The 92,912-nt window shown below is 64.9% G+C and carries 88 protein-coding genes and 1 tRNA gene (1 of these 89 running past the window's edge); 43 read left to right on the forward strand and 46 right to left on the reverse strand.

What is annotated here, in order from left to right:
- Both ACP159_RS21040 and ACP159_RS21045 read right to left on the reverse strand, forming a co-directional pair.
- A protein-coding gene (locus tag ACP159_RS21040; RefSeq protein WP_425101690.1) for an ATP-binding protein crosses the window boundary here: on the reverse strand, positions 1-1,368 show its 5' portion. Its footprint begins 360 nt before the window's first position; only the first 1,368 of its 1,728 coding nucleotides appear in the window; it begins with the start codon at positions 1,366-1,368; its stop codon lies beyond the left edge, outside the window.
- Positions 1,369-1,371: 3 nt separating this feature from the next.
- Complete coding sequence (locus tag ACP159_RS21045; protein WP_425101691.1) at positions 1,372-2,073, reverse strand: response regulator transcription factor; 702 nt, start codon at positions 2,071-2,073, stop codon at positions 1,372-1,374.
- 392 nt (positions 2,074-2,465) lie between these two features.
- Here ACP159_RS21045 and ACP159_RS21050 point away from each other — a divergent pair, with 392 nt between their 5' ends.
- Positions 2,466-4,064, forward strand: a complete 1,599-nt coding sequence (locus ACP159_RS21050; protein ID WP_425101692.1) for a phosphoenolpyruvate carboxykinase — start codon at positions 2,466-2,468, stop codon at positions 4,062-4,064.
- 133 nt (positions 4,065-4,197) lie between these two features.
- Here ACP159_RS21050 and ACP159_RS21055 read toward each other — a convergent pair whose 3' ends face one another.
- Positions 4,198-4,656, reverse strand: coding sequence for a DUF2267 domain-containing protein (locus tag ACP159_RS21055; RefSeq protein WP_425101777.1), 459 nt, complete (start codon positions 4,654-4,656; stop codon positions 4,198-4,200).
- A 333-nt stretch (positions 4,657-4,989) separates the two neighbouring features.
- Here ACP159_RS21055 and ACP159_RS21060 point away from each other — a divergent pair, with 333 nt between their 5' ends.
- On the forward strand, positions 4,990-5,511 hold the full coding sequence (locus ACP159_RS21060; protein ID WP_425101693.1) for a DUF3859 domain-containing protein: 522 nt from the start codon (positions 4,990-4,992) through the stop codon (positions 5,509-5,511).
- Between the two features lie 47 nt (positions 5,512-5,558).
- Here the strand turns inward: ACP159_RS21060 and ACP159_RS21065 are convergent, their stop codons facing one another.
- From ACP159_RS21065 to pobA, 5 genes are all read right to left on the reverse strand, one after another.
- On the reverse strand, positions 5,559-6,389 hold the full coding sequence (locus tag ACP159_RS21065; RefSeq protein WP_425101694.1) for a 3-keto-5-aminohexanoate cleavage protein: 831 nt from the start codon (positions 6,387-6,389) through the stop codon (positions 5,559-5,561).
- A gap of 159 nt (positions 6,390-6,548) precedes the next feature.
- Positions 6,549-7,169, reverse strand: a complete 621-nt coding sequence (gene pcaG / locus ACP159_RS21070; protein WP_425101695.1) for a protocatechuate 3,4-dioxygenase subunit alpha — start codon at positions 7,167-7,169, stop codon at positions 6,549-6,551.
- A 3-nt stretch (positions 7,170-7,172) separates the two neighbouring features.
- Positions 7,173-7,901: a protocatechuate 3,4-dioxygenase subunit beta gene (gene pcaH / locus ACP159_RS21075; protein WP_425101696.1), complete on the reverse strand. Its 729-nt coding sequence runs from the start codon at positions 7,899-7,901 to the stop codon at positions 7,173-7,175.
- Between the two features lie 58 nt (positions 7,902-7,959).
- Complete coding sequence (pcaC, locus tag ACP159_RS21080; protein ID WP_425101697.1) at positions 7,960-8,337, reverse strand: 4-carboxymuconolactone decarboxylase; 378 nt, start codon at positions 8,335-8,337, stop codon at positions 7,960-7,962.
- A 17-nt stretch (positions 8,338-8,354) separates the two neighbouring features.
- Positions 8,355-9,524 carry a 4-hydroxybenzoate 3-monooxygenase gene (gene pobA / locus ACP159_RS21085; RefSeq protein ID WP_425101698.1) on the reverse strand — a complete coding sequence of 390 codons (1,170 nt, stop codon included), beginning with the start codon at positions 9,522-9,524 and terminating at the stop codon, positions 8,355-8,357.
- A 96-nt stretch (positions 9,525-9,620) separates the two neighbouring features.
- Between pobA and pcaQ the strand changes: the two genes are divergently transcribed.
- The 5 genes from pcaQ (at position 9,621) to ACP159_RS21110 (ending at position 13,715) form a co-directional block, all read left to right on the forward strand.
- Complete coding sequence (pcaQ, locus tag ACP159_RS21090) at positions 9,621-10,541, forward strand: pca operon transcription factor PcaQ (RefSeq protein WP_425101699.1); 921 nt, start codon at positions 9,621-9,623, stop codon at positions 10,539-10,541.
- Between the two features lie 178 nt (positions 10,542-10,719).
- Positions 10,720-11,220, forward strand: coding sequence for a YbjN domain-containing protein (locus ACP159_RS21095; protein ID WP_425101700.1), 501 nt, complete (start codon positions 10,720-10,722; stop codon positions 11,218-11,220).
- Between the two features lie 165 nt (positions 11,221-11,385).
- Complete coding sequence (gene proC / locus ACP159_RS21100) at positions 11,386-12,201, forward strand: pyrroline-5-carboxylate reductase (protein WP_425101701.1); 816 nt, start codon at positions 11,386-11,388, stop codon at positions 12,199-12,201.
- Positions 12,194-12,532: a tRNA-binding protein gene (locus tag ACP159_RS21105; protein WP_425101702.1), complete on the forward strand. Its 339-nt coding sequence runs from the start codon at positions 12,194-12,196 to the stop codon at positions 12,530-12,532. Before proC ends, ACP159_RS21105 begins: the two co-directional genes overlap by 8 nt.
- Positions 12,533-12,596: 64 nt before the next feature.
- The gene (locus ACP159_RS21110) at positions 12,597-13,715 is read left to right on the forward strand and encodes a beta-ketoacyl-ACP synthase III (RefSeq protein ID WP_425101703.1); all 1,119 of its coding nucleotides are present in this window, start codon (positions 12,597-12,599) and stop codon (positions 13,713-13,715) included.
- 56 nt (positions 13,716-13,771) lie between these two features.
- On the opposite strand, the gene ACP159_RS21115 is transcribed toward ACP159_RS21110, so the two are convergent.
- Positions 13,772-15,574 carry a DUF1963 domain-containing protein gene (locus tag ACP159_RS21115; protein ID WP_425101704.1) on the reverse strand — a complete coding sequence of 601 codons (1,803 nt, stop codon included), beginning with the start codon at positions 15,572-15,574 and terminating at the stop codon, positions 13,772-13,774.
- A gap of 138 nt (positions 15,575-15,712) precedes the next feature.
- Complete coding sequence (locus ACP159_RS21120; RefSeq protein WP_425101705.1) at positions 15,713-16,291, reverse strand: thymidine kinase; 579 nt, start codon at positions 16,289-16,291, stop codon at positions 15,713-15,715.
- A gap of 252 nt (positions 16,292-16,543) precedes the next feature.
- Here ACP159_RS21120 and ACP159_RS21125 point away from each other — a divergent pair, with 252 nt between their 5' ends.
- The gene (locus ACP159_RS21125) at positions 16,544-17,002 is read left to right on the forward strand and encodes a hypothetical protein (RefSeq protein ID WP_425101706.1); all 459 of its coding nucleotides are present in this window, start codon (positions 16,544-16,546) and stop codon (positions 17,000-17,002) included.
- A gap of 23 nt (positions 17,003-17,025) precedes the next feature.
- Entirely contained in the window at positions 17,026-17,892 is an 867-nt protein-coding gene (locus ACP159_RS21130) for a hypothetical protein (protein ID WP_425101707.1), read from the forward strand.
- Positions 17,893-18,083: 191 nt separating this feature from the next.
- Here the strand turns inward: ACP159_RS21130 and rimO are convergent, their stop codons facing one another.
- The 4 genes from rimO to ACP159_RS21150 form a co-directional block, all read right to left on the reverse strand.
- Positions 18,084-19,445, reverse strand: coding sequence for a 30S ribosomal protein S12 methylthiotransferase RimO (rimO, locus tag ACP159_RS21135; protein WP_425101708.1), 1,362 nt, complete (start codon positions 19,443-19,445; stop codon positions 18,084-18,086).
- A 41-nt stretch (positions 19,446-19,486) separates the two neighbouring features.
- A complete protein-coding gene (locus tag ACP159_RS21140; protein WP_425101710.1) occupies positions 19,487-20,341 on the reverse strand; it encodes an alpha/beta fold hydrolase in 855 nt (284 codons plus the stop codon).
- 60 nt (positions 20,342-20,401) lie between these two features.
- Positions 20,402-20,932: a hypothetical protein gene (locus ACP159_RS21145; protein WP_425101711.1), complete on the reverse strand. Its 531-nt coding sequence runs from the start codon at positions 20,930-20,932 to the stop codon at positions 20,402-20,404.
- Positions 20,933-21,337: 405 nt separating this feature from the next.
- Positions 21,338-21,955, reverse strand: a complete 618-nt coding sequence (locus ACP159_RS21150; protein WP_425101712.1) for a GcrA family cell cycle regulator — start codon at positions 21,953-21,955, stop codon at positions 21,338-21,340.
- A gap of 120 nt (positions 21,956-22,075) precedes the next feature.
- Between ACP159_RS21150 and ACP159_RS21155 the strand changes: the two genes are divergently transcribed.
- Positions 22,076-22,885: an ABC transporter permease gene (locus tag ACP159_RS21155; protein WP_425101713.1), complete on the forward strand. Its 810-nt coding sequence runs from the start codon at positions 22,076-22,078 to the stop codon at positions 22,883-22,885.
- A gap of 36 nt (positions 22,886-22,921) precedes the next feature.
- Here ACP159_RS21155 and urtE read toward each other — a convergent pair whose 3' ends face one another.
- The 5 genes from urtE to urtA all read right to left on the reverse strand — a co-directional run bounded on the left by urtE (position 22,922) and on the right by urtA (position 28,930).
- Entirely contained in the window at positions 22,922-23,617 is a 696-nt protein-coding gene (urtE, locus tag ACP159_RS21160) for an urea ABC transporter ATP-binding subunit UrtE (protein ID WP_425101714.1), read from the reverse strand.
- 1 nt (position 23,618) lies between these two features.
- Complete coding sequence (urtD, locus tag ACP159_RS21165; protein WP_425101715.1) at positions 23,619-24,359, reverse strand: urea ABC transporter ATP-binding protein UrtD; 741 nt, start codon at positions 24,357-24,359, stop codon at positions 23,619-23,621.
- On the reverse strand, positions 24,359-25,645 hold the full coding sequence (locus ACP159_RS21170; RefSeq protein ID WP_425101716.1) for an ABC transporter permease subunit: 1,287 nt from the start codon (positions 25,643-25,645) through the stop codon (positions 24,359-24,361). Before ACP159_RS21170 ends, urtD begins: the two co-directional genes overlap by 1 nt.
- A gap of 4 nt (positions 25,646-25,649) precedes the next feature.
- Positions 25,650-27,575 carry an urea ABC transporter permease subunit UrtB gene (gene urtB, locus ACP159_RS21175; protein ID WP_425101717.1) on the reverse strand — a complete coding sequence of 642 codons (1,926 nt, stop codon included), beginning with the start codon at positions 27,573-27,575 and terminating at the stop codon, positions 25,650-25,652.
- Between the two features lie 65 nt (positions 27,576-27,640).
- Complete coding sequence (gene urtA / locus ACP159_RS21180) at positions 27,641-28,930, reverse strand: urea ABC transporter substrate-binding protein (RefSeq protein WP_425101718.1); 1,290 nt, start codon at positions 28,928-28,930, stop codon at positions 27,641-27,643.
- A 466-nt stretch (positions 28,931-29,396) separates the two neighbouring features.
- On the opposite strand from urtA, the gene dapD reads away from it, so the two are divergent.
- The 3 genes from dapD to ACP159_RS21195 all read left to right on the forward strand — a co-directional run bounded on the left by dapD (position 29,397) and on the right by ACP159_RS21195 (position 30,954).
- Complete coding sequence (gene dapD / locus ACP159_RS21185) at positions 29,397-30,224, forward strand: 2,3,4,5-tetrahydropyridine-2,6-dicarboxylate N-succinyltransferase (protein WP_425101719.1); 828 nt, start codon at positions 29,397-29,399, stop codon at positions 30,222-30,224.
- Between the two features lie 67 nt (positions 30,225-30,291).
- Positions 30,292-30,636 carry a hypothetical protein gene (locus ACP159_RS21190; protein ID WP_425101720.1) on the forward strand — a complete coding sequence of 115 codons (345 nt, stop codon included), beginning with the start codon at positions 30,292-30,294 and terminating at the stop codon, positions 30,634-30,636.
- Positions 30,637-30,708: 72 nt separating this feature from the next.
- Positions 30,709-30,954: a GlsB/YeaQ/YmgE family stress response membrane protein gene (locus ACP159_RS21195; protein WP_425101721.1), complete on the forward strand. Its 246-nt coding sequence runs from the start codon at positions 30,709-30,711 to the stop codon at positions 30,952-30,954.
- Here the strand turns inward: ACP159_RS21195 and ACP159_RS21200 are convergent, their stop codons facing one another.
- Complete coding sequence (locus tag ACP159_RS21200; RefSeq protein WP_425101722.1) at positions 30,955-32,028, reverse strand: Hint domain-containing protein; 1,074 nt, start codon at positions 32,026-32,028, stop codon at positions 30,955-30,957.
- 179 nt (positions 32,029-32,207) lie between these two features.
- On the opposite strand from ACP159_RS21200, the gene dapE reads away from it, so the two are divergent.
- From dapE to ACP159_RS21215, 3 genes are read left to right on the forward strand one after another with little or no spacing between them, the layout of a single operon-like run.
- Positions 32,208-33,353 (forward strand): succinyl-diaminopimelate desuccinylase, encoded by a 1,146-nt coding sequence (gene dapE, locus ACP159_RS21205; RefSeq protein ID WP_425101723.1) that lies wholly within the window; start codon positions 32,208-32,210, stop codon positions 33,351-33,353.
- The gene (locus ACP159_RS21210) at positions 33,350-33,772 is read left to right on the forward strand and encodes a GNAT family N-acetyltransferase (RefSeq protein WP_425101724.1); all 423 of its coding nucleotides are present in this window, start codon (positions 33,350-33,352) and stop codon (positions 33,770-33,772) included. The genes dapE and ACP159_RS21210 overlap by 4 nt, the downstream gene beginning before the upstream one ends.
- Positions 33,773-33,792: 20 nt before the next feature.
- The gene (locus ACP159_RS21215) at positions 33,793-34,380 is read left to right on the forward strand and encodes a TIGR04282 family arsenosugar biosynthesis glycosyltransferase (protein WP_425101778.1); all 588 of its coding nucleotides are present in this window, start codon (positions 33,793-33,795) and stop codon (positions 34,378-34,380) included.
- Between the two features lie 55 nt (positions 34,381-34,435).
- Here ACP159_RS21215 and ACP159_RS21220 read toward each other — a convergent pair whose 3' ends face one another.
- Entirely contained in the window at positions 34,436-35,650 is a 1,215-nt protein-coding gene (locus ACP159_RS21220) for a hypothetical protein (RefSeq protein ID WP_425101725.1), read from the reverse strand.
- Positions 35,651-35,862: 212 nt separating this feature from the next.
- Between ACP159_RS21220 and rnr the strand changes: the two genes are divergently transcribed.
- The gene (gene rnr, locus ACP159_RS21225) at positions 35,863-38,154 is read left to right on the forward strand and encodes a ribonuclease R (protein WP_425101726.1); all 2,292 of its coding nucleotides are present in this window, start codon (positions 35,863-35,865) and stop codon (positions 38,152-38,154) included.
- On the opposite strand, the gene ACP159_RS21230 is transcribed toward rnr, so the two are convergent.
- Positions 38,129-38,809, reverse strand: a complete 681-nt coding sequence (locus ACP159_RS21230; RefSeq protein WP_425101727.1) for a glutathione S-transferase family protein — start codon at positions 38,807-38,809, stop codon at positions 38,129-38,131. The genes rnr and ACP159_RS21230 overlap by 26 nt on opposite strands.
- 128 nt (positions 38,810-38,937) lie before the next feature.
- On the opposite strand from ACP159_RS21230, the gene ACP159_RS21235 reads away from it, so the two are divergent.
- A complete protein-coding gene (locus ACP159_RS21235; RefSeq protein WP_425101728.1) occupies positions 38,938-39,642 on the forward strand; it encodes a helix-turn-helix transcriptional regulator in 705 nt (234 codons plus the stop codon).
- Here ACP159_RS21235 and ACP159_RS21240 read toward each other — a convergent pair.
- From ACP159_RS21240 to gpmI, 4 genes are all read right to left on the reverse strand, one after another.
- The gene (locus tag ACP159_RS21240) at positions 39,637-40,122 is read right to left on the reverse strand and encodes an RNA pyrophosphohydrolase (RefSeq protein WP_425101729.1); all 486 of its coding nucleotides are present in this window, start codon (positions 40,120-40,122) and stop codon (positions 39,637-39,639) included. The two genes, ACP159_RS21235 and ACP159_RS21240, sit on opposite strands and share 6 nt — an antisense overlap.
- Before the next feature lie 120 nt (positions 40,123-40,242).
- Positions 40,243-41,586, reverse strand: coding sequence for a S41 family peptidase (locus ACP159_RS21245; RefSeq protein WP_425101730.1), 1,344 nt, complete (start codon positions 41,584-41,586; stop codon positions 40,243-40,245).
- A gap of 8 nt (positions 41,587-41,594) precedes the next feature.
- Entirely contained in the window at positions 41,595-42,716 is a 1,122-nt protein-coding gene (locus tag ACP159_RS21250; protein WP_425101731.1) for a murein hydrolase activator EnvC family protein, read from the reverse strand.
- Positions 42,713-44,221, reverse strand: coding sequence for a 2,3-bisphosphoglycerate-independent phosphoglycerate mutase (gene gpmI, locus ACP159_RS21255; RefSeq protein ID WP_425101732.1), 1,509 nt, complete (start codon positions 44,219-44,221; stop codon positions 42,713-42,715). Before gpmI ends, ACP159_RS21250 begins: the two co-directional genes overlap by 4 nt.
- A 206-nt stretch (positions 44,222-44,427) precedes the next feature.
- On the opposite strand from gpmI, the gene ACP159_RS21260 reads away from it, so the two are divergent.
- Complete coding sequence (locus ACP159_RS21260; protein ID WP_425101733.1) at positions 44,428-45,153, forward strand: MipA/OmpV family protein; 726 nt, start codon at positions 44,428-44,430, stop codon at positions 45,151-45,153.
- 111 nt (positions 45,154-45,264) lie between these two features.
- Here the strand turns inward: ACP159_RS21260 and carB are convergent, their stop codons facing one another.
- Positions 45,265-48,693 (reverse strand): carbamoyl-phosphate synthase large subunit, encoded by a 3,429-nt coding sequence (gene carB, locus ACP159_RS21265; protein ID WP_425101734.1) that lies wholly within the window; start codon positions 48,691-48,693, stop codon positions 45,265-45,267.
- A 342-nt stretch (positions 48,694-49,035) separates the two neighbouring features.
- Here carB and aspS point away from each other — a divergent pair, with 342 nt between their 5' ends.
- The gene (aspS, locus tag ACP159_RS21270) at positions 49,036-50,817 is read left to right on the forward strand and encodes an aspartate--tRNA ligase (protein WP_425101735.1); all 1,782 of its coding nucleotides are present in this window, start codon (positions 49,036-49,038) and stop codon (positions 50,815-50,817) included.
- Between the two features lie 81 nt (positions 50,818-50,898).
- Here the strand turns inward: aspS and ACP159_RS21275 are convergent, their stop codons facing one another.
- Entirely contained in the window at positions 50,899-51,084 is a 186-nt protein-coding gene (locus ACP159_RS21275; RefSeq protein WP_425101736.1) for a hypothetical protein, read from the reverse strand.
- A 221-nt stretch (positions 51,085-51,305) separates the two neighbouring features.
- Positions 51,306-52,025 carry a response regulator gene (locus ACP159_RS21280; protein ID WP_425101737.1) on the reverse strand — a complete coding sequence of 240 codons (720 nt, stop codon included), beginning with the start codon at positions 52,023-52,025 and terminating at the stop codon, positions 51,306-51,308.
- Between the two features lie 146 nt (positions 52,026-52,171).
- On the opposite strand from ACP159_RS21280, the gene mce reads away from it, so the two are divergent.
- Both mce and ACP159_RS21290 read left to right on the forward strand, forming a co-directional pair.
- Complete coding sequence (mce, locus tag ACP159_RS21285) at positions 52,172-52,576, forward strand: methylmalonyl-CoA epimerase (protein WP_425101738.1); 405 nt, start codon at positions 52,172-52,174, stop codon at positions 52,574-52,576.
- Positions 52,576-52,869 carry a DUF1467 family protein gene (locus ACP159_RS21290; RefSeq protein ID WP_425101739.1) on the forward strand — a complete coding sequence of 98 codons (294 nt, stop codon included), beginning with the start codon at positions 52,576-52,578 and terminating at the stop codon, positions 52,867-52,869. The genes mce and ACP159_RS21290 overlap by 1 nt, the downstream gene beginning before the upstream one ends.
- 752 nt (positions 52,870-53,621) lie before the next feature.
- Here ACP159_RS21290 and ACP159_RS21295 read toward each other — a convergent pair.
- The 3 genes from ACP159_RS21295 to ACP159_RS21305 form a co-directional block, all read right to left on the reverse strand.
- Complete coding sequence (locus ACP159_RS21295; protein WP_425101740.1) at positions 53,622-56,303, reverse strand: peptidoglycan -binding protein; 2,682 nt, start codon at positions 56,301-56,303, stop codon at positions 53,622-53,624.
- 3 nt (positions 56,304-56,306) lie between these two features.
- Positions 56,307-57,470 carry a biopolymer transporter ExbB gene (locus tag ACP159_RS21300; RefSeq protein ID WP_425101741.1) on the reverse strand — a complete coding sequence of 388 codons (1,164 nt, stop codon included), beginning with the start codon at positions 57,468-57,470 and terminating at the stop codon, positions 56,307-56,309.
- A gap of 67 nt (positions 57,471-57,537) precedes the next feature.
- On the reverse strand, positions 57,538-58,065 hold the full coding sequence (locus ACP159_RS21305; protein WP_425101742.1) for a gamma-glutamylcyclotransferase: 528 nt from the start codon (positions 58,063-58,065) through the stop codon (positions 57,538-57,540).
- Between the two features lie 81 nt (positions 58,066-58,146).
- Between ACP159_RS21305 and ACP159_RS21310 the strand changes: the two genes are divergently transcribed.
- Positions 58,147-59,112: a DUF2125 domain-containing protein gene (locus ACP159_RS21310; protein WP_425101743.1), complete on the forward strand. Its 966-nt coding sequence runs from the start codon at positions 58,147-58,149 to the stop codon at positions 59,110-59,112.
- Positions 59,113-59,226: 114 nt separating this feature from the next.
- Here ACP159_RS21310 and ACP159_RS21315 read toward each other — a convergent pair whose 3' ends face one another.
- The 4 genes from ACP159_RS21315 to ACP159_RS21330 form a co-directional block, all read right to left on the reverse strand.
- Positions 59,227-60,495, reverse strand: coding sequence for an acetylornithine deacetylase/succinyl-diaminopimelate desuccinylase family protein (locus tag ACP159_RS21315; RefSeq protein ID WP_425101744.1), 1,269 nt, complete (start codon positions 60,493-60,495; stop codon positions 59,227-59,229).
- A gap of 159 nt (positions 60,496-60,654) precedes the next feature.
- The gene (gene panC / locus ACP159_RS21320) at positions 60,655-61,497 is read right to left on the reverse strand and encodes a pantoate--beta-alanine ligase (protein WP_425101745.1); all 843 of its coding nucleotides are present in this window, start codon (positions 61,495-61,497) and stop codon (positions 60,655-60,657) included.
- Positions 61,494-62,327: a 3-methyl-2-oxobutanoate hydroxymethyltransferase gene (panB, locus tag ACP159_RS21325; RefSeq protein WP_425101746.1), complete on the reverse strand. Its 834-nt coding sequence runs from the start codon at positions 62,325-62,327 to the stop codon at positions 61,494-61,496. The genes panC and panB overlap by 4 nt, the downstream gene beginning before the upstream one ends.
- 90 nt (positions 62,328-62,417) lie before the next feature.
- Entirely contained in the window at positions 62,418-63,758 is a 1,341-nt protein-coding gene (locus tag ACP159_RS21330) for a DMP19 family protein (RefSeq protein ID WP_425101747.1), read from the reverse strand.
- 143 nt (positions 63,759-63,901) lie between these two features.
- Here ACP159_RS21330 and ACP159_RS21335 point away from each other — a divergent pair, with 143 nt between their 5' ends.
- The 10 genes from ACP159_RS21335 to ACP159_RS21380 all read left to right on the forward strand — a co-directional run bounded on the left by ACP159_RS21335 (position 63,902) and on the right by ACP159_RS21380 (position 74,769).
- On the forward strand, positions 63,902-65,371 hold the full coding sequence (locus tag ACP159_RS21335; RefSeq protein ID WP_425101748.1) for an ABC transporter substrate-binding protein: 1,470 nt from the start codon (positions 63,902-63,904) through the stop codon (positions 65,369-65,371).
- A gap of 90 nt (positions 65,372-65,461) precedes the next feature.
- A complete protein-coding gene (locus ACP159_RS21340) occupies positions 65,462-66,172 on the forward strand; it encodes a hypothetical protein (protein WP_425101749.1) in 711 nt (236 codons plus the stop codon).
- A 59-nt stretch (positions 66,173-66,231) separates the two neighbouring features.
- A complete protein-coding gene (locus ACP159_RS21345) occupies positions 66,232-67,113 on the forward strand; it encodes an alpha/beta fold hydrolase (RefSeq protein ID WP_425101750.1) in 882 nt (293 codons plus the stop codon).
- A gap of 45 nt (positions 67,114-67,158) precedes the next feature.
- Positions 67,159-68,103 (forward strand): ABC transporter permease, encoded by a 945-nt coding sequence (locus ACP159_RS21350; RefSeq protein WP_425101751.1) that lies wholly within the window; start codon positions 67,159-67,161, stop codon positions 68,101-68,103.
- Complete coding sequence (locus ACP159_RS21355; RefSeq protein ID WP_425101752.1) at positions 68,100-68,915, forward strand: ABC transporter permease; 816 nt, start codon at positions 68,100-68,102, stop codon at positions 68,913-68,915. Before ACP159_RS21350 ends, ACP159_RS21355 begins: the two co-directional genes overlap by 4 nt.
- Positions 68,912-70,561 carry an ABC transporter ATP-binding protein gene (locus tag ACP159_RS21360; protein WP_425101753.1) on the forward strand — a complete coding sequence of 550 codons (1,650 nt, stop codon included), beginning with the start codon at positions 68,912-68,914 and terminating at the stop codon, positions 70,559-70,561. The genes ACP159_RS21355 and ACP159_RS21360 overlap by 4 nt, the downstream gene beginning before the upstream one ends.
- On the forward strand, positions 70,551-71,987 hold the full coding sequence (locus ACP159_RS21365; protein ID WP_425101754.1) for an aldehyde dehydrogenase family protein: 1,437 nt from the start codon (positions 70,551-70,553) through the stop codon (positions 71,985-71,987). The genes ACP159_RS21360 and ACP159_RS21365 overlap by 11 nt, the downstream gene beginning before the upstream one ends.
- 189 nt (positions 71,988-72,176) lie before the next feature.
- The gene (locus ACP159_RS21370) at positions 72,177-72,905 is read left to right on the forward strand and encodes an SDR family NAD(P)-dependent oxidoreductase (RefSeq protein WP_425101755.1); all 729 of its coding nucleotides are present in this window, start codon (positions 72,177-72,179) and stop codon (positions 72,903-72,905) included.
- Positions 72,906-72,917: 12 nt separating this feature from the next.
- A complete protein-coding gene (locus tag ACP159_RS21375) occupies positions 72,918-73,658 on the forward strand; it encodes an SDR family oxidoreductase (RefSeq protein WP_425101756.1) in 741 nt (246 codons plus the stop codon).
- Between the two features lie 106 nt (positions 73,659-73,764).
- On the forward strand, positions 73,765-74,769 hold the full coding sequence (locus ACP159_RS21380; RefSeq protein ID WP_425101757.1) for a P1 family peptidase: 1,005 nt from the start codon (positions 73,765-73,767) through the stop codon (positions 74,767-74,769).
- Between the two features lie 48 nt (positions 74,770-74,817).
- Here the strand turns inward: ACP159_RS21380 and ACP159_RS21385 are convergent, their stop codons facing one another.
- The 4 genes from ACP159_RS21385 to ACP159_RS21400 form a co-directional block, all read right to left on the reverse strand.
- Positions 74,818-75,603, reverse strand: coding sequence for an SseB family protein (locus tag ACP159_RS21385; protein WP_425101758.1), 786 nt, complete (start codon positions 75,601-75,603; stop codon positions 74,818-74,820).
- Positions 75,587-76,180 (reverse strand): uracil-DNA glycosylase family protein, encoded by a 594-nt coding sequence (locus ACP159_RS21390; RefSeq protein ID WP_425101759.1) that lies wholly within the window; start codon positions 76,178-76,180, stop codon positions 75,587-75,589. Before ACP159_RS21390 ends, ACP159_RS21385 begins: the two co-directional genes overlap by 17 nt.
- Positions 76,181-76,323: 143 nt before the next feature.
- Complete coding sequence (locus ACP159_RS21395; protein ID WP_425101760.1) at positions 76,324-78,042, reverse strand: capsule biosynthesis protein; 1,719 nt, start codon at positions 78,040-78,042, stop codon at positions 76,324-76,326.
- Positions 78,020-78,679 carry an ABC transporter ATP-binding protein gene (locus tag ACP159_RS21400; protein ID WP_425101761.1) on the reverse strand — a complete coding sequence of 220 codons (660 nt, stop codon included), beginning with the start codon at positions 78,677-78,679 and terminating at the stop codon, positions 78,020-78,022. The genes ACP159_RS21395 and ACP159_RS21400 overlap by 23 nt, the downstream gene beginning before the upstream one ends.
- Positions 78,680-79,308: 629 nt before the next feature.
- Between ACP159_RS21400 and ACP159_RS21405 the strand changes: the two genes are divergently transcribed.
- A tRNA-Ser gene (locus ACP159_RS21405) sits at positions 79,309-79,398 on the forward strand.
- Between the two features lie 82 nt (positions 79,399-79,480).
- Here ACP159_RS21405 and ACP159_RS21410 read toward each other — a convergent pair.
- From ACP159_RS21410 to ACP159_RS21420, 3 genes are all read right to left on the reverse strand, one after another.
- The gene (locus tag ACP159_RS21410) at positions 79,481-79,651 is read right to left on the reverse strand and encodes a hypothetical protein (RefSeq protein ID WP_425101762.1); all 171 of its coding nucleotides are present in this window, start codon (positions 79,649-79,651) and stop codon (positions 79,481-79,483) included.
- A gap of 151 nt (positions 79,652-79,802) precedes the next feature.
- On the reverse strand, positions 79,803-80,273 hold the full coding sequence (locus tag ACP159_RS21415) for a DUF3237 domain-containing protein (RefSeq protein ID WP_425101763.1): 471 nt from the start codon (positions 80,271-80,273) through the stop codon (positions 79,803-79,805).
- Between the two features lies 1 nt (position 80,274).
- Positions 80,275-81,204, reverse strand: coding sequence for a LysR family transcriptional regulator (locus ACP159_RS21420; RefSeq protein ID WP_425101764.1), 930 nt, complete (start codon positions 81,202-81,204; stop codon positions 80,275-80,277).
- A 98-nt stretch (positions 81,205-81,302) separates the two neighbouring features.
- Here ACP159_RS21420 and ACP159_RS21425 point away from each other — a divergent pair, with 98 nt between their 5' ends.
- From ACP159_RS21425 to ACP159_RS21450, 6 genes are all read left to right on the forward strand, one after another.
- On the forward strand, positions 81,303-82,301 hold the full coding sequence (locus tag ACP159_RS21425; RefSeq protein ID WP_425101765.1) for a Bug family tripartite tricarboxylate transporter substrate binding protein: 999 nt from the start codon (positions 81,303-81,305) through the stop codon (positions 82,299-82,301).
- A gap of 75 nt (positions 82,302-82,376) precedes the next feature.
- Positions 82,377-83,189: an MBL fold metallo-hydrolase gene (locus ACP159_RS21430; protein ID WP_425101766.1), complete on the forward strand. Its 813-nt coding sequence runs from the start codon at positions 82,377-82,379 to the stop codon at positions 83,187-83,189.
- On the forward strand, positions 83,186-84,112 hold the full coding sequence (locus ACP159_RS21435) for an alpha/beta hydrolase (RefSeq protein WP_425101767.1): 927 nt from the start codon (positions 83,186-83,188) through the stop codon (positions 84,110-84,112). Before ACP159_RS21430 ends, ACP159_RS21435 begins: the two co-directional genes overlap by 4 nt.
- A complete protein-coding gene (locus tag ACP159_RS21440; protein ID WP_425101768.1) occupies positions 84,109-85,056 on the forward strand; it encodes a Bug family tripartite tricarboxylate transporter substrate binding protein in 948 nt (315 codons plus the stop codon). The genes ACP159_RS21435 and ACP159_RS21440 overlap by 4 nt, the downstream gene beginning before the upstream one ends.
- A gap of 52 nt (positions 85,057-85,108) precedes the next feature.
- Positions 85,109-85,558: a tripartite tricarboxylate transporter TctB family protein gene (locus ACP159_RS21445; RefSeq protein WP_425101769.1), complete on the forward strand. Its 450-nt coding sequence runs from the start codon at positions 85,109-85,111 to the stop codon at positions 85,556-85,558.
- A gap of 9 nt (positions 85,559-85,567) precedes the next feature.
- Positions 85,568-87,055 carry a tripartite tricarboxylate transporter permease gene (locus ACP159_RS21450; RefSeq protein ID WP_425101770.1) on the forward strand — a complete coding sequence of 496 codons (1,488 nt, stop codon included), beginning with the start codon at positions 85,568-85,570 and terminating at the stop codon, positions 87,053-87,055.
- A gap of 97 nt (positions 87,056-87,152) precedes the next feature.
- Here ACP159_RS21450 and ACP159_RS21455 read toward each other — a convergent pair whose 3' ends face one another.
- The 3 genes from ACP159_RS21455 to ACP159_RS21465 are packed head-to-tail and all read right to left on the reverse strand — an operon-like array spanning position 87,153 to position 89,304.
- The gene (locus tag ACP159_RS21455; RefSeq protein WP_425101771.1) at positions 87,153-87,536 is read right to left on the reverse strand and encodes a hypothetical protein; all 384 of its coding nucleotides are present in this window, start codon (positions 87,534-87,536) and stop codon (positions 87,153-87,155) included.
- Positions 87,533-88,858, reverse strand: a complete 1,326-nt coding sequence (locus tag ACP159_RS21460) for a recombinase family protein (protein WP_425101772.1) — start codon at positions 88,856-88,858, stop codon at positions 87,533-87,535. The genes ACP159_RS21455 and ACP159_RS21460 overlap by 4 nt, the downstream gene beginning before the upstream one ends.
- Positions 88,855-89,304 (reverse strand): DUF2924 domain-containing protein, encoded by a 450-nt coding sequence (locus ACP159_RS21465; protein ID WP_425101773.1) that lies wholly within the window; start codon positions 89,302-89,304, stop codon positions 88,855-88,857. Before ACP159_RS21465 ends, ACP159_RS21460 begins: the two co-directional genes overlap by 4 nt.
- Before the next feature lie 483 nt (positions 89,305-89,787).
- Here ACP159_RS21465 and ACP159_RS21470 point away from each other — a divergent pair, with 483 nt between their 5' ends.
- The 3 genes from ACP159_RS21470 to ACP159_RS21480 all read left to right on the forward strand — a co-directional run.
- Positions 89,788-91,863, forward strand: a complete 2,076-nt coding sequence (locus ACP159_RS21470; protein ID WP_425101774.1) for a hypothetical protein — start codon at positions 89,788-89,790, stop codon at positions 91,861-91,863.
- 93 nt (positions 91,864-91,956) lie between these two features.
- Positions 91,957-92,136, forward strand: a complete 180-nt coding sequence (locus ACP159_RS21475; RefSeq protein ID WP_425101775.1) for a hypothetical protein — start codon at positions 91,957-91,959, stop codon at positions 92,134-92,136.
- A 116-nt stretch (positions 92,137-92,252) separates the two neighbouring features.
- The coding region (locus ACP159_RS21480) for a hypothetical protein (RefSeq protein ID WP_425099360.1) at positions 92,253-92,912 on the forward strand (660 nt) is incomplete at its 3' end.

The following is a 92,912-nucleotide window of genomic DNA, read 5'->3' on the forward strand; positions in this document are numbered from 1 at the left end:
GTTTATCAGGATCGGCCGCGGCGGCAGGTCGGTGATGAACTCGACACCCTTCTTCTCCGCGTCCTTGCCCAGGTACTCCGTGATGTTGCCGAGCAGGTCCAGCAGGTTGAACTCCTGCTCCTCTTCCTTGACCAGTTCGCTGTCCAGCCGCGAGGCGTTGGAGATGTCGCTGACCAGCCGGTCCAGCCGCCGCACGTCATGCTCGATCACTTCGAGCAGTTTCTCGCGGTGCTCCTCCTTGCGGACCATGCGCAGGCTGCCGACGGCGGAGCGCATCGAGGCCAGCGGGTTCTTGATCTCATGCGCCACGTCGGCGGCGAACTGCTCGTTGCTGTCGATCCGGTCGTAAAGCGCACCGACCATGCCACGCAACGCACCGGACAGGCGACCGATCTCGTCGGGGCGGGCGGTCAGGTCCGGGATGCGGATGCGCCCGGTGGTCTTGTGCTTGCGGTTGCGGTCACGGCCGATCTCGGCGGCGTCGGCGAGATCGGAAATCGGGTTGGCGATGGTGGAGGCGAGCACGAGGCTCAGGCCGATCGACACCAGTGTCGCGATCACGAACATCTGCAGCACCCGCTCCCGCTCCGCCGCGACGGCGGCGTCGATCTCGGTGGCGGTCGAGACCAGAGCCACGGTGCCAAGCACCGCGCCGCCCTGTTCGATCGGAGAGAACGCGTGGAACAGCGTCTCACCCCGCGCTCCGGTCCCAGACACGACACGGGTCACCGTCGGGTCACCGGCTTCGATCATCCGGCGCAGGCGGTCTTCCAGCACCAACTCGGGCTCGTTGGAAAAATAGGTGAAAAAGTCGGAAACCGTATGCCAGACCGAATCCAGGAAATTGGAAATCAGCGTTGGTTCCTTGTCCGTGGGACCGGCCTCAAGCAGCGGCGAGAGCGCCCCGGAAGCCTCGCCCACGAGGAAGCCACCGGAATCGTAGATCAGCAGATCCACACCCTGGCGCAGGTCCACTCCTTCGAGGGTGCGCGCCACGTCGATGCCGTTGGTGGTGCCGAGCGCGATGCCCCCGATCTCAGGCAGCTGCGCTTCGAAGACATCCGCCAGCAGCTCTACCTCAGCCTGCAGGGCGTTGGCCTTCTGCACCGCCAGCGTGTCGCGGGACGAATTTAGCCAGAGAACCCCCGCAACCAGTACGTTCAGGGCAACGAGGTTGAAGGTGATGATCTTCCGCGTCAGCGGCGACCGGTTCAGCGAGAACAGCGAGCGCTGCGCACGGCTGTCGCGCAGCTCACGGTCCACGGTGCTGTCCGGGGCGACCCAATCGTCGCCCAGCACAACATCCGCGTTGTTCCGGGACTTCTCGTCCCGGTCATCCGCGTCAGAGAACCGTTCGGCCAAGGCCATGGATCACTCTTCGTTGTAACGGTATCCGATACCGTAAAGCGTCTCGATCGCCGAGAACTCGGTGTCAGCGGTGCGCATCTTCTTCCGCAGACGCTTGATATGGCTGTCGATCGTGCGGTCATCGACATAGACCTGATCGTCATAGGCCACGTCCATCAGCTGATCGCGCGATTTCACGAAGCCCGGACGCTGCGCAAGCGCCTGCAGAAGCAGGAATTCCGTGACGGTCAGCGTGACGTCCTGCCCCTTCCAGGTCACTGCGTGGCGCAGCGGGTCCATGGTCAGGCTGCCGCGCGTCATCAGCTTGGTGTCCTCGGTCTCGCCGACCACGTCCCCGGCCACCGCTTCCTGGCGGCGCAGCAGGGCACGGATGCGCTCGACCAGCAGGCGCTGGGAAAACGGCTTCTTGACATAATCGTCGGCGCCCATGCGCAGGCCGAGCACTTCGTCGATCTCGTCGTCCTTGGAGGTCAGGAAGATCACCGGCATGCGCGATTTCTGGCGCACCCGCTGGAGCAGGTCCATGCCGTCCATGCGCGGCATCTTGATGTCGAAGACCGCCATGTCCGGCATCTTCTTGTTGAAGGCGTCAAGCGCAGCCTGACCGTCATTGTATGTCTCGACTTCGAAACCCTCGGCCTCGAGAGTCATCGACACCGATGTCAGGATGTTCCTGTCATCGTCCACCAGGGCGATTTTCGACATTGATTTTTCCTTATACTGCTCTGTTTGCCTGATTTTTTCCCTGAGTATGCGAGAAATTTCCCATTGCAACAATCCCAAACTGCGAATCAGGCCTCTGGGTCACCGATATTTCAGACGGAATTTGCAAAGGAATGGCTAAAAAGCCTCACCTTGATTCGCCGCATTCTAGACACCTTCCCGCTTGCGGCGCTAACGGCGACACACATCGTCGCAGTCGGCGCTAACAGTCTCGGCCGGGTTTTGCCGTGGTGGCGCTAAACCTCCGATGGTTGCGCTAACTGCGCGAATGCGTCCTGTTCACTTCCGAATCCGTCATGTTAAAGGAAAGTTCTCGGGCGTCCCGCCGGACGCAAGAAACTTACCTTCGAAGTGCTGCGACAGGAGCAAGGCAGATGACATTTGGACGGGTCAACCCGCAATTCCGGCTTGAAGATCAAGGGATCGAAGGTCTGGGCAATGTCTATTACAACCTCATGGAGCCTGCGCTGATCGAAGCGGCTCTGAAGAAAGGCGAGGGCACGCTGGGCAAGGGCGGGGCCTTCCTCGTCTCCACCGGCCAGTTCACCGGCCGCTCGCCCAAGGACAAGTTCGTGGTGCGCACGCCCTCCGTCGAGGACACGATCTGGTGGGAGAACAACCAGCCGATGGAACCCGCCGGGTTCGACGCGCTCGAAGCGGACATGCTGGAGCACATGAAGGGCCGCGACTACTACGTGCAGGACCTCACAGGCGGCGCCGATCCGGCCAATGCCATCGACGTGCGCATGGTCACCGAGCTTGCCTGGCACGGCCTCTTCTGCCGTCACATGCTGCGCCGTCCGGACCGCGAGGACCTCGACAGCTTCGAGGCGGACTGGACCGTCATCAACTGCCCGTCCTTCAAGGCCGACCCCAAGAAGCACGGCTGCCGCACCGAAACCGTGGTCGCGATGAACTTCGACAAGAAGCGCATCCTGATCGCGAACACCGAGTATGCGGGCGAGAACAAGAAGTCGATCTTCACGCTTCTCAACTACATCCTGCCGGGCAAGGGCATCATGGCGATGCACTGCTCCGCGAACCACGCCGTCGGCAACCCGGTCGACACGGCCATCTTCTTCGGCCTCAGCGGCACCGGGAAAACCACCCTCTCGGCCGATCCGGAGCGCGTGCTGATCGGCGATGACGAGCACGGCTGGTCCGACCGCGGCACCTTCAACTTCGAAGGCGGCTGCTATGCCAAGACCATCTCCCTCTCCCCCGAGGCAGAGCCGGAGATCTACGCCACGACCGAGAAATTCGGCACGGTGATCGAGAACATGGTCTTCGACCCGGAAACCTTCGACCTCGATTTCGAGGACGACAGCCTGACGGCCAACATGCGCTGCGCCTACCCGCTGCACTACATCTCCAACGCGTCCAAGACCGCGCTGGGGGGCCATCCGAAGAACATCATCATGCTGACCTGCGACGCTTTCGGGGTTCTCCCCCCGATCGCTCGCCTCACCCCGGCACAAGCGATGTACCACTTCCTTTCCGGCTTCACCTCCAAGGTCGCCGGGACCGAGCGCGGCGTGACCGAGCCGGAGCCGACCTTCTCGACCTGCTTCGGCGCACCCTTCATGCCCCGCCGTCCGGAAGTCTATGGCAAGCTGCTGCAGGAAAAGATCGCCAAGCACGGCGCAACCTGCTGGCTGGTCAACACCGGCTGGACCGGCGGCGCCTATGGCACCGGCTCGCGCATGCCGATCAAGGCAACCCGCGCCCTGCTGCACGCCGCCCTCGACGGCAAGCTGGCCAATGCCGAGTTCCGCAAGGACCCGAACTTCGGCTTCGAAGTCCCGATTCATGTCGAAGGCGTACCGGAACTGCTCCTCGACCCGCGCAAGACCTGGGACGACAAGGCCGCCTACGACGCGCAGGCCCACAAGCTGGTCCAGATGTTCGCGGACAACTTCGAACAGTATGTCCCCTACATCGACGACGACGTGAAGGCCGCGGCGATCAGCTGATCGGTCTCCCCCAGACACGGAAAAGGCCCCCGGATCGGGGGCCTTTTTCTATGAACGGTACACGTTTCGGCCGGCATTCGACTTGTATCGCGGTGACCGCTTGGAGCCCAAATCAAGGAATGCTGCAAAGCAGCTAGATGATCCTTTGATCTAGCTCGGCAGGATCCGCCACTTCAACATGCCAGAAGTCTCGCGCTTCATCCGGCAGTCGCGCCAGCACACGCTCAAAGTCTCTTCCGTTGGTGCAGCGCCGAACCGCCCACGCCGTCGCCTCAATCGCGTTATCCGGTGTTAGGTTATGGTTTACACGTATCTTTTTGACCTCGGAAATGAGTTTCTCTCGGTCATCAAAAGTCGCGCGAGGCGCAGTAACATCCCAGTTGTGAACAAAAATTGCACGAAGTACGCTTGGTAGCACGCTAGCAAATTCCAGGCCCTCCTGAGCGGTCAAACGACGCCGAAACACCTGCAGGACGGCATCGACCGCTGTGTAAGCCATATTGTCAGACTCAAGGTGCATGCGGTCTTTCACGTCATCAAGGAAAGCGCGCCACTCTCGGGATGAGTGCCGGTATGTCCACGGCATTGGCATGGGTATCTGCTTCCTTTCGCGAGAATAATCGCTGACAAACCTATTTGATTCCACGACAGTTGTAACAGAAACCAACGGCAGCTCCGTCCGAACAACCGCCATCCATGGCGACTAACCCCGAGGACGTCTTCAGAAACCGGCTGGTTTTCATCGCGCTGTCCGAATGCATCTGCGATCCGCCTTGTACCGCGTGCAATAGAGGGCAGACTGGCATCGAGGCCCCGGTTTCCGTCGGGCCCCGGAAATGTACAAAACTTCCGGACCGAAGTCTTTCAAAGACTTCGGCACGCCCTTGCCGAATGTCCGAATGTCACTCCCCCCTGTCCGCCCGGCATGGTACCCAAAGCCATGATCCGTCTTGCCACCGCCCTGCTCCTCCTCGCCTCCCCCGCCGCCGCCATCGAGCTGGTCGACTTCGGCGTGATCTGCGACATCGAGATCGGAGAGCCTCGCGCAGCCCCGCTGACCGAGAGCGGCGTGATCAACAGCATCGACCAGACCCGCACCTTCGACGTGTACACCTCCGGCGTCCCGGCCCACCTTGGCCTGAGTTTCGGTGTCCGGGTGCTGCTGCCAGAGGGCGAGACCAGCACCGGCACCCGCATGACTGTCACCCATGGCCCGATGGGGCCGCGTGGCGTGACCACGGAAAGCTGGAGCGCGCCGCTGGTGCCGGGTATGGCGAACCTCAACCTGTTCACCTTCGAGAAGGATTACGAGATGGTTCAGGGCACCTGGACCTTCACCGTCATCGACGACCGCGGCAAGCACCTTGAACAGAGTTTCGAAGTGCTCCCCGCCGGTTCGGTGCCGCAGGTGCAGAAGGCCTGTTTCGACCCCGTGCCGATGTCCTGAAGCGGGACAGGGCGTAGGGCGGGGCTATGCCCCGCACCCCGGCGCCGTCACGCCGCGCGCAGTCCGAGTATCTCCCGCGCCTGCTGCCAGGTCGCCACGGGGCGCTCGTATTTGTCGCACAGATCCACCGCCCGCTTCACCAGCGCCGCGTTGGATGGCGCGAGCGTGGTCTTGTCCCAGCGGACGTTGTCCTCCAGTCCCGTCCGCGTATGGCCGCCCGAGGCGATGCACCATTCGTTGACCTCGACCTGGTGCCGCCCGATGCCCGCCGCACACCACTCCGCCTCCGGCGCGAGCCTTTGTACGGTCTTGATGTAGTAGTCGAAGACCTCCCGGTCGCAGGGCATGGCGTTCTTCACACCCATGACGAACTGCACATAGAGTTTGCCCGGAATGCGCCCGTCCCGGTTCATCTCGGCCGCCTTGAAGATATGCGACAGGTCGAACGCCTCGATCTCCGGCTTGACGGCATAGGTGCGCATCTCGGAGGCCAGCCAGTCCACCAGATCGGGCGGATTCTCGTAGACCCGCGTCGGGAAGTTGTTCGACCCCACCGAAAGCGAGGCCATGTCCGGCGCCAGGGGCAGCATCCCGCCCCGCGCCTGCCCCGCGCCGGATCGCCCGCCGGTGGACAGCTGGATGATCATGCCGGGGCAGTGTTTCTTCAGCCCCTCGACCAAACGCGCAAACCGCTCCGGATCGGATGTCGGGTTCTCGTTCTCGTCGCGCACATGTGCGTGCACGATGCTTGCCCCGGCCTCGAAAGCCGCCTGCGTGCTCTCGATCTGCTGCTCGATGGTGACTGGCACCGCCGGGTTGTCGGACGTGCGCGGCACGGAGCCGGTGATGGCAACGCAGATGATGCAGGGTTTGGACATGAGGCAGGCTCCTTCGCTTGTCGCGCGGACTTTGGCGCGACGGGAGGTCGGGTTCAAGGGGGCAGACCGCGCGCCAGAGGCTCCGGCCCCGCAGGTTCGCGTATCTGGAAAGAAGAGAAACAGGGGCAACGCGTGGCCGCCCCTGCGTGAGACATGGGGTCAGAGGTCGAAGAACACCGTCTCGTCTTCGCCTTGCAGGTGGATGTCGAAACGGTAGATCGGCTTGCCGTCCCGCTCTCCGCGCGTCGCGATCAAGGTGGCGCGGCGCTTTTCCCATTCGATGGTATTGATGACCGGGTCCTTGGCGTTCGCCTCCGCCTCGTCCTCGAAGTAGAGCCGGGTGTTCAGGCCGACATTGATGCCGCGAGCGACGATCCACAGGTTGATGTGCGGCGCCTGCGTGGTGCCGTTGCGGCCGGGAACGCGACCCGGCTTGATGGTGTCGAACCCCCATTCGCCGGTGTCGAAATCGGTGATGACGCGGCCCCAGCCACGGAAGCCGTCTTCCACGTCGCCTTTGCTTTCGGGATGCGCATAGACACCGGCCGCGTTGGCCTGCCAGGCTTCCAGAAGCACATCCTTCACCGGCGAGCCGGTGCCGTCGATGACCAGCCCCTCGATGCGGATACGCTCACCCGCGGCGTTGGGTCCGGCGATGTCCCAGCCCAGCTCCTGCTTGTAGATGTCGAAGCCCGCCGCGCCGGGTGCAAGGCCGATGTGAACGTAGGGGCCAGCGGTCTGGGAAGGGGTTTCCTTGAGGTAATTCAGCGATTGCACCATGGGTCAGTTTCCTTCCAGACGGTTCTCGAACAGCGTCGAGCGGCGTCCGCGCAGCACGATGTCGAACTTGTAGGCGATGGTGTCGAGCGGAATCGTGGCATTGAGGTCGAGTGCCGCCACAAGGCTGTCGATGCCTTCCTGTGTCGGGATCGTCTTGACGATGGGGCACTTGTCGATCAGCGGGTCACCCTCGAAATAGCACTGGGTGATCAGCCGTTGCACGAAGGCGCTGCCGAAGATCGACAGGTGGATATGCGCCGGGCGCCAGTTGTTGACCCAGTTGCGCCACGGGTAGGCGCCGGGCTTCACGGTGCGGAAGAAATAGTAGCCGTTCTCATCCGTCAGCGTCCGGCCGCAGCCGCCGAAATTCGGGTCGATCGGCGCGAGGTAGGTGTCCTTCTTGTGGCGATACCGCCCGCCGGCGTTGGCCTGCCAGGCCTCGACCAGCGTGTTCGGCACCGGGCGGCCGTTCTCGTCCAGAACCCGCCCGTGCAGGATGATCCGCTCGCCGATCGCGCTCTCGCCCGGCTTGGCGTAGTTGTAGATCATGTCCTTGTCCATCGGGTCGATGTCGCCGTGCCCAAAACGCGGGCCGGTGATCTCCGACACCGTGTTTTCGAGGCTGATAAGCGAATAGCGCGGCGAGCGCGCCACCGAGGTCTTGTAGTCGTGCGTGTAGGCGGGCGGATGCCATTCGCGGTCACGCTGGTAGTATTCTGCGGGTATAGACATGAAGGTCTCTCCTCCTCGGGGTCCGGAATATTTGCGCGTTTCCGGCGGTGTCATTGGTTTATTGAGCGTCCAGCTCGGCCCAGGTCTGCTTGGCCAGCTTGATCGCATGATTGGCCTTCGGCACGCCCGCGTAAATGGCGACGTGCTGGAAGGCTTCCATGATGTCTTCCCGCGAAGCCCCGGTGCGGGTGGCGGCGCGGATGTGCATGGGGATTTCCTCGAAGTTGCCGCAGGCGGCGAGCAGGGCCAGCGTGAGCATCGAGCGCTCGCGGCGGCTGATCCTGTCGTTGGCCCAGAGATTGCCCCAGGCGGTCTCCGTGATCATCTCCTGGAACGGCACGTCGAGCGGCGTCTTCGCCGCCTCGGCGCGGTCCACATGGGCGTCGCCCAGAACCTGACGGCGGACGGTCATGCCGGTGTCGTATCGGTTGGTCATCGTCTTGTCTCCGGGGATCAATACGGCAGGCCGACGTAGTTCTCGGCCATCGCCACCTGTGCGGCGTGGTTCGTGCGCAGGAAGGCGATCTCCGCCTGCTGCATCTTCAGGTCGAACTCGGACTGGTCCGGGAAGCGGTGCAGCAGCGAGGTCATCCACCAACTGAAGCGCTCCGCCTTCCACACCCGCGCCAGCGCCTTTTCGGAATAGCGGTCCAGCCCCTCGCTGTCGCCGTCCAGATAATGCGCGACCATGCCGTGATACAGGTAATGAATGTCGCTCGCCGCGGTGTTCAGCCCCTTTGCGCCCGTCGGCGGCACGATGTGCGCCGCGTCGCCACACAGGAACAGCCGACCCCAGCGCATCGGCTCGGTCACAAACGAGCGCAGCGGCGCGATGCTCTTCTCGATCGACGGGCCGGTTACGAGCTTTTCCGCCGCCTCGGTCGGGATACGGCGCTTGAGTTCCTCCCAGAACGCCGCGTCCGTCCAGTCGCCCGGGTGATCCGACAGGGAACACTGGATATAGTAGCGGCTCAGGTTCTCGTTCCGCATCGAGCAAAGCGCGAAACCGCGCTCGGAGCTGGCGTAGATCAGCTCCTCATGCACCGGCGGCGTCTCCGACAGGATGCCGAGCCAGCCGAAGGGGTACAGCTTCTCGTATTCCCGCCGCACGGTCAGCGGGATAGTCTGACGGCTCACGCCGTGGAAACCGTCACAGCCCGCCACGAATTCACAGTCAATGCGGTGTTCGGTGCCATCCACCGTGTAGGTCACATAGGGCGCATCGCTGTCCGCGCCGTGGATCACGACGCCATCGACGTTGTAGACGATCTTGCCGTCCATCGCCTCCCGCGCCGCGTAAAGATCCCGCGTCACCTCGGTCTGGCCATAGACCACCACGGTCCGGTCCACCAGATCCTTGAAATTGATGCCGAAATGCTCATCCCCGTAGGAAATCACCGTGCCGTCGTGGACAAAGCACTCCTTGTCCAGCCGCTCCGCGACCCCGGCCTCGCGCATCAGGTCGACCATGCCGGTCTCGAGGATGCCCGCCCGGATGCGGCTCAGGACGTAGTCCTTGGTTTTCCGTTCCAGAACAACAGTGTCGATGCCCTTGCGTTGCAGAAGCTGGCTGAGCAGCAGGCCCGACGGGCCGCCGCCGATGATACAAACCTGTGTACGCATGAGTCTCCTCCTCTGGCTTGTCCGGAGTAGACACTGAACCGTATGGCGATGTAAAATGGCATTGTCGCCTTTTTACTTAACCAAAATGATAACAAAATGCACAGCCGCATCAAGCTCCGCCACATCGAGGCCTTCACCACCATTGCTCGCCACGGCCAGCTCAAGGCCGCCTGTGAGGCACTCAACCTGACGCAGCCCGCGCTGTCGAAGACGCTCAAGGAGCTGGAGGACGTGCTCGGGGCGCGGCTGATGGAGCGCGACCGCTCCGGCACTGCCCTGACGCCCGAAGGTGAGGTCTTTCTCGAATTCGCCACGCAAAGCCTCGCCGCCCTGCGCCGCGGCGTCGATGGCGTCACCGCGATCCGCACCGGCGGGGTAGAGCGGATCAAGGTCGGCTCCCTGCCCTCCGTCGCCGCGCGGCTGATGCCGAAGGCGGTGGCGCTGTTCCACCGCATGGCCCCGGACACCCGCCTCGTGCTGCGCGACGGGGCGCATGGGGCGCTGACCAATGACCTGCGCAGCGGCGCGCTCGACATGGTCATCGGGCGCATGGGTGCGCCGGAAATGATGCAGGGGTTGTCATTCACCCAGCTTTATCAGGAACGGGTGGTCTGCTGCTGCGACCCGTCCCACCCGCTCCGCGCCGCCACCGCGCCTGCGCCCGACGCGCTGCTGGGCTGGCCCGTGCTCTACCCGCCCGAGGGCGCGGCAATCCGCCCGCTGCTCGACCGCTGGCGGCTGGCGCAGGGGCTGCCTGAGTTTGCGAACCGCATGGACTGCGTCTCCGGCGCGTTCGGACGCAATTTCGTTCCCGGCTCGGAGGCGCTCTGGTTCATCTCCGAAGGCGTGGTGGCGCAGGACGTCGCCGACGGCCGCCTGGCCCTCCTGCCGCTCGACCTGACGCTGACTGCGGGCCCCGTGGGCCTGATGACCCGGCCGGACAGCACCCCCTCGCGCAGTCAGACGCTGTTCACCCGCGCACTCACCCAGGCCGCAGACCTGCTGCCTACATCCTGAGTGCCATGCGGCGTCATCCACAAGTTAATGGGGTTATCCCCAAAATATCACTTTACACAGCGACTCCGGGCCTGCACCATATCTGGTAAGGGTGCTGGAAACGGCCCCAGCCCCTTGAGCAGGCAGCGAGTGCTTGGGGCGTCTTCACCCCGGCACACAATCACAAAGAGGTGGCGACATGGCCCTGTCCGAGCATGACCTGAACGACGAGATTCATCCGATCGACATCGTCGAGACAATTGCGGCCCACAACGATTGGGATTTCGACCGCATCGCCGACGACCAGATCGCCATGGCGCTCGAGGGCCAGTGGCGCACCTACTCGATCACCCTCGCCTGGTCGCACTATGACGAAACCCTCCGGCTGATCTGCACCTTCGAGTTCGAGCCGCCGCAGGAGCGGTTCGGAACCCTCTACGAAGGGCTCAACCTGGTGAACGACCAATGCTGGGCCGGGGCCTTCAGCTACTGGGCCGACCAGCAGCTGATGGTCTACAAGTACGGGCTTGTGCTGGCGGGTGGGCAGATCGCCTCGGCCGAGCAGATCGACACCCTGATCACCGCCGCCGTGATGTCCGCCGAGCGCTATTACCCGGCCTTCCAGCTGATGAGCTGGACCGACCGGACCGCCCATGAGTCCTTGCAGGTGGCCATCGCGGAGGCCTACGGCCGCGCTTGACGGCGGGAAAATTTTGCCGGGACAAAATTTTCAATTGGGGCTCCGCCCCGTCCCTTCGGGACCCCCGGAGGTATTTTGGGACCAGCGAAGCACAGGGAGCGCCGAATGCTTGCGGCGCTCTTTTTGCATGGGTAGCCTGCGCGCGACTTGGGAAAGGACGATGCGATGCAACAAGGTTTGGTGGCCGGACAGGGCCTCGTGCTGCTGGGCTGCGGCAAGATGGGATCGGCGATGCTGGCCGGATGGCTGGCGCGGGGGCTGCCCCCGGCATCGGTCTGGGTGCTCGACCCGAAACCGAGCGACTGGGTTCTGGCGCAGGGTGTGCACGTCAACGACGGCGTGCCGGACGCGCCCGCCGTGGTGCTGCTGGCCGTGAAGCCGCAGATGATGGGCGACGCGCTGCCGGTGCTGGCGGCGCTTGGCAATGGCGATACGCTGTTCGTCTCGATCGCTGCCGGGACGACGATTGCGACGCTGGAAGCCGCTCTCGGCTCCGAAACCCCCATCGTGCGCTCCATGCCAAACACGCCCGCCGCCGTGGGGCAGGGCATCACGGCGATCTGCGGCAATGCCCGCACGAGCGCCGACCAGCTCGACCTGACCGAAGCCCTGCTCACCGCCATCGGCGGCGTGGTCCGGCTCGACGGCGAGCACCAGATGGATGCGGTCACCGGCCTCTCCGGCTCCGGTCCGGCCTATGTCTTTCACATGATCGAATGCATGGCGAAGGCGGGCGAGGCGCAGGGGCTCGCGCCGGACCTCGCCATGCAACTGGCCAAGGCCACCGTCGCGGGCGCCGGCGCTCTGGCGATGCAGGCGGAGGAAGACCCCGCGCAATTGCGCGTCAACGTCACCTCGCCGAACGGCACCACGCAGGCCGGTCTCGCGGTCCTCATGGACGAGACCACCGGCCTGCCGCCGCTGATCGCGCAGACCGTCGCCGCCGCCACCAACCGCTCGAAGGAGCTTGCCAATGGCTGAGATCACCTATGACGACTTCCTCAAGGTCGATATCCGCGTCGGCACCGTCACCCGCGCCGAACCTTTCCCCGAGGCCCGCAAACCCGCCATCAAGCTCTGGATCGACTTCGGCCCGGAGATCGGGGAGAAGAAATCCTCCGCACAGATCACCGTTCACTACACGCCCGAGGCCCTTTTCGGCAAACAGGTCATGGCGGTCGTCAATTTCCCGCCGCGCCAGATCGGGCCGGTGATGTCCGAAGTTCTGGTGCTCGGCGCGATGGACGACGGCGGCGCGGTGGTCCTGATCGGCCCCGATCAGCCCGTCCCGAACGGCGGGCGCATGCACTGACCCGAGGGTCCCCTTGACCTTCGCACTCGCCTTGGGTCACCTGAACACCCGAGGAGGAGCCGCCATGCCACAGCCCGCCATCACCGGACACGGGGTCTTCACCCCGCCGGAGGTCATCACCAACGACGAGCTTGTCGTCGCCTTCAACGCCTATGCGGAACGCTGGAACGCCGAACATGCGGCAGAGATCGCCGCGGGCACGGCCGAGCCGAAAGGCCCCTCCTCCTCCGAGTTCATCGTGAACGCCTCCGGTATCGAGCAGCGTTTCGTCATGGACAAGGACGGCGTACTCGATCCCGCCCGCATGTATCCGCGCCTGCCCGCCCGCCCCGACGAGGCCCCCGGCATCATGGCCGAAATGGGCCTCGACGCCGCGCAAAAGGCCCTGGCCATGGCGGGGCGGACAGGCGCGGATGTGGACCTTGTGATCTGCGCCGCCTCCAACCACGAACGCGCCTATCCCGCCATCGCCATCGAGATCCAGCAGCTCCTTGGCGCAGGCGGCTTTGCCTTCGACATGAACGTCGCCTGCTCATCCGCCACCTTCGGCATCCAGGCCGCCTCCGACATGATCCGCGCGGGCAGCGCAAAGGCGGCGCTGGTGATCTGCCCGGAAATATGCTCCGGCCACCTCGAATGGCGCGACCGCGACTGTCACTTCATCTTCGGCGATGTGGCGACAGCGGTGCTGATCGAGCCTGCCGAGGCGGCGCAAGGCCCGCGCTTCGACATCGTCTCCACCCGCTGCGCCACGCAGTTCTCCAACAACATCCGCAACAACAACGGCTTCCTGCGCCGCACGCATGACCAGATGGAGGACCGCCGCGACATGCAGTTCATGCAGAACGGGCGCAAGGTCTTCAAGGAGGTGCTGCCGTTGGTGTCCGCCCATATCGCCGCTCACTTGCAGGCGGAAGGTTGGGGCGCGGAGGATCTCAAGCGTCTCTGGCTGCATCAGGCGAACAAGACGATGAACGATTTCATCGGAAAGAAGGTGCTCGGCCGCACACCGGACCCCGGCGAGCAACCGAACATTCTGCAGGATTACGCCAACACCTCCTCCGCCGGGTCGATCATCGCCTTTTCCCTGCATTCCGGCGACATGGCGGCGGGTGACAAGGGCGTGATCTGCTCCTTCGGCGCCGGGTACTCGGTGGGGTCCGTGCTGGTGGAGCGGCAGTAGCCGGCGCGTTCGGCCACCGCCCCCGACAGCCGGCCCTCTCCAGAGGCTCCGCCCGTTCAGCCCGCGAACGTACCGCCATGGCTGTTCGACGAGAACGCCTGCCCGAACCGGCCCAGCGCGAGATCGCGCGGCGCGATCTGAACCGCCCAACGCGAGACATCGCCGATCTGCCAGCCCGCGAGGGCACTCGGCGGCATCAGCAGCAGGCAGGGTGCATCGGCGGGCAACCGTCCGTCCGCCGCGTCCGCCGCGCCATTGCCGAGATACAGCACCTCCTGCGCCGCGAAGGCTTCCCAGACCGGAACAAGACGCGTCAGTGTCGCCTCCGGCAACGCCGCCGGATCGGCGGCATACACCCGCCGCGCCTGCGCCTCGTAGAGCTTGCGATAGCTCTTGTAGCCGGGGAATTGCAGCAGGCTCAGTGGCTTGCGGCCCTCGGCGCGGGACTTCGCACTCATCCAGCCTTCGTTGGTCAGCTTCGCCAGCGCACCGATCACCTTGGCACAATCGCGTTCGCTGAACGGGGCGACCTCGGCGCGGGCTTCGACCTTCTCCGACAAACGGCGCAGCCGCTCCAGCGTCGCGGTCATCCCGTCCACGATCGCGGCCTTCCCGGCATCGCCCTCCGCTCCGACACGGCCCCGCTCGATCAGCCGCAGCATCATCCGGTCCGCCGCATCGAGCAGCGCCACCATGGTCACCCAATCGAAGGGCAGGAAACCCGGATCGGTCATCGTCGGCTTCTCGAGCAGCGCCGCGAAAGGCGAGACCGCGCCAAGTTCGGGCCGGTCGTCGCTGTCGTCGGTCACAGCCGTCAGATACCAGCGCGGCGGACACAGGGCCTCCGGTCCGATCAGCTCGGCGAGGGCCTCCTCGCCGGATTCGAACGGGAAGTAGTAGTCCGCGCCCTCCGGCAGGGACCGCACCGTGCCACGCTCCTGCGTGTGCAGCACGACCACCTCCGCCGAAGGATCGTCCGCGGCGAAGATCACCAGCCAGCCGCTGCGCGGACCAAGCCCGCCCCAAAGGGTCCCCGGCAGGTCCGTCAGCGCGATCTGCGCATAGAAGCTCGCGGGCTTGTCCCCGATCCGGGGCCAGTCCATGCCCTCGGGCAGAGAAGGCCCGCCGCCAATCCAGCTGTCCGTCGGCTCCTGCGGGAAACGAATCTCGAGACGCAGCCGCCCGGTGCGGAAGTCGACCGCCTTGCCCGGCGCGTCGGTCTCCGGGGTGGCTTCGGGCGCCTGCCGTGACGCGACGTGCTGCTTTGGCATCTCGACCGGGTCGGAAGCACCGCCGGCATTGCGTGCCATGAACCGTTCCGCAGCCTTGACGCCCCCCGCCAGCAACTGTGCGATCACCTCGGCGCGCTGCTCGGGCGCGATCAGCACCTCCTGCGCGTCACGCCCGGACGCGGGCTTGCGTCCCGTGTTCCGGACCGGCGACGCCGGGGCCTGCGACTCACCGGGTGCCTCGGTCTCGAATGCGGAGTCTGGCGCTTCCTGCAGCATCTCGCTGTAGGCATGCATCTTCGTGTCCCTGTGTGGCGCAGCGCCGGACACGGGCGTCGCCCGCCCGCGCTTGAACGCACGCATGCGGTCCTGCAGGAAAGACGCGATCCCCGCCGCGTTGGCGCCATATTCCGTGATCGGCTCCGCGTCGTCGAAAACGTCGCCGCCCATGCGCTTGCCAAGGACGCTCAACCCGCCACCCAACGCCATCAGCGCAATCGCCGTAAACGGCTGATCCCAGAACGGCGGAAGCAGGAAGATCACGTTCTTCCAGATCGCCGCGGCCCAGATCGTACCAAAAATGAGTATCCCGGTCCCCACCAGGAATACAGACCGTGCTGCATACACCATTGTTTCCCATCCTCTCACCTATGGCGTGCAAAAGGCCCGATAGTTGCGGCGAAATCATGGAACGGCTGGGGCACCAAAAGGGAAATTTGGGCGAGAGACCTGTGGACAACACAGCCACAGGCTGCAATGACGGGCCTGTCAGTCCCCGACAGCCTCGCGCCAATGCTTCCGGCACAGGCTGACGTAGGTCTCGTTTCCGCCGATCTGGACCTGCGCGCCGTCCTTCAGCACGTCGCCATCCGGGCCCTGTCGGATCACCATGGTCGCCTTGCGGCCACAATGGCAGATGGTGCGGACCTCGCGCATCTCGTCCGCCAGCGCCAGAAGCGCGGCAGAACCCGGAAACAACTCGCCGCGAAAGTCCACCCGCAGACCATAGGCCATGACCGGCACGCCGAGGTCGTCCACCACACGGGCAAGCTGCCAGACCTGTGCACGGCTCAGGAACTGCGCCTCGTCGACGAAGATGCAGGCCACAGCCCCCTGCGCCAGACGCGCCGCAATCTTGGCAAACAGGTCCTCGTCCGGCCCGAAGGTCGCCGCAGGCCGCCCGAGACCGATGCGCGACCCGATCGTGCCTTCGCCCGCGCGATTATCGACAGCCGCGGTCAGCAGATAGGTCTGCATCCCCCGCTCGTTGTAGTTGTGCGCGGCCTGCAAAAGCAGCGTGCTCTTGCCGGCGTTCATGGTTGAGTAATGGAAATGCAGCTTGGCCATGTCCGGCTATGTGCCCGCCTGCCGCCCGCTTGGCAAGCGGCCCCTTACCGACCCTCCCCCACCCCAACCCTCCCCAGAGGGGAGGGTTGGGGTGGGGGAGGACGCCAGCACCGGGAAAGCCACACTCGGCCAGGGCCGGGTGTGGCTGCGTGCCCGGAGGCTTGTGAAGGCATGACGGTCTCGGGCATGATGCAGCACGGAAAAACAAAAGACCTCGCCGGTGCGCTCACACCGGGCCAGGAAGGGTGACTCATGAACAATCTGGGACGGTTTCTGAAGAAGCACACCGAAGCTTTGGTCAAGGACGTCGGCGTCGAAGCGGCCTGTGCGCTCACCGGCAAATCGAAAGCCACCATCGGACGGTATTACTCCGAACATGACGAGCACGAAGAACGCTTCATGCCCATCGACGCGGTGGCCGCGCTCGAGGAAGCTTCGTCCTACCCGCATGTCACCGCCGCCCTGGCCGAGCTCAAGGGCATCACCCTGACCTTCGACGCAGAGCGCCGCAACGACCGCCGCAAAGGTGGGGTCAATTCCGACGTCATCGCCCTGTCGCAGCGCTTTGCCATGCTGATGGCCGAATACCAGCAGAGCATCGCGGACGGTGTCATCACCGCCAACGAGGCGAAGCGCATGCTGAACGAGACCCTCGCCATCCAGAAGGTGCTGATCGACATCAAGATCCACCTCGAAGAAGAGCAGGCTTGACGGGTCGGCGGGAGACTGGGGCGATGCTGTCGCGATTCTTCAAGGCCAAGCCGGACCCGGTGCCCGCCGGGGAGTTCGCGACCGTCTTTCCGGCTCTGCCCGCGAAGGCGGCGCAGGCCTGGGCGGAAGAGCAACTCTTCCGCACCAGCGCCCGTCCGGAGGATCTGGCCGACCAGATCACCCGCTTCCGGCTGATCGCGGCGCGGGACGACCTGAGCCTCGGCGTGCAGGTCAACGCCCGCGTGGCCATGACGCACAAGCTGATGGAGCGCGGCGACCTTGCCGGCCTCGCGGCCCTGATGCCGGAGCTCGCCGCCACCCGCGCCCGCATCCCGACCGCGTCGAAGACCGCGCCGATGCGTGAGAACCTCTGGCACCTGACTTGCTCGGCGCAGTTCGTCTCGCTCAACGCGGCGTTGATGCTCGGGGACTTCGACGCCGCCCGGGCGCTGGCTGCGGACGTGCCATTGACGCTGCCCGACCGGCCCGACTCGCTGCCCGCGTTCTTCTACCGCACCTGCGCCAACTATGCCCGCTGCTGCGGCCTTGCCGCTGCCGCCGCTGTGAGGGAGGACGATGTCGAGCGCCTGACTGTCCTGACGCTGGCCTGTCGCAAGGCCCTGCACCATGGGCTGACCCTGCGACCGTCCGAGTGCAAGCCCGCGAAACGCGAGGACGCGCAGGCCATCCCCCTCGCCGACCGCGAATTCTTCCGCGCCGCGGCCCTCTCGGAATTGCTGGACCTGCTGCGCGAGGCTCCGGCGGAGGCCCGGCTGCCCCTCGTGGCGCAGATCGGCAGGCTCTGTCTGGCGCAACGTACACCGGAGCAACTGGAGCGGCTGCTGGCGGCCTTCACCCGGTTTGCCACCGGGGATGCGGCGGTTCGCTGATCGCAAGGAGGGGTTTCGCCCCGCTGCGCGGATCGACCGGCGCACATTTGGCGCGGGGAAAATTTTGCCGGAACAAAATTTTGTGTCGGGGCTTTGCCCCGTCGCCTGCGGCGACTCCCCGAGTATTTGCCTAAGAGAAGAAACAGGGGACGGTGTTCACGGTCTCGCGCCGCGGTGTGGGGCGAGGACTGTCAGGTCCTGAGTTGCCCCCAGAGATCGTACTCCCCGGCCTCGTCCACCTCCACCGTGACGATGTCGCCCGGATTCAACCCGTCCGCGCCCTCGTCGATGAACAGGTTGCCGTCGATCTCCGGCGCATCCGCCTTCGTGCGGCAGGTGGCGATGCCGTCCTCGTCCACGTCATCGACGATGACCTCGATCACGCTGCCGACTTTCGCCGCCAGTTTCGCCTCCGAAATGGCCTGCGCCTTTTCCATGAAGCGGTCCCAACGCTCCTGCTTCAGCTCTTCCGGCACATGGTCCGGCAGCGCGTTGGAGCGGGCGCCATAGACGTTCTCGTACTTGAAGCAGCCGACCCGGTCGAGTTGCGCATCGTCCATCCAGTCGAGCAGGTGCTGGAACTCCGCCTCTGTCTCGCCGGGATAGCCGACGATGAAGGTCGAGCGCAGGGTGATGTCCGGGCAGGTCGCGCGCCAGGCGGCAATCTCGTCCAGCGTGCGTTCGGCAGCGGCGGGCCGGGCCATGCGTTTGAGCGTATCCGGGTGGCTGTGCTGGAAGGGAATGTCGAGGTAGGGCAGGATCTTGCCCTCCGCCATCAGCGGCACCACCTCGCGCACATGCGGATAGGGGTAGACGTAATGCATCCGCACCCACGCCCCGAGCGCGCCCAACTCCCGCGCCAGCGAGACGAACGGGAACTTCTCGTCCCGCTCCTTCCAGTCCGTGCCATAGGCGCTTGTGTCCTGCGAGATGACAAGCAACTCGCGCACTCCCGCCTCCACCAGCTTCTCCGCCTCGCGCAAAACCGCCTTTTGCGGACGCGACACCAGCCGTCCCCGCATGTCCGGGATGATGCAGAACTTGCACTTGTGGTTACAGCCCTCGGAAATCTTCAGATAGCTGTAATGCCGGGGCGTCAGGCTCACCCCGGTTGCCGGCAGCAGGTCCACGAAGGGATCGGGCGACGGCGGCACCGCCCGGTGCACGGCGTCCAGCACCTGCTCGTACTGATGCGGGCCGGTGACGGCCAGCACCTTCGGATGCGCCCCGGTGATGTACTCCGGTTCCGCGCCCAGGCATCCGGTCACGATCACCCGGCCGTTCTCGTGCAGCGCCTCGCCGATGGCCTCCAGACTCTCCGCCTTGGCGCTGTCGAGGAAACCACAGGTGTTCACGATCACCGCATCGGCGCCGCTGTAATCGGCGCTGATCCCGTAGCCCTCGGCTCTGAGCCGCGTCAGGATGCGTTCGGAATCCACCAGCGCCTTCGGACAGCCAAGCGAAACCATGCCGATGGTCGGCTGGCCATCGCGGCGGGTCTCGGTGATGCGCGCACGCGCGAGGTCGGGGCGAAGATCGGGGGGATTCTGCATCCCCCGCCTATACGCCACCTGACACGCCCGGAAAAGGCCCCTCAGAGCCGGGCGACGAAGCCGTTCACCAACGCCGCGATCTCCGCCGACGCGCCCGGTTCCATCTGGAGATGATGATCCCCCGTGACCGTCACCGCCGTATAATCCGCGATCAATGCGGGTGCGTCCGCCACCGCCGCCGCCAAACGGGGCCGCGCAATGATCCCCTCGGAGGCCCAGACGTTCAGCACCGGGCAGCGGATCGCCGCCAGCACCGCCCGCACGTCCTCCGCCTTCAGCTTCATCGCCGAGGAAGCGAACATGCGGTTGTCCGCCGTCATCTCCACGCCGCTTGCCACATCCCTGAGCGCCCGGGGGGCCAGCGCCGCCGCCACCGGCCCGGAATTGCCCTGCGCCTGCCGCCGCTCGGCATAGGCCGCAACGGAATCGAACCGCCGTTGCCCGCGTCCCAGCACCTTGCGTGTATCCAACACGAAGGCGCGCAGCGTCGTGACCACATCCACCTCCGTCGGCTCCGGCACCAGGCTGTCCAGCGCGACCAGCCCAGACACCCGCTCCGGCACCGTCGCCGCCAGCAGCGCCGCGATATTCGCGCCGCGCGAATGTCCCATAAGCACGACCGTGTCCCAACCCAGAGCATCCAGCACCGCCACCAGCTGCGGCAAGTCATCCCACAGATTGTACGTCGCATGGGCGGCGCGATGTCCACTCTGCCCCTGCCCGCTCAGATCGAGCGCCATCACCCGGCAGCCGTCCAGCCTCGGCGCCAGTTCGGCAAAGCTCTCCGCATGATCCATCCAGCCATGCAGCGCCAGCACCGGCACGCCATCCACCGGCCCCCATGCGAGCCCCGCATAGCGCAGCCCGTCCACTTCGTATACAACTGCTTCGGCCATACGCAGACCCTCCGTTCATGCCGAAGGTCTGCCGCAGCAGAAGTCCGGAGGCAACCCGGCTCAGCGCCGCCTGCGCAGCACCGCAAGGAGGCCAAGCGCCCCCGCGAGCAGCGGCAACCCGGCGGGCAGCGGAACCGGCGCGAGCGCCGACAGCCAAGCTGTCCCGGAGGCGACCGGACGGCGCGAGGGCAGATAGTTGAAGTCCTCGTCCAGCCCGTTCACTGCCCAGACACTATCAACCAGGAACAACTGCGCAACCGGGGTATCGAGCAGGTCCACCGCCCCGACATAGAGCCGCAGGTCGCGCCGGGGCAGTCCGGGCCCCTGCTCCTGAAAGAACAACAGGGCGTCTGAAATGATCAGCATCCCGGACCCGGACGACGAGTCGTCATAGACTTGCGGCGCAAAAGTCCCGGTATTGCCGCCCGAGGTGGCAAAATCCCAGTCCAGAACGGCGTTCAGTTCGCTGTCCCAGGTGAAGGACCCCACCGCAACGCCACCATCGGCGAACACGCCGTTCTTCAACGTCCATTCCACCAGCGCCGCCTTTGCGGGCGCGGCCATCGCTGTCACCGCCAATGCAGCAGTCACGATACAGGTCTTTATACTCGGCACGGACAAGGCTCCCTTGATGTCAATTGGCGTCACCGTGCCAGCACACCCGAAAAAGGTGAATCCGGTATCGCCTGTCTGGGACAGTTTCGCGCCTGCTGTGGCCTTCCGGTCTCAGCAAACGCGGACGCCATTTACCAAATCTGACGCGACATCATGCAGAACGCCCGGCTCCTGGAGGGCAATCTGTAGGAAACTCGGACCTTTTTGTACCAAACCCGGAAAACCGCCCGAACCCGGCCTTTCCGGCAGGCGGGCAATCTGTACGAAACTCAGGGCGTTTTGTACCAAACTCTCCGGAAAATCTGCTCACTGGACAATAAAACGGGCCCCGAGAGGCCCGTTAACCGTGTTGTTCGGTGGTGCAACGATCGCTGTACCGGCTCAGCGGCGGCGGTCGCGGCGCGAGGACATCGGCTGGAACGCCACGCCCACATGCGCCTCGCAATAGGGTTTGCCTTGCTGCACCGGCAGGCCGCAAAACCAGAAGTCCTCGGTCGCCGGATCGCCCACCGGCCACTTGCAGGTGCGCTCGGTCAGCTCCATCAAGGTCAGCTTTTTCGCTTTCTTTTCAATGGCATTGACCTTGGCGAGCGCCTCCGGGCTGATCTCGTTCGCGGACGGCTGCGGCGGCAGCGGCTGGCCCGCCGGAATGATCTTGTTGCGTGCGCTGGCGGGCAGCGGGGCCGGGGTGGCAGAGGTGGTCATCGGCTCGGGACGGGTCTCCTCGACCTCCTCCTCTTCCGCTGCCTCCTCCATAACATCCTGCTTCGGCTTGACTTTTTTCACCTCGGGCTTCGGCTTGGGCTTGACCTCGACCTTCTCCGGCGCCGCGGCGGCGGGAGCCGCGCCGCCCGCACGGTTGGACAGGCCGAGCCGGTGGACCTTGCCGATCACCGCATTGCGGGTCACACCGCCCAGCTCCTTGGCGATCTGGCTGGCGGACTGGCCTTCACCCCACATCTTCTTGAGCAGCTCGACGCGTTCATCGGTCCAGGACATCGTCACATTCCTATTGAAAAAGCGGCACGCGTTGCGGGCCGCCTGTCGTTTCCGGGTCAGGGGCCTATTCTAATCATCGCAAGCCAAGATACAAGGCACCGAATCAGCCACGGAGACCCCATGTCACAGCCTTCCGCCTACGCCCCCGGAGACCGCCGTTTCGGCCATGTGAACTGGCTTGGCCTCTACACGCTGGCAAAACGCGAGATCTTGCGGTTTGCAAACGTGTGGACACAAACTCTGCTCGCGCCATTGGTGACCGCCGGGCTGTTCATGGTGATCTTCACCATCGCAGTCGGGGACAAACGAGGGGAGGTCATGGGTGTGCCGTTCAGCACGTTCATTGCGCCGGGCATCCTGATGATGACCGTGATCCAGAACGCCTTTGCCAACACGTCCAGCAGCCTGGTCATCTCGAAGGTGCAGGGCAACATCGTGGACACCCTCATGCCGCCGCTCTCCGCCGGGGAACTGGTGCTCGGCTACCTTGCCGGCGGTGTCGCGCGCGGTCTCTTTGTCGCGGTCGCGATCCTGATCGCCCTCTGGCTCTTCCTCGGCATCGTCCCCGCACATCCGCTCGTCACCCTGGTCTTCGTCACGATGGGCGCGGCATTCCTCTCCTCGCTTGGCATGATCGCCGGGATTTTTGCCAACAAATTCGACCAGATGGCAGCGATTACCAACTTCATCGTGACACCCCTGGCGTTCCTGTCCGGCACCTTCTACTCCGTCGAGGCCCTGCCCCCTGGCCTCTACCAGATCACCCATGTGAACCCGGTGTTCTACCTGATCGACGGCGCCCGCTGGGGCGTGATCGGCGTGTCGGACAGCGATCCGCTGCTCGGCTTCGTCGTGGCACTCGGTGCAACCGTCGCGGTCTGCCTTCTGGCCTGGGCGATGTTCCGCAAGGGGTATCGGCTCAAGGCGTGACGTCAAGTAGGGCGGGGCTATGCCCCGCACCCCGCTTCAGATCGACACGCTTTCGAGCAACGCCGCGCGGTCAGCCTTCGGGTTGCCGGACTTGAAGCTCACCTGCCCCCGGTTCATCACGAAGACCTGGTCCGCCAGCCCGACGGCGAAGTCAAAGTACTGCTCCACAAGGATAATCGCGATCTCTCCTTCCTCGCGGAGCACTTCGATCACGCGGCCGATCTGCTTGATGATCGACGGTTGAATGCCCTCTGTCGGCTCGTCGAGCAGCAGGACCTTGGGCTGGGTAATCAGCGCCCGGGCAATGGCTAACTGCTGCTGCTGCCCGCCCGACAGGTCTCCGCCCCGGCGATGCAGGAACTCCTTGAGGATCGGGAAGAGGTCGAAGATCCGGTCCGGAATCCTGTGTCCGCCGCCGCCGAGGCAGGCGAAACCCGTTTCCATGTTTTCCTGCACCGTCATCAGCGGAAACACCTCCCGCCCCTGCGGCACATAGGCGATCCCCGCCTTCGCCGCGCCAAATGCCGTCGGATGTCCGAGGTTCTGCCCGTTCAGCGTGATCGACCCGGCGGAGAACGGATGCCGTCCCGCGATCGCCTTGAGCAGCGACGTCTTGCCCACGCCGTTCGTCCCCATGATGCCCGTCACCTGCCCCGGCGCGGCGGTCAGGGAGATGCCGTGGAGAATCTGGCTTTGGCCGTATTTCAGCGTAAGGTCCTGTATTTCCAGCATGTCAGCGCCCCAGGTAGACGTCGATGACGTCCTTGTTGTTGGTCACATGGTCGAGCGAGCCTTCGGCCAGCACCGATCCCTCGTGCAGCACCGTGACCTTGCAGCCCAGCCGTCGCACAAACTCCATGTCATGCTCGACGACGACGACAGCGTGCTTCTTCGCCAGTCGCACCAGCAGGTCCGTGGTGTGCTCGCGCTCGGCCGGGGTCATGCCCGCTGCAGGCTCGTCCACGAGCAGGAGGCGCGGCTCCTGTGCCAGCAGCATACCGATTTCCAGCCATTGCTTCTGCCCGTGAGACAGCTCCCCCGCGGGCCGCGCGAGATGGTCCGTCAGGCCGACTTCCGAAGCGATCTCCTCGATCCGCGCCGCGCCGCGTGCGCTCTTGCGGTAGAGCAGCACGTCGAACGGCCCGCGCGGGTTCTTCAGCGCCATGGCGAGGTTCTCGCGCACCGTCTGCGCTTCGAACACCGTGGGCTTCTGAAACTTCCGCCCGATGCCCGCCCGCGCGATATGCGATTCGCTCATCTTCAGCAGGGACACCGATTTTTCACCGAACACCACCCGCCCCTCGTTGGGCCGCGTCTTGCCGGTGATGATGTCCATGAAAGTGGTCTTTCCGGCGCCGTTCGGGCCGATGATCGCGCGCATCTCCGGCTCGCCGATCTGGAAGCTGAGGTTGTTGATCGCCTTGAACCCGTCGAAGGAGACGGAGACGCCGGACATTTCGAGAAGTGTGGCCATCAGCTTTCCTCCGTATCCTTGGCGCCTTCTTCGGCGCGTTTCGAGCCTTGCGACGGGCCGTAATCGCCCTGCCGGTCCGGGGTCTTCTTCAGCATGACGTAATCGAACAGCCCGCCGATGCCCTTCGGTGCGAAGAGTGTGACGGCGACGAAGCTGAAGCCGAGCAGGACCAGCCACCAGTCGGTCCAGTTGATCGTGTAGAAGCCGAGGTTGATGTCAGGGGCACCGCCGCCGGTGAACCAACTCGACAGGAGAGAGACAAAGGCCGCGCCGATGACCGCGCCGTAAAGCCTGCCCCGTCCGCCGATGGCGACCCAGACCGCGAGGTAAATGGACGCGATCGGCGCGATTTCCGCCGGGTTGATGATGCCCGCCTGCGGGTAATAGAGCGCGCCGGCGATGCCCGCGACAACGGCGGTGATGGTGAAGACGAAGAGCTTGAAGCTCTCGACATGGTAGCCGAGGAAGCGCACGCGGGCCTCGTCGTCGCGGATGCCGCGGATCACGCTGCCCATCTTGCCGGAGGTCACCCAGGCAAAGAGGACGTAGCCCAGACCCAGCGCCAAGGCAGAAGCCCAGAGGAACCAGATCGACAGGGTGGCCTGTCCCACGTCATCGAGGCCAGGGATGTTCTGCAGGCCAGAAAGGCCGTTGTTGCCCCGCAGGCCGCTGTCATTCTGGAAGAGGTAAAGCGACAGGGCGAGCGTCATCGCCTGTGTGAGGATCGACAGGTACACTCCGGTCACGCGCGACCGGAAGGCGAGCCAGCCGAAGACCAGCGCCAACAGGCCCGGCACCGCGACGACCATCAGGAGTTGCAGGAAAAGGCTGTCCGAGAAAGCCCAGATCAGCGGGAACTCCGACGAGCCGACAACGCCGAAGATCTGCGTGCCGATGGCGTCCACCACTTCCTGATCGGTTGGCGGGATGGCGGCGGCGGCGAGGCTTTTCGTGACGATGATCTCCGTCCGCGCGTACATCAGCCATTGCCCGATGGCATAGCCGCCGATCCCGAAAAACGCCATATGCCCGAGCGAGAGGATACCGCAGTAGCCCCAGACCACGTCCATGCAGATGGCGACGAGGCACAGGCACAGCGTCTTGCCCAGCGTCTTGACGAAGGAGGTGGAGATCAGCGCCGAGCCCGCCACCTCCGACATGATGGTCACGCCGATGGTGAAGCAGGCGAGCGCCAGCAGGAACCAGAGCACGGAGGGATTGCGTGCGATGAAGCTCTTGCCGGGGGCGACGCGGGTCTCGAAGTGGTCTTCGGTTGTCGATGTCATGGTCTCACGCCTCCGCCGCGCGGCCCTTGAGGGCGACGATGCCCTTGGGACGGAACTGGATGAAGAGGATGATGAAGAGGATCATGTAAGTCTGCGCCGCCAGCGTGTTGGACGGGTTGAAGAACTCGATGCCCTTCTGGAGCACGCCAATCAACGAGGCCCCGGCAAGGGTGCCCCAGACGTTGCCGACACCGCCGACAACCACGGTCATGAAGCTCTGCACGATGTAATCCGCGCCCATCTCGGACGTGACCTTGGCGTACAGCCCGATGGCCACGCCCGCGATGCCGGCAATGCCGGAGCCGAGGCCGAAGGTCACCATGTTGATACGGTCCGGATTGATCCCCATGGAGGCGGCCATGCCCGGGTTCTGCGTCACCGCGCGCACTTCGAGGCCAAGGCGGGTCTTGTTCAGGATGAACAGGATCAGCCCGAGGAAGATCAGCGCGAGCACGAAGATCGCGATGCGGATGTAGGAGATGGCAACCACCTCGTTGAACACCAGCGCCCCGTCGAGCCAGCCGGGAGAGGTCAGCGGGCGGGCCTGTGTGCCGAAGATGTTCTTGGCCAGCTGTTGCAGGGCGATGGAAATGCCGAAGGTGGCGAGCAGGGTTTCCAGCGGACGGTGGTAGAGCCAGCGGATCACCAGCCGCTCCATCGCCACGCCCGCGCCGAAGGTCACCGCAAAGGCAACAGGCAGGGCGACGATGATCGAAACGGTATAATCCGGGATGATCTGCTGCATGACGTAGCCGGTATAGGCCCCCATCATGATGAACTCGCCATGGGCCATATTGATGACCCCCATCACACCGAAGGTGATGGCGAGGCCGATGGCGGCGAGGAAGTAGATCGAGGCGAGCGAAAGCGCATCAAGGGCGAGGTCGGCTGTCTGGTTGATCGCCACCTTGCGCTCGATGCCGGTCAGCGTGGCCTTGGCGGCGTCGGTCACGGCAGCATCGGATTCCGTATAGGCCTCATAGAAGACGTGGGTCTTCAAGGCTGCGGCTGCGGCCGCGTCGGAGGTGGTCGGCGGGACGAGCCCCTGTTCGGCGAGACGGGTATAAGCCTCGAAGCGGCGCTCCAGCGTGTTCAGGTCATGCACCTGGATGCCCGCGACCTTGCCACCGTCGATGTTGGCGGCCAGCGCCTCCTTGATGGCGGATTGCGAAATGCGGGCGGGCGCGAGACCGGCGTCGACGAGGCGGCCATAGGCCTCCACCTCGGTGATGTCGGCGCCGGGCTTGAGGATGCGGGCGACGTTTGTGCCCTCCGGAACCTCGGTGGCCACCCCGGCCGCGGTGGTCAGGATCTGGTTGAGCGCCGCACGGGCATCGAGCGACAGCTTGCCCGACAGGCTTTCAATCGCCGCGACCCGCGCTTCGGTGGTCGCGCCATAACGCGCCTTCAGCAGCGCGACGAGGCTTTCCTTGCGGGCGAGGATGGCCGGGTCCGCCTCGCCTTCCAGCGAGGCTTCCAGCGGTTCGATCTGCTCGGGATCGGGCGAGCGGGCGATGGCGTCGAGCGCGGCAGCGCGGCGGGCGGTGTCGGGATCGGACAGCTGGAACTGCACCAGCGCCGCACCGATCACCTTGCGCACACCGCCGTTCGGCTTGATCGCATTGAGCGACGCGCCCTCCAGCGACACCTTTTCGCCGGTATCCACGTCGCGCAGCGGTTTGTCGTAGTAGAACAGCCCCGTCGCGGTATCCTGCGTGACTTTCCGGTCCTGCCAGTTCTGCAGGAAATCCGGCACCTGCGGCAGGCCGGAGGCGATCAGATCGTCGATCACCACGCCGACGCTGCGGCGTCCGGGGTTCGCCACTTCTTCCTTGTGGGTCTGGAGAAGGGTCTGGAGGTCCTGCGCCGTCACCGGGGCGGACACCCCCGTCAGGACAAGCACAAGAAAGGCAAGGAGTGCGCGCATCATGGGGAGGTCTTTCCGGGGAAGGGTCGGGGCGCACATCGCGGCGCGCCCCGTTGGGTCAGATCGGATCAGTAGTTGGACTTGATCTGCACGCAGGTCTCGGTCTCGGTGTTGTACATGCCGCACTCGAGATCCTTCCAGTCGGACTTCAGCACCGCCGATTCCGGCAGGTAGTCGGTCCAGGCGTCACCCGCGACCGGCTCGGTCTGGGAGATGATGTCGAACTGGCCATCCGCGCGGATCTCGCCGATCAGCACCGGCTTGGAGAGGTGGTGATTCACGCCCATCACGGCGGTGCCGCCGGTCAGGTTCGGGAACTCCTGCCCCCACATGGCGGAGCGCACGGCGTCCACATCGGTGGTGCCTGCGGCGGTGGCCGCGTTCACCCACATGTTGAAGCCGATGTAATGGGCTTCCATCGGGTCGTTGGTCACACGCTTCTCGTCGCCGATGAAGGCATGCCACTTCTCGATGAACTCCGCGTTCGCCGGGGTGTCGGCGGACATGAAGTAGTTCCACGCAGCGAGGTGACCGACGAGGTTGGAGGTGTCGAGACCGGAGAGTTCTTCCTCACCCACGGAGAAGGCCACAACCGGAATGTCGTCGGCAGAGACGCCCGCGGCGGCGAGTTCCTTGTAGAAACCGATGTTGGCGTCACCGTTGATGGTGGAGATCACGCCGACCTGCTTGCCATCCGCGCCCAGCGCCACGACGTCGGAGACGATCGTGCCCCAGTCGGAATGACCGAAGGGCGTGTAGTTGACGAAGATGTCCTCTTCCGCGATGCCCTTGGACTTCAGGTAGGACTCGAGGATGTTGTTCGTGGTGCGCGGGTAGACGTAGTCGGTGCCCAGAAGCGCGAACTTCTCGACGCCAAGCTCCTCGAGGAAGTAATCGACCGCCGGGATCGCCTGCTGGTTCGGAGCGGCGCCGGTGTAGAAGACGTTCTTGGACGACTCTTCGCCTTCGTACTGCACCGGGTAGAACAGCAGGCCGTTCAGCTCTTCGATGACCGGCAGAACCGATTTACGCGACACCGAGGTCCAGTTGCCGAAGATCACGTCGACGTTGTGCACGGTCAGCAGCTCGCGCGCCTTTTCGGCGAACAGCGGCCAGTCGGAGGCCGGGTCGACCACGACGGCTTCGAGTTCGCAGCCCAGCAGGCCGCCCTTCTTGTTCTGCTCGTCCACCAGCATCAGCATGGTGTCTTTGAGCGTGGTTTCCGAGATCGCCATGGTGCCGGAGAGCGAGTGCAGGACGCCTACCTTGATCGGGCAGGACACTTCCTGCGCCAGGACGGAGGTGCCGGACAGCAGCAGCGCGGCGGCCGGAAGAGCAGCAAGGAAAGAGGTTTTCATGTTGGCATATGCCCCTGTTGTGTAATGCGGCGGTCTCGTCCGGCAGGTCCCCCACGGCTTGTGCCGCAGTGCCGGAGATCGCTGCCGCGATCCGTGATATGAACGGGAAAACTCGGTTCAGGTCCCCTCGTGACGCCAGCCATCCAGGTGGCCAGCGTCGAGGAGCATTAAGGGCGCCTTACCCCGCGTGATCCCGAAACTTCTGCGGTCGGCAGTGTGGATCACGGTCGGTCGATTAAATTTTATGCTGCATTGCACGAGAATGTTTAATCTTTGTGCAGATGTGAACGTGATCTAGCCGAAGATCGGCGTGGAGCGCTCCTTTTTTCACCATTTCAGGTTGTGGAGATTCTGTTTATGAAGCGCCGGGCGAACCGGATCCCGCCAATTCCGCCGCAGAAGCGCTTTCCAAGCAAAGCCGGCCGCGTGTATACGGCTGCAAACCCTAGTTCCAGAGGAAGACCCCATGTCCAACGCACAGCTCGAAACCGCCATCGAATCCGCCTGGGAGGCCCGCGACACTATCACGCCGTCCACCACCGGCGAGACGCGCGAGGCGATCGAGGACACGCTGAACGCGCTGGACAGCGGTTCGTTGCGGGTTGCGGAGAAGCAGGCGGACGGCAGCTGGCACGTGAACCAGTGGGCAAAGAAGGCCGTGCTGCTGGGCTTCCGCATCAAGGACATGGAAGAGCAGTCCGGCGGCCCGCAGGGCTCCGGCTGGTGGGACAAGGTCGACAGCAAGTTCAAGGGCTGGGGCGCGAACCAGTGGAAGGCCGCGGGCTTCCGCGCCGTGCCGAATTGCGTGGTGCGCAAGTCCGCCTATATCGCGCCGGGCGTGGTCCTGATGCCGTCCTTCGTCAACCTCGGCGCCTATGTCGACGAGGGCACCATGGTCGACACCTGGGCAACCGTCGGCTCCTGTGCGCAGATCGGCAAGGGCGTGCACCTCTCCGGCGGCGTCGGCATCGGCGGCGTGCTGGAGCCGATGCAGGCCGGCCCGACCATCATCGAGGACAACTGCTTCATCGGCGCCCGCTCCGAAGTGGTCGAGGGCTGCATCATCCGCGAGGGCTCCGTCCTCGGCATGGGCGTCTACATCGGCAAATCGACGAAGATCGTCGACCGCGAGACCGGCGAAGTGATGTATGGCGAAGTGCCTCCCTACTCCGTCGTGGTCTCCGGCTCCATGCCGTCGAAGAACGGCATCAACCTGTATTGCGCCGTGATCGTGAAGCGGGTGGACGAGCAGACCCGCTCCAAGACCGGCATCAACGAGCTGCTGCGCGACTGACCGCGCTTCGGGCGCGACAGACCGTAGGGCGGGGCTATGCCCCGCCTTTTGCACGAAGGAGGCCGCCATGGCCACGGACAAGACCGACAAACCGAAGAAGCCCCGCAGGCAGCAGGTCTTCACCCTGCTGGTCGAGGTCGGCCGCAAGGACGGTGACGGGCTGCCCAAGGACAGCACCGGCGCGGCTCTGATGTGTTACGCCTCCGGCGTGGACGAAGCGGAGGCGGTGCGCGAGACCGTGGCCATCCTCAAGCAGGCGGACATGGCGCCGCTGGATGTGACCGGCTACGGCACGCTTGAAGAGCGCATCGAGCAGGGCCATGAGGTCGAAGACGACGAACGCGCGTTGATGGATCGGGCTTTGGCCGAAAACGCCGTCATCGTCGCCCAGGTCAACCCGTTCTTCGACTGACACCAAAGGTCCGGATTTGACGGAACCCAATCCTGCGTTAACCTGTTGCCTACTGGGCAACGGGAGACAGACGTGGGACTTGGCTTTTTTCTATCCATCATCATCGGCGGGCTTGCGGGCTGGATCGCGAGCAAGCTGATGAAGGCCGACACCGGCCTCATCCTCAACATCGTGCTCGGCATCATCGGCGCGGCGGTGCTGAATTTCCTTCTGGCGCGGGCCGGGATCTATGCCGAGCGGGCCGTACTGCCGCAGCTGATCGTCGGTGCGGCCGGGGCCAGCCTGCTGATCTGGGTCACCCGGCAGCTGCGCGGCTGATCACGCCGCCCGCGCCTGCGCCAGCGTGATCGCCTCGAAGCTGCCGAGCACCTTGAGCCCGGCGCGCGCGTGTTCCGGCATCAGGCCCCGCGGGCACTCCGCCAGCAGGCTGCGCGCAACGTGATCGCAACGGCGGCGCAGGCGCCCGATATAGAGGCTCTCCACCTCCGCCTCCGCCGCGATAAGCGCTTCGTGCCTCGGCAACAAAAGCTGGTGATACCGCACGAAGCGGTGGCCGGTCTCGTACTGCGCCGCGAACCCGTTGACGAGGCTCTGTGCCGGAACCAGTACCGCCTCGCGACCAAAGATATACTCGACGTCCGACCCGCCGATCACCAGCCGCTGCTGCGGCGCGACGATCAGGTCGTGGCGCAGCCCGAAATAGGGCGCACGCAGACGGACCGGCATGAAGGAGCCGAGCGCGGGCACCCGCCGCGACAGTCGCGCCAGCACCGGCACCACGCCGTGCTCGCGCGTCTTCACCGTGTCGCCGGTCTGCATCCGCGAGACCTTTTCGTAGCCCATCGGAGTCAGCACCTGCACCTGGTCGGTCAGGGTCGGCATCGGACCGATTGGCTCTATCCGATCGGAGACCGCGAAGAAAACCACGTCGTCGTCCATGTCCCGCAGCTGAGGACGCCGCGTGATGGCATAGATGTCCTCGATCAGAAGCGGCGGCGGTGCGGGCGTGATCTGCTCCGTCACCCCGTCTCCCTCGGGCCGCTCCACCGCGATCCGGCCCTCACCCTGCGCCCTGTCCCAGCTGAACGTCACCCTCAGCACGTCGGCCCGCGCATCCCACGCCGGTTGCAACACCGTATGGAACACTTCGCCGTCCCGCGTCAGCACCAGCACGATGCTGCCGCCCGGCACCGCGCGGAGCGAGATCGACCCAGGCCAGGGATGCCCGCGTTCGTAATGCAGCAGAGTTTGCGGCCGCCCCTCCGGCGAGATCCGCGTCTCGATCAGGATGCTGCCCCGCGCCAGCAGCGCGTCGCGCGGAGTGGTCCGCGTGTCGAAGATTTTCGGGCAGACCCAGGACTCCCCGCCGCCCAGCGTGGCGATCCAGCTCATGCCGCCCCCGTCGTCAATCGTGTCATGGCCGTGTACCGCTCGCGCCCCGGCTTCTGGTCCGGGGCCTGTTGTTTTGTCCGTGATACCACGACGGCCTCGCCGAATCGAGTGTCATGCGCCGTTTGCCAATCCGCGCGTGGCGCGATAGCCCTTGTGCCGAGACCGCAAGGAGACCGCGCATGTCCGCCACCGACCCCGTCGACCTTACCGCCCGCCTTGTGCGCTGCCCCTCCGTCACACCCGAGGAAGGCGGTGCGCTGGTGCTCCTTCGGGAGCTTCTGGAAAGCGCAGGCTTTGCCTGCACCCGCGTCGACCGGGGCGAGACGTCGAACCTTTTCGCCCGCTGGGGCGCGAAGGGCGCGGCGAAGACCTTCGGCTTCAATGGCCACACGGACGTGGTGCCCATCGGCAACCGGGGCGACTGGACCTTCGATCCTTTCGGGGCGGAGATCGATGATGGCTTCCTTTACGGGCGCGGCTCTACCGACATGAAGTCCGGCGTTGCCGCCTTCGCCGCCGCCGCTGTGGATTTCGTGCGGGAGGCACCGCCCGATGGCGCGGTGATCCTGACCATCACCGGCGACGAGGAAGGTGACGCAACGGACGGCACCGTGGCGCTGCTGGACTGGATGAAGGATCAGGGCGAGCAGATGGATGTCTGCCTCGTTGGCGAGCCGACCTCCCCCGATTTCATGGGCCAAATGATGAAGATCGGGCGGCGCGGGTCGCTCTCCGCCTGGTTCACCGTGACCGGCCAGCAGGGGCACTCCGCCTATCCGCATCGGGCGCTGAACCCGATGCCCGCCATGGCGCGTCTGATGGACCGGCTGTCCTCGCATACTCTGGACGAGGGCACCGAGCATTTCGACGCCTCGACGCTGGCGGTCGTGACCATCGACACCGGCAACGCCGCGACCAACGTGATCCCAGCCGAAACCCGAGCCTGCGTGAACATCCGGTTCAACGATGCGCACACCGGGGCGACGCTGTCGGATTGGCTGCGCGCGGAAGCGGTTAAGGTTGATGCAGAGTTCGGCACGAAAACGCAGGTGAAGATCAAGATTTCGGGGGAGAGCTTCCTCACCCCGCCGGGGCGGTTGTCGGACCTCGTCGCGGCGGCGGTGCAGGCGGAGACCAACCAGGTGCCGGAGCTCAGCACCACCGGCGGCACCTCCGACGCCCGCTTTGTCAAGGACCATTGCCCCGTGGTCGAATTCGGCCTCGTCGGCAAGCGGATGCATGCGGTGGACGAACGGGTGGAGGTTGCACAGGTGCACCAGCTCAAGGCGATCTATTCCCGCATCCTGCGGGAGTATTTCGCGTGACGTTGACGGTGGAGGTGGCCGAAAACCCGCAAGCCTGTTTCGACATCCGCCGCAAGGTGTTCATCGAAGAGCAGGGGTTTACCGAAGAGGAAGAATGGGATGACCTCGACGGTGCGGCCATCCACCTTCTGATTTCGGATGATGGCCGCCCGGTGGCAACCGCACGGCTGCTCCGTCAGGACGGCGTCGGCCGGATCGGCCGCATCTGTGTACTGAAGGAAGGGCGTGGCAAGGGTCTCGGCGCGATGCTGGTCCGCCATGGGCTGGAGCATTTCCGGGTCGATCCGGAGATTGCCACGGTCGAACTCGGCGCACAGGTGCATGCGCTCGGATTCTACGAGAAGCTCGGGTTCACCGCCTTCGGGGAGGTGTACCTCGACGGCACGGTGCCCCATCGCGAGATGCGGTGCGTGTTGTGAGGCAGCGCACCCTTGTCGTGATGCTCAAGGAGCCGCGTCCAGGACGGGTCAAGACCCGGCTGGGGCGCGAGATCGGCCATACGGTTGCGGCGTGGTGGTTCCGGCATCAGGTAGCCCGACTCCTGCGCCGCCTCCGCGATCCGCGGTGGCACGTGGTGCTCGCTGTCTCGCCGGATCACGCGGGCATGGCAAGCCGGGTCTGGCCCGGCGACCTCACCCGCCTGCAACAGGGGCGCGGCACTCTTGGCGACCGCATGGCCCGGATGATGCGCAGCGCCCCGCCCGGGCCGGTCTGCGTCATCGGGGCGGATATACCGGGGATCGACCGAAACGGCGTTTGGGAGGCTTTCGCCACGCTTGGCGAGCATGACGCGGTGTTCGGTCCGGCGGAGGACGGCGGCTATTGGCTGGTCGGGGTGCGCAACGCGCGCGCCGTGCCGAACGGGCTGTTCGCCGGGGTGCGGTGGTCCACGGAACACGCCCTGGCCGACAGCATGGCCTCGCTCGGCCCGGCCCGGGTGGCCTTGGTGGGCATGCTGCCTGACGTCGATACGACCGTCGATTTGACTCCAGGCCAGATCCCCGCCGCCTGCGCCGGTTTCTTTTGAAGAAATCGGCCCGAACTCTTTTTCAAGAGTTCGGCGCCATCGCACCCGGTTTGCCTTACTTCGTCTGGAAGGCGATCGGCCACATGAAGTCCAGCGGCTTGTACCCCTGCCCGAGATAGATCACCGTCCCGGCCTTGTCCGTCATGTTGTATCCCTTGTGCAGCGCCCCGGTCGGCACCGAGAACGGAAAGAAGGTCTCGGTCTTCGGGTTGTAGGCCGCCGTTGCGTGGCAGGCGTGGCAACTGGCTTCGAACCGCGTCCAGTACTGCGGCTGCGCGGTGTTCGGGCTGCCGGCGAAATCCTCCATGTCCGTATGGCCGAGGATAACCGGAACCTCCCCCGTGCCATCCACGGTGAACCGGATCTGCGTGCCGTTCGGCGCGTAGGCCTGATAGCCGAAATCCGCCACGCCGCCCTCCGCCAGCACGGAGTCGATCTCCTCCGGCGGCAGCGGTGCGCGCTGGGTGATCAGCGTCTCGCGCACCTTTCGCACCCCGGAGTTGTCGTTGAATTCGAAGGTCGTCCAGAACCAGCTCGGCTCCTCGGAATAGAAGATGTCCTCCACCGGGTTCGGCAGGGATTGCATCTTCACCATGATGTGGATGCCCCGCCACCAGTAGTCGCCGCTCTCGAAATGGAACACCAGCGCTCCGTCCGGCGGCACCTCCCCCTTCGGCAATTGAAGCCAGGACGCCTTCAGTTCGACCGATCCCACCGGCATGTCCACCGCATCATGCGTCTTGAAGAACTCTGCCACGTCGATCTTCGTCGTCAGCCCCGCGTTGATCAGGTAGTCGTAGGCCGTGCGGTTGCGCGTCACCTCCTCGTTGGCTCCGTCCGGGTCGGCGGTGGCGATGCGGCCCGCCTCGATGTCCTTTTTCTCCACCGAAGGCTCCATTTCCCGGCGCGGCAACTCATTGTCCCAGTCGAACGGCTTGCGCGTACCGAAGGTGTCCGGATCGGTCGGCCAGGCCATCCAGACCGGCACCTTCTTCGTCGGCGTGCCGTCCCGAACGATGCCGTCGCCAATCGTGCCGTCCGGCTGCGTGTCGTCGATCACCCGGCTCACCCGGGTGAAGAACATCCACGCCAGCTTTTCGCGCTCCTCCAGCGAGCCGTTGAAGGCGAAATCCACGCAATCGGCGGCGAACACGTCGTCGGGTTTGTCGATCCATCCCGGCCCATCACAGGTGCCATCATAGCTCTGTGCAAAGGCGGGCGACGCAAGAACCGCGAGTGTCGGGGCGAGACAGTAGGCGAGACGGGACATGGCAGAGACTCCTTGGTGACGGTGTGAAGACGGACTCGGGTGCACGGGTGACGGGCGCAAACCTGGGATGACGCGCCTAAAGATTGCAGCCAGAATAATATTACTCAATCTGAAATTGATGTGACGCCAGTCACAGAGGGCATCAAATCGGCACCGCTGTTCCCGTGTTTCTTCGACGTGACGCCTTCCATCGCGCGTGCTAGGACAGGGCCATGAGCACACTCCCCAGCAAGGCAGACATCCTCGATTGGATCTCCGCCAATCCGACCCTGACCTCGAAACGCGATCTCGCCAAGGCCTTTGGAATAAAGGGCGCGGCACGGATCGACCTCAAGCGCATCCTCAAGGAACTCGAGGCCGAGGGGCATCTGGAAAAGCGCAAGAAGACCTACCGCGATCCGGACCGGCTGCCACCCGTGTCGGTGCTCCAGATCAAGGGTCCAAATGCAGACGGAGACCTCTTTGCCAAGCCGCTTGAGTGGCATGGCGAAGGCGTCGAGCCGATCGTGCTTTTCGTGCCCCGCGCGTCCGACCCGGCACTCGGCGAGGGCGACCGAATCCTCGCCCGGCTTCAGGTGGTGCACGAGGAGGATCACAACTACGAGGCCCGCCTGATCCGCCGCATCGGCACCAGCCCGCGCAAGGTGGTCGGCATCTTCCGTAAAGGCGCCGAAGGCGGGCGGATCGTGCCCATCGACAAGGGCGCCGACCTCGAATGGATGGTCGCGGCCGACGCCACGGGCGGCGCGAAGGACGGCGAACTGGTCGAGGCGGAACAGGCCGGGCCAAAGGGCCGCATGGGCCTGCCCCGCGCCCGCATCGTCATGCGCCTTGGCGATCCGACGGAGCCGAGGGCCGTGTCGCTCATCGCCATTCATCAACACGGCATCCCGGATGACTTCCCGGAGGAGGTGCTGGCCGAAGCCGATGCGCAGAAACCGGCAGGGCTGAAAGGCCGCACCGACCTGCGCGACCTGCCGCTGGTGACCATTGACCCCCACGACGCCCGCGACCATGACGACGCGGTCTATGCCGAGGCGGACGACACCGAAGGCAATCCCGGCGGGCATGTGATCTGGGTCGCCATTGCCGATGTCGCCCACTACGTCACCCCCGGCTCGCAGCTTGACCGCGAGGCAAAAAAGCGCGGCAACTCCAGCTACTTCCCCGACCGGGTCGTGCCGATGCTTCCGGACCGCCTCTCGGGCGATCTGTGTTCCCTGCATGAGGGCGTGCCCCGCGCCTGCATCGCCGTGCGCATGCGGATCGACGCGGAGGGCAACAAGCTCGACCACCAGTTCATGCGCGGCCTGATGCGCTCGCCCGCCTCGCTTAATTACCGCGAGGTGCAGGCGGCCATGGACGGCCAGCCCAACGACAAGACCGGTCCGCTGGTCAGTCCGGTGATCCGGCCGCTCTACGCCGCCTACGCCGCACTCAAGACCGCCCGCGACACGCGCCAGCCGCTGGACCTCGACCTGCCGGAGCGCAAGGTGGTGCTGTCCGAAGAGGGCAAGGTGCTGTCCGTGGACTTCACCGAACGGCTCGACGCGCACAAGCTGATCGAGGAGTTCATGATCCTCGCCAACGTCGCTGCCGCGGAAACCCTGCTGAAAAAGGACGTCCCGCTGCTGTTCCGCGTGCACGAGGAACCGGCACAGGACAAGCTCGAAAGCCTGCGCGAGACGGCACAGGCGGCGGGCCTCAATCTCGCCAAGGGGCAGGTCCTGAAGACCGAACACCTCAACCGCCTGCTGCATCAGGCGGCGGGCACCGATGAGGCCGAGCTCATCAACATGGCCACCCTGCGCAGCATGACGCAGGCCTATTACAGCCCGAAGAACTTCGGCCACTTCGGCCTCGCGCTGCGGAACTACGCGCATTTCACCTCGCCGATCCGGCGCTATTCGGACCTGATCGTGCACCGGGCCTTGATCCGGGCGCACGGCTGGGGCGAGGACGGGTTGACGAACGACGAAATCGAGAACCTGGAGCAGATCGGCCAGCATATCTCCGACACCGAGCGCCGCTCGATGATGGCGGAGCGGGATACGACGGACCGCTACCTCGCGGCCTATCTCTCGGATCGCGTGGGCGCGGAATTCACCGGACGGGTGTCCGGGATCGCCCGCTTCGGCGTGTTCATCAAACTGGATGAGACCGGCGCGGACGGGCTGGTGCCGATCGGCACGCTGGGCCGGGAATATTTCCAGTTCGACGCCGAAAGCGCCACCCTGATGGGCAGCGATACCGGCCGCCTCATCGGGCTTGGCATGCGGGCGAAAGTGCGGCTGGTGGAGGCAGCGCCCATCTCCGGCGGCATCGCGCTGGAACTGCTGGAACTCGACGATGAGGGCTACCAGAGCGTCCCCGGCGGCCGTGGGCCGCGCGGGCGGGGCCGCGGGCCGCGCAAGGGGCCTTCGCCGCAGCGCAAGGCGGCGAAGGCAAAGAAGAAGGACGCCAAGGTCAAGCGCAAGGTCACGCGGCAGCGGCGCGAGCGGTGAGAAGCGGGGCGTAGAGCGCCTCGCGCCCCTGTTCGACATACCGCATCAGGGTCTTGTTCCGGCGCACTGCCAGCGTCAAAGGCGTGTCCACCGCGCAATGCTCGATCCCGCTGAGGATCGGCAAGACGGCGGCATCCGCCGCCGAGGGCCTGTCCCCGAACAGCCACGTCCGCCCCCAGAGCAGATCCGTCAGCGCCGTGAGGTCCGCCTCGAAATAGGCCATGCGCTCGGCCTCCCGGAACCGGCCCAGCCCCTGCCATTTCAGCCCGTTCACGATGCCCTTGCGGATCTTGCCCGGGATGATCAGCCGCAACGGCGCGGGCATGTCGCCAAAGACCACCGGCATGAAGGCCGCCCAGCCCTCGGGCGAGACCCAGCGGTCGTACATCATGCCATAGCGCAGGTTTTCTTCGACCATGCGGATCACCGCATGAGCCTGCGCCCGTCCAAGGCTGTCCAGACCTGCAAACAGGTCCGCGCTCCGCGCCTCCAGCCAGGGGATCATCAGGTTGCTATCGACGACCCGGCCTTCAGGCGCGTCGAGCACCGGCAGCTTTCCAGTGGGCGAGACGCTCGGGTCCACGGTGAACCGGGGCTGCCAGTCTTCGCCCGCCATGGTCAGGAGGATCATCGCCTTGGTGCAGAACCCGCTCATGCTGGGCTCTCCAAGGGCGCCGGGGAAGGAAATCAGGGTAATCATATCACGCTCCATCGTTGATCTGGAGACCGTGCTACGCCCTTCTGCTGTCAATTCCTGTCAGCATATGCTTGCATGATCGGACCATGTCCCGCACCCACCGCCTGTTCCAGTTGATGAGCGCCCTGCGCCGCCTGCCACCCCCGGCCACCGCCCGTCAACTGGCGGAGGAGACGGGCGTGTCCGAGCGGACCCTGTATCGCGATATCGAGGCGCTGCGCGGCATCGGCGCGGTGATCGACGGCGAGGCGGGCTTTGGCTACACGCTGATCGAGGACGCCCACCTGCCGCCGCTCGGGTTCGAGGACGACGAACTCGAAGCGCTGGTTCTGGGCCTGAGGGAGGTGCGTGCGGTGGCTGATCCGGAACTCGCCGCCGCCGCCGTCTCCGCGCTCAACAAGCTCAAGGCCCGCCTGCCCGACCGGCAGGCCCACCGGCTCCAGCACGCCGTCCTGAGCGCGCGCCGCTTTCAGGCCCACCCGGCCCCGGGCGTCGACACGAAAACGCTTCGAAAGGCCTGCTGGGACGAGGTCACGGTGCGCTTTGCCTATTCGGACGCCAGCGGGCAGGCAACGGAGCGCGAAGTCAAACCGCTCTCCATCGTGTTCTTCCAGAACAGCCATTGCCTGATGGCATGGTGCTGTCTTCGGGAGGATTTCCGGGCTTTCCGGCTGGACCGGATGGTCGCACTCAGGGTCACGCAGACGTCCTTCCGCCCGCACCGCGTCCCTTTGCTCCGGGACTACATGGCACGACTGGAGGCCGAAACCCACTGGCCTGAACGCTCATAGACGGTCGCGGAACGCCTCGATCACCCGCGCATAGACATCCCGCTTGAATGACACGATCTGCGCGACGACCTCGTCGGCGGGCAGCCAGCACCATTCCGCGAATTCCTGGTGATCGTCAGCGTCGAGCCGCACCTGATCGTCGGTGCCGTGAAAGCGCAGCAGGAACCACTTCTGTTCCTGCCCCTTGTAGCGCCCCTTCCAGATCCTAGGCACGATGTCATGCGGCAGGTCGTAAGCGATCCAGCCGTCCGTTTCCGCCTCCACCGTCACCAGATCCGGCGTCACGCCGGTCTCCTCGGTCAGCTCCCGCAGCGCCGCCGCACGCGGGTCCTCGCCCTTGTCGATCCCGCCTTGCGGCATCTGCCAGGCCGGCACCTCGCTGTCCGTGCGCTGGCCGACGAAGACATGGCCCCGGGCATTTACGAGCATGACACCGACGTTGCGGCGATAGGGCAGTCTTGCGATCTCTTCGGGGGTCATCCTGCGTCCTCTTCCGGCGGCCGTTCTCCAAAGCCACATGCAGGCAATACGCGACGATTGCAACGAAAAGAGCCGCATGCACCGGGCATGCGGCTCTCGTCGCGGGCCGAGGCCGCGAGTTTACTTGTGCTCGCTCGCCAGCGCAGCCATGCCATGCAGGATGTCGATGGCATAAGCCAACTGGTAATCCTCCTCGCGCAGCTTCGCGGCCGCTTCGGCCTTCGCCTGCTCCGCCTTGATCTGCTCGATCTCGTCGTCGGTCAGCGAGTCGTTGTCGAGGCTGCCGCGCAGGTCCGCTTCCGAACGGGAGAAGCGGTTCACGGCGGTGTTTTCCTCTTCTTCGGTCTCGGGGCGGCGCGGCGGCTGGGCGACGACGATGTCGGGCGATACGCCAAGTGCCTGGATCGAGCGGCCCGACGGCGTGTAATACCGCGCCGTGGTCAGGCGCATCATGCCATCCCCGCGCAGCGGCATGACCGTCTGGACCGAGCCTTTGCCAAAGGACTTCGTGCCCACGACGATGGCACGGCGGTGATCCTGCAGCGCACCGGCGACGATCTCGGACGCAGAGGCGGAGCCGCCGTTGATCAGCACGACCAGCGGCTTGCCCTCGGCCAGATCGCCGGGCGTCGCGTTGAAGCGGTCGCCATCGGCGGGGTTGCGGCCCCGGGTCGAGACGATCTCGCCCGCGTCGAGGAAGGCATCGGAGACCTTGATCGCCTGGGTCAGCAGACCCCCGGGGTTGTTGCGCAGATCGAGAATGAAGCCATCGACATTCTCCATGCCGCCCGCTGCCTCGATTTCCTTGGCGATCCCGTCGGAAAGGTTCGGGAAGGTCTGGTCGTTGAAGGTCGTCACGCGCAAGACGATGGTGTTGTTCTCGATCCGGGTGCGCACGGCGGTCAACTTGATGGTGTCGCGTACGATCGACACGTCGAAAGGCTCTTCCTCGCCTTCGCGCACCACGGTGATGACGATCTCCGAGCCGACCGGCCCGCGCATCATGTCCACGGCCTCGTCCAGTGTCAGACCCAGCACGCTCTCGCCGTCGACGTGGGTGATGAAGTCACCGGACTCCATGCCCGCTTCCATCGCCGGGGTGCCGTCGATCGGAGAGACGACCTTGACGAAGCCGTCCTCCTGCGTGACCTCGATCCCGAGACCGCCGAATTCGCCGCGCGTCTGCACCTGCATGTCCTCGGCATCGTCCGGCGGCAGGTAGTTGGAGTGCGGGTCGAGCGACGTCAGCATGCCGTTGATGGCCGCCTCGATCAGGTCGCGCTCGTCCACCTCCTCGACATACTGCTGGCGGATCCGTTCGAAGATGTCACCGAACAGGTCGAGCTGTTCATAGACGTTCACCGGGCGGCTTTCTTCCTGTGCCAGCAGGGGGCCTACGAATTGCGTGGTCGCGACTACGGAAGCCAGCGCACCGCCGCAGGCGGCCATCACGAATTTCTTCATCTTTGATCTTATCCCTTGTCGGTTGCGAACCACGTCAGCGGATCGACAGGCTCATCGCCTTCTCTGACCTCTATATAGAGCGTTTCCGAACGCCCGGCGCTACCCCTTTCACCGATTGGTGACCGGATATCCCCGGTTACAGCCGTCTGTCCGCCCATCAGCCCCACGGGAGACCCCGCGGGCAGCACCTGACCGATGGCGCCATAGACCTCGTCCAGACCCGCAATCACAAGAAGCAAATCAGCTTGCGGTTCAAGAATGGTTACCAGCCCATAGTCCAGCAGCGGTCCGTTGTAGCGGATTGTCGCAGCGGTGGGCGTGGTGACCAGCGCCTTGGGCTCTGTCGCAATCACGATACCCGGCCGGACGACCCCGGCGGCGTCCCGTTCTCCGGCGCGGCGCAGGATCACCCCCCGCACCGGAAGCGGCAGCGTTCCCTTCTGCCCGGCGATGCGCGGCAGGGTCTCCGGGGTCTCGTCCTCGGCGATCTGGCTGAGACCGCTGGCAAATCCCTGCAGGGTCTCGGTGGAGGCAATGAGGATTTCGAGACGAATCGGATCCTCGGTGAAGCGTTTCGGCAGGTCGGTGCGGTCGGCAATCGCCTGGCTGAGCTCGGTTCGCGCGGCCTGAACACCCGCAAGCCCCTCCTTCAAAGTGTCCGCGGCGCTCTGCTGAAGTTCACGCAGGGCCGTCACCTCTTCGAGATCCGCCCGCAGCGCCGCCGCCTTGTCCGCCAGCCCCGGCGTCACGGCAGCCACCAGCATACCTGACCGCGCTGTACCGAGCGGGCCCTGCGGGTGGATCAGCGTATCGGGCCGGACCTGTCCCCCAAGGCTGCTCAGCACGCCAAGCAGCTGCGAAACTTCACTTTCCTGCGCCTGGAGCTTGCGCGTCAGCTCGGTTTCCCGGATTGCCGCCGCGCGCAGCCCCTGCCGCATCGCGGCGAGGCCGTCTTCGTAAGCCCGCACCGTTTCGGTCAGCGCCGCGACGCGGTCGCGGGCGCTCTCGGCCTTGTCGAGCTGCACCGATGCCGCCTCCAGCGCATCCGCCGCCGCCTGGGCAGCCTCCCCTGCGCTCTGCGCGAAGGCCGGGCCGGACAGCAGGGCAAAGAGCAGCGCCGCGCGGATCACTGGATCAGACTTTCCCCGGTCATTTCATCCGGTTGCGGCAGCCCCATCAGCTGCAGCAGCGTCGGCGCCACATCCGCCAGTCGGCCATCTTTCAAGCGGGCCCCCTCGGGACCGCCGTACAGGATCACCGGCACGAGGTTCGTCGTATGCGCGGTATGCGGCCCGCCGGTCACCGGGTCCACCATGGTTTCGCAATTGCCGTGATCCGCGATGACAAGCAAGCTCCCGCCGGTTTCCTCAAGCTTCGCAACCACTTGGCCAAGCCCCGCATCCACGGCCTCACAGGCGGCAATGGCGGCTTGCAAGTCTCCGGTATGGCCGACCATATCCGGGTTGGCATAGTTCACGACGATCAGGTCGTATTTCTTTTCAATGGCTTCGACGAATTTCTCCGTCACCTCTCCGGCACTCATCTCCGGCTGCATGTCATAGGTGGCGACCTTCGGCGACTTCGGCATGAAGCGGTCTTCGCCCTCCTCCGGCGTCTCCTTGCCGCCATTGAGGAAGAAGGTCACGTGCGGGTATTTCTCGGTCTCCGCAAGACGGAACTGGCTCAGCCCCTGTTTTGCAACCCATTCACCCAGCGTATTCACCAGCTTCCGCTTCGGGTAAGCCGTGGTCATGTAGGTGTTGTGCCGGTCGGAATATTCGACCATGCCCAGCAGCGCTGACAACTCCGGTTTCTCGCGTTCGAACCCGTCAAACTCCGGGTCGCCAATCGCGGCGAGGATCTCCCGGGCACGGTCAGCCCGGAAGTTGACGAAGAAGACTCCGTCCCCGGGCTTCATTCCCTCGTACCCGCCCACAACGAAAGGCACGATGAATTCGTCCGTCTGGTCAAGGTCATAACAGGTCTGGATGCCCTCGGCGGCATCCTGCAAGGCATCGCCCTGCCCCTCGACCATGGTGCGGTACGCCTTCTCGACCCGTTCCCAGCGGTTGTCCCGATCCATGGCGAAATAGCGCCCGCTGACCGTGGCGATCCGGGCACCGTCCGGCAAGGAAAGGTCGAAGTCGTTCACCTGCTTGCGGGCCGATGTCGGCGCCACGTCGCGCCCGTCGGTGATGGCATGAACCGCCACCGGCAGGCCCGCGTCGGTCAAGACCTTCGCGGCGGCGGACATGTGCGTGACGTGGCTGTGCACGCCCCCGTCCGAGCACAACCCGATCACATGAGCCGTTCCGCCCGCTGCTTTCACGGTATCCGCAAACGCCAGGATGGCCTTGTTTTCAAAGAAGGACCCGTCCTCGATGGCGAGGTCGATCTGACCGAGGTCCATGGCCACCACGCGCCCCGCGCCTATGTTGGTATGCCCCACCTCGGAATTGCCCATCTGCCCGGTTGGCAGGCCAACATCCGGGCCGAAGGTGACCAGAGTGGCATGTGGACAGGAGGCCATAAGCCTGTCAATTGTCGGGGTTTTTGCCAGAAAAGGCGCGTTGGCCTTGGTGTCGTCGGACAGGCCCCAGCCGTCGAGAATGGTGAGGATGACAGGTTTGCTCATACGCTCGGCCTCCTTGGCTTTGACGGCGGTTTAACAGAGCGCGGGGCGGATGTGGAGGGGGGAAGCCGTTTCGCCGTGTTGTCGTTGGGAGGCCCGTTGCGCGGGTTTTCGAGTGACGCCGCCCGTCTAATTTCCCTCTCACTCTGTTGTTGCGGCGAGACCGTGCTAAGTGGTCGATAACCTTTGTCCCTGCCCGGAGATTCTCCATGCGCCTCCTCTTCCCCGCCGTTCTGATCGTCGCTGCTGCGCCGGCCCATGCACAGGACCGCGCTCTTGCCTTCGAACTTGGCCTCGGGGCACGGACGGCACCGGCCTACGAGGGCTCCGAAACCTATGAAACCGGCCCATCCGCGACAGGCTCGGTCAGCACCTTCCGCCTGCTGGGTCTGAACATCGACAAAGGCGATGACCTAGGGTTCGGGTTCGGCCCGTCCTTCCGTTACATTTCGGAGCGAAGTGCAAGCGATCATGCCCGTCTCAGCGGCATCGACGACGTGGACGCCGCGCTCGAGATTGGCGCAAGAGTCTCGTATCGTTGGGAAAATGCCGAAGTCTGGGGCGCGGTGCGCAAGGGAGTCACCGGGCACGAAGGGATTGTGGCGGATCTGGCTGCGGATGCCATCTGGAATGTGGATACCCAAACCGAGTTTCGCGTCGGGCCACGACTGACCTTTGCCAATGACGCCTACATGGACAGCTATTTCGATGTGCCCGCCGGGGCCTTCCTCGCGCCCTATTCGGCGGATGGCGGCCTGTACAAGGCAGGCATTGAAATGACGGTACGCCACGACTTCAATGATACATGGGCGGTCGAAGGCTCTCTCGGCTGGACCCGCCTGACCGGCGATGCGGGCGATTCGCCGATTGTTGAGAACCGCGACAGCGGCTCTCTGGGCGTCATGCTGATCCGCAAGTTCGACTGGCGGTTCTGATGGGCACGGCGACTGTTGGATAGAATGACAAAAGCCAGCCCCGAGGGCTGGCTTTCGTTTTGTTCGGAATGCAGTGAAGCCCGGGTCTTCGCCCGGTTACACCTCAATCGCTCACCCCTGCAGCGACTTCACAACCAACTCCCCCTCTTCCCGGGCCTTGATGGCAAGCGCGGCGGCATGGGCTCCGGCGGCGGTGGTGAAGTAGGGGATCTTGTCGTAGAGCGCGACGGAGCGGATTTCGCGGCTGTCCTCGACCGCCGCCGCGCCCTCGGTGGTGTTCAGGACAAGTTGGATGCCGCCGTCCTTCATCAGGTCAACGACGTTCGGGCGTCCCTCGTAGACCTTCTTCACCGTCTCGCAGGCGATGCCATTGTCCGAGAGGAACTTCGCGGTGCCGCCGGTTGCGATCAGCTTGAAGCCGATGCCCGCCAGCGCTTCCGCCGCCTCGATCATCAGCGGCGTCTTGTCCGCGTCCTTGATGGAGATGAACACCGCGCCTTCGGTCGGCAGGTTGTTGCCCGCGCCGAGCTGGGCCTTGAGGAAGGCCCGCGGGAAGCTGCGGTCCCAGCCCATGACCTCGCCGGTCGAGCGCATCTCCGGGCCGAGGATCGTGTCCACGCCGGGGAAGCGGGCGAAGGGCAGCACGGCCTCCTTGACGGAGAACCAGGGCATGTTCGGGTCCGCGAGCGTCATTTGGTCTGCGATGGGAAGGTCAGTGTCGTAGTCGGCATCGACCGGGTAGCCCTCGCGCAGCGGGAAGGCGGATAGCTTCTCGCCCGCCATGAGCCTTGCAGCGATGGAGGCAATGGCGCTGTCAGTGGCCTTGGCGACGAAGGGCACGGTACGGGAGGCGCGCGGGTTGACCTCGATCAGGTAGATCTCGCCGTCCTTGATCGCGAACTGCACGTTCATCAGGCCAACGACATTCAGCGCCCTCGCCAATGCAACGGTCTGCTCCTTGATCTGGGCAAGGATGTCGTCCGACAGCGAATAGGGCGGCAGCGAACAGGCGCTGTCGCCGGAATGCACGCCGGCCTCTTCGATGTGTTGCATGATGCCCGCAACGTGCACCGCCTCGCCATCGCAGAGTGCGTCGACGTCAAGCTCGGTGGCGCCGGAGAGGTAGCTGTCGAGCAGCACTGGACTGTCGCCGGAGACGACCACGGCTTCCTTGATGTAGCGCTTGAGGTGGTCCATGTCGCGCACGATTTCCATGGCGCGGCCGCCGAGGACGTAAGACGGGCGGATCACCAGCGGGAAGCCGATTTCATCTGCAATCGCAATGGCTTCGCCATCGGTGGAAGCGATGCCGTTGCGCGGCTGCTTGAGCCCCAGATCGTTGACCAGCGCCTGAAAGCGCTCGCGGTCTTCGGCAAGGTCAATGGCGTCGGGCGTGGTGCCGAGGATCGGGATGCCTTCTTCATACAGCGCGTTTGCCAGCTTCAGCGGGGTCTGGCCGCCGAACTGGACGATGACGCCGTGCAGGGTACCGTTCGAGCGCTCCTTGTTCAGGATCTCCATGACGTGCTCAAAGGTCAGCGGCTCGAAATAGAGGCGATCAGAGGTGTCGTAGTCGGTCGACACGGTTTCCGGGTTGCAGTTGATCATGATGGTCTCGTAGCCCTGATCGCTGAGCGCGAAGCAGGCGTGACAGCAGCAGTAATCGAACTCGATGCCCTGACCGATGCGGTTCGGGCCGCCGCCAAGGACCACGACCTTCTTGCGGTCTGACGGACGCGCCTCGCACTCGACCTCACCCATCATCGGGGTCTCGTAGGTGGAGTACATGTAGGGAGTCTGCGCCTCGAACTCGGCGGCGCAGGTGTCGATGCGCTTGAAGACGGCGTTAACGTTCAGGTCGCGACGGGCTTTGCGCACGTCCTTCTCGGTCTTGTTCGTGAGCTTGGCGAGGCGGGCGTCGGTGAAGCCGAGCATCTTGACCTCGCGCATGCCTTGCTCATCGGTCGGAAGGCCGTTGGCGCGGATTTGCTCCTCTGCCTCGACGATCTCGCGGATGCGGGCGAGGAACCAGGGGTCGAACTTCGTCACCCCCTGGATCTCGTCATCGGAAAGGCCGTGGCGCATGGCCTGGGCGATGGTGCGCATGCGGTCGGGGGTCTGCTGGGAGATCGCCTTGATGACGGCAGCGTGACCTGTCTGCCCCAGCGGCACCGTCTCACGGTGGGTTTTGATTACTCTTTTGGCTGGTTTTGGATTACCTTCATCATCTCTCTTGAGAAGAGCATTATTTGGAACCCCGGGGATCTCCACCTCATCGAAGCCGGTGAGGCCGGATTCCATCGAAGCCAGCGCCTTTTGCATGGACTCATGGATGGTCCGGCCAATGGCCATGGCCTCGCCCACGGATTTCATCGCGGTGGTGAGGTAGGGCTGGGAGCCGGGGAACTTCTCGAAGGCGAATTTCGGGATCTTGGTGACGACATAGTCGATGGTCGGCTCGAAGGAGGCGGGCGTGACCTTGGTGATGTCGTTGTCCAGCTCGTCGAGCGTATATCCCACGGCCAGCTTCGCCGCGATCTTGGCAATCGGGAAGCCGGTGGCCTTGGACGCCAGCGCCGAGGAGCGGGAGACGCGCGGGTTCATCTCGATGACCACCATGCGTCCGGTCTCCGGGTTCACCGCCCATTGCACGTTGGAGCCACCGGTCTCCACGCCGATCTCGCGCAGCACGGCAATCGAGGCCGTGCGCATCATCTGGTATTCTTTGTCCGTGAGGGTCAGCGCCGGGGCGACGGTTATCGAGTCGCCGGTGTGCACGCCCATCGGGTCGACGTTCTCGATGGAGCAGACGATGATGGCGTTGTCGGCGCGGTCGCGCACGACCTCCATTTCGTACTCTTTCCATCCGAGCAGAGATTCATCGACGAGGATCTGACCGACCGGGGAAGCATCCATGCCCGAGCGGCAGTAATAGATGTAGTCCTCGCGGTTGTAGGCAACACCGCCACCCGTGCCGCCGAGGGTAAAGGCGGGGCGGATGATCGCCGGCAAACCGATCTCCTCGAGCGCATCGAGGGCAATCTTCACGCCGGCTTCGAGATCGAACTTGCCCTTGGCGTTCTTCGGCGCAGTGACGATGGTGGCCTTCGGATTCTCGAGACCGATGCGCTCCATCGCCTCCCGGAACAGCTTGCGGTCCTCGGCCATTTCGATGGCCTCACGCTTGGCGCCGATCATCTCGACATTGTATTTCGCCAGAACGCCCATTTCTTCGAGCGCCAGCGAGGTGTTGAGGCCGGTCTGGCCACCCATGGTCGGCAAGAGCGCGTCCGGGCGTTCCTTCTCGATGATCTTGGCCACAACCTCGGGCGTGATCGGCTCGATATAGGTGGCATCGGCCAGACCCGGATCGGTCATGATCGTCGCCGGGTTGGAGTTCACCAGAATGACCCGGTATCCCTCTTCGCGCAGCGCCTTGCACGCCTGCGCGCCGGAGTAGTCGAACTCGCAGGCCTGCCCGATGACGATGGGCCCCGCGCCGATGATCATGATGGACTTGATGTCGGTACGTTTGGGCATGGGATCACCTCTTGGCAGGACGGCAGGGGGTATCACGCCGATGACTCGGCTGAGGACCCGCAAATTGTCGTGCGTTATAGACATGCGCCGTGTGGGTTCAACCCCATATGGACCGTTGATGCCGGGTTCTTTGACCGCTTGCGCGGCGGGGGCTCTGCCCCCATGCCCTGCGGGCTCCCCCGGGATATTTCAGGCAAGAGGAAACGGGGCGATTGCGCGCCTTTTCGGCGTGGGACATGCGGGCAAATTGGTCAAAGGGAGGCGATTCCCTTGACTTTCGCCCCCCAGACAGGTGTATCCGCGCCTGACCTCCCTTTCCGGCCTTTGACGAAGGATCCCGACATGCACGCCTATCGCAGCCACACCTGCGCCGCTCTGACCAAGGACAACGTCGGCGAGACCGTCCGCCTTTCCGGCTGGGTGCACCGCATCCGGGATCACGGCGGCATCCTCTTCATCGACCTGCGCGACCATTACGGCGTCACGCAGGTGCTCTGCGATCCGGATTCGCCGGTGTTCTCGGCCATGGAGAAGGTGCGCTCCGAATGGTGCATCCGCATCGACGGCTTGGTGAAGGCGCGGGACCCGGAATTGGTAAACCCGAAACTTCCGACCGGCGAGATCGAGGTCTTCGTGCGCGACCTGGAGGTGCTGGGCGCGGCGGACGAGTTGCCGCTCATCGTCTTCGGCGATCAGGAGTATCCGGAGGAAACCCGTCTCAAGTACCGCTTCCTCGATCTGCGCCGCGAGTCGATGCAGAAGAACATGACCCTGCGCTCCGACGTCGTCGCCTCCATGCGCAAGCGGATGTGGGACAAGGGGTTCCGCGAGTTCCAGACGCCGATCATCACCGCCTCCTCGCCCGAGGGCGCGCGCGACTTCCTCGTGCCGTCGCGTCTGCACCCGGGCAAGTTCTACGCCCTGCCGCAGGCCCCGCAGCAGTTCAAGCAGCTGATCATGGTCTCCGGCTTCGACAAGTATTTCCAGATCGCGCCCTGTTTCCGCGACGAGGACCCGCGGGCCGACCGCTCGCCGACGGACTTCTACCAGCTCGACATGGAAATGAGCTTCGTCGAGCAGCAGGACATCTTCGATACGATCTCCCCGGTCATCGCGGGTGTGTTCGAGGAGTTCGGCGGCGGCCGCAAGGTCGATGCGCCCGAAAGCTGGCCTCAGATTGCCTACAAGGACGCGGCGCTGAAATACGGCACCGACAAGCCCGACCTGCGCAACCCGATCGAGATGCAGGACGTCTCCGAGCATTTCGCGGGGTCTGGCTTTGCGATCTTCGCAAAGCTGCTGGAGCAGGAGGGTACGCAGATCCGCGCGATCCCCGCGCCCACGGGCGGCAGCCGCAAGTTCTGTGACCGCATGAATGCCTTTGCGCAGAAAGAGGGCCTGCCGGGCATGGGGTATATCTTCTGGCGAGAGACAGATGGCGCGATGGAAGCCGCCGGTCCCCTCGCCAAGAACATCGGCCCGGAGCGCACCGAGGCGATCCGCCAGCAGCTCGGCCTCGGCGTGGGTGACGCGGCCTTCTTCCTCGGCGGCAAACCCGCCGCCTTCGAGCGCGTCGCGGGCAAGGCGCGAGACGTGATCGGCGCGGAACTCGGCCTGACCGACACCAACCGCTTCGCCTTCGCCTGGATCGTCGACTTCCCGATCTACGAACGCGACGAGGAGACGGGCGAGATCGACTTCGAGCACAATCCCTTCTCCATGCCGCAGGGCGGGATGGAGGCGCTGAATGGCGATCCGATGGCGGTGAAGGGCTTCCAATATGACCTCGCCTGCAACGGCTACGAGCTGGTCTCCGGCGCGATCCGGAACCACAAGCCGGAGGTGATGCTCAAGGCCTTCGAACTGGCGGGCTATGGCGCGGACGAGGTGAAGGCCCGCTTCGGCGCGCTGTTCAACGCCTTCCACTACGGCGCCCCGCCGCACGGCGGCTGCGCGGCGGGCATCGACCGCATCGTCATGCTGCTTGCCGATCAGCAGAACATCCGCGAGGTCATCATGTTCCCGATGAACCAGCGGGCCGAGGACCTGATGATGAACGCGCCGAGCGATCCGACCTCGGATCAGCTCATGGAGCTGGGTCTGCGGGTGATCCCGCGCGACTGACCCAGAGCGACAAGACCCCAAGAGAAAGCCCCGCAGCCAGTCCGTTGCGGGGCTTTTTCGTGCCGATTCCGACCGCTGCGATCAGGAGGCGAGTTCGGACGCGATCACGACCGAGCCGTATGCGAAAACGAGGCCGAACATGACCAGGGCGGTGATGCCGAGCACGACAAGGCGAGCCTTCTCATCCTGGCGCCGCGCGACCTCTTCACCGGCGATTTCCAACGTCTTGCGCGATACACTGCGCTTCACCATTATCAAGGGCAGCATCAGACAGATCGTGACTGCTACCATTACCAGAGAGGCTTGTGTCCCCATCGCCTTCACTCCGTTGCTTGATTTCAACGAATGATTGCAGGGCAATTGTGGCCCTTCTGCGTTCCGTGTGGGGGATTTTTACGGATTGTTAACCATCATTGCGGCACGGCTGCCATGAAACTCATGCACCTCGCATATTATCTCCTGGTTTGGGAGGGACATTTCCGCCCCGCTCAAATCGCAACTTTCTCCGACAACCTGTCGTGGATAAGCGCCGCGACCCGGGCGACGACGGACTGAATCGGGCGGCCGTTGGCGCGGGCGTCGGACAGATCCTTCGCCGCCACTTCCAGCGGCGCATCTCCGGCACTCATCGCAACGCCACGCAGGAATTGCGCCACGTAGTCCAGCATTCGGCCATCGCCCCGCGAATCGAGCACCTCCGCCGCGTGGGCCATGTCGTCGCGGAATGACAGCGGATCGGGGTGAATGGGATCATTGCTGACCAGGCGCGGGCCGCTCGGCTGGCGCTCCGGCGGCAGGGCAGAGAGGATCTTGCTCTGAAAGACGACAACCGACTCGATGGGCTTCGCCAGGAAGCCATCGGCCCCGGCGGCCATCGCCACGTCCTCGGAGAAAGTGTCACCGCTGGTGCCCAGCACCACGTCGATCCGGGGTGTGGCGTTTACCAGTTCCGCGATCAAGTCGGCCCCGGAGCCGTCCGGCAGGCCCAGGTCCACGATCACGACAGAGGGGCGATAGACCTGCAGGTGGCGGCGCGCGGAGGCCATACAGTCGGCGCGGCGGATGCGGGCACCGGAGCGCAGGCACAGGAGGCGCATGGCATCGCAGGCATAGCGGCTGTCCTCCACCACGAGGACCGTGAGCCCGAGCAGCGGGCGCGTGGCGGTCGGACGGCGGTAGGATTCGAGTGGGTCGGCGTAGTCGTCCATCTGAAGTCTCCATTGGCAGCGGTTCAACATGGTGAACACGTCGAGGTGAACAAGCGGTTAAAGGACGCACCGCCTTGTCGCGAGACCGGCCAGACGCCATAACCTGCGGCAAACCAGTCGCACCTTCTGACAGTTGGAGAGCCCCCATGATCGGACGTCTGAACCACGTTGCCATCGCCGTTCCGGACCTCGACGCCGCCGCGGACCAGTACCGCAACGCCCTTGGGGCGAAGGTCGGCGCACCGCAGGACGAGCCCGATCACGGCGTCACCGTGATCTTCATCGAACTGCCGAACACCAAGATCGAACTGCTGTATCCGCTTGGAGAAGACAGTCCGATCAAGGGCTTCCTCGACAAGAACCCCTCCGGCGGCATTCACCATGTCTGCTATGAGGTCGACGACATCCTCGCCGCGCGGGATCACCTGAAGGCGACGGGCGCAAGGGTTCTCGGCAGCGGCGAGCCGAAGATCGGCGCCCACGGCAAGCCGGTGCTGTTCCTGCATCCCAAGGACTTCAACGGCTGCCTCGTGGAACTGGAGCAGGTCTGATGGGCATCACCTCCGGCATCGTGCTCTACGCCGTGCTCTGGTTCCTGACCTTCCTGGTCGTGATCCCGATTCGCCTCCAGACCCAGGGCGATCTCGGCGAGATCGTCCCCGGCACCCATGCGGGCAGCCCCGAGGTACACAACCTCAAGAAGAAGGCGTGGATCACCACTGGCGTGGCCGCGGTGATCTGGGCCATCCTGGCGACGATCATCCTGTCAGGCTGGATCAGCGTGCGTGACATCGACAGCGTCATGGGCCAGCGCATGAGCCCTGCAACCTCCGAAGGTCAGTAGCAGGCAACGGCGCGGGAACCCTGACTCCGTTGAACCGCGCGTCCCTCGACGTGCGCCGCGGCGAAGTGCCGGGCATCGTCGGCATCCTGAGTCCGTCCGAACGCATGGCGGCCTGGGATCGCCACGATCCGCGTCGTGAGGGCGGTCTTGTCGGAGACTGGAAGTGGTCTTGGATCTTCGACCAGTTTGTCGCCGTGCTGAGCGACGGCATTGGTTTCATTTCAGGCGGCAAGAATAAGGTCCGGAGAGAGAGAGAATCCCGTGCCTCGTCCGGCGTCATGATCCCATGTGATGCGTGCGGGCGTCTTTCGGTGTCGGGACTCATCCGGCCATCAGCCCCTCCCGGGCTTCGGAACCGGTTGCGAAGGCGCTCCGGCGGACGCATTCGTATGTCAGGGCCACTCGATCTTCCGCTTGTCTACCGCCCGGCAGTGCAATTCTGAAAGAAATGTCCCGAGAGGGCGGCCGGTTCGGGCGGGTCATGGACAACCCCTTGAGAAGGCACCGGTAACGCCTGTGCTACGGGTGGTTGTTGCCAACCACCGGCCCTTGGTCCCCTCTCGGAATCATGCTTCGCATAACCCTGTCACGCAGGGAATCAGCACCAGTCGCATGAGCAGAGGTGGTCAATCGGCGCGTACATCGGGACCCTGACCCTGACCCTGACCCTGACCCGCCATACAGCGCTCATCGCGACACGCCGCACCTGCGTCACGGTCGAAGGTGAGTAAAGTTTTAGCCTAAAACTTTGCTCACCGCTCGGTCAGCTTGAGCTCGATCCGCCGGTTCTGCGCCCGGGCCTCCGGGGTATCCGCCGGGTTGACCGGCTGATACTGGCCAAAGCCATTGGCGGCGAGGCGGTTGGGCGGGATGTCCAGGAAGTCGGTCATGAAGCGCACGACCGACAACGCCCGTTCCTGGCTAAGCTCCCAGTTGTCCTGGAACCGACCGCCAATGCGCACCGGCACGTCGTCGGTATGGCCATCGACGCGGATGATCCAGTCGATGTCGCTCGGGATCTCGGACGACACGTCGCGCAGGATGTCCGCGACATTCGCGATCTGGGCCTTGCCCGCGTCGGACAGCTCCGCGTCGCCCAGCTGGAAAAGAACTTCGGATGAAAAGACGAAGCGGTCGCCCTCGATACGGATACCCTCGCGGTCTCCGACCACGTCACGCAGCCGACCGAAGAATTCCGAGCGGTATTTCTCCAGATCCTTCGCCTGCGCTTCGAGACGGATGCGCTCAGCCTCTTCCAACTGGCGGCGGCGACGCTCCTCGGCGGCCACCCGCGCCAGCGCCGCGTTCAGTTCCGAGCCAAGATTTTGCAACTGAACCTGTGCCGCCTCGTCGGAGGCTTTGCTGGCATTAAGCAGTCCTTGCAACTCACCGAGCTGCTGGCGCAGCGCGGCAACCTGCTGGTTCAGCAATTCCGCCTGTTTCTGCGCCTGCGTCGCCCGTTCGTCGGAGACGGCCAGTTCCTTGCGCGCCTCGGACAGCAGAACCTGCCGCTCCTCGGCTTCGCTCAGGCGGGTCTCTGCGCGGGCCTCGGCGGCCTTCTGGGCGGCGAGGGCGGCGGTGAGCCGGTCGCGGACCTCCTCCGCACTGGCGTCGGAGGCCATCCGGGCGGCAAGTGCGGCGGCGAGGCGTTCTTCGAGTGACCTTGCGTCATCGACCCGCTCCGCCGCGCGGGCTTCGGCCTCGGCGAGGGCCTTTCGCAGGGTGGCAATTTGCGTGTCGCGCTCCGCCAGACGGCCGCGCAGGGCCCGGACTTCGGCCGTCAACTGCGCCGTCTCGACGGCGGCGGCGTTCTCGGAGCCCAGCTGCGCTTCGAGTTGGTTGACGCGGATGGCGCTGTCTTCGGCCTGACGCCGGGCGGTGTCCAGATCGGAGCGCAGTTGCGCCACCTCTCCCTCAAGCGACGCGATCTCGTCGCCTTGCGCCCCCTCCCGGATTTGCGTGTCCGACAGGCGGGCGAGGAGCGTGGCATTGCGATCCTCGAGGTCGCTCAATGCGGTCTGGGCGGCGTTTGCCTCCCCCCGCGCGGTGGCCAGCGCGGTCTCCAGCCGGGCTTTTTCCGCACGCAGCGCATCCAGCGCCGCGCCGCCGTCTTCGGCCGCGCCCTGTGCCGTGGCGAGGTCGGCGACCAGCGCATCGTTGCGGGCGCGCAGGGCGGCAAGTTCGGTCTGCAAAGCTTCGGCTTCGGTGATCCGGGCGAGGGCCGCGGCCAGTTGCGCCGACAGGTCGGAAAGGCGGGTTTCGGCGGCGTCGCTGGCGCCCCGCGCCGTGGCGAGGTCGCGCTCGGTCGCTTCACGGGCTTTCTGCGCCTCGTCCAGCGCCCGCTCGGCGGCGACACGGGCGGCCCGTTCGTCGGCCAGATCCTCGCGCAACGTGGCGAGGCGGTCATCGGTTTCAGCACCGGCGGCACGAGTGTCGGCCAGCGTGGCAGACAGTTGCGCGATCTCGGCAACGGCGGCGTCGAGCCGGTCCTGCAGACCCTGTGCCTCCTGCTCGCCAGAAACCAGTGCGGCGGCAAGACGGGCGTTGAGATCGCTTTCGGCTTCGCGGGCGGCGGCCAGCAGGGTCAGCGTGTCCTCGGCTTTCCGACGTTCCGCTTCGAGCGCGAGGGTCATGGAGGTGAGTTCCGCATCCGCCTCCTCGAGCCGCTTGCGCAGCGCCGCCGCGGCCTCCGCCTCCAGCAGCTTCTGCTCCTCCTCCGCGGTCAGGGCCTCGCTCAGGTCGTCGACTCGTCCGGAGAGCACAGTGATCTGCTCCTCGGCGGCGGCCTTTTCCCTGCGCAGGTCAGCCAGCAACGCCTCCAGCGCATCGCGCCGAGCGGTGAGTTCGTCGCGGGCCGTGGTCAGCGCGGCGGCATCGTCTCGGGCGGCGTCGCGTTCTGATAGCAGCGCGGCGACCTGGCTTTCGAAGTCGGTGATCCGGCCTTCGGCCTCGGCCAGCGCGGCATCCCGTGCCGCCACATCGTCCCGCGCGGAATCCCGTTGCAGCAGAAGCGCGGCCACCTGCGCTTCGAAATCGGTGATCTTGCCCTCTGCATCGGCCAAAGCGGCGTCCCGCGCGGCAAGGTCAGCGGCCTGGCGGTCCCGGGTGGCGGTCAGCGTGTCGATCAAGCGCAGCTGTTCGGCGAGGCGCGTCTCTGCATCCGAAAGGGTGCCTTCCAGTTCTCCAAGCTGGCTCGTCAACGCCGTGTTGCGGCGTTCCTGCACGCCCAGCGCCTGCGCGAGGGCGGCAATCTCGGTGGAGAGCGAATTCAGCTGATCCTCCTGCCCGGTGATGGTCTCGCGCAGGACGAACTGGATGATCATGAAGATCGACAGCACGAAGGTCAGCACCAGCAACAGCCCGGTCATGGCATCCACGAACCCGGGCCAGATGTTAGCCTGGAAGCGTTGTCCGGTGCGGCGCGATAGGGCCATGGTTCAGCCCCCGGCCCGTTTCACGATGGTCGCAAGGTGGCGCGACATGGTGTGGATTTCCGTGCGCAACTCGGCCATGCTCTCCTGCCGCCCGGCGCTGATCTCCTCCAGCAGGCGCAGCATCTGGACGTCGATCGAGCGCAGGCGCATCCGGCTTTCCGCATCCAGCCCCTCGTTCGATTCCTTTGAGCGGATGGCCTCGGCCAGTTGCTCCTGCCCGTCGGCGATACGCGCCATGGAGGAGGCTGTCGGCGCGGTGGCCTCCATGCGTTCGGTCATGCGTTCGATGGAATCGGCCAACTGACCCAGCCGGTTGTCCACCTCCGAGCGGCCCTGTTCGGACTGGGCGAAAAGGTATTGCAGGGTCTCGATCTGCTCGGCCATGCGGTCGAGCACAACGCCTGCCGCACCCAGGTCCGGGCCATCGCTGTCGGAGGAAAAGCCGAGCCGGGTGATGGAGGAAAGCCATTCCTCCAACTCCCGGTAGAAGCGATTCTGCCCGTGACCGGCAAAAAGTTCCAGCAACCCGACGATCAGCGAGCAGGCCAGACCGAGCAGCGAGGAGGCGAAGGCCACGCCCATGCCGCCAAGCTGACTTTCAAGCCCGGTCATCAGCCGCCCGAACACCGCTGTCCCGCTCTCGCCCTCCTGCGGCGCGAGGCTGCGGATGGTGTCGACCAACGCCGGAACTGTCGTGGCGAGACCGTAGAACGTCCCGAGAAGTCCGAGGAAAATCAACAGGCTGACGATGTAGCGAGTGATTTCCCGGGCTTCGTCGATCCGCGTGGCAACGGAATCGAGAATGGAGCGGGTGGAGGTGGTGGTGATCTGCATCCGCTTGTCCCGGCGGCGCAACAGCGCGGCGAGCGGGGCGAGCAGAAGCGGCGCCTGGGCCCGCTGGCCCTGATCGCCGGGCTTCGCGAATTGCTCGATCCAGCGCACGGAGGAGATCAGCTGCACCACCTGGTAGAAGCAGGCCAGCACCCCGAGAATGAAGACAAAGAAGATGAACCCGTTCAGGTACGGGTTGGATTCGAAGACAGGCAAGACCCGCGGCAGCGCGAGAAATCCTCCCGCACAGGAGAGCGCCAGCACGATCAGCATCAGCGCGACCTGCCGGACGGGTTGTGAAAAATGTAGCTCGGCCTCGAGGTCGGGCTGGTCCATCGGACACCTGACGCGTTTGTTGTCTTGCGCCCTGAAACTACGGGGTTAGCGCTGGCAAGCCAAGGGTTTATGCGGTGAGCGCCCGCACCCTGTCCACCAGCCAGTTCAGTTCCGCATCGGGAATGCCCAATTCCGCGAGATGGGCGGCGGTATTGTACAAGTATTCCGTGTTCGGACCACGCCCGCCGACCGCCTTGGCGATGATCTGCGCCTGCTCTTCGAGCGAGAGACGGCAGTATTGCACGTGGTCGCGGTCGATCACGTAAGCGAGCGCGTCGATGCGCGTGCCATCGTCCAGGTCGAGCGTCAGGGTTCGCTCGACATAGGCCGCAGAGACCAGTTCGCGGTCGCGCAGGTAGGCGAGGGTTTCGTCCTCGGTGCCCGGCTCCGCGCGAAACGCGACCCCCTCGCAAAGCGCCCCGCGATGGGCGTCGAGCGCCAGAACGAGGCCGGGGTCTTCCACGCTGCCGCGATGGTGGATCGAGCGCATGCAGAAGCTGCGGGCATAGTCGGCAAGCCGCGCGTGGCGCTGTTCGGCGACCGGGAATCCGGGGTTCCACAAGAGTGAGCCATAGCCGAATACCCAAAGTGTCACGGATCGTCCCCTTGCCCTTTCGCACGCGCGTGGCGCGCTATAGACACCAAACACGCGCAATTTGCAAAGGGGCACGGTGTCATGAAACGGTTACTTGCGGTGATCCTCGCGGCAGCGGCCCTGTATTCGGGATACTGGTTCTGGCAGGCGCAGGCCTTGCGTGGCCAAATCGAGGACTGGTTCGAGGCGCGGCGGGGTGACGGCTGGGAAGCGTCGTATGCAGATCTGAGCGTCCAGGGCTTTCCGAACCGGCTCGACGTGACCTTCGACGATCTGTTGTTGGCCAATCCGGAGACCGGATCAGTCTGGGAGGCACCGTTCTTCCAGATGTTCTCGCTGGTCTACAAGCCGGATCACTGGATCTTTGCCTGGCCGGACACACAGGAGGTCACGGTGAAATCGGACAGCTACCGGATCACTTCAGAGGGGCTCCGGGCGTCTCTGATCACGGACGGGGACCGTATCCTGCGCAGCAACGTCGAGGCGAAGACGCTGAACGTCTCCGGCCTGCACGATTTTGCGGTGGCCGGGCTGAACATCGGCGTGGCAGCGGACGAGGTGGAGCCGAAGGTGATGCGACTCGGTCTGACGGCGGCAGCGCTCGCCGGAAAAGCCGGGACGCTCGGGCCTTCCAGATCGGTTGACGAGGTGACGGTGCGGGCGGAGGTAACCTTCGACGAGGTCTGGACAAAGGACGCGCTCCGCAAGGACAAGCCGCAGCCTGTCGCGGTAAAGCTGCCTCTGGCGGAATACCACGCGGACGGACTGACGTTGAAGGCGACGGGCGACTGGGACGTGGACGACATGGGGCGGCTGGACGGCACCGGAACGCTGCGGGCGGAGAACTGGCGGGCCTTGCTGGACAACGCAGAGGGTGCGGGCGACCTGCCGGGCGAGGTGGCAACCGTGCTGCGCGAGACGCTGGGGCTGATTGCCGGCTTGTCGGGCAACAAGAAGACGCTGGACCTGACATTTTCCTTCGATCGCGGCGCGGTGTCGCTGGGGATCATTCCCTTGGGCAAGGCTCCGCGCCTGCGGTTCGAGTGACCCTTGCCGGGGCGAAAATTTTGCCGGGACAAAATTTTGTTTTGGGAGCTCTGCCCCCGTCCTTCGGACTCCCCTGAGGGTATTTGAGGACCAGAGAAGACGGGGCGTCTTGCGTCAGGTCAGCAGTTTTTCCAGGCTCCGGCCCATGACTTGTGCGCTTTCGATCATGTCGGTGATCCCGATCCATTCGTCCGGCTTGTGCGCGAGGTCAAGCACGCCGGGCCCGTAGGCAATGCAGTTCTGCAGCTTGCCGATGCGGTCGATGTGCTTCTGGTCGTAGGAGCCGGGGGAGGCGACGAACTCGGCGGGTCTGCCAAAGACTTCCGCGACGGCGGCCGCGACGGTGGTGACGATGGGCGCGTCACGGTCGGTCATCGAGGGGGTGATGCGGTTGAGGTCGCGCACGGTGTAGTCGAAGCGGTCGCGGGTTTGTTTCAGGCCATCAAGGATGTCCACGATTTCGCCTTTCACGTCATCGAAGGATTCCTCGGAGAGGTAGCGCCGGTCGATCACGATTCGGCAGCTGTCCGGCACGCAGCAGGCGGGCAGGCCGGTGTAATCGGGCGGCAGTTCCTCCGAGCCGCCGTGGATCGCGCTGATGTTCATCGTGGCGTGACGGGCACCCTCTGGGACAACTGGCAGCGCAGTCCTGCGGGCGGAGAGGGCCGGGAACAGGTCCTGTTCAAAGGCCTGAAGCACCGCCCCCATGTGCCGGACCGCGCAATCGCCGAGAAAGGGCATGGAGCCGTGGGCGATCTCGCCTTTCGTCTCGATCTCCGCCCACCAGCCGCCGCGATGACCAAGGCAGATGCGATCCTTGTTCAGCGGTTCGGGGATGATGACGTGCTGGACGCGCTTCGGGTCGAAGAAACCGCGTTCGGCAAGGTAGGCGACGCCGCCGTAGCCGCCGGATTCCTCGTCCGCCGTGCCGCTGATCTCGATGACGCCGTTGAAGTCGGGATGTTCTTCAAGGAACGCTTCCGCCGCGATGACCGAGGCCGCCAGTCCGCCTTTCATGTCGCAGGAACCGCGACCATAGATCCGGTCGCCTTCCACCGCGCCGCCGAACGGATCGCGGGTCCAGCCGCGGCCGACCTCCACCACATCGGTATGAGAATTGAAATGCACGCAGTCGCCGGGCCGGGGGCCCTCGCGCCGGGCCACGATGTTCCAGCGCGGATAGCGGTCGCTGTCACCGGGAGCGCCCTCGGCGCGGATCAGCTGGCAGGCAAAACCGCGCGGCTCGAGCCGTCTCTGCAGGAACGCGCAAATGTCGCGGTAGCAATCCCCGGGTGGGTTCAGGGTCGGAATGCGGATCAGGTCCTGCGTCAGGGCGATCAGGTCGTCCCGCTTGTCCGCGATACGCGTTGCCAATGCACTCATGCGTCGTACCTCCGCACCACACAGTGTCGGCGGGACGATGCTTGCGCAACCCCTTGTTTCTTCTTGGTCCAAATACCCCAACCCCGCGTGGGTCCGGACGGCGACATCAGGCCTGGCAAGGCAACGGTCCGTAGGGCGGGGCTCTGCCCCGCACCCGCCTCAGACTGCGATGTTGTCGATCAGGCGCACCCCTGCAAGCCAGGCAGCGGCGAGCAGGCGGCAGTCGCCCTCGGGGCGGTCCAGAATGCGCAAGTCCTCGTTTGCCCGCAGATCGAGGTACTCCACTTCGGTGAAGCCCGCCGCCAGCACCTTCGCCTTCGCCGCCTCCGCAAGCCGGAAAGCCGATCCACCCGCGCGCAGACCCTCGGCCATCTCGACCATGGCCGCATGCAGGGCCGGGGCCTTCACCCGCGCCCGGTCCGACAGCAGCAGATTCCGCGAGGACATGGCGAGGCCGTCTTCCTCGCGGATCGTCGGGCAGCCGACCACGTCGACGTCGAGATCGAGGTCCGCCGAGAGCCGCCGGACGACCTGCAATTGCTGGAAGTCCTTCTCGCCGAAGAACGCCCGTTCCGCCCGGGTCTGGGTAAAGAGCTTCGTCACCACCGTCGCCACGCCGTCGAAATGCCCGGGGCGGTGCGCCCCACAGAGCACGTCTGTCAGGCCAGCCACGGAGACGGTCGTCGCAAAGGTGTCGGGGTAGATTTCCGCCGGGCCCGGCACATAGAGCGCGTCCACGTCGAAGCGTTCGAGCTTCTGTGCGTCCTGCCCCTCCGTGCGCGGGTAGTTCTCCAGGTCGGATGGATTGTTGAACTGCCTGGGGTTGACGAAGATGGTCACGATCACCCGGTCGCAGCCCGCCTTGGCCGCCGCGACGAGGCTCAGGTGCCCGTCGTGCAGGGCACCCATGGTCGGGACAACCCCGACGACCTCGCCCGCTTTTTGCCAGCCTTTGACCATGCTCCGCAGCTCCGCCTTCGTGCGGATGATCGGCGCGATCATTTCGGGCCTCCGGGCGTTGCGTCGCCGAACACATGTTCCGGGCCGGGGAACTCGCGGGCCTTCACGGCGCGGGCGTAGTCGGCAATCGCCGCGCCCGCGTCCTCGCCCAGCGTCGCGAAGCGTTTGACGAACTTTGCCTTGAAGGCGGTGAACAGCCCGAGCATGTCGTCCACCACGAGGATCTGGCCGTCGCAGCCCGCCGAGGCGCCGATGCCGATGGTCGGGATCGGCACCTCGGCCGTCACGCGGTCTGCCAGCGAGGCGGGCACCTTTTCCAGTACCACCGCGAAGGCCCCGGCCTCTGCCACGGCTTTGGCATCGGCCATCAGAGCCTGCGCCGCCGCGCCACGGCCCTGCACCTTGTAGCCGCCGAGCGTGTTGATCGACTGTGGCGTCAGGCCGATATGCGCCATGACGGGAACGCCGCGCTGGACCAGAAAGCGGATCGTTTCGGCCATGTGCCGCCCGCCTTCGAGTTTCACCGCCCCTGCCCCGGTTTCCCGCATGATCCGGGCGGCGTTGCGGAAGGCCTGCTCCGGGTTTTCCTCATAGGTGCCAAAAGGCAGATCGACGACCATCATCGCCGACGAAAGCCCCCGCGCCACAGCTTGCCCGTGCAGGATCATCATCTCCATTGTCACTGCAACGGTGGATGTCAGCCCGTGCAGCACCATACCGACCGAGTCCCCGACCAGCACGAAATCCACATGCGGGTCCATGATCTGGGCCATCGGCGTGGTATAGCAGGTCAGGCTGACAATCGGCTCGCCGCCCTTGCGGGCAAGGATGTCCTCGGGCATCGGAGCCCGTTTCTTTGCCGTCGCACTCATACCGAGGCCCTCCGCGCAATAATGTTGCGCGGGGGTGTAGCATTTGCCGCGCTGCAGAACCAGAGATTTCTGGGGATAACCGGAGCGCTATCAGCGCAGGCTGTCGAGACTATGGGTTTCCGCGTGAAAGTCGATTTCCGCACGCGTGACCTTGGCCATGGTCTCGCCTTTGTCGCCGGTGCGCACCAGTTCTGCGCCGGTCGGGTCGATGCTGACCAGCCAGGCGGTGCGTTGATGGACAAAGCCAAAGGCAACGGTGGGCGAGCCATTGACCTTCGATCCGGAGTGAAGAACCGTCAGGCGAGGCAGTTGCGACAGTCCCACCCGCAGGCCGAGCATGTGCAGCGCCGGCCCGGCTTTCAGGTCTTCGCTCAAACGCATCGCCTCCAGCAGATCGGCCTGCGACACGAAGGCCAGCTTGGCGCCGACTTCCGGGGCGCGGAACTTCATGATGTCGTCCATCGACGCCTTGAGCGGGTCCTTCGGCAAGTGGGAATTGTCATGCGTGATGCAAGCGTAGAGGGTCACGCCCTTGCCCTCCTCCGGAACCAGCCAGTGCGGCCCGCCGAGGGTGCGCAGGAAGAAGGCCATCTTCTGCTCGCCCTCCACATCCATATAGGACCCGTTGCCCATCTGATGGATGAAATCCTGCGGTACGACCCGCCCGCAGGCCATGCCCGCCCCCATCAAAAGCGCGTTCTGCAAGGACGCGGTGATGTTTGCACAGACCATGATGGCATCGCGCCGTTTGCCCTCCGGGTTGGCATCGGCCAGCTTTTGGAGTTCCGCGCCAAGCTCCGCGTCGGGCACCACCTGCAATGCCGGGTGAGCCGCAATCCAGCTTGCAATGAACCCCTGAAGGGGCGTCTTTCGGTCAAGCTGGTAGAACGGCCGGTCGAGGCGTTTCAGCGCCGGGGCGATGCCGCCGGTGAAGCCGGTCTGCTGCTTCGCCTCCTCCGGGTTTTCCTGTACCCATTTCTGCGCGGCGCGGGCAAGGATCAGGTAGTCCTGCGCCCCCATTGCCTTCAGCCCCTTGGTCACGTCGTCCAGAGTCAGGTCGATGATCGAAAAGGCATTGTGCACGAATTGCGCGTGCCCGCCGTTGTTCACCTGAGCGAGGTAGAAATCCGTATGGAACGCCTGCAGCGCGGCTTCCGGCAGTTCCCCGCGCTTGTAGCGGCCCTTGCTCTGCATGTGATTGACGTAATTCACCACCGCCTGCACCAGCGGCGCCGGGTCCGGCAGCGCGTCCATGGCCGATTGCGGCACGATGATGGGCAGGTCCCTGGGCGGCGTCTGGCCTTTCGGCGGGCGCGGTGGCTCCGCTGCGGTATCGACCGCTCCCATGCGATGTCCGCCGCCCGGCTTGCGCCTCTTGAAGGCGTCCGTCGCGGCGCGCCCGCTCAGCAAATGCTTCAACTTGCTCAACATACAAACTCTCCTGCTCTTGACGGCAGGGTAACCATGTTCCCGGGGCGCAACTGGGGCAAGAACCCGGCAATTCCACGCCGGGGCTTGATTGCGCGGGCGCTTGCGGGAACACTTGGCGCAATGACCTCAGGGAGTTCCCAGCCATGACCTTTCGCCTGACCCTCGCCGCGGCCTTGCTTTGCGGCACCGCGGCCATCGCCCAACAGAAGGATCTGACCATCGCGATCCAGCTCGAGCCGCCGCATCTCGATCCCACGAGCGCCGCCGCCGGGGCGATTGATTCGGTGCTCTATTCCAACGTCTTCGAAGGGCTGACCCGGTTCATGGCCGATGGCTCCGTCGCGCCGGGGCTGGCGAAAAGCTGGGACATCTCGGAGGACGGGCTGACCTACACCTTCCACCTGCAACCGGAGGTGACCTTTCACGACGGTACCACGATGGACGCCGAGGATGTGAAATTCAGTCTCGACCGCGCCCGCGCCGAGGACAGCCAGAACGCCCAGAAGGCGCTGTTTGCCGAGATCGCCTCGGTCGAGGCCACGGACCCGCTGACCGTCACCGTGACGCTGACCCAGCCCAACGGCAGTTTCCTGTTCAACATGGCCTGGGGCGACGCCGTGATCGTGGCCCCCGAGTCCATCGAAACCATCAAGCAGACCCCCATCGGCACCGGCCCGTTCAGGTTCGACAGCTGGACGCAGGGCGACAGCATCCACCTTGTCGCCTATGACGGCTATTGGGGCCTGCACCCGGCACTGCTGGAGGCGACGTTCAAGTTCATCTCCGACCCCACCGCCGCCTTTGCGGCGATGATGGCGCAGGATATCGACGCCTTCGCGGGCTACCCGGCACCGGAGAACCTGATCCAGTTCGAAAGCGACCCGCGCTTTCAGGTTCTGGTCGGCTCCACCGAGGGCGAGACCATCCTCGCCATGAACAACAAGCTGCCGCCGTTCGACAACGTGAAGGTGCGCGAGGCGGTGGCCCATGCGATCAACCGCCAGGACATCATCGACGGCGCGATGTTTGGCCAGGGCACGCCCATCGGCACGCATTTCGCCCCGCACAACCCCGATTACGAGGACCTGACCGCGCTTTCTGCCTATGATCCGGAAAAATCGAAGGCGCTGCTGGCCGAGGCGGGCTTCCCGGACGGTTTCACCACCACGCTGAAGCTACCCCCGCCCTCCTACGCGCGGCGCGGCGGCGAGATCATCGCGGCGCAGCTGCGGGCGGTGGGGATCGAGACCGAGATCACCAATCTCGAATGGGCGCAATGGCTGGAAGAAGTGTTCCGGGGCAAGGACTTCGGCCTGACCATCGTGTCTCATACGGAACCGATGGATATCGGCATCTATGCCCGTCCGGACTACTACTTCCAGTATGACAATCCGGCGTTTCAGGAGTTGATGAAGACCCTGACGGCGACGACCAACCCCGAACAGCGCAGCGCCCTGCTCAGGCAGGCGCAGGAGATCATCGCGAAGGATTACGTCAACGGATACCTCTTCCAGCTGGCCTATCCGACCGTGGCGGACGCCCGCCTGACCGGCCTGTGGGAGAACCAGCCGACGCAGGCGACCGACCTGACCGGCGTGCGCTGGACGGAGTAAACACAGTTCGGGCGGCGCTTGACCTGCATCAAGGCCGCCCGCACACGCGCCGATTACATTCCGAATACGCAATGTTTTCAGGAGCGCGCCATGAAATCCCTTCTTTCCCTGACCACCGCCCTTGCCCTTCTCGGCACGGTGTCTCTCGCCGGTCCCGTGGCCGATTTCGAGGCGCAGTTCCGCGACGCCTACGGCACCTATCGCGCCGTCCTGTTCGGCACGAACGCCGGCAAGGCCGAGGAGTCGGCCAAGGCCATCGGCAAGCTGCAAGACCAGTTCACGACCTTGATGACCGAATACCGCGAGGTGCCGCCACCACAGTACGAAGCCGATCCGGCGTGGTTCCTGACGCTCGACAAGGCGGCAGAAACCATCGAGACCGCGAAGGCGGAGATCGGTGAAGGACGCCTGCCGGAGGCGCATGAAACGCTGGAGGCCTTCCGCGACACCATCGGCGATCTGCATGTCCGCAACGGAGTGCTGACCTTCTCGGACCGGATGAACGCCTATCATGCTGAGATGGAGCATCTGTTGGCGGTTGATGTGTCGGCTTTGGACACGACCGGAATCGGCGAGATCCGGGAACGGGCGGCGGTGCTGTCCTATCTGGCCAATGACCTGCTGGCACATCCTCCGTCGGAGGCGGCAGGATGCGACGAATACGCCAGTCTGTCGAAGGCCTTCGGCGGGTCCGTCGATACGCTGTTGACAGCGGTCCGGAGCGGCGATGTCGAGGCCGTGAAAGGCGCGGTCGGCGGCCTCAAGGTGCCGTACTCGAAGCTGTTCCTGAAGTTTGGATAAGCACAGACAGGCCGTAGGGCGGGGTTTCACCCCGCTTCCCCTGCGGCTAACCTGCGGCCATGGACAGCGCACACAGCCCCGGCTTTTCCGCCCACAGCCTGACGCCGAACGGCGTTGACATCGCCTTTGAACGCGGCGGCTCCGGGCCGCCAGTTCTTCTGCTGCACGGTTTTCCGCAGACCCGTGCCATGTGGGCCGGGATCGCGCCGGTGTTGGCAGAGCATTACACCGTTATCGCCGCCGACCTGCGCGGCTATGGGGGCAGCGGCAAGCCGAAGGGCATGGAGAACTACAGTTTCCGCGCCATGGCGGCGGACATGGCTGCGCTGATGTCCGGTCTCGGGTTCGAGCGCTTCCACCTGATCGGCCACGACCGGGGCGGACGCACCGCGCACCGCCTTGCGCTCGACTTCCCAGACCAGGTCCAGAGCCTCACCGTCATGGACATCGTCCCGACCCACCTGTTGCTCGACGACCTGACCAAGGAGGTGGCGAAGGCCTATTACCACTGGTTCTTCCTCGCCCAGCCCGAACCGTTCCCCGAAAACATGATCGCCGCCGATCCCGATGCCTTCTACCAATCCTGCCTGCTCGGCTGGGGTGCGGCAAAGCTCTCCGACTTCGACCCTGCGCAACTCGCCGCCTACCGCGCGGCATGGCACGATCCGGACACCCGACGCGCCATGTGCGACGATTACCGCGCCGCCATCGCGGTCGATTTCGCCCATGACGCGGCCGACCTCGACCGCCGCGTGCCCTGCCCGGCCCTGGTGATGTACGGCGCGGACGGGGCCATGGCGAAGGCCTACGACGTGCCCGGAACCTGGGCGGACCGGCTTGCAGACATGCAAAGCGCCGCGATCCCCGGCGGACATTTCTTCCCGGACCAAAGCCCGAATCAGACGGCGCAGGCACTGCTGACCTTCCTCAAGACCCTTTAGCGCAAGCCACTGGACCGCCTCGACAAGCCCGCCTAACGTGGCCTCATGCTGGCCTACCTGACCCGCCGCCTGACCTCCCTGATCCTCAGCCTGGCCGTCGCTTCGCTGGTCATCTTCCTCGTGGTCGAAGTCGCCCCCGGCGATCCCGCCTCCTACATGCTTGGCCTCAACGCCCAGCCCGATACCGTCGCCGCCCTGCGTGCCGAACTCGGCCTCGATGTGCCACGCTGGGAGCGGTATTTCGCGTGGGTCGGCGGCATGCTGCAGGGGGACTTCGGCACCTCCTACACCTATCGTACGCAGGTTTCCGACATGATCGCCGACCGGCTCTGGATCTCGCTGCCGCTCGCGCTCTTTGCCTTGACCCTGTCCACGCTCGTCGCCTTCCCGGCGGGCATCCTCGCCGCAGCGCACCGGGGCAAACCGGCGGATATGGGCGTCATGGCGGCGACGCAACTGGGCGTTGCCATCCCGAACTTCTGGTTCGCCATGCTGCTGGTGCTGCTCTTTGCCATCCGCCTGCGGATCATGCCCTCCGGCGGTTTTCCCGGCTGGGACGAACCACTCCTGGCCCTGCGGGCCCTCACCCTGCCCGCCATCGCCCTCGCCCTGCCGCAAGCCGCGATTCTCGCCCGCGTCCTGCGCTCCTCGCTCATCGACGCGCTTGGCGAAGACTACATCCGCACCGCCCGCGCCAAGGGTCTCACGCGGGGACAGGCGCTCTGGCGCCACGGCCTGAGGAACGCGCTGATCCCGGTGCTGACGATCCTCGGGCTGCAATTCTCCTTTCTGCTGGCGGGGGCGATCATCATCGAACAGGTCTTCTACCTGCCGGGCCTCGGGCGGCTGATCTTCCAGTCGATCTCGCAACGTGACCTGATCGTGGTGGAAAGCGTGGTCATGCTGCTGGTCTTTGCCGTGATCCTGGTGAATTTCCTGACCGATCTCGCCTACGCGGTCGTGGACCCGAGACTGAGGCGCCGGGCATGAACCGCACGCTGCTCTTCGGCGCGTTGCTCACGGCGCTCTTTATCCTTGCCGCGCTGACCAGCCTCGTCTGGACACCTTACGACACCGAGGCCATGGTGATAGCGCAGCGTCTGAAGCCCCCCAGCGCCGCGCACCTCCTCGGCACCGACCACTTCGGGCGCGACATCCTCTCGCTGCTCATGGCCGGGGCGCGGACCTCCATCGCCGTGGCGCTGGTGGCGGTCGGCATCGGTATGGGCTTCGGCGTGCCGCTCGGCCTCACGGCCGCCGCCCGCCGCGGTGGTTTCGTCGACGAACTCATTTCCCGCGCGAACGATCTCATCTTCGCCTTCCCCAGCCTCGTCATCGCCATCCTGATCACCGCCATCTTCGGCCCCGGTGCGCTCAACGCCATCATCGCCATCGGGATATTCAACATCCCGGTCTTTGCCCGGCTCTCGCGCGGCGCGGCACTCTCGCTCTGGTCGCGCGATTTCATCCTCGCCGCGCGGACCGCCGGGAAGTCGAAGACCCGCATCAGCGCGGAGCACATTCTGCCGAACATCCTGAACCTGCTGATCGTGCAGGGCACCATCCAGTTCTCCCTCGGCATCCTCGCCGAGGCCGGCCTGAGCTACGTCGGCCTTGGGGCACAACCGCCCATCCCCAGCTGGGGCCGGATGCTTGCCGACGCGCAAACCATGGTCGCCCTCGCGCCGCACGTCGCGCTGATGCCCGGTCTGGCCATCGTCTTCATGGTTCTTGGTCTCAACCTGCTCGGTGACGGCCTGCGCGACAGCCTCGATCCGAAACTGAAGGTCTTGCGGACATGAGCGACACTCCGACCGCCGCAAGCCAGACCGAGAGCGGGTTCTCCCACACAGGCGGGGCAACACCAATCCTCGACGTCGACGCGCTTGCACTTAGCATCCACGGCAAACCGATCCTGAACGGGATCTCCCTGTCCCTGAGCGCTGGCGAGATCACCGCGCTGACCGGCGAATCCGGCTCCGGCAAGTCGATGACGGCGCTGGCAGCGATGGGCCTGTTGCCCGACAACGCCAAAGCCACGGGCCGCATCACCTTTCAAGGCCGGAACCTCCTCGACCTGCGGGAGAAGGAACTCACGAAAATACGCGGCCAGCAGATCGGCATGATCTTCCAGGAGCCTATGACCGCGCTGAACCCGCTCCAGACCATTGGCGCGCAGGTCTCGGAGACGCTGCGCATTCATCGCTACGCGGGCGACATCGCTGAAAAGACCCGCGCAACCCTGGCAAAAGTCGGTCTCGACCTGCCGCTCTCGCGCTATCCGCACGAATTGTCCGGCGGCCAGCGCCAGCGTGTCGCCATCGCCATGGCCATCGTGCTGCGCCCGGCCCTGCTGATCGCCGACGAGCCGACCACGGCGCTGGATGTGACGACGCAGGCGCAGATCCTCGACCTGCTGAAAACGCTGGTTAAATCCGAGGGTATGGCGCTGATGATGATCACCCATGATCTCGCGGTGGTGGCGGAAATGGCGGACCATATCGCGGTGATGCAGAACGGCGCGATCGTCGAACAGGCGCCCACGGCGCAGCTCTTCAAACAGATGAACCACCCCTATACCCGCCAACTCTTCGAAGCCTCGAAGCACAAGGCGGACTTGCCCGAACCCGCGCCGGGCGAGCCTCTGCTGCAGGTGACGAACGTCACCCGAGACTACCCCCTGCCGCGCTCGCGGCCCTTCGCGAAGCGGATCCACGTCCGGGCGGTGGACGACGTCAGCTTCGACATCCGCACCGGCGAGCGTGTCGGTCTCGTCGGCGAATCCGGCTGCGGCAAGTCGACCCTGACCCGGGCCATTCTCGGGCTGGAAAAGACCCAGGGCGGTGCCATCACCTTGAACGGCGCCCCTGTTTTCAGCCACGGCAAACCGAACCCTGAGATCCAGCGCCAGATGCAGGTGGTGTTCCAGGACCCATACGGCAGTTTCAACCCACGCCACCGCGTCTCGCGGCTGGTCACCGAGCCATTCCACCTGCTCGATGTGCCTCCGACCGGATACGAGCGGGACAAGGCCATAGCCGACGCCCTCACGGCTGTCGGGCTGACCCCGGACGACCAGCATCGGCACATCCACGCCTTTTCCGGCGGCCAGCGGCAGCGTATCGCCATCGCCCGGGCCCTGATCATCCGCCCGAAACTGATCGTGTTCGACGAGGCGGTCTCGGCACTGGATGTGCGCGTGCGGGCGACGATCCTCGATCTCATGGCCACCCTCAGCCGGCAATACCGGCTGGCCTACCTGTTCATCTCGCACGACCTGAGCGTCGTCCGCTCGATCACCGACCGCGTGCTCGTCATGCGCCAGGGCCGGATCGTCGAAGAAGGCCCGACGCAGAAGGTCTTCGACGCTCCGGAACATCCCTATACCCAAACCCTTCTGGCCGCCGCGCCGCGCCTGCCCGACATCGGAGACGTCCATGCTGCCTGACTTGCCCTTCGACACCGCTCGCATGCTCATCGGCGGCCAGTGGCGACCCGCCCGCCAGACCCTGACGCTCTGCGATCCCTCGACCGCCGCACCCCTGTGCCAGATTGCGCGCGGCACAGCGGACGACATAGACGAAGCGGTCAGGGCCGCGCAGGCGAGCCGCGACGGCGCCTGGGGGCGGACCACCGCCGCGGAGCGTGGACGCATCCTGTCCCGGCTCGGGCGTCTGGTGCAGGAGCACGCGGAGCAGCTGACGACACTGGAAACACTCGACGTCGGCAAACCCGTGTCCCAGTCCCGCGCCGACGCTGCCGCGCTCGCGCGGTACTGCGAGTTCTACGGCGGCGCGGCGGACAAGGTACACGGCGAGACGATCCCGTACATGAACGGCTACACTGTCTACACGCTGCGCGAGCCGCACGGGGTGACAGGGCATATCGTGCCGTGGAACTACCCGATGCAGATCATCGGCCGCTCCGTCGGCGCGGCGCTCGCCATGGGCAACGCCTGCGTGCTGAAGCCGGCAGAGGACGCCTGCCTGACAGCGCTGTACTTCTGCTGGCTTGCGGACCAGGCGGGCCTGCCCGCCGGGGCGTTGGGCATCGTACCGGGGCTGGGCGCCGAAGCGGGGGCGGCTCTGGCGGCGCATCCGGGCATCCAGCACCTGAGCTTCACCGGCTCCGTCGCCACCGGCGCGTCGGTGCAGGTCGCGGCAGCGGCAAACGTCGTGCCGGTGACGCTGGAACTGGGCGGCAAGTCGCCACAAATCGTGTTCGAGGATGCCAACCTCGACGCCGCCCTGCCCTTCCTCGTGAACGCCGGGCTGCAGAACGCCGGGCAGACCTGCTCAGCCTCCTCCCGCATCCTTGTCCACCTCTCCCGTTTCGACGAGGTGGCCGAACGCATGGGTGAAGCCTACCGCGGCAAGCGGATCGGACCCGCTGTGGACGATCCGGACATCGGCCCGCTGATCAATGCACGTCAAAAGGAACGTGTGGAAGGATTTCTCGCCCGCGCCTCCGGTTTACCGCTGCTCGCGGAAGCCGCCGCCCCGGGTGGCCCGGGCCACTTCGTACCCGCCCTTCTTTTTGGCCCCGTTCCGCCGGATCATCCGCTGGCGCAGGACGAAATTTTCGGCCCGGTGCAGGTGTTGATTCCGTTCGAGACGGAAGACGAAGCCGTGACCATCGCAAACGGGACCGATTACGGCCTTGTCGCCTCGGTATGGACCGAAAATGGCGCACGCCAGATGCGTCTGGCCAGGGCGCTGCGATCCGGTCAGGTCTTCATCAACAATTACGGCGCGGGTGGCGGCGTGGAATTGCCCTTTGGCGGTGTCGGCAAAAGCGGGCATGGACGGGAAAAGGGATTCGAGGCCTTGTATGGCTTTTCGACCCTGAAGACCGTCGCGGCCTATCATGGCTAGATCGGTTTCACCGTGCTTGCGCCCGGCGACCGACGCGCGGGTCCTTCGGACCCGCGCGGGAAGCGCCCATCGGGCGCTCGGGGCAACGCCCCGCGTGACCGCAGGTCACGACTCCCCGTGAATGGTATACCAGATTCCGCTGGACGTCGGTCCGGCGCCTCGCCAAGCTGCACGCCGGGAGGACACAGAATGAGATTTGAGAACCGCACAGCCATCATCACCGGCGGCGCGTCCGGCATCGGTCTTGCCATCGCGCGGCGCATGGCTTCGGAGGGTGCCCTCGTGACGCTCTGGGATATCAGCGAGGCAAACCTGGCGGCGGCGGCCACCGGCGGACTGAGGGGACGGCAGATCGACGTTACCGATGCCGCAGCGGTCGAAGCGGCCATGGCCGAAGACAAGGCCGCCATGGGCGGGCTCGACACGCTGGTCTGTTCCGCCGGGATCACAGGGCCGAATGTCAGCGTGATCGACTATCCTCTGGAAGACTGGCACAGAGTACAGCGGCTGAACGTCGACGGCGTCTTTTACTGCAACAAGTATGCCGCAACCCTGATGCGGCAGCAGGGGTTCGGCCGGATCGTCAACATCGCCTCCATCGCGGGCAAGGAGGGGAACCCCAATGCCTCGGCGTATTCCGCGTCGAAAGCGGCGGTGATCGGCCTGACGAAATCGCTGGGCAAGGAGTTTTGCGATACGCAGATCACCGTCAACGCGGTGGCCCCGGCCGCCGTGGAAAGTCCGATCTTCGAGCAGATGACGCCGGAGTTCATCGCCTTCATGAAGTCGAAGATCCCGATGAACCGCTTCGGCACGCCGGAGGAGATTGCCGCGATGGTCTGCTGGCTGGCATCGCGCGAGGCGTCCTTTGCCACCGGCGCGGTCTTCGATCAGTCCGGCGGGCGGGCAACGTACTAAGGGAGGAAAATCATGCGTCTGGAAGGAAAATGTGCGATCGTCACCGGGGCCGGTTCGGGTTTTGGCGCGGGGATTGCCCGGCGGTTCATAGCGGAAGGCGCTCAAGTCATGGTGGCCGACATCCGGGAGGACTTTGCCCGGGCCGTCTCCGAGGAATACGGCGGGATCGCGCACGCCGTGAACGTGGCCGATGGCGCGGGCGTGTCGGCGATGATTGAGCGGGCCATAGAGGTCATGGGCCAGGTCGACATCCTCGTGAACAACGCCGGGGTGACGCATCTGCCCGCGCCGCTGGAGACGATCTCCGAGGAGGATTTCGACCGGGTCATGGCGGTGAACTGCAAGTCCATCTACCTGACCGCGCGCGCCCTAGTGCCGCATCTCAAGGCACGCGGCACGGGAACCATCCTCAACATTTCGTCGACCGCGGGCCTGTCGCCGCGACCGAACCTGAACTGGTACAATGCCAGCAAAGGCTGGGTGAATACGGCGACCAAGACCATGGCGGTCGAACTGGCGCCCTTCGGCCTGCGGGTGAACGCGCTGAACCCGGTGGCGGGGGAGACCCCACTGCTCAAAAGCTTCATGGGCGAGGACACGCCGGAGATGCGGGCAAAGTTTCTCTCCACCATTCCCTTGGGCCGGTTTTCCACGCCGGAGGACATGGCGAATGCGGCGTTGTATCTGTGCTCCGACGAAGCCAGCATGGTGACGGGTGTCTGCATGGAAGTGGACGGGGGTCGGTGTATTTGAGGCGGCAGAGCGCCGAGGCTTTCCATCGGAGGCCAGCTTCGCTGGACTGTCGGCAAGGCGGCCCGCGGCATTCCGGACGCGCGAAGCGAGCCTGAAGGAGGCGACCATGAAACCCGGCCCGAGCAATCTCATCACCGATGTGACCGGCCTCAGGGTTGGCAACGCGTCGGACGCGACCATCAAGTCCGGCACGACGGTGCTGACGGCGGACCGGCCTTTCATCGCATCCGTCTGCGTCATGGGCGGAGCGCCGGGCACGCGGGAGACCGACCTGCTCGCGCCGGACAAGACGGCGCCGGGCGTCGACGCGCTGGTGCTGTCGGGTGGCAGTGCCTTCGGCCTTGCCGCCGCGCAGGGGGTCATGGATGAACTCCACCGCATGGGGCGCGGCTTTCCGGTGTTGTCGGCCCGGGTGCCCATCGTGCCCGCCGCGATTCTGTTCGACCTGTTGAACGGAGGGCAGAAGGGTTGGGCTGAGAACCCCTATCCAGCGCTGGGGCAGCAGGCGCTCCGCGCCGCCGCGCGGACTTTCGACATCGGCTCCCATGGCGCGGGCACCGGCGCCCAGACGGCACAGCACAAGGGTGGGCTCGGGTCGGCCAGCGTGGTGCTGGAGGATGGCACGACGGTCGGCGCTCTGGTGGCGGTGAACCCGATGGGCAGCGTCACGACACCGTCAGGGCAGCATTTCTGGGCAGCGTCGGCGGAGATGGACGCAGAGTTCGGCGGGCTGGGCCCCGACCCTGCCGCCGGCTTCCAGCCGCTGCCGCCAAGCCGCAAGCTTGCCGCCATGGCCGCGCTCGGCAACACCACGATCGCCATCGTCGCCACGGACGCCGCGTTGGACAAGGCCCAGTGCCATCGTATGGCAACAGCGGCGCATGATGGGATGGCGCGGGCGATCCAGCCAAGTCACAGCCCGCTCGACGGCGATATTGTCTTTGCTGCCAGCACCGGGTCGCGCCCGCTCGACGCAACGGAGATCCTTCTGCCGATTCTGGGTCATGCCGCCAGCCTTTGCCTCGCCCGGGCCATTGCGCGGGCAGTCTGGGAGGCGACGCCAGCGCCGGGGGACACCCTGCCCACGCTGCGGCAGTCGCTCGGCCGGTAAGCACATCCCGACCATGACGATAATTTTAGACTAAAATTATCCTCACCTTCAGCGAAGGATCGGCGGGCTGTCGGGATCACTGCCCGGCGCGATGCGCTCTACCCGCTCCGGCATCTGCGGCTCCGGCAGGTCGAAGCGCAGGGCCACGCCCGCGAGTTGCGCCGCCAGCGGATCGCTGTCCGCGAGGAAGGCGACGTCGAGCGCCCCGGCATCAAGGCCGGAGAACACCAGCGCCTCGTTGATCGCCTGCGCCAGCGCACCTTCCGCGCCGGGCACCGTACCGGTGAAGCCGAGCAGGTGCCCGCGCGTGCCTCCTTCATAGGTGACCTCGGCGAGGTAGGCCTTGCGCGCCAGCCCGCCAGCCGTGGCCAACTTGGCATCCAGCGCCGTGAGCAGCACCTCCGGCAGCCCGCGCGGCGCGGCGAGACTTTGCGGCCGGGCCTGGTCTTCCGACGGAGCATGATCCAGCGTATCGGCCAGCCAGCCCATGGACTCGGTCGGCAAAAGGATCGACGATGGCGCCTGCTCCAAATTGAGCGCGAGCCCGATGCCCTGCCCCGCCAGCATCCGAGCCAGCACACGGCCCGACATCGCGACGTAAGGCACAGCGCGACCGGCGAAGCCGCTCAGACGTTCCTCCCGATCGAAGGCGAGGACAAAAGACGCCTCCTGGACCTCGAACACTTCGGGTGTGACAGTCTCGCCCTTGGCTTCCTCGCGCAGCATGACGAACAATTCGGCGTCCGCCAGACGCTCGTAGAAGCGCAGCCGCGCCGAGTCGTCTGCGGGCGCAGCCTGCATCGCCGCATGGGCAGCATCAATCGGGGTCAACATGGGCCATCACCTCCGCCACGCGGGCTCTCAGGACCGGCAGGAGCTCGGCCTCGAACCACGGGTTTTTCTTCAGCCACCCCGTATTGCGCCAGGACGGATGGGGCAAGGGGATCACCTGCGGAAGATAGTCGCGCCAGCGTCGCACGGTCTCGGTGACACCCTTCGCGCCGGGGATGTGATAGGCTTGGGCATAGCCACCAACCGCCAGGGTCAAGGCAATGTTCGGGTAGAGTCCCAGCGCCGGCTGCCGCCAGGTCCGGGCGCAGATTGGCGGCGGCGGCAAGTCAGCACCCGCCCGGTAACCCGGAAAGCAGAAGGCCATCGGCAGGATCGCGACACGCCTCTCGTCGTAGAAGGCCGCCTCATCCAGCCCGAGCCAGTCGCGCAGACGATCCCCCGACGGATCGGTAAAGGGCAGGCCGCTTTCGTGAACCCGGGCGCCGGGAGCCTGCCCGGCGATCAGCAGCCGCGCCGTGCGCAGACCGCGAAACACCGGCCGCGGCGCATGACCGGTTTCGGTTGCGGCGAAACGGTCGGCGCAAAGGCGGCAGGCGCGGATGTCGTCGGGCAGGCTCATCGGGTCACCCTAGTGCGGATGACCTGGCGGGTGAACCGCTTACAGCGTCCCGCTTTTAACTTGAATCATCCAGTGACGCCGATGTCCCGAGAATGCCGAAGGCATGGCAGGGTATCGGCGTCTCAAGTTTAAGGCGGGGCGCTTTAGCTCGACACCTGCTCGCGCAGGATCGACGCGGTGAGCGAGATCATCAGGTAGGCGCCCGAGAAGATCAGGAACGCGAGGATCGTGTTCTCGAACTTGCGCGGGTAACTCGGATCCTCGGAGGCAACCGGCACCACGGAGGTGGTCAGGTAGCGTGCCTGCGTATCCGCATCGCGCCGGGCCTGCTCCAGCCGCTCCAGCGCGGTCTGCAGCATCAGGTCTCGCGTCGCCAGGTCCGCCTGGGCGAGCTGGATCTGCACCGCCTTCTCCGCCAGCGAACCCTCGCCGGAGGCGGCGCTCGTCATCTCCGAATTGAGTTCCACAAGCAGCGCTTCGAGCCGCCGTACGTCACCCTGTGCACCCTCCACTTTCGCCCGGTTCGGACGGCTGTTGTCGAGCAGCGCCTGCAGTTGCAGCTTTTTCTCCTGCAGCTGGATCTCGTAGGTGTTGATCTGCGTCCGGAGCGCGGCGATGCGGCCCTGCGGGTCGACAATATTGCCCTCCTGCTGCATCCGGACCAGTTTTTCCTGCGCCTCCCGCCGGGCATCATCCGCCTCGAGAAGCCCCTCTTCCGCGTCCTTCACGGCATTGGAGCGCTTGCGCAACGACAGCGTGTCCACCCGCTCCTCGGCATACCCGATCAGCGCCCGGGAGAACTCCGCCGCGACTTCCGGGTCAGCGGCCATGATCTCCATCTTGATCACACCTTCGGTCGGGTCGTACCCGATGGTGATGTTCTTCTTGTAAAGCTTGTAGGCCTCCTCGTTGGACGGATCGTCCGAGAGCCGCTGGATCGGGTCGATGAAGTCCTGCGTGTAGTGCGCCTTGAAACCGACATCCTCGTCGAGCTTCAGCATGACTTCCTTGGACGTCAGGTAACTCTGCACCGCAATGGCGTCCTGGTTGGTCGCGAACTGCGTCCCGGAGAAGAACGAGCCCATCGCACCCGGTGAGGACTCCGCCTTCAGGATCAGGAATTCGGACTTCGTCGAGTACATCGGTGTGGCAACGAAGTAGAAATAGTACCCCGCTATGAGCGTCGGCAGCCCCACGAAGAAAGCCAGCCGGGTCAGCAGCAGCGCCATCTTCTTGCGGCGGCGGCGGGTCAGATCGCGCTGGATCTGCAGGATCTCTGCGGCGCGACGTTCCGCCGGGCTGACGGTCTCGGTGCTGGGCAGCTGCGGTTTCTTCTCGACCGCAACGGTCTGCGGCAACTGTACCTTGGGGCCTGACTGGGGTTGCTGCGGCTGTGGCTGGGCCGGTCCCGCCGGCACGGTCTCGTCCTTGGCAACCACGAGTTCCAGCGTGCTGGCGCGTTGGAACGGGTCGATACCCCGGGCCCGCAACAGGCGCACCGCATCGAAGTCGGAGGTCGGCGCAAGGCCGTTCTTCTGTGCGACGCGGCGCGCCATGCGCAACTGGCGCCCGGTCAGACCCTCGCGGCGGATCGCGTCCATGTCGGTCTCGCCGGCCACCTGCTTCGCGCTGTCGACCTGACCGCTGCGCGGCGTCGGCGCGGCAGCGGACGGCTGCGACGGCGGTGTGCCTGCCGCCGTCCGGGCCTGCTCCGACGGCGGAGCGGAAGCCGCATCGGCGGATGCGCGCCCCGGCGCGCGCGGCGCTTGTTGCGGCGAGGTTGGCGTGGGCGCCGCGGCGTCCGCATCCTGGGCCGGATCGCGCCGGATGCGGAATTTCCTAGCCTTGGGTTTCGTAGTCATAGAGCTGCTTCGCTTCTTCCAAGGTGTCAAACATGTGCAATCTCCCGTCCATCAGGACAGCCGCCTTGCGGGCGAATTTCTCCAGGATGTTAGCCTGGTGACTGACGATGATGATTGTCGTGGTCCGCAGCCGTTCGGCCAGGATGTCTCCGGCTTTGCGGTTGAAATCGACATCGGTGCTGTTCGGCATACCCTCGTCGATCAGGTACATGTCGAAGTCGAGCGCCAGCATCAGCGAAAAGGTGAACCGCGCCCGCATTCCCGAGGAATAGGTGCCGATCGGCTGGTCGAAGTACTCCTTCAGCCCACAGAGCCAGCGGCAGAAGCTTTCGACATAGTCGGGATCGAGACCATAGAGCCGCGCGATGTACCGCGCGTTCTCCCGCGCCGAAATCTTGGAGATCACGCCGCCCATGTACCCGAGCGGAAAGGAGATGCGGCAGCCACGCCGGATTTCCCCCTCATCCGGCTTCTCAAGCCCCGCCATCATCTTGATGAGCGTGGTCTTGCCGGTGCCGTTGGGGGCGAGGATGCCGAGCGATTCCCCGAGATCGACACGAAACGACACCCGGTCAAGGATCACCTTGCGCTGGGTGCCGGTCCAGAAGGACTTGCTGACCATGTCGAATTCAAGCATTGGGGTTGCCCCGGGATATACCCTTGCACTTTCCACCAGAAGGGGTTTCCATCTGGCTACGGGCTAAATTTGTTCATATTATGACCTTGGCTGGAAACAAAAACAACGCGCAGCCAAAACTGCGCCGCGGCTTGTGAACAGTAACTTCGAAGCGGCCTTTCGTGCGCACCGTACCTCCCCTGAAACCGCGCCACGAAATTGAGAATCTGACCCCTGAGGCGTTGACGCATCCGCTCCAGGATCATTGGCCGCCTCGCGCAGGCTCTCCGTCTGGCGCATTCGCCAGGCAGGTCCCGGGCCGGCAATGCGTTTGGCGTGTTGTGCTTATGGTTAGCGTTCTTGGCGAGGCGCTCCACCTGCCTTGCCGCCAAAGGCGCGTCTGCTCGAACGCCAGGATGCCTCTTCGTGCCGACGCGCCCCAACATTTTGCGAATCGATTGGTATTTCCGGCATCCAACGAAGGAATTTCTCGCCGCTATTGAACGAAGCAGACTGCCGACAAGACCTTGGCGCGAAATAACCCACTGGAAAGCTGCGAAAATCTCACCCAGAACGCGGATTTTCGATGTCGAAGCCCCCTGCGGAAATCGGCTTGCACCTTCCTTGAAGCTTTTGCTAAAGGGGTCGGCGGAGAGGTGGCCGAGTGGTCGAAGGCGCACGCCTGGAAAGTGTGTAGGCGGGGAACCGTCTCGAGGGTTCGAATCCCTTCCTCTCCGCCACTTGCCCCTGCGAAAGCTGTCTCCCGATCCGGCAGCGGTCTGATTTTTCCGTTGTTTTCGGGGGTTATGCGGTACTGGCTGTTCACCTTGCTGCGCCGCCGTGGGCCAAAATCGTTCTCTCCGGGCCGGTATTCTCTGAAGCTGATGACTGCGTGGATTTGGTGAATTCTTTGTAAGCCGATGGAAAATAGGCGCTTTCCTGGAGCGCAACCTGAACACTTCGACGCCAGTCGCGTTCGGTCAGTTGGAACATAAATCGACCATTCGTTGATCTTAGAAAGCTGCGCCGGCCTGCATCCTCTTGAGGAATCAGGCTCGCCAATTGGGAATGTCGGGACCCAGCGCGAAATTTCGCTGTACGGAGCCGAGTGCCTGAAATTTACGCTCGTAGTATCTCAGTATTCTCAAGTGGTTTCCATGAGCCAGGCGCGGATCAGGACGGCGGCTCGTCCCGGGCGGGCGCTTTGCAGGGTGCCGACGATCAGGCGGCGACCGAGCCAGCTCCAGGGGCCGTCCGGAGCCGAAACCTCGATGCGGGACAGCGCGTAGCGCGGACCGGGGACGGTCTCGTCGACGATGACCCGGTTGCGGATGGTCAGGACGGTGCCGTCCTGCACCTCCATTTCATAAAGCGCGTCCAGTTCCTTTGCGCCGTCGCGGCGGACGAGCTGGCGGTCGGCGCCGCCGGGCAGGACGGTGCCGCGCAACCACTCGTGCCCGGGCCCGCCCCGGAACTCACCGCCGAGGATCGGGACGATCCGGCGCTCGCCCAATGGCCCGATGCCGAGCGGACGCATCTCGGCGATATCGACAAGCGCCTCCCACAACAGGCTGTGGGCAAGTACGGGGGCGGGAATTCGGTCGATCAGATCCATGTCAATCTCCGGCAAGAGCATTCGCGAAGTGGCGTGTGGCAGGTCCGGCATGTTCGGGGCGCCACAGATAACCCAGGGGTCCCAGTTGCAGACCCAGCTGGGTGGGCAACTCGGACAGCAGCCCCTCGGACAGGAACGGCATCGCGACCGAGCGTGGCACTAGGGTGACATAGTCGCTGCCGCGCAGCATCGACCAGATCAACAGCGCGACGCGAGTTTGGATATGAACCTCGCGAACATCGGTCCAGCCCTCGCGCGCGACGAGGTCGTCGAAGGCGCGGCGGGCCACGGTCGAGACATGGTTCTGCAGCCAGGTTTGCCGGCCGAGCTCGGCCCTAGTGACGTGCAGCTTTCCCGCCAGCGGATGGGACGGGGCACAGACCGGCACGAGGTCGTCCTCGGCGCAGGCCACGAAGGTCCAGCCATCGGGCAGAACCTCTCGATGCCGGCAGCACACGATGTCGTATTCGCCCGAGGCGAAGGCGGCATCCAGCGACTGGCCGATCAAGGTCGCCGCCTGCACCTGCACCCCAGGATGGCTGCGGGCGAAGATCGGCAAGGTCCGGTCCAGCAGCGCCCCGGTGGCCGCGGCGGTCGAGCCGACGCGCACCAGCCCCCCATCACGGCGCTGACGTAACGCGATGCGTTCGGCCCCTTCTTCGGTGGCCGATACGATGCGGCGGGCGATGGGCAGCAGATCTTGCGCGGTCTCGGTCGGATCGACGCCGCGCGAATGGCGCAGGAACAGGGGCGCTTCGATCAGCCGCTCCATCTCGGCCACAAGCTGTGACATCGCTGGCTGGGTCATCCCCAGCGCCTGGGCGGCCCGCCCCATGCTGCGAAGCTCGGCCAAAGCCAGAAGCGCCTGGATATGGCGCAGCTTCAGGCGCGATTGCAGGCGCGACAGGATGGCGGAAGCGGGCAGCGACATGCATAAGCATCGATTATGAGTAGGCCTCACAAAGAATTACCAGCCTATGGCCAAAGTCAATAACCTTGGCCGCAGAAAGAGATTTGGGAGGATTCTCTATGCACCGGCAACACCTTGCCGCGCCCGGGCGGCGTGGCGTCCTGAAGGCCCTCGTCGCGGCCGCAGGCCTCGCATGCGTCCCGGCCCTCGCCCTGGCCGCCGACTGGCCCTCAGGCAACATTCAGCTCGTGGTCCCCGCCAAGCCCGGCGGCGGCACCGATGCCGCGGCGCGGGTGATCGCCGGCGCGCTGGCTGAGAAGACCGGCGGCAACTTCGTTGTGGTGAATGTGGACGGCGGCGGCGGCGCCATCGCCGCCGAGCAGATCCGCACCGCCGATCCCGACGGCACCCATCTTCTGTTCTATCATTCGGGCCTTCTGTCGACCTATCACACCGGCGGGTACCAGCATTCGCCGATCGACGAGTTCACGCTGATCGCGGCCCTGCCGGTCGGCGGCTCCTACGCGCTCGCCGTCAACGCCACCTCGCCCTACCAGACGATGGACGACCTCGTCGCGGCCTCGAAGGAGACCCCGAACAAGATCACCCTTGGTGTGCAGCTGCGCGGTTCGACCCACTTCATGGCCGGGCTGATTGCGATGGACAGCGACGCCGCCTTCCGCGTGGTCGAGGCCGGCAGCGATGCCGACAAACTGGTCCAGCTTCAGGGCAAGCAGATCGACGCCGCCCTCATCAACACGCCGGGCACGCTGCAATATGTAGAAACCGGCGACCTGCGCATCCTCGCCACCATCTCGGGCTCGCCCGAGCGTGACCCAAACGCCCCGGACTATGCCTCTGCCTCCGAACTCGGCTACGGCAACGCGGTCTACGGCCTCGACTTCCTGGTGATGGGACCAACGGGCATGGACGAGGGCACGGTTCAGGCCATCAACGCCGCCTTCGATGCGGTCCTGTCGGACCCGGCGATCTCCTACCAGCTCGCCTCGATGCGCCTGCCGATCTCGCCCATGGGCGTCGAGCCCAGCCGGGAGCGCCTGATGGCCGCCGACAAGCGCATCGGGGCTACGGCGAAGATGCTCGGCCTCGCCAACTGATCCGCTGCGGGGGGCATTGCGCCCCCCGCTTTCCGGCCCCTCCAGACAACAGGCAGCCCGATGCCCCGAACTCCCTTGCCCCCGCTTCCGAGCGACCCGTTCGAGTGCCTGCAACAAGGCTGCGAGCGTCCCTGGGAAGTCGCCGTCGACCCCTTCGAGGTCGCCCCGCGCACTTATTATGTCGGCAACAACTGGGTCGGCGCCTATCTGATCGAAACCTCCGAGGGCCTGATCCTCATCGACACCACGATGCAGCCGCAGGTCTATCTGGTGTTCGAGAGCATCCGAAAGCTCGGCTTCGACCCCGCCGACCTCCGGCTGATCCTGATCTCGCACATGCACTATGACCACCTCGGCGGCGTCCGTGCCTTGCACGAAGCGTCAGATGCAAAGGTGATGATCAGCCGTGAGGACTGGGCCTTCATGCAGGCGCGCCCGGACATGATCTTCGACGAGGGCTATCCCTTCGGCACATTCATCCCCGACGCCTTCTATGACGACATAACGCCTGTGACCTTGGGTGACCGCAGCATCCGCACCGTCCTGACGCCGGGCCACACCCCCGGCACCACCTCGTTCTTCTTCGATGCCGGCGGTCACCTGTGCGGCCTGCACGGCGGCGTCGGGCTGAACACGCTGGGCGACGACTTTCTGGCCAAGTCCGGCCTGCCGCGCTCGTCCCGCGACGACTACCTCGCCGCGATGCTGAAGGTTCGCCAGATCCCGGTCGAGATCACGCTCGGCTCGCACCCCACGCAGGTCGGCATGATGGAGAAGGTCGGCGACATCCGCCCCGGCCACAATCCGTTTCTCGACTCCGCGATCTGGCCCCGCCTGATCGACGGGCGCATCGCCCAGGTCCGCGCTTTAATGGGACAGGCGGCATGAAATACGATTTCGACATGACCCCGGCGCAGCGTCTCGAAGTGGCCGAGGAACTGCGCGGCGGCACCCTGATGCCGCCGATCATCACTCCCGAGATGGAAGCCGACCTCGCCGCTTGCACCGTAGACGAGTTGTCGGTGCCTACTCGCATCGGTCCCGCGCGTGTCATACGCGTCTCTCCGCCTGACCGGACCGAAAACAGTCCCCTCTACATCAACTTCCACGGCGGTGGCTTTGTCCGGCCTTATCACAAGCGCGACACGATCTTCTGCGCCCAGACCGCGCTGGCCACCGGCGCGCTTGTGCTCGACGTCGACTATCGCCTCGCCCCCGAGCACCCGTTCCCGGCGGGCCTCAATGAGTGCCATGACGTCACGCAATGGGCTTTCGAGAATGCCGGGACCCTTGGCATCGACCCCGCCCGCATCGCCATCGGCGGCCATTCGGCAGGCGGCAACTTCGCCACTGCGATCTGCATCATGGCGGCCGAAAGCGGTTCCTTCCGGGTCTGCGGGCAGGTCCTCGACTATCCCTTCACCGATGGTGTCACCCCGCCCGAGGACAAGCTCGATCCGCGCAGCGTCATGCCTGCCTGGCGCATGGACGCCTTCAACGTCCTTTATGCCGAAGTCCCCGAGAACCTGATGAACCCGCTCCTGTCGCCCGTCTTGGCACGGACCGAGGCGCTTCAGGGCCTGCCCCCCGCGCTTTTTCTGATCGCCGGCCTCGACCCGCTCAGGCACGAGGCCCGGCGCTACGCCGCCAAACTCATAGACGCCGGCGTCGACGTCGACATCCGCCAGTTCGACGACTGCGACCACGGCTGGGTCGTCACCGCCCGCCCGCGCCATGAAGAGGCGCGCAGGATCATCTTCGACTGGCTCACAAGCCGCTTCGCCCAACACCAACCCGGAGAACCCATATGAAATCCCTAGCCCTTGCCGGTCTGGCCCTGACACTGGCCGCCTCCCCCGCTCTTGCCGAAGGCTGGCCCGACAAGACCGTCCAACTGATCGTGCCCTCGAAGCCCGGCGGTGGCACCGATGTGATGGCCCGCATCTTCGCCGATTACCTCGGCCGTCAGACCGGCGGCGACGTAGTTGTCGTCAACGTCGATGGCGGCGGTGGGGCAATCGCCTATAACCAGGTGATGACCGCCAAGCCCGACGGCTACACGATCCTCTACAACCACACCGGCCTGCTCGCCGGCTATCATACCGGTCACAGCGACATCGGGCTGGACAGCTTCACCACCATCGGCATCGCGCAAAACTACGCCCCGCAGGTCTATGCCGTCGCCCCCGATGCCCCCTGGAACACGATGAAGGACTTCGTCGAGGACGCCCGCGTCCACCCCGGCGAGCGCACCGTCGCCGTCTCGCTGGGCCGCACCACGCACTTCATCGCCGGCCTCATCATGATGAACGAGGACGTGGATCTGAAGCTGCTGGAAGCCTCGGCCGAGGTCGACAAGGTCGCCGCGATCCAGGGTGGCCATATCGAGATGGGCAACCTCGGCGCCGGCTCGGCCAAGCAGTACGAACAGGCCGGCGACATGAAGGTACTGTGCCTACTCGACCCCGAGCCGCACCCGGCCTACCCCGAATACGAAACCTGCATCCAGCAGGGCGTGAACGTCAGTTGGCTGGCGCCGCTCGTGCTCTGGGGGCCGCCGGATATGGACCCCGCGCTCGTCGCCGAGATCAACGCCGCCACCGCCGGCATGGCCGACGACGCTACCGCGCAAGAAGCTCTGGCCAAGGCCGACAGCGTCTTCGTCTATTATGACGTGGACGCGGCCAATGCGATGATGAAGGCCGAGGACGAGAAGATCGCCGCGCTGGCCGAGAAACTGGGCCTCGCGCGCTGACCGAAGACTGGCGGGGGCCACCTGGCCCCCGCACACCCCGGGGAGAACCGAAATGAACATGGACAAGCCACTGGGCGCCGGGCTTATCGCCTTCGGTCTCGCCGGCATTGGGGTGACCATGCAGATCAGCGTGCGGACTTTCAACGACGATCCCGGGCCGAAGCTGTTCCCGATGATCGGCTTCACGATCCTGATCCTCTGCGGGCTAGGGATGCTGCTGGTAAAATCCGCCGCCGAGGCGAAGCCCGGCCCGGACCGCGGCGCCCTCACCCGCGGCACCCTGATGTTCGGCCTGATGGTCGCCTATTCGCTCGGCCTGTGGATCTTCGGCTACTACGTCGCGACCCCGATCATGGTCTACGCCTTCTATCACGTCATCGCCGGCGCCGGCCGCCGTGTGCCCTGGCGCGGGGCAGTCTACGCGCTCGCCGTAACCGGCGCCGTTCACCTGGTTTTCTCCACCATGCTCAACACACTTCTGCCCACCGGCATGATCTTCTGAGGCCGCCCTATGCAGGACATCCTTTCCAGCTTCGGCACGCTGCTCCAGCCGCTGACGCTGCTCATCATCCTGATCTCGACCGCGCTCGGTATCGTCCTCGGCGCCATCCCCGGCCTGTCGGGCGGCCTCGGCGTCGCGCTCCTTCTGCCGCTGACATTCGGCATGCAGGCCGAGACCGGCCTCGCCATGCTGGTCTCGATCTGGGTCGGCGGGGTCTCGGGCGCTATGATCGGCTCGATCCTCCTCGGCATCCCCGGCTCGCCCTCGGCCATTGCGACCACGTTCGACGGCTACCCGATGACCCGCAACGGCCAGGCGGTGAAGGCCCTTGGCGCCGCCATCACGGCAAGCTTCGTCGGCACCTTCCTGTCGATCCTGATCGCCATGGCACTGTCCCCGGTCATGGCCCGCCTCGCCCTGAAGATGGGACCTTGGGAATATTTCTCGCTCGGCTTCTGTGCCATTTCGCTGGTCGCCGCGCTGTCCCGCGACGGCGTCTTCCACGGCCTCGCCGCGGCGGCCCTCGGTCTGATTCTTGCCTCGGTCGGATTCGCTCCCATCGACGGCTATGCCCGTTTCACCTTCGGCAACATTTACCTGTCGGGCGGCTTCGATCTGATCCCGCTGATGCTGGGCCTTTTCGCCCTGAAGCAGATCGTCCAGGACCACGCCGCCGGACAGCAGCAGGTGCCCGAGGTCGATGTCAGCGACATCAAGGGCTTCGGCGTCACCCTTCAGGAATACCGCGATAACGTCTGGAACATGATCCGCTCCTTCGCCATTGGCCTCTGGATCGGCTTCCTGCCCGGAATGGGCGCGGCGCTGTCGAACATGGTTGCATATGCCCAGGCCAAATCCGCCTCGAAACACCCCGAGAAGTTCGGCAAGGGCTGCATCGACGGCGTCTTCGCCTCAGAAACCTCGAACAACGCTTCGGTCGGCGGAGCCCTCATCCCCATGGTCGCCCTCGGCATCCCCGGAGACGGCGTCACCGCGATCCTCCTCGGCGGGTTGATGATCCACGGCGTCCAGGCCGGCCCTTTGCTGTTCAACAACAACCCCGAGATCGTCTATGCGCTTTTCCTCACGGCGCTGATCTCGGCGATCCTGGTTCTTGCCCTGCAATTCTGGGGAATGCGCCTGTTTCCGGCGATCCTGAAGATTCCCTATCACTATCTCTACCCCGCCATCGTCGTGCTGGGCTTCATGGGCGTCTTCGTCGGTTCGTCGACTGCGTTCAATTACGTCCTGCTGCTCGGCTTCGCTGCGCTCGGCCTTTCGATGGACCGGCTGCGCCTGCCCATCGGACCGTTCATCCTGGCCTTCATCCTCGCGCCCATGCTGGAACTCAACCTGCGCCGCGGCATGACCTACACCGACGAGGGCATCCTGCCATTCTTCACTCGGCCGATCTCGGGTCTCCTTCTCGCTGCCGCAGTCCTCAGCGTCGTCTCGCCGTTCCTAATGCCGTACCTTCGCCGGACCGCACGTGGATAACTCGGTCGCCGAAGCCGCAAGTCGTAGAAAACAGCGCATCGAGGGCAGACCAGGTTCGCAGACTTGCCAACAATTGCTTTCGGCCGTGTCACGGCGGTCAGCGTGACGGGGCGTGCTGTTCCTCCCACTCAAGCGGGAACGGCTCCAATCCCCGCGCCAGCGTCACCGCGGGGCCCTGCTTCCCGTCCAGGATCGCCTCAACGATTTCTGGAGCCAGCAGTGTCAGGCGCAGGACGCGAGCCATGTAAGTGAAGGCGATCCCTTCCTTCTCGGCCAGTTCGGAAATCGACGCGAACTCGCCCGACTCCAGCATGTGCTTCCAGCGGAAAGCGCGAGCCAGAGCCTTGATCAACGTGCTGTCCGTCCGGCGCGACGGCATCGCGCCATCCGGCAATTGCATCTCCTTTCGCCCACCGCGCTTCACGACGCGGAACGGGACGTGGAGCGTGACCGTCTCGGGGATCGGAGCCAGGCGGGTCACGCAGCTTCTCCGATGTCGCCAGCCAGCATCTCGCGTGCCAGACCGCTGAGCCCGTCGACGCGGAGCCCGACGTTGAACCCGTCCGTGCCTATGTCGACACGGTCGACCAACAGCGCCACGATGCGGGCCTGTTCGGCGGGGAAGAGTTCGTCCCACAGCGGGTCGAGTTGCTGCAGAGCGGCACGCGCGTCGGCTTCCGTTATGTCGGCGGCATGGGTGCGGGCCGCTTTCCATGTCCCCGCAATGATCTCGGGCTGACGAAACACAGCCCGCAACTGGTCGATGACCGCAGCCTCAATCTCGCCCGCAGGCACGCGGCCGATGGGGCAGGATCCAGCGCCATGCTTCAGCACGGTCTGGCTGACGTAGTAGCGGTACAACCGCCCGCCCTTGCGGGTGTGGGTCGGTGAGAATGCCGCGCCATCGGGTCCGAACAGCAACCCTTTCAGCAGCGCCGGGGTCTCGGCGCGGGTGCGGGCGGCGCGCTTGCGGGGGCTTTCCTGCAGGATGGTGTGGGCGCGGTCCCACGTCTCGCGGTCGATGATGGCGGCATGCTCGCCGGGATAACTGTCGCCCTTATGCACGGCCTCCCCAATGAGGGCACGGTTGGACAGCAGCCGGTAGAGGTACTTCTTGTCGATCCGGTTGCCGCGCGGCGTCCGGATACCGCGTTTGGCCACCTCCCGCGCCAGTTCCGTGCAGGACCCGATCTCGAGGAAGCGGGCGAAAATCCAGCGGACATGGTCCGCGCGTTCCTCGTCGATGACCAGCTTCCGGTTCTCGACCCGGTAGCCGTAGGGCGGGACGCCACCCATCCACATGCCCTTTTTCCGGCTGGCGGCCACCTTGTCGCGAATGCGCTCGGCCGTGACTTCCCGCTCGAACTGGGCGAAGGACAGCAGGATGTTCAGGGTCAGGCGCCCCATGGACGTGGTGGTGTTGAAGGACTGCGTGACCGACACGAAGGTGACGCCATTGCGGTCGAAGACATCGACCAGCTTGGCGAAGTCGGCCAGCGAGCGGGACAGGCGGTCGATCTTGTAGACGACAACCACGTCGACCAGCCCGTCCTCGATGTCGGCCATCAGGCGCTTGAGGCCGGGCCGCTCCAGCGTACCGCCGGAGATGCCGCCATCGTCATACTGATCGCGGACCAGCACCCAGCCTTCTGACCTCTGGCTGGCGATGTACGCTTCGCTGGCCTCGCGTTGCGCATGCAGGCTGTTGAACTCCTGCTCCAGCCCTTCCTCGGAAGATTTACGGGTGTACACGGCGCAGCGGAGTTTCCGGACGACCTTGGATTTGTCAGCAACCTTGGTCATACCCGCCCTCCTTGACGTTTGAGCCCAAAGAATACGAGCCCGTTCCAGCGGGTCCCGGTGATCGCGCGCGCGATGGCCGACAGCGACTTGTAGGGCCGCCCCTGCCATTCGAAGCCATCGGCGGTGACGGTGACGACCTGTTCCACCCCCTGCCATTCGCGCAGCAACCGCGTGCCAGTGATCGGGCGGTCACGGTCGAGGCGGATGCTGCGCTTCTTGCTGTCGCCGCCGTCCAGATCCTCGCCAAGCTGTTCCAGCCGCCGGATTGTCTCCGGCTTCAGCCCGCCATAGGCGAGTTCCTGGATGCGATAGGCCAGGCGGCTCTCCAGATAGCGTCGGTTGAAAGGCGGCGGTTCGCTGTCGAAAAGTTCCCGCCATTGGGTTTTCAGTTCCAGCGTCGGGGTGGTTTTCAGCGCGGCGAGGCGCGCGGGGATCGTGTCGGTCATGCGGTTCTCCTTTTGTCGGTGGTTGCATGACCGCTCTGGTCGGGCGGGAAGTGAAGCGAACTTTCTCCATTTGAACCAGATACTTGGTCGCACTCCCGCATCTGGAGGCGGATCAAACCGAGAGCCAGCAAGCGGCACAGTTCGGCCCGGCGTTCGAGGGGTTTCATATGCGCCGGTGGCAAAGGGTTGGGCAATTTCATCGTGGTCTCCAGGTCGTTCTGAACTGGAAAAGCCGTGTTGGGAGGACAAATGGGACAGACGTCGGTTTCTTTTGTTGGCGCAACTCAACAAAAAGGCGATCATTAATCTCCATATGCGCGAAACATGAAGTGTCTGGTCTTGGTGGAGAAAGTTGCCATGGTTCGATCACCCCAAAAGTCATGCCCAAATCTGTCGCGGCTTTTTGACGACGCGAGCGCAGATCAAGTGGCGGAGTTTCTTGCCAATTCGGCTTTTGAACGATTGGGGTGGGTTCGCAGGTACATGGAAGAGCCGAACAGCTCCGAAGATCCGGCTCCCGAAAGAATGCTGCATGCGGAGACGAAGAACGCGCTGCGTCCCCTTGAATCCGAGGCCACCCGGATCGTGATACTCGCGAGCAATCGCGGCGAGTATGTCCTGGAGGGTCTGGCCCGAAGCAAACTCGACTCCAATCGGGCACAATTGCTTCTTGGCCAAAGGGACATGCTGGCGCGCAGTCTTTGGGCTTACAGCAACGAGCACGGGTTGTTTGAAGCGGCGGAAAACAGCCTCCACATGCGCCTCTACCGGCGTTTCGACAAGCACTACCAGACTTTTATTGCAGCCCCGTCCATTGCGGGCGGCCCGGACGCTGGCAGTGCGGTGCTGGACACGCTGCTCTCAGAGCTTAACAGCCAGCTTGATCGTGGCGATGGATACAGCATCGACAAGTTCGACATCCCCGAAGAAGGCGAAGAGCCGGCTGCCGAGATGTACATGCTCTATCATCCCGATCCCCCTACAAGCGTTCGGGAAATCGACGATGACGGAAAGCGATCGAGCATTTACTTCCGGCCGCCCGGCGAAGCCATGATCGCCTACACGCCTTCGACAGGCCGGGTGCATGTTCGCGCCGGAAGTCGGCAACTCAGACATGCCATTGCGGAACGCTTCATCAAGACCGCGCTCAACCAATCCTATTCCAATCAGCCGATCGATTTTCAGGCATATGACATTTCACGGTTCCTGCAGGGGTTCGACCTGGACACGCCGGATCTCGACGATGTGGTAGTCGTCCGTGCGGCGGTGATCCGGGTCGATATCAACATCGGGAACCTCGCCAACCGCCTGTCAGTTGCGACTACGATCAAGCAAGACATATCCGAGATCATCGATAGTCAACCTGGCCTGTCCAAGACCTTCGCGCGGGCGATAGCGATCCGCTTCGTCGAGATTGCAGTCCAATATCGCCGTGCCGAGCTCCGCGAGTTACAAACATTGGATTTCACGCTCACCGATCAGAACACCAGCAGCTTGCTCAGCCTGGACGATGAATTCGAAAGGGGTTTGGGGCACCTCCTTCTGCGGCACTGGAAGATCCTGCGTGAAGGTCGCGAGGCTGGAGAGGCAGAGCGGACTGCGGTCATCCCTGCCTTGCTCGCGATCTGGGACAGCAAAGCCACAAAAGTTTCCGGTTCCTGGCTCCGGTCTCGGGGTATTGATCCGGACCTTCTGATGGACATCGGATTTTTGGTGCCTGCAGGTTGGCAGGAGGAAGAGGTCCTGGACGAGGACGACGAACTGGGCGCTGTTGATGCCGGAATCGTCGTCCGTCTGGAGAATGGGCAAGACGAGGAAAACCCACGCAAATTGGCCGATATCGAAATTTCCGAGGGACAGGTCGTGATCGACCCCGACCCGGACCGCTATAGGAAGTATCGGGTCAGAGATGGTTGGGTCGCACAACACCTGAAAACGCAGGTCCAGCATGTGTTTGACGCACCCAACGTTGAAGAGCTTTCGGACAACCTCGTGTTTCTCGGAACACTGGACGTCGATGGGAGTCGCGCCCCTGTCTATCTCGCGCGCGGCCTCGATCAGGAAAAGATCCGATCGGCCATCGATACACAACTTCGCGCGCGCCACAACCTGGGCATCGGGTTGGTGCTGCAAGCCGGTACAGGTCTTGGACCGTGCATTGCAGCGAACGTTCTCACGTCGCTCGCTGATCACATCGACACAACCCGGCCCGACATCACACTCGTCGCCGACAAACTTCGCGAGGTCTTCCGCCGGAACCGGCTCTTGGCACGCGGCGGACAAACGGTCGAGCTCAGGCGGGCAGGAAATAATCTGGCTACGCTGTTTGTCCCCGGCAAAGGCAACATCACCATCGACGGCGCAAACCGGATAGACGTTCTCCAGCGACTGGTCGATGCCCATAACATGGGGCCGATGCCAATGAAGACGCAAGATATCGTCAGAGGAATTGCCGAGGATCAGTCCATGACGAACATCTTCAAACAACCCCTGTGGAACAAGCTGAAGGCCAACTTCCTTCGGAGTTCCGGCAAGGGACAATGGGAAATCGCTTCCTAGAATTCTCGGCTCCGGTCCGGCTCCGGTCCGAGGTCTGACAAACTCCGATTCAATCGCCGAAAAATGCCTCCACATGCAACATGGAGGCGACAAATGCCCACACATTCTCAACATGACTGGCGCTGCACCTGCTGCGGCAAGCTGCTTGGCCGTATCGAGAACGGCCGTATCCGCATTCTTGTTTCGCGGAGCCATCCGTACCTGGTCAGTGCGCCGGTGACGTCGGTGTGCCGCGGCTGCGGCGCGCTGAACGAGCTGACGCGGCTGCCGTGATCTGACGGGCGGTCGGTTTTCCGGCCGCCCCTTTTCCATTCCTTTCCAGAGGCGCGCGACGCCCGAACCCGGCCCGATGAGAGGCGCGAGATGCCCGGCCCCAGACCCGGCATCTCATGTCCTCGAACTGGTCCGCGCTCTACGCGCGCCTTGTCCGCTCGGTGAACCGGCATTCCCGTATGATGGCTTTCTCCGAACTTTTTCCAGCCGAACATCCCCCTTCTGGCTTCCGCGATCCGGCGCGCATGCTGGACTGGCTGCATGGCCGCTGCGGGGATCGGGACGCACGGAACGCCGTGCTGTCGCGATTGCTGGGGTACGCATCCGGCCGTGCCCACACCGACCTCGCTGTCGAACTGCTCATCCTCGCGCTTTGGCCCGGGCTCAGCGTCATCCGGCGCCGACTGCTGCCGTTTCGGGAGACCGCTGTTCTGGAGGCCGATCTGCTCGCGCAGGTCACGGTAACCATCCGCCAAGCACACCCGAGCCGCATCATTTCGGTCGCCGCCACGCTACTGCGCAATGTCGAGCGTGACCTGAGACGGGCGTACCGAAAAGAGGTGCCAGGCCTCACCAGGGCTGAACTGGCAACCGAGCTCACCCTGCGCGTCGCAACACCGGATGACGCGGAAGCCATCCTGAAGGCGGCACAGGCCGAGTTCGGTGCCGATGGTGTTCTCGTGGTCGCGGTGCATGTCGCCGGGTTCAGTCAAAAGGACGCCGGGGCGCGGCTGGGCCTGAGCCATGACGCCGCTCGCAAACGCTGTCAGCGCCTC

The organism is Tropicibacter sp. S64 (assembly GCF_049803835.1).
GTDB lineage: Bacteria > Pseudomonadota > Alphaproteobacteria > Rhodobacterales > Rhodobacteraceae > Pacificoceanicola.

Coding starts and splice junctions, on each gene's coding strand:
- ACP159_RS21445 (WP_425101769.1), top strand. CDS start 85,109: ATGAACATGGACAAGCCACTGGGCGCCGGGCTTATCGCCTTCGGTCTC.
- ACP159_RS21415 (WP_425101763.1), bottom strand. CDS start 80,273: ATGGATCTGATCGACCGAATTCCCGCCCCCGTACTTGCCCACAGCCTG.
- ACP159_RS21290 (WP_425101739.1), top strand. CDS start 52,576: ATGGGCATCACCTCCGGCATCGTGCTCTACGCCGTGCTCTGGTTCCTG.
- ACP159_RS21315 (WP_425101744.1), bottom strand. CDS start 60,495: ATGAGTGCATTGGCAACGCGTATCGCGGACAAGCGGGACGACCTGATC.
- ACP159_RS21260 (WP_425101733.1), top strand. CDS start 44,428: ATGCGCCTCCTCTTCCCCGCCGTTCTGATCGTCGCTGCTGCGCCGGCC.
- ACP159_RS21330 (WP_425101747.1), bottom strand. CDS start 63,758: ATGTTGAGCAAGTTGAAGCATTTGCTGAGCGGGCGCGCCGCGACGGAC.
- ACP159_RS21190 (WP_425101720.1), top strand. CDS start 30,292: ATGGCCACGGACAAGACCGACAAACCGAAGAAGCCCCGCAGGCAGCAG.
- ACP159_RS21110 (WP_425101703.1), top strand. CDS start 12,597: ATGCCACAGCCCGCCATCACCGGACACGGGGTCTTCACCCCGCCGGAG.
- ACP159_RS21200 (WP_425101722.1), bottom strand. CDS start 32,028: ATGAGCTGGATCGCCACGCTGGGCGGCGGGGAGTCCTGGGTCTGCCCG.
- ACP159_RS21050 (WP_425101692.1), top strand. CDS start 2,466: ATGACATTTGGACGGGTCAACCCGCAATTCCGGCTTGAAGATCAAGGG.
- ACP159_RS21310 (WP_425101743.1), top strand. CDS start 58,147: ATGAAACGGTTACTTGCGGTGATCCTCGCGGCAGCGGCCCTGTATTCG.
- urtB (WP_425101717.1), bottom strand. CDS start 27,575: ATGATGCGCGCACTCCTTGCCTTTCTTGTGCTTGTCCTGACGGGGGTG.
- ACP159_RS21450 (WP_425101770.1), top strand. CDS start 85,568: ATGCAGGACATCCTTTCCAGCTTCGGCACGCTGCTCCAGCCGCTGACG.
- ACP159_RS21355 (WP_425101752.1), top strand. CDS start 68,100: ATGAACCGCACGCTGCTCTTCGGCGCGTTGCTCACGGCGCTCTTTATC.
- ACP159_RS21215 (WP_425101778.1), top strand. CDS start 33,793: ATGCTCAAGGAGCCGCGTCCAGGACGGGTCAAGACCCGGCTGGGGCGC.
- ACP159_RS21220 (WP_425101725.1), bottom strand. CDS start 35,650: ATGTCCCGTCTCGCCTACTGTCTCGCCCCGACACTCGCGGTTCTTGCG.
- ACP159_RS21385 (WP_425101758.1), bottom strand. CDS start 75,603: ATGTTGACCCCGATTGATGCTGCCCATGCGGCGATGCAGGCTGCGCCC.
- ACP159_RS21155 (WP_425101713.1), top strand. CDS start 22,076: ATGTCACAGCCTTCCGCCTACGCCCCCGGAGACCGCCGTTTCGGCCAT.
- pcaG (WP_425101695.1), bottom strand. CDS start 7,169: ATGGTGCAATCGCTGAATTACCTCAAGGAAACCCCTTCCCAGACCGCT.
- ACP159_RS21400 (WP_425101761.1), bottom strand. CDS start 78,679: ATGCTTGAATTCGACATGGTCAGCAAGTCCTTCTGGACCGGCACCCAG.
- ACP159_RS21060 (WP_425101693.1), top strand. CDS start 4,990: ATGGTACCCAAAGCCATGATCCGTCTTGCCACCGCCCTGCTCCTCCTC.
- panC (WP_425101745.1), bottom strand. CDS start 61,497: ATGATCGCGCCGATCATCCGCACGAAGGCGGAGCTGCGGAGCATGGTC.
- panB (WP_425101746.1), bottom strand. CDS start 62,327: ATGAGTGCGACGGCAAAGAAACGGGCTCCGATGCCCGAGGACATCCTT.
- ACP159_RS21280 (WP_425101737.1), bottom strand. CDS start 52,025: ATGGACGACTACGCCGACCCACTCGAATCCTACCGCCGTCCGACCGCC.
- ACP159_RS21125 (WP_425101706.1), top strand. CDS start 16,544: ATGAACAATCTGGGACGGTTTCTGAAGAAGCACACCGAAGCTTTGGTC.
- ACP159_RS21245 (WP_425101730.1), bottom strand. CDS start 41,586: ATGAAGAAATTCGTGATGGCCGCCTGCGGCGGTGCGCTGGCTTCCGTA.
- ACP159_RS21295 (WP_425101740.1), bottom strand. CDS start 56,303: ATGGCCCTATCGCGCCGCACCGGACAACGCTTCCAGGCTAACATCTGG.
- urtA (WP_425101718.1), bottom strand. CDS start 28,930: ATGAAAACCTCTTTCCTTGCTGCTCTTCCGGCCGCCGCGCTGCTGCTG.
- ACP159_RS21470 (WP_425101774.1), top strand. CDS start 89,788: ATGGAAGAGCCGAACAGCTCCGAAGATCCGGCTCCCGAAAGAATGCTG.
- ACP159_RS21360 (WP_425101753.1), top strand. CDS start 68,912: ATGAGCGACACTCCGACCGCCGCAAGCCAGACCGAGAGCGGGTTCTCC.
- ACP159_RS21235 (WP_425101728.1), top strand. CDS start 38,938: ATGTCCCGCACCCACCGCCTGTTCCAGTTGATGAGCGCCCTGCGCCGC.
- ACP159_RS21475 (WP_425101775.1), top strand. CDS start 91,957: ATGCCCACACATTCTCAACATGACTGGCGCTGCACCTGCTGCGGCAAG.
- ACP159_RS21095 (WP_425101700.1), top strand. CDS start 10,720: ATGGCCCTGTCCGAGCATGACCTGAACGACGAGATTCATCCGATCGAC.
- ACP159_RS21150 (WP_425101712.1), bottom strand. CDS start 21,955: ATGTCCTGGACCGATGAACGCGTCGAGCTGCTCAAGAAGATGTGGGGT.
- ACP159_RS21045 (WP_425101691.1), bottom strand. CDS start 2,073: ATGTCGAAAATCGCCCTGGTGGACGATGACAGGAACATCCTGACATCG.
- ACP159_RS21380 (WP_425101757.1), top strand. CDS start 73,765: ATGAAACCCGGCCCGAGCAATCTCATCACCGATGTGACCGGCCTCAGG.
- pobA (WP_425101698.1), bottom strand. CDS start 9,524: ATGCGTACACAGGTTTGTATCATCGGCGGCGGCCCGTCGGGCCTGCTG.
- ACP159_RS21440 (WP_425101768.1), top strand. CDS start 84,109: ATGAAATCCCTAGCCCTTGCCGGTCTGGCCCTGACACTGGCCGCCTCC.
- ACP159_RS21230 (WP_425101727.1), bottom strand. CDS start 38,809: ATGAGCGGGTTCTGCACCAAGGCGATGATCCTCCTGACCATGGCGGGC.
- dapE (WP_425101723.1), top strand. CDS start 32,208: ATGTCCGCCACCGACCCCGTCGACCTTACCGCCCGCCTTGTGCGCTGC.
- pcaH (WP_425101696.1), bottom strand. CDS start 7,901: ATGTCTATACCCGCAGAATACTACCAGCGTGACCGCGAATGGCATCCG.
- rnr (WP_425101726.1), top strand. CDS start 35,863: ATGAGCACACTCCCCAGCAAGGCAGACATCCTCGATTGGATCTCCGCC.
- ACP159_RS21120 (WP_425101705.1), bottom strand. CDS start 16,291: ATGGCCAAGCTGCATTTCCATTACTCAACCATGAACGCCGGCAAGAGC.
- pcaQ (WP_425101699.1), top strand. CDS start 9,621: ATGCACAGCCGCATCAAGCTCCGCCACATCGAGGCCTTCACCACCATT.
- ACP159_RS21420 (WP_425101764.1), bottom strand. CDS start 81,204: ATGTCGCTGCCCGCTTCCGCCATCCTGTCGCGCCTGCAATCGCGCCTG.
- ACP159_RS21055 (WP_425101777.1), bottom strand. CDS start 4,656: ATGCCAATGCCGTGGACATACCGGCACTCATCCCGAGAGTGGCGCGCT.
- ACP159_RS21300 (WP_425101741.1), bottom strand. CDS start 57,470: ATGGACCAGCCCGACCTCGAGGCCGAGCTACATTTTTCACAACCCGTC.
- ACP159_RS21275 (WP_425101736.1), bottom strand. CDS start 51,084: ATGCTGCCCTTGATAATGGTGAAGCGCAGTGTATCGCGCAAGACGTTG.
- ACP159_RS21410 (WP_425101762.1), bottom strand. CDS start 79,651: ATGTTCCAACTGACCGAACGCGACTGGCGTCGAAGTGTTCAGGTTGCG.
- ACP159_RS21140 (WP_425101710.1), bottom strand. CDS start 20,341: ATGGCCGAAGCAGTTGTATACGAAGTGGACGGGCTGCGCTATGCGGGG.
- ACP159_RS21370 (WP_425101755.1), top strand. CDS start 72,177: ATGAGATTTGAGAACCGCACAGCCATCATCACCGGCGGCGCGTCCGGC.
- carB (WP_425101734.1), bottom strand. CDS start 48,693: ATGCCCAAACGTACCGACATCAAGTCCATCATGATCATCGGCGCGGGG.
- urtE (WP_425101714.1), bottom strand. CDS start 23,617: ATGCTGGAAATACAGGACCTTACGCTGAAATACGGCCAAAGCCAGATT.
- urtD (WP_425101715.1), bottom strand. CDS start 24,359: ATGGCCACACTTCTCGAAATGTCCGGCGTCTCCGTCTCCTTCGACGGG.
- ACP159_RS21105 (WP_425101702.1), top strand. CDS start 12,194: ATGGCTGAGATCACCTATGACGACTTCCTCAAGGTCGATATCCGCGTC.
- ACP159_RS21340 (WP_425101749.1), top strand. CDS start 65,462: ATGAAATCCCTTCTTTCCCTGACCACCGCCCTTGCCCTTCTCGGCACG.
- ACP159_RS21425 (WP_425101765.1), top strand. CDS start 81,303: ATGCACCGGCAACACCTTGCCGCGCCCGGGCGGCGTGGCGTCCTGAAG.
- mce (WP_425101738.1), top strand. CDS start 52,172: ATGATCGGACGTCTGAACCACGTTGCCATCGCCGTTCCGGACCTCGAC.
- rimO (WP_425101708.1), bottom strand. CDS start 19,445: ATGCAGAATCCCCCCGATCTTCGCCCCGACCTCGCGCGTGCGCGCATC.
- ACP159_RS21335 (WP_425101748.1), top strand. CDS start 63,902: ATGACCTTTCGCCTGACCCTCGCCGCGGCCTTGCTTTGCGGCACCGCG.
- pcaC (WP_425101697.1), bottom strand. CDS start 8,337: ATGACCAACCGATACGACACCGGCATGACCGTCCGCCGTCAGGTTCTG.
- ACP159_RS21345 (WP_425101750.1), top strand. CDS start 66,232: ATGGACAGCGCACACAGCCCCGGCTTTTCCGCCCACAGCCTGACGCCG.
- ACP159_RS21115 (WP_425101704.1), bottom strand. CDS start 15,574: ATGGTGTATGCAGCACGGTCTGTATTCCTGGTGGGGACCGGGATACTC.
- ACP159_RS21435 (WP_425101767.1), top strand. CDS start 83,186: ATGAAATACGATTTCGACATGACCCCGGCGCAGCGTCTCGAAGTGGCC.
- ACP159_RS21170 (WP_425101716.1), bottom strand. CDS start 25,645: ATGACATCGACAACCGAAGACCACTTCGAGACCCGCGTCGCCCCCGGC.
- ACP159_RS21375 (WP_425101756.1), top strand. CDS start 72,918: ATGCGTCTGGAAGGAAAATGTGCGATCGTCACCGGGGCCGGTTCGGGT.
- dapD (WP_425101719.1), top strand. CDS start 29,397: ATGTCCAACGCACAGCTCGAAACCGCCATCGAATCCGCCTGGGAGGCC.
- ACP159_RS21240 (WP_425101729.1), bottom strand. CDS start 40,122: ATGACCCCCGAAGAGATCGCAAGACTGCCCTATCGCCGCAACGTCGGT.
- ACP159_RS21130 (WP_425101707.1), top strand. CDS start 17,026: ATGCTGTCGCGATTCTTCAAGGCCAAGCCGGACCCGGTGCCCGCCGGG.
- ACP159_RS21460 (WP_425101772.1), bottom strand. CDS start 88,858: ATGACCAAGGTTGCTGACAAATCCAAGGTCGTCCGGAAACTCCGCTGC.
- ACP159_RS21465 (WP_425101773.1), bottom strand. CDS start 89,304: ATGACCGACACGATCCCCGCGCGCCTCGCCGCGCTGAAAACCACCCCG.
- aspS (WP_425101735.1), top strand. CDS start 49,036: ATGCACGCCTATCGCAGCCACACCTGCGCCGCTCTGACCAAGGACAAC.
- proC (WP_425101701.1), top strand. CDS start 11,386: ATGCAACAAGGTTTGGTGGCCGGACAGGGCCTCGTGCTGCTGGGCTGC.
- ACP159_RS21065 (WP_425101694.1), bottom strand. CDS start 6,389: ATGTCCAAACCCTGCATCATCTGCGTTGCCATCACCGGCTCCGTGCCG.
- ACP159_RS21390 (WP_425101759.1), bottom strand. CDS start 76,180: ATGAGCCTGCCCGACGACATCCGCGCCTGCCGCCTTTGCGCCGACCGT.
- ACP159_RS21350 (WP_425101751.1), top strand. CDS start 67,159: ATGCTGGCCTACCTGACCCGCCGCCTGACCTCCCTGATCCTCAGCCTG.
- ACP159_RS21395 (WP_425101760.1), bottom strand. CDS start 78,042: ATGACTACGAAACCCAAGGCTAGGAAATTCCGCATCCGGCGCGATCCG.
- ACP159_RS21365 (WP_425101754.1), top strand. CDS start 70,551: ATGCTGCCTGACTTGCCCTTCGACACCGCTCGCATGCTCATCGGCGGC.
- gpmI (WP_425101732.1), bottom strand. CDS start 44,221: ATGAGCAAACCTGTCATCCTCACCATTCTCGACGGCTGGGGCCTGTCC.